Annotated in this window: 86 protein-coding genes and 1 pseudogene (1 of these 87 running past the window's edge); 46 read left to right on the forward strand and 41 right to left on the reverse strand. The window is 71.4% G+C overall.

What is annotated here, in order from left to right:
• Nucleotides 1-328 precede the first annotated feature (328 nt).
• On the reverse strand, nucleotides 329-1,126 hold the full coding sequence (locus tag M1L60_RS31575; RefSeq protein WP_253241317.1) for a CE1 family esterase: 798 nt from the start codon (nucleotides 1,124-1,126) through the stop codon (nucleotides 329-331).
• Between the two features lie 83 nt (nucleotides 1,127-1,209).
• Here M1L60_RS31575 and M1L60_RS31580 point away from each other — a divergent pair, with 83 nt between their 5' ends.
• Nucleotides 1,210-1,824 carry a TetR/AcrR family transcriptional regulator gene (locus M1L60_RS31580; RefSeq protein ID WP_253241198.1) on the forward strand — a complete coding sequence of 205 codons (615 nt, stop codon included), beginning with the start codon at nucleotides 1,210-1,212 and terminating at the stop codon, nucleotides 1,822-1,824.
• Between the two features lie 339 nt (nucleotides 1,825-2,163).
• Here M1L60_RS31580 and M1L60_RS31585 read toward each other — a convergent pair whose 3' ends face one another.
• Nucleotides 2,164-2,400, reverse strand: a complete 237-nt coding sequence (locus M1L60_RS31585) for a hypothetical protein (RefSeq protein ID WP_253241199.1) — start codon at nucleotides 2,398-2,400, stop codon at nucleotides 2,164-2,166.
• Between the two features lie 146 nt (nucleotides 2,401-2,546).
• On the opposite strand from M1L60_RS31585, the gene M1L60_RS31590 reads away from it, so the two are divergent.
• From M1L60_RS31590 to M1L60_RS31600, 3 genes are read left to right on the forward strand one after another with little or no spacing between them, the layout of a single operon-like run.
• A complete protein-coding gene (locus tag M1L60_RS31590; RefSeq protein WP_253241200.1) occupies nucleotides 2,547-3,125 on the forward strand; it encodes a TetR/AcrR family transcriptional regulator in 579 nt (192 codons plus the stop codon).
• Nucleotides 3,122-4,285 carry an SGNH/GDSL hydrolase family protein gene (locus M1L60_RS31595; RefSeq protein ID WP_253241201.1) on the forward strand — a complete coding sequence of 388 codons (1,164 nt, stop codon included), beginning with the start codon at nucleotides 3,122-3,124 and terminating at the stop codon, nucleotides 4,283-4,285. Before M1L60_RS31590 ends, M1L60_RS31595 begins: the two co-directional genes overlap by 4 nt.
• Nucleotides 4,286-4,288: 3 nt before the next feature.
• Entirely contained in the window at nucleotides 4,289-4,912 is a 624-nt protein-coding gene (locus M1L60_RS31600) for a hypothetical protein (protein ID WP_253241202.1), read from the forward strand.
• A gap of 6 nt (nucleotides 4,913-4,918) precedes the next feature.
• Here M1L60_RS31600 and M1L60_RS31605 read toward each other — a convergent pair whose 3' ends face one another.
• Nucleotides 4,919-5,308, reverse strand: a complete 390-nt coding sequence (locus tag M1L60_RS31605) for a hypothetical protein (RefSeq protein ID WP_253241203.1) — start codon at nucleotides 5,306-5,308, stop codon at nucleotides 4,919-4,921.
• Here M1L60_RS31605 and M1L60_RS31610 point away from each other — a divergent pair.
• A complete protein-coding gene (locus M1L60_RS31610) occupies nucleotides 5,298-5,489 on the forward strand; it encodes a hypothetical protein (protein WP_253241204.1) in 192 nt (63 codons plus the stop codon). The two genes, M1L60_RS31605 and M1L60_RS31610, sit on opposite strands and share 11 nt — an antisense overlap.
• Before the next feature lie 105 nt (nucleotides 5,490-5,594).
• A complete protein-coding gene (locus M1L60_RS31615; RefSeq protein WP_253241205.1) occupies nucleotides 5,595-5,747 on the forward strand; it encodes a hypothetical protein in 153 nt (50 codons plus the stop codon).
• Here M1L60_RS31615 and M1L60_RS31620 read toward each other — a convergent pair.
• The 6 genes from M1L60_RS31620 to M1L60_RS31645 all read right to left on the reverse strand — a co-directional run bounded on the left by M1L60_RS31620 (nucleotide 5,741) and on the right by M1L60_RS31645 (nucleotide 13,341).
• Entirely contained in the window at nucleotides 5,741-6,451 is a 711-nt protein-coding gene (locus M1L60_RS31620; RefSeq protein WP_253241206.1) for a hypothetical protein, read from the reverse strand. The genes M1L60_RS31615 and M1L60_RS31620 overlap by 7 nt on opposite strands.
• A 105-nt stretch (nucleotides 6,452-6,556) precedes the next feature.
• Nucleotides 6,557-7,885, reverse strand: a complete 1,329-nt coding sequence (locus M1L60_RS31625) for an endonuclease/exonuclease/phosphatase family protein (RefSeq protein WP_253241207.1) — start codon at nucleotides 7,883-7,885, stop codon at nucleotides 6,557-6,559.
• 302 nt (nucleotides 7,886-8,187) lie between these two features.
• Nucleotides 8,188-9,291, reverse strand: a complete 1,104-nt coding sequence (locus M1L60_RS31630; protein WP_253241315.1) for an RCC1 domain-containing protein — start codon at nucleotides 9,289-9,291, stop codon at nucleotides 8,188-8,190.
• Nucleotides 9,292-9,434: 143 nt separating this feature from the next.
• The gene (locus M1L60_RS31635) at nucleotides 9,435-11,855 is read right to left on the reverse strand and encodes a glycoside hydrolase family 3 N-terminal domain-containing protein (RefSeq protein ID WP_253241208.1); all 2,421 of its coding nucleotides are present in this window, start codon (nucleotides 11,853-11,855) and stop codon (nucleotides 9,435-9,437) included.
• A 96-nt stretch (nucleotides 11,856-11,951) separates the two neighbouring features.
• Complete coding sequence (locus M1L60_RS31640; protein WP_253241209.1) at nucleotides 11,952-12,491, reverse strand: gamma-glutamylcyclotransferase family protein; 540 nt, start codon at nucleotides 12,489-12,491, stop codon at nucleotides 11,952-11,954.
• 4 nt (nucleotides 12,492-12,495) lie between these two features.
• Nucleotides 12,496-13,341, reverse strand: a complete 846-nt coding sequence (locus M1L60_RS31645; protein ID WP_308208571.1) for an aldo/keto reductase — start codon at nucleotides 13,339-13,341, stop codon at nucleotides 12,496-12,498.
• 69 nt (nucleotides 13,342-13,410) lie between these two features.
• On the opposite strand from M1L60_RS31645, the gene M1L60_RS31650 reads away from it, so the two are divergent.
• Together M1L60_RS31650 and M1L60_RS31655 are read left to right on the forward strand one after the other, a co-directional pair.
• Nucleotides 13,411-13,746: an ArsR/SmtB family transcription factor gene (locus M1L60_RS31650; RefSeq protein WP_253241210.1), complete on the forward strand. Its 336-nt coding sequence runs from the start codon at nucleotides 13,411-13,413 to the stop codon at nucleotides 13,744-13,746.
• Nucleotides 13,743-14,210: an SRPBCC domain-containing protein gene (locus tag M1L60_RS31655; RefSeq protein ID WP_253241211.1), complete on the forward strand. Its 468-nt coding sequence runs from the start codon at nucleotides 13,743-13,745 to the stop codon at nucleotides 14,208-14,210. Before M1L60_RS31650 ends, M1L60_RS31655 begins: the two co-directional genes overlap by 4 nt.
• Here the strand turns inward: M1L60_RS31655 and M1L60_RS31660 are convergent.
• Nucleotides 14,194-14,679 carry a hypothetical protein gene (locus M1L60_RS31660; RefSeq protein WP_253241212.1) on the reverse strand — a complete coding sequence of 162 codons (486 nt, stop codon included), beginning with the start codon at nucleotides 14,677-14,679 and terminating at the stop codon, nucleotides 14,194-14,196. The two genes, M1L60_RS31655 and M1L60_RS31660, sit on opposite strands and share 17 nt — an antisense overlap.
• 249 nt (nucleotides 14,680-14,928) lie before the next feature.
• Here M1L60_RS31660 and M1L60_RS31665 point away from each other — a divergent pair, with 249 nt between their 5' ends.
• Genes M1L60_RS31665 through M1L60_RS31680 form a run of 4 tightly spaced genes read left to right on the forward strand, consistent with a single transcriptional unit; the run spans nucleotide 14,929 to nucleotide 22,290 of the window.
• Nucleotides 14,929-15,789, forward strand: a complete 861-nt coding sequence (locus M1L60_RS31665; RefSeq protein WP_253241213.1) for an ABC transporter ATP-binding protein — start codon at nucleotides 14,929-14,931, stop codon at nucleotides 15,787-15,789.
• Entirely contained in the window at nucleotides 15,786-16,466 is a 681-nt protein-coding gene (locus tag M1L60_RS31670; protein WP_253241214.1) for an ABC transporter ATP-binding protein, read from the forward strand. Before M1L60_RS31665 ends, M1L60_RS31670 begins: the two co-directional genes overlap by 4 nt.
• Nucleotides 16,460-19,585 (forward strand): FtsX-like permease family protein, encoded by a 3,126-nt coding sequence (locus tag M1L60_RS31675; protein WP_253241215.1) that lies wholly within the window; start codon nucleotides 16,460-16,462, stop codon nucleotides 19,583-19,585. The genes M1L60_RS31670 and M1L60_RS31675 overlap by 7 nt, the downstream gene beginning before the upstream one ends.
• Entirely contained in the window at nucleotides 19,582-22,290 is a 2,709-nt protein-coding gene (locus tag M1L60_RS31680) for an FtsX-like permease family protein (protein ID WP_253241216.1), read from the forward strand. Before M1L60_RS31675 ends, M1L60_RS31680 begins: the two co-directional genes overlap by 4 nt.
• Here the strand turns inward: M1L60_RS31680 and M1L60_RS48000 are convergent.
• The 4 genes from M1L60_RS48000 to M1L60_RS31700 are packed head-to-tail and all read right to left on the reverse strand — an operon-like array spanning nucleotide 22,287 to nucleotide 27,164.
• Nucleotides 22,287-23,753 (reverse strand): GGDEF domain-containing protein, encoded by a 1,467-nt coding sequence (locus M1L60_RS48000; protein WP_253241217.1) that lies wholly within the window; start codon nucleotides 23,751-23,753, stop codon nucleotides 22,287-22,289. The two genes, M1L60_RS31680 and M1L60_RS48000, sit on opposite strands and share 4 nt — an antisense overlap.
• A gap of 45 nt (nucleotides 23,754-23,798) precedes the next feature.
• Entirely contained in the window at nucleotides 23,799-26,114 is a 2,316-nt protein-coding gene (locus M1L60_RS48005) for a putative bifunctional diguanylate cyclase/phosphodiesterase (RefSeq protein ID WP_253241218.1), read from the reverse strand.
• 41 nt (nucleotides 26,115-26,155) lie between these two features.
• Nucleotides 26,156-26,446, reverse strand: a complete 291-nt coding sequence (locus M1L60_RS31695) for a hypothetical protein (RefSeq protein ID WP_253241219.1) — start codon at nucleotides 26,444-26,446, stop codon at nucleotides 26,156-26,158.
• 4 nt (nucleotides 26,447-26,450) lie between these two features.
• Nucleotides 26,451-27,164, reverse strand: coding sequence for a hypothetical protein (locus M1L60_RS31700; RefSeq protein ID WP_253241220.1), 714 nt, complete (start codon nucleotides 27,162-27,164; stop codon nucleotides 26,451-26,453).
• A gap of 319 nt (nucleotides 27,165-27,483) precedes the next feature.
• On the opposite strand from M1L60_RS31700, the gene M1L60_RS31705 reads away from it, so the two are divergent.
• The gene (locus tag M1L60_RS31705) at nucleotides 27,484-28,851 is read left to right on the forward strand and encodes a tetratricopeptide repeat protein (protein WP_253241221.1); all 1,368 of its coding nucleotides are present in this window, start codon (nucleotides 27,484-27,486) and stop codon (nucleotides 28,849-28,851) included.
• A 51-nt stretch (nucleotides 28,852-28,902) separates the two neighbouring features.
• Complete coding sequence (locus M1L60_RS31710; RefSeq protein ID WP_253241222.1) at nucleotides 28,903-29,871, forward strand: helix-turn-helix transcriptional regulator; 969 nt, start codon at nucleotides 28,903-28,905, stop codon at nucleotides 29,869-29,871.
• A gap of 1 nt (nucleotide 29,872) precedes the next feature.
• Here the strand turns inward: M1L60_RS31710 and M1L60_RS31715 are convergent, their stop codons facing one another.
• Nucleotides 29,873-31,513 carry a DEAD/DEAH box helicase gene (locus M1L60_RS31715; RefSeq protein WP_253241223.1) on the reverse strand — a complete coding sequence of 547 codons (1,641 nt, stop codon included), beginning with the start codon at nucleotides 31,511-31,513 and terminating at the stop codon, nucleotides 29,873-29,875.
• Nucleotides 31,514-31,575: 62 nt separating this feature from the next.
• Here M1L60_RS31715 and M1L60_RS31720 point away from each other — a divergent pair, with 62 nt between their 5' ends.
• The 8 genes from M1L60_RS31720 to M1L60_RS31755 all read left to right on the forward strand — a co-directional run bounded on the left by M1L60_RS31720 (nucleotide 31,576) and on the right by M1L60_RS31755 (nucleotide 39,975).
• A complete protein-coding gene (locus M1L60_RS31720) occupies nucleotides 31,576-32,637 on the forward strand; it encodes a COG1361 family protein (RefSeq protein WP_253241224.1) in 1,062 nt (353 codons plus the stop codon).
• A 149-nt stretch (nucleotides 32,638-32,786) separates the two neighbouring features.
• On the forward strand, nucleotides 32,787-34,226 hold the full coding sequence (locus M1L60_RS31725; protein WP_253241225.1) for a glycoside hydrolase: 1,440 nt from the start codon (nucleotides 32,787-32,789) through the stop codon (nucleotides 34,224-34,226).
• Nucleotides 34,223-35,632, forward strand: a complete 1,410-nt coding sequence (locus M1L60_RS31730) for a glycoside hydrolase family 43 protein (RefSeq protein WP_253241226.1) — start codon at nucleotides 34,223-34,225, stop codon at nucleotides 35,630-35,632. Before M1L60_RS31725 ends, M1L60_RS31730 begins: the two co-directional genes overlap by 4 nt.
• Nucleotides 35,633-35,668: 36 nt before the next feature.
• A complete protein-coding gene (locus M1L60_RS31735) occupies nucleotides 35,669-35,809 on the forward strand; it encodes a hypothetical protein (protein WP_253241227.1) in 141 nt (46 codons plus the stop codon).
• A gap of 802 nt (nucleotides 35,810-36,611) precedes the next feature.
• Nucleotides 36,612-37,697, forward strand: a complete 1,086-nt coding sequence (locus M1L60_RS31740; RefSeq protein WP_253241228.1) for a tetratricopeptide repeat protein — start codon at nucleotides 36,612-36,614, stop codon at nucleotides 37,695-37,697.
• Between the two features lie 9 nt (nucleotides 37,698-37,706).
• Nucleotides 37,707-38,945: an MFS transporter gene (locus M1L60_RS31745; RefSeq protein WP_253241229.1), complete on the forward strand. Its 1,239-nt coding sequence runs from the start codon at nucleotides 37,707-37,709 to the stop codon at nucleotides 38,943-38,945.
• Between the two features lie 10 nt (nucleotides 38,946-38,955).
• Entirely contained in the window at nucleotides 38,956-39,360 is a 405-nt protein-coding gene (locus M1L60_RS31750; RefSeq protein ID WP_253241230.1) for an MDR/zinc-dependent alcohol dehydrogenase-like family protein, read from the forward strand.
• A 141-nt stretch (nucleotides 39,361-39,501) separates the two neighbouring features.
• Nucleotides 39,502-39,975 (forward strand): NUDIX domain-containing protein, encoded by a 474-nt coding sequence (locus tag M1L60_RS31755; protein WP_253241231.1) that lies wholly within the window; start codon nucleotides 39,502-39,504, stop codon nucleotides 39,973-39,975.
• Between the two features lie 32 nt (nucleotides 39,976-40,007).
• Here the strand turns inward: M1L60_RS31755 and M1L60_RS31760 are convergent, their stop codons facing one another.
• Both M1L60_RS31760 and M1L60_RS31765 read right to left on the reverse strand, forming a co-directional pair.
• Nucleotides 40,008-41,105 (reverse strand): tartrate dehydrogenase, encoded by a 1,098-nt coding sequence (locus M1L60_RS31760; RefSeq protein ID WP_253241232.1) that lies wholly within the window; start codon nucleotides 41,103-41,105, stop codon nucleotides 40,008-40,010.
• On the reverse strand, nucleotides 41,102-41,791 hold the full coding sequence (locus M1L60_RS31765; RefSeq protein WP_253241233.1) for a GntR family transcriptional regulator: 690 nt from the start codon (nucleotides 41,789-41,791) through the stop codon (nucleotides 41,102-41,104). Before M1L60_RS31765 ends, M1L60_RS31760 begins: the two co-directional genes overlap by 4 nt.
• Before the next feature lie 95 nt (nucleotides 41,792-41,886).
• Between M1L60_RS31765 and M1L60_RS31770 the strand changes: the two genes are divergently transcribed.
• The 5 genes from M1L60_RS31770 (at nucleotide 41,887) to M1L60_RS31790 (ending at nucleotide 47,997) form a co-directional block, all read left to right on the forward strand.
• Complete coding sequence (locus tag M1L60_RS31770; protein ID WP_253241234.1) at nucleotides 41,887-43,140, forward strand: MFS transporter; 1,254 nt, start codon at nucleotides 41,887-41,889, stop codon at nucleotides 43,138-43,140.
• Nucleotides 43,141-43,208: 68 nt separating this feature from the next.
• On the forward strand, nucleotides 43,209-44,141 hold the full coding sequence (locus M1L60_RS31775; RefSeq protein WP_253241235.1) for a phosphoglycerate dehydrogenase: 933 nt from the start codon (nucleotides 43,209-43,211) through the stop codon (nucleotides 44,139-44,141).
• A gap of 565 nt (nucleotides 44,142-44,706) precedes the next feature.
• Entirely contained in the window at nucleotides 44,707-46,317 is a 1,611-nt protein-coding gene (locus tag M1L60_RS31780; protein WP_253241236.1) for an FAD-binding dehydrogenase, read from the forward strand.
• An 8-nt stretch (nucleotides 46,318-46,325) separates the two neighbouring features.
• The gene (locus tag M1L60_RS31785) at nucleotides 46,326-47,681 is read left to right on the forward strand and encodes an acyclic terpene utilization AtuA family protein (RefSeq protein ID WP_253241237.1); all 1,356 of its coding nucleotides are present in this window, start codon (nucleotides 46,326-46,328) and stop codon (nucleotides 47,679-47,681) included.
• Nucleotides 47,674-47,997, forward strand: a complete 324-nt coding sequence (locus M1L60_RS31790; protein WP_253241238.1) for a DUF4387 domain-containing protein — start codon at nucleotides 47,674-47,676, stop codon at nucleotides 47,995-47,997. Before M1L60_RS31785 ends, M1L60_RS31790 begins: the two co-directional genes overlap by 8 nt.
• Here M1L60_RS31790 and M1L60_RS31795 read toward each other — a convergent pair.
• The 6 genes from M1L60_RS31795 to M1L60_RS31820 form a co-directional block, all read right to left on the reverse strand.
• A complete protein-coding gene (locus tag M1L60_RS31795) occupies nucleotides 47,975-48,493 on the reverse strand; it encodes a PepSY domain-containing protein (RefSeq protein ID WP_253241239.1) in 519 nt (172 codons plus the stop codon). The two genes, M1L60_RS31790 and M1L60_RS31795, sit on opposite strands and share 23 nt — an antisense overlap.
• A complete protein-coding gene (locus M1L60_RS31800; RefSeq protein ID WP_253241240.1) occupies nucleotides 48,471-49,781 on the reverse strand; it encodes a sensor histidine kinase in 1,311 nt (436 codons plus the stop codon). Before M1L60_RS31800 ends, M1L60_RS31795 begins: the two co-directional genes overlap by 23 nt.
• On the reverse strand, nucleotides 49,771-50,439 hold the full coding sequence (locus M1L60_RS31805; RefSeq protein ID WP_253241241.1) for a response regulator transcription factor: 669 nt from the start codon (nucleotides 50,437-50,439) through the stop codon (nucleotides 49,771-49,773). Before M1L60_RS31805 ends, M1L60_RS31800 begins: the two co-directional genes overlap by 11 nt.
• 206 nt (nucleotides 50,440-50,645) lie before the next feature.
• Entirely contained in the window at nucleotides 50,646-51,269 is a 624-nt protein-coding gene (locus M1L60_RS31810) for an ABC transporter permease (RefSeq protein WP_253241242.1), read from the reverse strand.
• A gap of 277 nt (nucleotides 51,270-51,546) precedes the next feature.
• Complete coding sequence (locus M1L60_RS31815; protein ID WP_253241243.1) at nucleotides 51,547-53,028, reverse strand: DUF1349 domain-containing protein; 1,482 nt, start codon at nucleotides 53,026-53,028, stop codon at nucleotides 51,547-51,549.
• Complete coding sequence (locus M1L60_RS31820; protein WP_253241244.1) at nucleotides 53,025-53,741, reverse strand: ATP-binding cassette domain-containing protein; 717 nt, start codon at nucleotides 53,739-53,741, stop codon at nucleotides 53,025-53,027. The genes M1L60_RS31815 and M1L60_RS31820 overlap by 4 nt, the downstream gene beginning before the upstream one ends.
• 287 nt (nucleotides 53,742-54,028) lie before the next feature.
• On the opposite strand from M1L60_RS31820, the gene M1L60_RS31825 reads away from it, so the two are divergent.
• The 5 genes from M1L60_RS31825 to M1L60_RS31845 all read left to right on the forward strand — a co-directional run bounded on the left by M1L60_RS31825 (nucleotide 54,029) and on the right by M1L60_RS31845 (nucleotide 62,230).
• A complete protein-coding gene (locus M1L60_RS31825; protein ID WP_253241245.1) occupies nucleotides 54,029-55,075 on the forward strand; it encodes a sensor histidine kinase in 1,047 nt (348 codons plus the stop codon).
• A gap of 72 nt (nucleotides 55,076-55,147) precedes the next feature.
• Nucleotides 55,148-55,813, forward strand: coding sequence for a response regulator transcription factor (locus tag M1L60_RS31830; protein ID WP_253241246.1), 666 nt, complete (start codon nucleotides 55,148-55,150; stop codon nucleotides 55,811-55,813).
• Nucleotides 55,814-55,936: 123 nt separating this feature from the next.
• Entirely contained in the window at nucleotides 55,937-57,331 is a 1,395-nt protein-coding gene (locus M1L60_RS31835; protein WP_253241247.1) for a cellulase family glycosylhydrolase, read from the forward strand.
• Nucleotides 57,332-57,700: 369 nt separating this feature from the next.
• Nucleotides 57,701-60,565, forward strand: coding sequence for a rifamycin-inactivating phosphotransferase (gene rph / locus M1L60_RS31840; protein WP_253241248.1), 2,865 nt, complete (start codon nucleotides 57,701-57,703; stop codon nucleotides 60,563-60,565).
• A 135-nt stretch (nucleotides 60,566-60,700) separates the two neighbouring features.
• Nucleotides 60,701-62,230, forward strand: coding sequence for a M4 family metallopeptidase (locus M1L60_RS31845; RefSeq protein ID WP_253241249.1), 1,530 nt, complete (start codon nucleotides 60,701-60,703; stop codon nucleotides 62,228-62,230).
• Nucleotides 62,231-62,275: 45 nt separating this feature from the next.
• On the opposite strand, the gene M1L60_RS31850 is transcribed toward M1L60_RS31845, so the two are convergent.
• Entirely contained in the window at nucleotides 62,276-63,073 is a 798-nt protein-coding gene (locus tag M1L60_RS31850; RefSeq protein WP_253241250.1) for a class I SAM-dependent methyltransferase, read from the reverse strand.
• A 711-nt stretch (nucleotides 63,074-63,784) separates the two neighbouring features.
• Between M1L60_RS31850 and M1L60_RS31855 the strand changes: the two genes are divergently transcribed.
• From M1L60_RS31855 to M1L60_RS31870, 4 genes are all read left to right on the forward strand, one after another.
• Nucleotides 63,785-64,120 carry a hypothetical protein gene (locus M1L60_RS31855; protein WP_253241251.1) on the forward strand — a complete coding sequence of 112 codons (336 nt, stop codon included), beginning with the start codon at nucleotides 63,785-63,787 and terminating at the stop codon, nucleotides 64,118-64,120.
• 45 nt (nucleotides 64,121-64,165) lie between these two features.
• Entirely contained in the window at nucleotides 64,166-65,380 is a 1,215-nt protein-coding gene (locus tag M1L60_RS31860) for an alpha/beta hydrolase (protein WP_253241252.1), read from the forward strand.
• Nucleotides 65,381-65,588: 208 nt separating this feature from the next.
• Nucleotides 65,589-66,020: an ROK family protein gene (locus tag M1L60_RS31865; protein ID WP_253241253.1), complete on the forward strand. Its 432-nt coding sequence runs from the start codon at nucleotides 65,589-65,591 to the stop codon at nucleotides 66,018-66,020.
• Complete coding sequence (locus tag M1L60_RS31870) at nucleotides 66,017-67,204, forward strand: sugar efflux transporter (protein WP_253241254.1); 1,188 nt, start codon at nucleotides 66,017-66,019, stop codon at nucleotides 67,202-67,204. The genes M1L60_RS31865 and M1L60_RS31870 overlap by 4 nt, the downstream gene beginning before the upstream one ends.
• On the opposite strand, the gene M1L60_RS31875 is transcribed toward M1L60_RS31870, so the two are convergent.
• Entirely contained in the window at nucleotides 67,150-69,504 is a 2,355-nt protein-coding gene (locus M1L60_RS31875) for a M4 family metallopeptidase (RefSeq protein ID WP_253241255.1), read from the reverse strand. The genes M1L60_RS31870 and M1L60_RS31875 overlap by 55 nt on opposite strands.
• A 104-nt stretch (nucleotides 69,505-69,608) precedes the next feature.
• A complete protein-coding gene (locus tag M1L60_RS31880) occupies nucleotides 69,609-70,529 on the reverse strand; it encodes a cation diffusion facilitator family transporter (RefSeq protein WP_253241256.1) in 921 nt (306 codons plus the stop codon).
• Nucleotides 70,530-70,604: 75 nt separating this feature from the next.
• Between M1L60_RS31880 and M1L60_RS31885 the strand changes: the two genes are divergently transcribed.
• Complete coding sequence (locus M1L60_RS31885) at nucleotides 70,605-71,066, forward strand: hypothetical protein (protein ID WP_253241257.1); 462 nt, start codon at nucleotides 70,605-70,607, stop codon at nucleotides 71,064-71,066.
• Nucleotides 71,067-71,072: 6 nt separating this feature from the next.
• Here M1L60_RS31885 and M1L60_RS31890 read toward each other — a convergent pair whose 3' ends face one another.
• The 5 genes from M1L60_RS31890 to M1L60_RS31910 form a co-directional block, all read right to left on the reverse strand.
• The gene (locus M1L60_RS31890) at nucleotides 71,073-71,282 is read right to left on the reverse strand and encodes an MbtH family protein (RefSeq protein WP_253241258.1); all 210 of its coding nucleotides are present in this window, start codon (nucleotides 71,280-71,282) and stop codon (nucleotides 71,073-71,075) included.
• Entirely contained in the window at nucleotides 71,279-82,405 is an 11,127-nt protein-coding gene (locus M1L60_RS31895; protein WP_253241259.1) for a non-ribosomal peptide synthetase, read from the reverse strand. The genes M1L60_RS31890 and M1L60_RS31895 overlap by 4 nt, the downstream gene beginning before the upstream one ends.
• Entirely contained in the window at nucleotides 82,402-93,294 is a 10,893-nt protein-coding gene (locus M1L60_RS31900) for a non-ribosomal peptide synthetase (RefSeq protein ID WP_253241260.1), read from the reverse strand. The genes M1L60_RS31895 and M1L60_RS31900 overlap by 4 nt, the downstream gene beginning before the upstream one ends.
• The gene (locus M1L60_RS31905) at nucleotides 93,291-97,445 is read right to left on the reverse strand and encodes a non-ribosomal peptide synthetase (RefSeq protein WP_253241261.1); all 4,155 of its coding nucleotides are present in this window, start codon (nucleotides 97,443-97,445) and stop codon (nucleotides 93,291-93,293) included. The genes M1L60_RS31900 and M1L60_RS31905 overlap by 4 nt, the downstream gene beginning before the upstream one ends.
• A 71-nt stretch (nucleotides 97,446-97,516) precedes the next feature.
• Nucleotides 97,517-98,461, reverse strand: coding sequence for a methionyl-tRNA formyltransferase (locus tag M1L60_RS31910; protein WP_253241262.1), 945 nt, complete (start codon nucleotides 98,459-98,461; stop codon nucleotides 97,517-97,519).
• Nucleotides 98,462-98,602: 141 nt separating this feature from the next.
• On the opposite strand from M1L60_RS31910, the gene M1L60_RS31915 reads away from it, so the two are divergent.
• Nucleotides 98,603-99,913, forward strand: a complete 1,311-nt coding sequence (locus tag M1L60_RS31915) for a lysine N(6)-hydroxylase/L-ornithine N(5)-oxygenase family protein (protein ID WP_253241263.1) — start codon at nucleotides 98,603-98,605, stop codon at nucleotides 99,911-99,913.
• Nucleotides 99,914-99,974: 61 nt separating this feature from the next.
• On the opposite strand, the gene M1L60_RS31920 is transcribed toward M1L60_RS31915, so the two are convergent.
• Genes M1L60_RS31920 through M1L60_RS31935 form a run of 4 tightly spaced genes read right to left on the reverse strand, consistent with a single transcriptional unit; the run spans nucleotide 99,975 to nucleotide 103,874 of the window.
• Nucleotides 99,975-100,772, reverse strand: a complete 798-nt coding sequence (locus M1L60_RS31920; RefSeq protein WP_253241264.1) for an alpha/beta fold hydrolase — start codon at nucleotides 100,770-100,772, stop codon at nucleotides 99,975-99,977.
• A gap of 8 nt (nucleotides 100,773-100,780) precedes the next feature.
• Nucleotides 100,781-100,957, reverse strand: a complete 177-nt coding sequence (locus M1L60_RS31925) for a hypothetical protein (RefSeq protein WP_253241265.1) — start codon at nucleotides 100,955-100,957, stop codon at nucleotides 100,781-100,783.
• A gap of 10 nt (nucleotides 100,958-100,967) precedes the next feature.
• The gene (locus tag M1L60_RS31930; protein WP_253241266.1) at nucleotides 100,968-102,209 is read right to left on the reverse strand and encodes a cation:proton antiporter; all 1,242 of its coding nucleotides are present in this window, start codon (nucleotides 102,207-102,209) and stop codon (nucleotides 100,968-100,970) included.
• 9 nt (nucleotides 102,210-102,218) lie between these two features.
• Entirely contained in the window at nucleotides 102,219-103,874 is a 1,656-nt protein-coding gene (locus tag M1L60_RS31935; protein WP_253241267.1) for an AfsR/SARP family transcriptional regulator, read from the reverse strand.
• A gap of 108 nt (nucleotides 103,875-103,982) precedes the next feature.
• Here M1L60_RS31935 and M1L60_RS31940 point away from each other — a divergent pair, with 108 nt between their 5' ends.
• The gene (locus M1L60_RS31940) at nucleotides 103,983-104,726 is read left to right on the forward strand and encodes a class I SAM-dependent methyltransferase (protein ID WP_253241268.1); all 744 of its coding nucleotides are present in this window, start codon (nucleotides 103,983-103,985) and stop codon (nucleotides 104,724-104,726) included.
• 17 nt (nucleotides 104,727-104,743) lie between these two features.
• A complete protein-coding gene (locus tag M1L60_RS31945) occupies nucleotides 104,744-105,739 on the forward strand; it encodes a DUF4331 family protein (protein ID WP_253241269.1) in 996 nt (331 codons plus the stop codon).
• Between the two features lie 62 nt (nucleotides 105,740-105,801).
• On the opposite strand, the gene M1L60_RS31950 is transcribed toward M1L60_RS31945, so the two are convergent.
• Entirely contained in the window at nucleotides 105,802-106,410 is a 609-nt protein-coding gene (locus tag M1L60_RS31950) for a hypothetical protein (RefSeq protein ID WP_253241270.1), read from the reverse strand.
• 116 nt (nucleotides 106,411-106,526) lie between these two features.
• On the opposite strand from M1L60_RS31950, the pseudogene qcrB reads away from it, so the two are divergent.
• A pseudogene (gene qcrB, locus M1L60_RS31955) lies at nucleotides 106,527-108,068 on the forward strand (cytochrome bc1 complex cytochrome b subunit); the annotation flags it as partial.
• A 149-nt stretch (nucleotides 108,069-108,217) separates the two neighbouring features.
• Here qcrB and M1L60_RS31960 read toward each other — a convergent pair.
• Entirely contained in the window at nucleotides 108,218-109,219 is a 1,002-nt protein-coding gene (locus M1L60_RS31960) for an NAD(P)H-dependent glycerol-3-phosphate dehydrogenase (protein WP_253241272.1), read from the reverse strand.
• A gap of 136 nt (nucleotides 109,220-109,355) precedes the next feature.
• On the opposite strand from M1L60_RS31960, the gene M1L60_RS31965 reads away from it, so the two are divergent.
• The gene (locus tag M1L60_RS31965; RefSeq protein WP_253241273.1) at nucleotides 109,356-109,673 is read left to right on the forward strand and encodes a hypothetical protein; all 318 of its coding nucleotides are present in this window, start codon (nucleotides 109,356-109,358) and stop codon (nucleotides 109,671-109,673) included.
• 112 nt (nucleotides 109,674-109,785) lie between these two features.
• The gene (locus tag M1L60_RS31970; RefSeq protein WP_253241274.1) at nucleotides 109,786-109,980 is read left to right on the forward strand and encodes a hypothetical protein; all 195 of its coding nucleotides are present in this window, start codon (nucleotides 109,786-109,788) and stop codon (nucleotides 109,978-109,980) included.
• 163 nt (nucleotides 109,981-110,143) lie between these two features.
• On the opposite strand, the gene M1L60_RS31975 is transcribed toward M1L60_RS31970, so the two are convergent.
• Nucleotides 110,144-110,722 (reverse strand): HEAT repeat domain-containing protein, encoded by a 579-nt coding sequence (locus tag M1L60_RS31975; RefSeq protein ID WP_253241275.1) that lies wholly within the window; start codon nucleotides 110,720-110,722, stop codon nucleotides 110,144-110,146.
• A gap of 586 nt (nucleotides 110,723-111,308) precedes the next feature.
• On the opposite strand from M1L60_RS31975, the gene M1L60_RS31980 reads away from it, so the two are divergent.
• Together M1L60_RS31980 and M1L60_RS31985 are read left to right on the forward strand one after the other, a co-directional pair.
• On the forward strand, nucleotides 111,309-112,244 hold the full coding sequence (locus tag M1L60_RS31980; protein WP_253241276.1) for an SDR family NAD(P)-dependent oxidoreductase: 936 nt from the start codon (nucleotides 111,309-111,311) through the stop codon (nucleotides 112,242-112,244).
• Nucleotides 112,205-112,429, forward strand: coding sequence for a hypothetical protein (locus M1L60_RS31985; protein ID WP_253241277.1), 225 nt, complete (start codon nucleotides 112,205-112,207; stop codon nucleotides 112,427-112,429). Before M1L60_RS31980 ends, M1L60_RS31985 begins: the two co-directional genes overlap by 40 nt.
• Here M1L60_RS31985 and M1L60_RS31990 read toward each other — a convergent pair.
• Complete coding sequence (locus tag M1L60_RS31990) at nucleotides 112,419-113,654, reverse strand: alpha-hydroxy acid oxidase (RefSeq protein WP_253241278.1); 1,236 nt, start codon at nucleotides 113,652-113,654, stop codon at nucleotides 112,419-112,421. The two genes, M1L60_RS31985 and M1L60_RS31990, sit on opposite strands and share 11 nt — an antisense overlap.
• Before the next feature lie 56 nt (nucleotides 113,655-113,710).
• Nucleotides 113,711-114,211: a sigma-70 family RNA polymerase sigma factor gene (locus M1L60_RS31995; protein ID WP_253241279.1), complete on the reverse strand. Its 501-nt coding sequence runs from the start codon at nucleotides 114,209-114,211 to the stop codon at nucleotides 113,711-113,713.
• Nucleotides 114,212-114,458: 247 nt separating this feature from the next.
• On the opposite strand from M1L60_RS31995, the gene M1L60_RS32000 reads away from it, so the two are divergent.
• On the forward strand, nucleotides 114,459-114,980 hold the full coding sequence (locus tag M1L60_RS32000) for a sigma-70 family RNA polymerase sigma factor (protein WP_253241280.1): 522 nt from the start codon (nucleotides 114,459-114,461) through the stop codon (nucleotides 114,978-114,980).
• On the opposite strand, the gene M1L60_RS32005 is transcribed toward M1L60_RS32000, so the two are convergent.
• On the reverse strand, nucleotides 114,930-115,343 hold the final stretch of the coding sequence (locus M1L60_RS32005; RefSeq protein ID WP_253241281.1) for a putative bifunctional diguanylate cyclase/phosphodiesterase. It continues 1,878 nt past the right edge of the window; only the last 414 of its 2,292 coding nucleotides appear in the window; its start codon lies beyond the right edge, outside the window; its stop codon occupies nucleotides 114,930-114,932. The genes M1L60_RS32000 and M1L60_RS32005 overlap by 51 nt on opposite strands.

The following is a 115,343-nucleotide window of genomic DNA, read 5'->3' on the forward strand; positions in this document are numbered from 1 at the left end:
CGACGGCACTCGAGCCGGGACGACGGCACTCGAGCCGGGACGACGGCACTCGAGCCGGGACGACGGCACTCGAGCCGGGACGACGGCACTCGAGCCGCAACAAACGGATATCCCATTCGCCATGGCGGCATGATTAGCACCGCAACGCACCAGGGCCGCGCCATCACCAAGTCGGCCCGGGAGTCGGTGCGGCCTGCACCGGACACGCATAAGGCCTACCGCGCGGGCGGCACTCGGGCTGGGCGGGCGGCACACGAACCGCAACGACCGGATATCCCATCCGCTATAGCGGCAAGGCTTGGCACCGCGACCGACCAGGATGGCGGGGCTACGACCAGTGGAAGTCGGCCATTGCTTGGGTGGTGTGGAGGTCGTGGTTGGTGCGGCCGACCAGGCGGGGTGCGGCGTGCGGGCCCGGGACGGTGTGGCCGCCGCCGCGGATGGTGAACAGGCGGACGGGGGCGTGGTCGTTCTGGTGGTGGTCGGTGCGGGTGATGTCGGCGGTGAGTTCGGTGGTGGTCGGCGGGGCCGTGATGCCGTTGCGCTCGGCGAAGTAGGCGGCAGTGTCGGGTGCCGAGAGCATCTCGCCGCCGACCTTGAAGGCGAAGCGGGCCCAGGCCGCCATCTCGCCGCCGTCGTACGGCACGATGCGGTCGGCGGTGCCGTGCACGATCAAGACCGGCTTCGGTACGACCGGTAAGCCGGGGATCAAGAAGTTCGAAGGCGCCGGCTGCTGGGCCGCGATGATGGTCGCGCCGGCGATCAGGTCGGGGCGCTCGTGCAGCAGCCGCACCACCAGGCCGCCGCCGTTGGAGTAGCCGGTCGCGTAGACCTGTCGGCCGTCGGCGTGCCGCTTGACCACCGCCTCGGCGAAGGCCACGTCGTCGACGCCGGCCAGGCGGGCCGGGAAGCGGCTGCCGATGCGGGCGTCGTTCCAGTTCCCGCGGTAGCCGTCAAGGTAGGCGACCGCCGTTCCGGGGATCGCGTCGAACGCCCCGCCGGTGAAGGTGCGGAACTTGTCGGCGTTCTGCGTCGAGCCGTGGAAGACCAGCAGCAGTCGATCGTGACCGCCATCCGGCTCGATCAGGGTGTATGTGCGGGTGCGCCCCGCGGCGTCGATCTGCATGGCCAATCCTTCACCGTCCACGGATAACCTATCCGTTTCACCGTAGCAGCATCCGGATAAGTAATCCGGTTATCCTGGTCACCGTGACCCGCAAAGACGCCACCCGCAACTGGCAGCACATCGTCGACACCGGCCGCGCGTTCCTCGACGAGGACCGTCCGCTCCGGCTCAACGACATCGCCCGCGAGGCGTCGATCGGGGTGGCCACGGTCTACCGCCACTTCCCCACCGCCGAAGCCCTGCTCGAAACTCTGGCCCGGCCCCGCCTGGAACAGTTGGTCGCCGACGCCGAGATCGCCCTGCGCAGCGACAACGACGAGTGGACGGCGTTCGCCGATTTCCTCACCGCCGGCATCAACGCGCAACTGGCCGACCCCGCCGTCCAGCCGGTCTTCGCCGCCACCACCCACGAACTGCCCGAGACCGCCGAACTGGTCACCCGCCTGAACACCCTGACCGGCGAACTGCTCGCCTGGGTCCACGCCGCCGGCCGAATCAAACCAGGCATCGACCACAACGACATAACCCGCCTGATGTGCGGCGTCGTTTTCGCAGCCACAGTCCACGCAGCCCCGACCGAGCGCCCAGCCCTGACCCGCCGCTACCTGGACGTCGCACTCGACGGCCTGTCCGTCCGCGAAACGGATAACAAACAACGCGGCAGCGACCGCCGAGGTCGGCGAGTGCGAAACGGATAACAACACACCGCCAGCAGCGCAATCACACCCGATCGCTGGCGGGCCAGAGGTGCGGGCATTTAGCAGCACGGCAGCAACCGCCGAGGTAGGCGAGTACGAAACGGATAACAACACACCGCCAGCAGCGCAATCACACCTGACCGCTGGCAGGCCATAGGTGCGAGCAATTAGCAGCACGGCAGCAACCGCCCGGACCAGCGCGCTCGAAACGGACAACGCGAAGCGGCTGGCACAGGGCTGACGCCACAGCTCACACCCGTCGATCAGCACGCGGCAGGGTGTCTCGGGGCGTCATGACTCACGGCATGGCGGAGCAACCGGCGCGAGTTCAGGGCGGCGTCAGCATGAGTGGTGAGCTTCTACCCGCTGGATCGCGTTACCCAGCAATCGCCGGGACGACTCGCGGATCAGCCAGTGCATGCCCAGCAGTCTGGGGTCATTGATGATCTTCCGCAGCGCGAGAAGCGCGAGAAGCGCGAGAAGCGCGAGAAGCGCGAGAAGCGCGAGAAGCGCGAGAAGCGCGAGAAGCGCGAGAGACGGCGGGGAACCAGCCGGCGATCCGTTGAACTCCGTCACGACGTTGAGGGAGGCTCACCAGCCCGTGCTGGAACACTTCCGGCAAGGTTCGTGCGCCGCGGGCGGGTCGTCGCCGATAGCACCACCTACCCCGTTCGGCTTCCTAAAAGATTTAGGTTGTTGCATAATAGCTTTAGGAGGTGCACATGGGGCGAGTGGGACTTACGGCGGATCGGGTGGCCCGGGCCGGGGCCGAACTGGCTGATGAGGTGGGCTTCGAACAGGTGACGCCGTCGGCGGTGGCGCGGCGGGTCGGTGTGCAGGTGGCCAGCCTCTATTCGCACGTGCGCAACGCGGAGGACCTGCGCGTCCGCATCGCCCTGCTCGCCCTCGAAGAGATGGCCGACCGGGGGGCCGCCGCGCTGGCCGGCCGGGCGGGGAGGGACGCGCTGGTCGCGCTCGGCGCCACCTATCGCGACTACGCCCGCGAGCATCCCGGGCGATACGCCGCCGCGCAGCTCCGGCTCGACCACGAGACCGCGATGGCCAGCGCCGGGCCGCGGCACTCGGCCATGATGCGGGCGATCCTGCGCGGTTACGAGCTGCCCGAACCCGAACAGACCCATGCGGTCCGGCTCATCGGCAGCGTTATCCACGGATACATCATCCAGGAGCTCGGCGGCAGCTTCGACCACAGCGAACCCGGCCCGCAGCAGTCGTGGGACCGCATCCTCGACGCCCTCGACTCGCTGCTGCGGCACTGGCCCCACGAAGGACAACGATGATCACCACACCCATCACCGCCGATCTGGTGCGCGGCGCCGTCGAGCTCGAACTGACCGCCCACGGCCTGTTGCCGCACCGGCTGCCGGCGTGGGCCCGCGCCCAGGGCAACGATCCGCAACTGACCATGGCCGAGGGCCAACCTTCGGGCGTACGGGTGGTCTTCCGCACCCGGGCGGCGGTCATCGAACTCGTGACCGCACCGACCAAGCTCGTCTACCGCGGCGCCCCGCCTCGACCGCAGGGCGTCTACGACCTGTACGCAAACGGTGTTCTGGCCGGCCGGCAGAGTGTCACCGGTGGCACGACGGTCACGATCGACATGGCCACCGGCACGACGGAAGCCGAGCCGGGCGAGCCCGGACGCGCGCGCTTCGAGGGTCTGGCCCCCACGCTGAAGACGGTCGAGATCTGGTTGCCGTTCAACGAGAAGACCGAGCTGATCGAGCTGCGCACGGACGAGCCGATCGAGGCCGCCCCCAGTGTCGACCGGCCGCGATGGCTGCACCACGGCAGTTCGATCAGCCACGGGTCGAACACGGCGAGTCCCAGCACCACCTGGCCCGCCATCGCGGCCCGGCGCGCCGGCTTCGAGCTGACCAACCTGGGGCTGAGCGGCAGCGCCCTGCTCGACCCGTTCACCGCCCGGACGATGCGCGACCTGCCGGCCGACGTGATCAGCGTGAAGATCGGCATCAATGTCGTCAACGCCGACCTGATGCGCTTGCGCGCGTTCGGGCCGGCCGTGCACGGCTTCCTCGACACGCTCCGCGAGGGCCATCCGTCCACGCCGTTGCTCGTGGTGTCGCCGATCCTGTGCCCGATCCACGAGGACACGCCCGGGCCGGGCGCTTTCGACCCGGCCGCGTTGGCCGAGGGACGGGTCAGCTTCATCGCTACCGGCAACCCGGCCGACCGCGCCGCGGGCAAACTGACGCTGACGGTCATCCGTGAGGAGCTGGCTCGCATCGTCGCCGAGCGCGCCCAGACCGACCCGCAGCTGTCCTATCTGGATGGACTTGAGCTGTACGGCGAGGCCGATTCTGCCGCTCATCCCCTGCCCGACCAGCTTCATCCGGACGCCGCCACCCACCAAGTGATCGGCGAACGCTTCGCGGACAAGGGATTCCCTCTGCTCGGCCCCATCCCCAGTAGAGTGTAGGCCGTGCGACGGTCCGACAATCAGACAGATTCGCTGGAAGCCGCCCAGTTGTTCGCTGCTCTGGACCATGGCGTTCCAGACCTACCGATGGGGCTGGCGCCGCAGGACCTCTGGATTGCGGCCGCCGGGACCTGGGGACGGTATGGCTCGGTCGTCGCTGTGCGTCGTGATCCGGAGGAGAACGACGCGCTGCTCTCCGACGTCTATCTGCTGGAGCGGTCGCCCGGCGGCGAATGGCGGGCACCCGACAGTCGCTCGGGTTCGGGGCTTCCCGAGTGGTTGCTGGAGCGCCACGACGGCCCCCTGCCGGAGGCGCACGGCAGCGACCTGATGGACCTGAGCGCACAGATGGCCTGTGTCGGTGGCCGCTGGTTGGCCGAACTCACCGTCGTGGCCAGTCGAGCTGTCACCAACGTCGAGCTGCGGTACGGGGGTGAGGAAATTATTGTTCCCGTGCCGCCCAGCGGACTGGTGACACTGCCCGGCGTTGTCCGATCGGCCGACGACGTCGCCGAATTCCGAGGCTTCGACGATGCCGGGCGTCTGCGATCGGTGCAGCACTACCTGCCCCTGACCGAGTACGACCGCAAACTGGGATGGCCTGACGCTTCGCTGTGGGCCCAGTAGTGACGACTATGCCGTTTTGCGGGCGGTCCACAGGGTGGCCGATCGACGAAGGACGAAGTCCGGGATCTCATCGACGCGTTCCAGCAAACGCGCGTGCATCTCGTTGCGTTTGTCGTCGGGCAGACCGTCGATGAAGCGGCCGGAACCGTGGGACCGGCTCCAGCGCCAATAGGTTTCGCCGTCCGGAACGGGGATGGCTACTTCGAGAGTTTCCGCTCTCACGTCGATCAGCGGCGACTGCTCGAAGAGTTCGCTCTCCTCGACCTCGTTGCCGTGCCGGCCGAACCCGTCGGCCTGGAATCGGCGGTACTCGGCATAAAGGTCGACCAGCGGACTCGAGGGAGACAGCCTGCCGAGCAGTGAAGACCTTGCTTCGGTACGGGGGTTGGAGCGCAAAGTCGAGGCGGCGCTCGCCATCGACGACGCCGGCGAATTGGACGGCGACGAATTCGGGGCGGGGCACGTGACGATCTACCTTTACGGGCCGGACGCCGATCGGATGCTGGCCGCGGTCGAAAGCATCGTCCGGCGATTCCCGTCGCCGTCCCGCCGGGCGTATCTGCGCTACGGAACGTGAACGACGACACCGCAGCTGAGAAGGTGCTGTGGCTTCAGCTGCGCACGCTTCCGGGGCCGGTTGCGCGGGTATAAGGGAGTCACGCGATCCTAGGAGGAACCCGCAATGGCAACCCTTGCCCAACGTGTCCGCGCTTTCCTGCAGAGCCCGAAGGGTCAGCAGCTGGTCGACCAGGGCCGTCGGCAGTTGGCCAAGCCGGAGAACCAGCGCCGGCTGCGGGGCCTGTTCACCCGCCTGCAGGGTCGCCGCCGCTACTGACCCGGCGCCAACGACCGAAACCACCTGCTCATGACGTACGCGTAGTGGAGTGGATCGACCGCGGCCGGGTCATCGAGCAGGGTGATCAGCAGGGCGCCGCTCGGTAGCCGACGGGTCCGAGCGGCGACCTCCGGCAGCGGGGGCGTGGAGAGGTTCCGGCCACGGCCCAGGTAGGTCCACCAGCCCAGCTCGCCCGGCCAGCCGCTGGGCGAGTCGATCTCGACGGGTGACAGCGGCGTGGGGGCCACGATGTCCTCGCGCACTTCGGCCTGCCAGGCCTGCTCACTGGACCACTCATCGCGGATCCGGCCCAGATCGGCATCGAGGCGTTCGGCGGCAACAAGCCACAGGCTGGTCAGCCGGGCATGAAGCTCCCGGAAAGGGTCGGCCTCAGGGCTTGGCCGGCGCCGGCAAAAGACGGCGTCGAGTGCCCAAACCAAGGTTCCGTCCCGCCACTCGACGAAGATGTCGACGTCGCCACCGGTCCAGAACTGCCCGTTCATTTCGCCGGTCGCCAGGGCGGCGATAGCGGCCTCGGGCTCGGTGACGGTCAGCAGATCGGAATCGGCGTTGGTGAACAGGTTGATCAGCCCGTCCGGGCGATGCGGATGGAGATCCCGCTCGGCCGCCAGCGCGAACACGTCACGCAGCGCCGCCTCCGCAGCCACCGGGGTCCGCAGCTCCCACGTCCAGTCCGAACCCATCGCCGCATGCTATGCCAGGTGCAACGCTGACTCGCCGGCCGCGCGCCACCTCAGGCCCGGCTCCGTGGCGCGCGCAAGCCACCAGAACAGCCAGAATCGTCACTACTAAAGCGACCACCGATGCTGGTGCCACGACCATCGCCGCCTTGAAAGGGGCGCAGCCCGGCACGGCGGGCACGATCTCGGCCCGGCGGGCACGATCTCGGCCCGGCGGGCACGATCTCGGCCCGGCGGGCCCACTATTGTGGGCTTGTGAGTACTCGCGATTTGCCTGCTCAGATTGGGGATCTGCCGCCCATCGGGCGACCGGCCAACAGCGCACTCCTCGCGGCTGGAGTCACGACCCTTGCTCAGGTCGCGACCTACAGCCGGCGCGAGATGCTGAGCTGGCATGGGGTCGGGCCGAAAGCGATCACCATCTTGGCCGCTGCGTTGGCCGAGAACGGCCTCGCCTTCGCTGATGAACAGCCCTGAGAAGCCTCGCACGACGAGATCCAGGCGGCTGCGGCTGCGACCGGTCAGGACAGTCGTAGTCGGACCTGAACCGGCATGTGGTCGCTGGGATACTGGGTGTCCCGGTGGTAGGGATTGATCAGCGCGGCCGATGTTGCGATGCCGGGGCTGGTCAGGACCCAGTCGATTCGGGGGCCGTCCGGCACCGGGGGGGCGGTAGCCATGGAATGTGCCGTAGGCCGGTCCCAGTTCGGCCGCCGTCGCCCACGTATCGCGGAAGCCGGAACGTGTGGTCAGCAGGTCGTAGACGTAGCTGCTCGAGTTGGCGGGTGTGTTGAAGTCGCCGGTCAGGATGGTCGGCAGGGCCGGGTCCATGGTTCTCATGCGGGCTCGGATCAAGTCGGCGGCTTTGCGGCGGGCGTGTTCGCTGGCGTTGTCCAGATGCGTGTTCACGGCGTAGAAGCGACGGCCGGTCACGTGGTCCTGGAATTGGGCCCAGGTCACCATGCGAATCGACCATCCGCCCCAGGTTTCCGAACCGGGGACCTGCGGGGTGTCGGAGAGCCAGAAATGGCCGTACGCCTGGCGGGTCAGCCTTTCCTTGTTGAAGAAAATGGCCATGAACTCGCCGCGGTTACCACCCATGCGCCCCGTGCCGACGTAGTCGTAGCGGTCACCCAGGTCGTCCTCGAGATCGCGCAGCTGATCGTTGAGGCCTTCCTGGGTGCCGATGAGGTCGGGCTGCTCGACCGTCACCAGATTGCGCATAACCGGGCGACGCTGTGGCCACGAATTGGGCAGGCCAGGACCGGCGAAACGCAGATTGAACGTCATCACATGCAGGTCGGCCGGATCAGCCGGGCCGGCCAGAGCCTCCATCGCCGACGCCGCGCCGCGCGAAGCGCCGGGCAGGGCGATCGTGCTCACCACACCCAGCACCGCGGAGATCAGCGACCGCAGGACGGATCGGCGAATCGCCATGAACAGATGATAGTTCGTGCCGTCACGAACACATGTTCCATGGAGCGTCACCCCCGCGACCTGGGGCAAGAGCCCTGACAGGTACGCGATCCTAGGACTGGGAGGCGCATGCCCGAGGACGGAAGACACAGGCACGTAGCGCGAGGCGCTGGAGGTGGGACGGGGACGGGAGAGCCGCGAACGCAGAGCGTTGGACGCATAGCGCGCTGAAGGCGGGGCGGTGAAGGCGGGGTGTCGCCGCGGGCACGCGTTCCTAGGACTGGGGAGACGCGTGCCCGTGGGGACGGGTCAGCTGGGCAGGGTCAGCTGGGCAGGGTTACCGGCTGGGGAGTTGGGCGGGCGGTGGTGGTGCCATCGCCCAGTTGGGCGTTGTTGTTGTTGCCCCAGCACCACAGGCTGTTGTCCGTGCGGAAGGCGCAGTTGTGGTAGCCCGCGGCCGTGTCGGGAGCCCAAGTGGTTGTGCTGCCGATGCGGGTCGGGGTGTAGCGGTGGGTGGTGCTGCCGTCGGCCAGCTGACCGTACGCGTTGTTACCCCAGCACCACAGGCTCCCGTCGGTGCGGGTCGCGCAGGCGGTGTCGAAGCTGGCGTTGACGCCGGTCCAGGTGGTGGTCGAGCCGACCTGGATGGGGGCGGCCTGGTAGGTGCCGGTGACGCCGAGCTGGCCGTAGCCGTTCTCGCCCCAGCACCAAAGGCTGCCGTCCGTACGCGTTGCGCAGGTGAACAGGTAGCCGGCTGTGACGTCCGACCACGTGGTGGCGGTGCCGACCTGGGTCGGGGTGGTCTTGTAGCCGAGGGCTCCGGTGCCGAGCTGGCCCGTTGAGCTGTCACCCCAGCACCACAGGGTGCCGTCCGTGCGCGTCGCGCAGGTGTGCGCGAAACCGGCTGTCACGCTCGCCCAGTTACTGGCTGTGCCGACCTGCAGCGGGCTGGACGCGGTGTAGACCGCCGCGCCGTCACCCAGCTGGCCGAAGCGGTTGAAACCCCAGCACCACAAAGTTCCTTCGGTACGGACGGCGCAGGTGTGACTGTCGCCGGCGCTCACGGTGGCCCAGGTGGTGGCGGTGCCGACCTGGACCGGGGTGGTCCGCCGGGTGGTGGTGCCGTCGCCGAGCTGGCCGCGGGTGTTGCTGCCCCAGCACCACAGGGTGCCCTCGGCCCGGACGGCGCAGTTGTAGCTGGTGCCGCCGTCGATCCCGGCCCAGGTCGAGGCGGTTCCCACCCGGACCGGGGTGGTCCGGTTGGTGACCGTCCCGTCGCCCAGCTGGCCGCTGTAGTTACCGCCCCAGCACCACAGACTGTCATCGGCCCGCACGACACAGGTGTGTCCGTAACCGGTGGCCACGCTGGACGGGGGCGGGGCGGCGGCGTAGGCCGGTGCGGCCAGCGCCCCGATGGCGGCGATCATCACACCGATCACCGTCACGATTGCTCGAATCTTGTTCTTCACGTGCTGACTCCTCCTAGGACGACGCGGAAAGCACGAACGCGGGAGCGAAAGCGGGAAGCGCGAACGCGAGGTAAAGCGGAGACGCGGGAATGGGAAACGTGTCACGAGGCGTCGCAAAGCGTGCCGTTCAGCGTGTACGAGGCCGGCCGCGGATTGCTTCCGCCGTGCGAGCCGTTGAACCCGAAACTGATGGTCGCGCCCGGAGCGAGGGAAGCGCTCCAAGCCTCACCGCTGGCTGTCACCACCGAGCCGTTCTGGGTCACCCGAGCCGACCAGGATTGTGTGACGGTCTGACCGTCGGCGAACAGCCAGCTCAGCGCCCACGGCGAGATGGCCGCGGTCCCGGTGTTGGTCAGCGCGACCGTCCCGGTGAACCCCGTGCTCCAGTCGTTAGTCGTGTACCGCACCCGGCACGACCCACCCGAACCGCTGCCGCTCCCGGTGGTCACCGCCAGCACCGCCGAACGCGCGGACCGGTTCCCCGCCGAGTCCCGCGCCCCCACGCTGAACTCGTACCGGGTGGCCGCGCTCAACCCGCTGACCGCATAGGACGCCGACGCGGGCGACCCGATCAACACACCGTCCCGATACACGTCGTAACCCGCCAGCCCGCTACCACCGGTATCGGTCGACCCGGCCCAGCTCAGCGTGAGACCGGAAGCCGTCACCCCGCCCGCGGTCAACCCACCGGGCACGCTCGGCGCCGTCGTATCGACCGGCGCCGCCGCATAGGTCAGCCCATAGCCGTACGGATAGAGCGCCGCCTTTCCGTCCCCATCGTTGATGGGCTGCTGCGACACCGACTGCATCCACGTCACCGGCAGCTTCCCGGTCGGGGCGTAGTCGCCGAACAGCACGTCGGCCACTCCCCCGCCCTCGGTACCCGGCAGCCAGGCCGCGACCAGCGCGTTCCAGTTGCCCACCTCGGCCGCGACGTCGAGCGGCCGCCCCGACACCAGCACCACGATCACCGGCACCCCGGCCGCGCGCAGCCGGGACAGCGTGGCCAGATCGGTCGCATCCAGACTCATCGAGCCGACCCGATCGCCCGCCCCCTCGGCGTACGGCGTCTCCCCCACCACCGCGATGGCGGCCCGATACGTGCTGTCGATGCCCGTACCGTCGCGGTTGTAGGTGATCGTCGTGCCGCTGCCGACCGCGGATCGGATGCCGGCCAGGATCGACGTGCCGGCCACCGTGTTCCCGCTGGCGCCCTGCCAGCTCAGCGTCCATCCGCCGCTCTGATTGCCCAGGTCATCGGCACTTTTGCCGGCCACGAAGATCTTGCCGCCGGTCTTGGCCAGCGGCAGGATCCCCTGCTTCAGCAACACCTGCGACTGCCGTACGGCCTGCCGGGCCAGCGCCCTGTGCTCGGCGCTCCCGATCGTCGCGGCCAGACTGCGGTCCGCGTACGGCTTCTCGAACAGCCCCAGCTCGAACTTCTTGGTCAGGATGCGGCGGTTGGCGTCGTCGATCCGCGTCATCGGGATCTGCCCGGCCTGCACGGCCGCCTTCAGATAGCCGACGAAGATCTTCCAGTCGACCGGCACCATCGCCATGTCGAGCCCGGCGTTGATCGCGGTGACCACCTCGGCCTGGGTGAAGCCGCGCTGCCCGTCGAGCTGGTCGATCGCGGCCCAGTCCGAGACGACGAAGCCGGTGAAGCCGAGCTCACCCTTGAGCAGGTCGGTGATCAGGTATTTGTGCCCGTGCAGCTTGGCGCCGTTGAAGCTGCTGAACGACAGCATCACCGAGCCGACGCCACGCTCGATGGCCGCGGTGAACGGTGGCAGGTGCACCGACCGCAGTTCGGCCTCGCTGATCTGCGTGTTGCCCTGGTCGACCCCGCCGGTCGTGCCGCCGTCGCCGATGTAGTGCTTGGCCGTGGCCAGCACACCGTTGTCCTGCAAGCCGTCCACGAGGGTGGTCATTGCCGTCGCGAGCTCCGGCTTTTCCCCGTACGACTCGTAGGTGCGCCCCCACCGGTCGTTGCGGGCGACGCACAGGCAGGGCGCGAACGTCCAGTCCTGACCGGCCCCCGTGACCTCCTCGGCCGTGGCCTTCCCGATCCGCTCGACGAGCGCCGGATCACGGGTGGCGCCGAGCCCGATGTTGTGCGGGAAGATCGTCGAGCCGGGCACGTTGTTGTTGCCGTGCACGGCGTCGATCCCGTACAGCATGGGGATCTGCAAAGGGGTGGCCAGGGCGCCCCGCTGGTAGTCGTCGTACATGTCGGCCCAGCCGGCCGGGGTGTTGTTCGACGGCGCCGACCCGCCGCCCGAGAGCACCGAGCCCACCCGGTACGAGGTGACGTCGGCGGCGCTGATCACGCCGCGCTCGGCCTGGGTCATCTGCCCGACCTTGTCGTCGAGGCTCATCCGGCTCAGCAGGTCGGCCACGCGGGTGGCGACCGGCAGCGACGGGTCTTGGTAGGGCAGGACGGCAGCGGCCCGCGCGGGTGGCACAGCAACGACAGAGAGGCCGAGCACTCCGACAAGAGCGGCCGTTCCCAGTGAGCGCATAGCGAGTCCTCATGGCGGTCGGACATTGACCGTCATGGTTGCATGGGAGCGCTCCCATTACAACAATGCTTCCAAGACGTGAACAGACACGGCACTTCAGCGCAGGCGGCGGACGAGCGGGACGACCGGGGCCGGAAGCGGTTCCAGGCCGGGGATGCCCTCGTGAGCGCCGAAGGCCTCGGTCACGATGTCCACATAGTCGCGCCGGATGCGGGCGGTGCCGGCCGCGATACCGCGGCGGGCCCGCTCAGCACTCTCGGGTCGCGCGGTGTAGGTCCACGCCGTCCCGAACACAGGGATCCGCGTGTAGTTGCCTTCGCGCGCATCGAGCGCAGGTAGCCCGTCATCCGGCAGGCCGAAAAGCACCCCTTCGACCCCGGCCGGCGCCGCGGCGGGCTCGGATCCGGCGGCCGAGGAGAGGGAGACTGGCTCGATCGTCAGGAACAGCACCTGGATGGGCGGCCGAGACCCGTCGACGACCTCCTCGTAGACCACCGGCCCGTTGGCGGTGTTGTCGGTGCACACGTTCCACGAGCGGGACCAGCCGGGCAGCCGCGCGCGAACCGGGTCGCGGCCGCCCAGAGCACTGATCGTCCCCGGCGCGACCAACGACCCGTACCCGAAGATGAGGGCCACGGCCTCAGGCGGCTTTCGTCAGGGCCTCGTACTCGTCATCGGTCAGTTCGACCCGACCGGCCGCCCAGTTCTCCTCGAGGTGGGCCACCGACGACGTGCCCGGGATCGGAACCATGACCGGCGAGCGCCGCAGCAGCCAGGCCAGCGCGAGCTGACCGGTTGTCGCGCCCGGATGGGCCCGGGACACCGCGTCCAGCGGCCCACCCGGGCGGGCCAGCACGCCGGCGTCGACCGGGGCCCATGGGATGAAGGCGATGCCCTGGTCGGTGCAGTAGTCGAGCAACTCCTCGGCCCGGCGGTCCCCCAGGTTGTAACGGTTCTGCACCGACGCCACGGGCACGCCCGCCGCCTGGGCCTCCTTGACGTCCTCGACCGTCACCTCGGACAGGCCGACCTGGGCCGCGAGACCCTCGTCGAGGAACTCGCGCAGCACACCGAACTGGTCGGCCCGCGGCGTCCTGGGGTCGATGCGGTGCAGCTGCCACAGGTCGATCCGCTCGACCCCGAGGCGCCGCAGCGACATCCGGATGCACTGGCGCAGGTATTCGGGCCGGCCCACGGCTGCCCACTGGTTGGGGCCGCTGCGAGTGAAGCCGCCCTTGGTCGCGATGACGACGTCGCCGTACCCACGGCCGTCGTACAGGGCCTCGCGGATCAGGTCTTCCGACACCTCGGGCCCGTACGAATCGGCGGTGTCGATGAAGGTCACGCCGAGCTCGACCGCCCGGCGCAAGACCCGGATCGCCTCGTCATGGTCGCGCGGTGGTCCCCAGATGCCGTCGCCGGTGATGCGCATCGCGCCGAATCCCAGCCGCTCGACAGTTTTGCCACCCAAGTTGATCGCAGTCACCCGCCCAGTATCCGCCCCGCCGATACTTAGCCCTTGCGCTAAGTATCGCGGCCGACAATACTTAGCCGCGTGGCACAGTATTCGGCGCTGCTCGACGACGTCTTCGTGGCCCTGGCCGATCCGACCCGGCGGGGTGTCGTACGCCGTCTCGGTCAGGGCCCGGCCAGCGTGGGCGAGCTGGCCGGCGCCTTTCCGATGACCCTGCCCTCGTTCATGAAGCACGTCCGCACGCTCGAGTCGGCCGGGCTGATCCGCACCACGAAGGCGGGCCGCGTCCGCACCTGCGTGCTCAACCGCGAGCGCCTCGCCGTCGTCGAGGACTGGCTGGCCGAGCAGCGCGCCGTCTGGCAGCAGCGCACCGACCGACTCGAACAATTTGTCACCGAAGAGGAGAACCCGTCGTGAACCCCGATCTGGACTTGTCCCTCGACCGCATCATCCGAGCCCCGCGGGCCGCCGTCTGGCGCGCGTGGACCGACCCCGCCCGCTTCGCCCAGTGGTGGATCCCGGCCCCCACCGTGTGCCGCGTCGACCGCTTGGAGGCGCGCCCCGGCGGCGGCCTGGTGACCCGCATGAGCGAGGACGGCGTCACCTTCGCGCCGCACATGGACGCGCTGTTCCTGGTCGTCGAGGACGAGCAGCGACTCGTCTTCACCAACGCCGTCGACAGCGCGTGGCGCCCGACCGACCCCGACCCGGTGGCCCTGACCGCCGAGATCACGCTGGCCGACCACCCGGACGGCACCGACTACCGCGTCCTCGTCCGCCACGGCGACCCGGCGGCCCGCGACCGCCACGAGAAGCTCGGCTTCCTCGACGGCTGGGGCACCGTCACCACCCAGCTCGCGGCAGTCACGGAACACGCTTGAGGCCGGTCCCGCCGGCGACCACGAGGGCGAACGGCTGCTTGGGGCCGCTGGGAACGGACACGCCGCGTACCCGCACGGTGTAAGCGCCCTCGGAAGGCGAAGCCACCGTGATCTGCTGGACGTTGTTGGTGGCGGTCGGGAACTGTGTGGTGTCGCCGTTCAGGACCGTGCCGTCCGGGGCCTGCAGCTGCAGGTAGAGCTGGTTGACCAGCGAGCCGACGCCCTCCAGCGACGGCGGGTCGGTCCGGACCAGGGTGACCTTCAGCGGCCGGCCGGGGACGGCGGCGGGCACGGTCCAGCGGCGCATCTCGCCCGTGCCGACGGCCGCGGCCGGGTCGTCGTCGCACCGCATGTGCTCGTCGAGGGCGGCGGTGACGTCGACCCGGCCGAAGCCGCAGACGTCGTTCGGGCCGGCGGCGATCTCGCCCGCGAACTGGCCCCGCATCGTGGCCGCGCCGTTGATGAGCACGGCCTTGAGCAGCGCGGCCGAGGGCCAGCACCTCCACCCCGGTCGCGCGGACGGCCGCCGCGTCGGCGGGCTCCAGCAGTGTCACGAGCATCTTGGCGGCCATGGCAGTCCTCCCCGGTCGGGTCGCACGAGACGGTTGTCCCTGCCAGTGGAGAGCGTCGGCCCGGGGCACGGATACCGGGAAGTCGGCAGGACGACACGGTTGTCACCTGATCGGATATAACAGTGATCACGAAATCGGGGGTGGGGATGACGCTCATCGTGTGCGAGAGCCTGGTGCGCATCTACCAGACCGGCCCGGTCGAGGTCCAGGCGTTGCAGGGGCTCGACCTCGTGGTCGAGAAGGGTGAGATGGTGGCCGTGGTCGGGGCGTCCGGCTCCGGCAAGTCGACGCTGCTGTCGATCCTGGCCGGGGTGGACGCGCCGACCGCGGGGCGGGCCCAGGTCGAGCAGTGGGACCTGCTGGGCATGTCCCGGGCCGACCGCGTGCGCTACCGGCGGCACACCGTCGGCTTCGTGCGGCAGCAGACGGCCAGCAACCTCATCCCGTACCTGACCGCGCGGCAGATGGTCGACCTGCCCATGACCGCCGCCCGCACCCCGGCCGGCGTCCGCAAGCAGCGCTCGGGCGAGCTGCTCGAGGCGCTGGGGGTGGCGGCGTTCGCCGACCGGAAGCCCGGTCAGCTCTCGGGCGGGCAGCAGATGCGGGTGGCCATCGCGGTCGCCCTGGCCAACCAGCCGCACGTGCTGCTGGCCGACGAGCCCACCGGCGAGCTCGACACGGCCACCTCGGCCGAGGTGTTCGGCGCGCTGCGTGACGTCAACCGCGACCTCGGCGTCACCGTCGTCGTGGTCACCCACGACCCCGCGGTGAGCGGTCAGGTCGAACGCACCGTGGCCATCCGCGACGGGCGCACGAGCAGCGAGGTGCTGCGCCGCACGGCCACCGCCGACGACGGGAACACGCATGTCATCGCCGAGGAGTACGCCGTGATGGACCGGGCCGGGCGCATCCAGGTGCCCCGCGACTACCGCGAGGCGCTCGCCCTGACCCGGCGGGTGCGGCTCGCCCTGGAACCCGACCACATCACGATCCGGCCCGACGCATGACCGAGCCACTACTTTCCGTACGCGGGGTCAACCGCACTTTCGGCTCCGGTCCGGCCGCCGTGCATGCCCTGCGTGACATCTCGTTCGACGTCGAGCCGGGCACGATGGTGGCCCTGGTCGGCCGCTCCGGCTCGGGCAAGACCACGCTGCTCAACGTGATCGGCGGGCTCGACCGCCCCGACGCGGGCACGGTCGTGGTCGACGGGCTCGACGTGACCGGCCTCGACGAGGACGGCCGCTCGCAGCTGCGGCGGGACAAGGTCTCGTACGTGTTCCAGACCTTCGGCCTGATCCCGGTGCTCTCGGCGGCCGAGAACGTGGGGGTGCCGCTGCGGCTGGCCCGGGCCGACCCGGCCGAGCGCGAGCGCCGCGTCAACCTGCTGCTCGACCTGGTCGGCCTGGCCGGTCACGCCCAGCAGCGCCCGGGTGAGCTCTCCGGCGGCCAGCAGCAGCGGGTGGCCATCGCCCGGGCCCTGGCCGCCTCGCCCCGGCTGCTGATCGCCGACGAGCCGACCGGCCAGCTCGACGCCGAGACCGGCCTGGCCGTGATGGGCCTGCTGCGCGGCGTGGTCGAGTCCGAGGGCGTGACCGCCGTGGTGGCCACGCACGACCCGGTGATGATGGCGCTGGCCGACCGGGTCGTCCGGATCAGCGACGGGCGAGTCGACGCGTGCTGACGTTGGTCGCCCGGCGGGCCCGGGCGCACTGGCCGCTGCTGGCCGCGCTGCTCACCATCCTGGTCGTCGGCGCGACCCTGCTCGGCACGAGCACGCTGCTGGTCACCCGCACCTCGGAACGCGCGGTGGAGGTCTCGGCGGCGCGGGCCGACCCGGACGACGTCACGGTCACCGCGTACATCGGTGCGGTCGCGGCCAGGAACGCCGGCTCGGTCGCCACCGACTCCCGCGACGTGCTGGTCACGGCGGTCGCGCCGTTCACCGCGACCACGACCACCCGGGCCTCGGGAGCCTTGCGCACCCTGCCCATGGCCGGTGAATCGGACGGTGTGCAGGGCGGCGGTTACCTGTCGGCGATCGAGGACCTGCCGGCCCGGGCCGCCCTGGTCTCCGGGCGCTGGCCGCGGGCCGGCACGACCGAGGCCGCGGTGCTGCAGAGCACGGCCCGGCTGCTCGGGCTGAAGGCCGGCGCCCGCGTCCAGCTCGGACCGGAACTGGGCCGGGACGCGAACGCGCCGGTCGAGGTGACAGTGGTGGCCGTGGTCCGGCCGTTGCCGGACACCGGCTGGGACCGGGATCCGCTGGGCGGCGCCGGGTTCGACCCGGATCCGCCGGAGAGCACGTCGGCCCGCCAGATCCACGCCTACGGGCCGTTCCTGGTCGACCTGGACACGCTGCTCTCGGGGCGGAACGCGCTGAGCCGGATCGAGGTCACGGCCCGGCCCGACCTGTCGGCGCCGACCGAGCGCGGGCTGGACGAGCTGACGGCGTCGCTGCTCGGGGCCAACCGCAAGCTCGAGGGCACGCTGGGCGAACGGGTCGAGATCCAGCGCGTCTCGTCCCCGCTCCCCCAGCTGCTGCTCGACGCCCGCGACCAGCAGCAGCTCACGTCGGGCGCGGTGCTGGCCCTGGCCCTGATCGGCCTGGTGCTGACGGCCATCGCGCTGACCCTGGCCGGGCGGTTGACGACCGGGGTGCGTACGAACGAGTTCAATCTTCTCGCGGCTCTGGGTACGAGCCGGGGGCAGTTCACCGCCGTCGCCGCCACCGAGGCCGGCGCCATCGCCGCGCTCGCCGTGGTGTTGTCGGTCCCGCTGTCGTCGTTGTTGTTCGCCGGGCTGACCCGTCTGCCCCCGCTGTCCGGCGCGGGCCTCGGTGCGCCCGTCACCGTGACCGGCACCCAGGTGCTGGTGGTGGCGGCCGGCGCCGTGGCCCTGGCCGCCCTGCATGTCCTGCTCTCGACCCGCCCCGCGGCCGACCCTGGCGACCGCCGCCGGCACCGCGAGCTGCTCGCCCGCTCCGGGCTCGACCTGCTGCTCGTGGCCCTGGCCGCGGTCGGCTGGTGGCAGTTGCGGGCCCAGCCGGCGGGGGCCGGGTCGCGGGCCGACGCCGTGCGGATCCTCGCCCCTGCGCTGATCCTGGTGGCCGGGTCGGCGCTGCTGCTGCGGGCCCTGCCGCCCTTGCTACGCGCGGCCGAGCGGCTGGCCACGCGGAGCCGCGGCTTCACGTTCTCGCTGGCCACGGCCGGGGCCGCCCGCCGCCCGCAGGCGCTGGCGGCCGGGCTGCTGATCTGTCTGGGCGCGGCGGCGGCGACGTTCGGGACGGCGTTCGGCTCGACCTGGCACACCTCGCAGCGCGAGCAGGCCGACCTGTCGGTGGGCACCGACCTGGCCGTCTCGCTGACCACCGCGCCCGTCACCGGTCAGAGCGCGCGGGTGGCGGCGGCCACAGGCGGGACCATCAGCCCCGTGGCCAAGCAGAACATCGTCGTCGGCCAGTGGCTCGGCGGGCCCGACACGGCGCCCCAGCTGGTCGCCGTCGACACCCGCCGGGCTGATGCGCTGCTGCGGGGACGGGTCGAGGCCGACGGCGGCTGGGCCGGGGTCACCCGTACGCTCGTCCCGGCCGCCCCCGTGACCGGTGTCGCCCTGCCCGAGGGTGCGTCCCTGGCCGTCACCGGCACGGCCACCGGCGACCGGCCGATCGCCGTCACCCCGCACCTCATGCTCCAGGACGACACCGGGTTGCGGACGACGTGCGACGGCGACCCGGTCGCGCTGAACGGCCGCCCCCACGCCGTGACCGGCTGCGTGCCGATCTCCGGGCTGCGCCTGGTCGGCGTCACGTTGTCGGTGCTGGGCGAGTCGGGCATCCAGCACCTGAGCGCCATCGACGCCACCGTGACGCTGCCCGAGCCGCCGGCCGCGGACTGGACGGTCCGGTCGGCCGCCCCCGAGTCCAACCAGCTCAGCGATCCGAAGGTGCGGGCCGACGGCACCCGGCTGGGCCTGAGCGCCGTCGTGAGCTTCGCCGACACCACCCCGTCGAGCCGGGTCCTGGTGGCCACCGCCTTCGCCGACCCCGGGCCGATCCCGGTCGTCGTCTCGCGGCAGTTCGCGACCGAGGTCGGCGCCGAACGCGGCTCCGAGATCACTTTCGCGGTGGACCAGACCCCCGTGGACGCCACCATCGCCGCGGTCGTGGCCGAGGTGCCGTCCGTGCCCGGCGGGGCGGCGCTGCTGGCCGACGTCGACTCGCTGAGCCGCGCCCTGGCCGTCCGGGGCAACGTGGACTCGCCGGTGACCGCCTGGTGGGTCGGGCACCCGGTCCGCACCGACCTCGGCGACCTGCGACTGGGCACCGTCACCACCCGCACCGGCGAAGCCGAGCGGCTCACCGGCAGCCCGCTGCGGGCGTCGTTCCCGGCCGTCCTGCGGGTGCTGGTCGTGGCCGCGGTCGTGCTGCTGCTGGGCGGTGTGCTGCTGCAGGTCACCTGTGACATGCAGTTACGCGCGGTCGAGGTGGCGCGACTGCGCGGCCTGGGCGTCTCTCGGCGGGGCATCCGGGCCGCGCTGCTGGGCGAACAGGGCGCGGTCGTGCTGCCGCTGCTGGCGGCCGGGGCCGGGGTCGGCGCGCTCACCACCTGGCTGGTGGCGCCGCTGCTGATCCGGTCCGACACCGGGGCCGCCGCCGTGCCGGCCGCGATCGCCCACTGGCCCTGGGCCGGCGAGCTGCTGCTGCTCGCCGTGCTGGCCGGGGCGTGCGCGCTGGCCGCCGGGGCCGCGGTGGTCATCCAGGTCAGCCGGGCCGACGCGGCGCACCTACGGGTGGCGTCATGACGCCCCTGCACTGGCCGAGCATCCGCGGCCGGGCCCGCGCCGACGCCGGTCCCCTGCTGCTGGTGGCACTGGTCGTCACGGTCGTGGCGCTGCTGGCCGGGGCCACCCCACCGGTGCTGCGCTCGACCTCGGACGAGGCCACCCGGGACGCCGTACGCCGGGCCGCCGACGACGCCGCGGTCCGGGTCGAGGCGGAATGGCCCGACGACTACGGCCCGAACGGGGGCCGGGTACGCGCCCCGCTGCTGGCCGACGACGTGGCCTCGCTGGCCCACCTGGCCGAGGGCGAGCTCGAACCCAGCCTGCGGTCCGCGTTGCAACCACCCGTCGCCACCGTCTCCAGCATCTCGATGGCGGTCACCGACGGCAGCGTGCAGCGCCGCCTCCAGCTCGAATACCTGCACAGCGGCGACGACGGCCCGGCCGTCACCTGGATCGCCGGGAAGGCGCCGGGCCCGTCGACGCCGGACGAGTCCATCGAGATCCCGCTCAACGGCGCGCCGTGGCCCATGCAGATCGGGCTGTCCGAGGCCGAGGCGACAGTGCTCGGCGCGAAACCGGGCGACAGGATCCCGGTCCAGGACGACCGCCGGACCCCGTACGACGTCCGGGTCAGCGGCATCTTCCGGCCGGTCGACCCGGCCGACCCGGCCTGGCGGCTCGCCCCCTGGCTGCTGCAGCCGGCGGCCAACCGGGACGGCCTGGGCAGCACCCGGTTCGGCGGCCTGCTGTCGGACGAGTCGCTGTCCGACGCCCGGCTCGCCTTCCGGTCCGACCAGCTGCGCCGCAGCGTCCGCTTCGACGCCGACCCCGGCACCCTGACCTGGGAGTCGGCCCAGGCCCTGGCGTCGGCGGTGGCCACCCTCAAGGGCCTGTCGGCGGTCTCGGCCGAGCGCGACACCTCGCTCAAGTGGGCCACCCAGCTCGACAGCGTGCTGCGCGACCTGCGCAACCAGATCGCCACCGCGTCGGCCCAGGCCGCGGTGCTGCTCATCGCCGTGCTGGCCGGAGCCCTGCTGGTGGTGAGCCTGGCCGCCGATCTGCTGACCCGGCGTCGCACCCCAGCGTTGACCACGGCCCGGCAGCGCGGCGCCGGCCTGCCCACGATCGCGGCCGAACTGGCCGTCGAGTCGACCGTGGTCGCCGTCCCGGCCGCGGCCCTCGGACTCGCGCTGGCCGCCGTCGTGACCGGCTCGGCCGCCCTGACCTGGGTCGTGCCGTTCCTGGTGCTCGCGGTCGCGGCCGGTCCGGCCTTCGGCACGCTGGCCGCGGCCCGCGCCACCCGGGACAAGCGCGCCCCGGCCAACCGCAGCGCCCGCCGCTGGGCCCTGCGCACAGTGCTGCTGCGGCGGGCCGCGATCGACGTGGCCGTGGTCGTGCTGGCCATCGGCGCGCTGGTCGCCCTGCGTCAGCGCGGCATCGGCACGGCCGAGGACGGCGACGTCGGGCTGCCCGCCGCCGCGCCCACCCTGGGCGCGCTGGCCGCCGCCCTGCTGCTCGTGCGTCTGCTGCCCGCGGGCACCGGCGCCGCGCTGAAGTTGTCGCTGCGCTCCCGGCGTCCGCTGGTGCTCTTCGCGGCGGCCCGGGCGGCCGCGACCGCCTCGCGCCTGCTGCCCGCGCTGGCCGTGACGGCCGCGATCGCGCTGGCCTCGTTCGCAATCACCCTGCACGCCACCACCGACCGCGGGCTGTCCGACGGCGCCTGGCAGGCCGTCGGGGCTGACGTGCAGCTGACCCTGGGCACCGAGGCCGCCGGGTCCACGGCCGAGATCGCGCAGCAGGTCGCGGCCGCGCCCGGCGTGCGGCACGCCGTCGCGGCCCGGGTCGTCGACAGCGAGCGGTTCATCGCCGACAACACGTCGATCGTGGCCCGCCTGGTCGTGGTCGACACCGCGGCCCTGCGGCAGCTGCGGGCCGGCACCCCCCTGGCCGGGCTGCCCGACCCGGGCGGCCTGACCACGGCCGTCGACGGCACCGTTCCGGCCCTGGTCCGCACGAGCGACGACAGCCTGCGACCGGGCACCTCGTTCCGGCTCCCGTTGCGGACCAACACCTTCACCCCGATGACGGCGGTCGGCCCGGCGCCGGCCATCGGCAGCGGCGACGATGTGGTCGTGGTCGACCGGGCCGCGGCTGCGGCGGCCGGGCTGGAGTCGGCGCCGAACACGGTGTGGGCGACCGGGCCGGGCGCGGCCGCGGCGATCCGGGCCACCGGGGCCGACGGGCGGCTGACGACCCGGGCCGAGGTGCTCGACGAGCGGCGCACGGCCCCGCTGACCGCCGGCCTGGTCCGGTTGCAGCTGGTCGCGGCCGGGACGTTGCTGGCCCTGGGGCTGCTGGGCTTCGCGCTGGCGGCGGCGGCCGGTGCTCCGCAGCGCTGGGAGACACTGGCCCGGCTGCGCACGCTGGGCTTGCGGCCGCGCGACGCGCACCGGGTCGCGGCGGGCGAACTGCTGCCGGTGGCGCTGGTCGCGGCGGTGTCCGGGCCGCTGCTGGGGGCGCTGCTGTCGTGGCTCACGGTCGGGCCGCTGGCCCTGAACGTGCTCACCGGCCAGGTCGCCGTGCCGGTCACGGTCGTACCGTGGTGGACCGTCGAGGTGGTGGCCGTCGTCGCGTTGACCGTGGTGCTCGCGGCCGTGGTGGCCACGGAATCGGCCGTACGGAAGAAGCGCAGGCTCGGCGACGTGCTCCGCGTGTCTTCCTAGCGGGTGCTCGAGACGTAGAGACGGTCGCGGCCCGCCCGTTTCGCGGCGTAGAGGGCGGCGTCGGCCCGGGCCAGCAGGTCGTCGGCCGTCTCGGCGCCGTCCCACTGGGCGGCGCCGGCCGAGAACGTCTGGCCGTCCGGGGTGACGGCCTGCAGGCGCTCGATGATCAGGTCGGCGTCGGCCAGGCGGGAGTGGTCGAAGATCGCGCCGAACTCCTCGCCGCCGTAACGGGCCAGCAGGTCCTCGGGGCGCAGCTCGGCCCGCCAGGCCTCCGCGGCCAGGCTCAGCAGCTCGTCCCCACCCTGGTGACCGTGCTGGTCGTTGTACTGCTTGAAGTGGTCGAGGTCGATGATGGCGACCACCACCGGGGTGCCGTGGCGGCGCGCGCCGGCGATGCGGCGGGACAGTTCGAGATCCCAGGCCCGCCGGTTGGGCAGGGTGGTCAGCGCGTCGATGTGGGCCACCGCGTCGAGTTGGCGGGCCTTGTCCTGGACCTGACCGACCAGGTCGACCATGCGCAGCGCGAGCAGGGCGAACAGGACGATGCAGCCGACGCCGGCGGCGATCCAGTCGACCTGGCCGTCCTGCAGCACGCCTTGGGCGATGAGCAGCGCCGGGGCGCCCATGCAGGCCACGTTGACCAGCAGCACGCGGCGCGGCGAGGTCTCGGCCACCGACCGCAGCGGCTTGGCGGTGAGCGTACGCATCGACGGGTGCAGGGCCGCCCCGGCCATCAAGAAGCCCGACAGCGAGGTGAGTGGCTGCATGTCGGTCGTTTTCACCGACGTGATGAACGGCAGCAAAGTGGCCAGGTGCGTGCACGTCTGCAGCAGCAGCGAGACGCTGATCTGCCAGAACGCGGCGTTGCGCAGGCCCCGCAGCGTGAAGAAGCGGATCAGCACGCCCAGCAGCAGCACGTCGCCGAATGGGAAGAGGGCGGTGAAGGCGTCGCCGGGCAGCAGATCGTCGAGCCGGAGCAACGGCGTGATGACCAGCAGCCAGCAGGCCAGGGCCAGCCCGACGCAGATCATCGCGGTGTCGAGCAGACCCGCGCGGTCCTGCCGCCACGACGCGCCCCGCATGATGAGCAGCAGCGCCGCCGCCTCCAGCGGGTACACCGTCATGAACACGGCGAAGGCCGCCGTCTCGGCGCCGGAGAGCCAGATGCCGAAACCGGCCACCATGACCGGGCCGGCCGACGCCAGCAGGAGCCAGGGCCAGCGTGGCCGGGGCCGGTTCAGCACCACGCCGGCCACGATCCCGGCCGAGAACAGGATCGGCATGGCGAACGCCATAGAGCCACCGATCGGGCCGGTCGGGTCGGCGAAGAACTGCCCGGCACAGAAGGCGACCGCCCCGGCCAGCCAGATCATCCAGAACCGTGACTGCCGGGCCGGGTCAGGGCCCTCCGGGACCGGTTGCGAGGCACGGATGGCCGCACGGTCGAGCACAGAGTGCGTCACCAGCGGCCCTCCTGATCCCGTCGTCGCTCTTCTGATCGGCAGCGGTCAGCCGCTCGTGAGCCGCTCCCGGTCGATCAGCCGGGCCGCGTCGGCCTCGGGCACCGGGCGCGAGAAATAGAAGCCCTGGGCCCGCTGACAGCCCAGTTCCCGCAGCAGTTCCACCTGTTCGGCGGTCTCCACGCCCTCGGCGATCGTGCCCAGGCGCAGCCCGGCGGCCAGGTCGATGATGGCCTTGACCAGGGTGCGGGCGGCCGGGTCGGGCGGGCCGGGGACGGGCATGAACGAGCGGTCGATCTTGACGTGGTCGATCGGCAGGTCGCGCAGATAGGCCAGCGACGAGTACCCGGTGCCGAAGTCGTCGACGGCCACCCGCACGCCGTGCGTCCGCAGCATGGTCAGGTGGCTGATCGCCTGCTCGGTGGCGATCCCCGAGTCGACCAGCACGCCCTCGGTGATCTCGAGGATCAGCGCCTCCGGGGGCAGGCCGGACGTCTCCAGCGCGTCCAGCACCATCAGGCCGAAACCCGGCTCGCGCAGCTGCCGCGGCGACACGTTGACCGAGACCACGGTGCCGTGGCGGCGGTGCCAGCCGGCCACCACCCGGCACGACTCGCGCAGCACCCAGGCCCCGATGGGCACGATAAGGCCGCTGTCCTCCGAGATGCCGATGAACTTGTCCGGCGGCACCATCGACTCCCCGGACGGCTGCCACCGGATCAGTGCCTCCACGCCCGTGATCTGCTCGTCGGCCAGCCGGATCAGCGGCTGGTAGAACACGACGAACTCCTCGCGGGTGAGCGCCTCGCGCAGCCGCTCGACCGTCCGGGCCGTCTCGAGCCGCTTCTCGCGCAACTGCTCGTCGTACAGCACGAACTGGTTGCGCCCGGCCTCCTTGGCCGCATGCAACGCCAGGTACGCGTCCCGGGCCAGATCCTCGGCGGGCCGGCCCGGCTCGAGCTCGCGCAGGCCCATGCTCACCGTCGCGAACAGCTCGTGCCCCTGCACCGTCAACGGGCGGCGCATGGCGGTCAGCACCCGCTCGGTGGTGGCCCAGGCGTCGGTCAGTGGAGCGTCGGTGAGCAGCGCGGCGAACTCGTCGCTGTGCAGCCGGGCGACCAGGGCCCCGCCGAACAGCAGGCGCAGCCGGGCGCTCACCTCGACCAGCAGGTCGTCGCCGACGGCGTGCCCGAACCGGTCGTTGACGTCCTTGAACCCGTCCAGGTCGAGCAGCAGCAACGCGCCCGGCCGCCCGCCCTCGATCGCGGCGGCGAGCCGGTCGTGCAGCACGGTCCGGCCCGGCAGCCCGGTCAGCACGTCGTGCTCGGAGCGGAACCGCAGCTCCTGCCGCAGATCGGCCTCGTTGTGCAGGGCCCTCTCGAGGTCGGCGGCCCGCGCGGCGGCGATCCGGTTGAGCTGGCGCATCCGCTGCACGACCAGGGCCGAGGTGAGGGCGGTGGCGACCATCGGGACGACCACGTCGAGGCTGCCCAGGGTGTCCTGCAGGGCCTCCCGTAGCAGGAAGAGGCCGGTCAGCACAGGTGTGGCGACCACCGTGCCGACGTAGATGCGGGTCGCGCCGTGCCGGCTCAGCGTGGCCTGGTCGGCCGGGAGCGCCACCGTACGCTTCATCGAGGGGTGCAGGGCGGCCGCGGTCAGCAGGCCGTTGCAGACGACCCACCCGACGATGCTGACCTCGGTCGGGAAGCCGGCGCTGCTCCCCACGGTCAGATAGGCGGTGTCGGCCGTCAGCCGGACCGCGCACGACGCGGCGACCAGCCAGTAGGACACGGACCGGGAGTCGCTGAGCAGCAGCAGGCGTACGCCGAAGGTCAGCAGCACCAGGTCGAGGAACGGCTCCACCAGCAGGTAGGCCTGGCTGTGGATGAGCCCGGTGTCGATCAGCGACGGGTCGACGAACACCATCCACCAGATCACCGCGGCGCCGGACGCGATGATCGCGCTCTCGGTCATGCCCAGCGCCGCCGCGCCCCGCCGCCCGTGGTTGGGCAGCAGGGCCACCCCGGCACACAGGATCGGGTACGTGATGCCGTAGATGACGTTGATGGCCACGCCCCCGGTGGCCACCTCCGGCGGCAGCAGCGTCGCGACGATGACGTTGCCGGCCAGCGCCAGCCCGACCGACACGAAGATCAGCCACCAGCCCCGCGCGAACTCGGGCCGGTGCCGCCGCACCCCGACGGCGATCGCCGTCAGCAGCAGGGCCGCGCTGGCCAGCATGAGCGTGGCCAGTCCGTTGAGCGACGACACCTGGAACGCGACCACGGCCAGCAGCGCGGTGACGGCCACGGCCGCCCACACGAGCACCGCAGGCCGCGCCGACTCGTCACCCACAGATCTCACAATCGCACGACAGTCCCCCCGCCGTTTTCGGAACAGGCGTTTCAGCGCCGGCGGCCGGTGATGACGCAAATGACGCCGGGGTACTGGCCGTCGTGACAACCCGGGGTCGGCAGGCCGTCGCTCATCTTGCTGCCGGCCCGGCCGAACGTCCGGTACGAGAAACCGTCCGGAAGGGCCAGCTCCTGGCCGGCCGGCTTAACCGGCCCCCAGCCGTCCCCCTGGCGCCGCCCACCGGCCGCGGCCGCCTCCACACCCACGCCGGCCGGAACCACCAAGCCGCCGACCAGTCCGATCCCGGTGGCCGCCAGCACATCACGCCGCTTCATAGTCATGGCGTCACGATGGACCCGGCGGGTGAACAGCGGAAGCGTCCTGACGGTCGGCTCGGCGAACGGGTCCCCCAACCCGGTCGCCGGCCGACAACGGCCGCCCGCCACGACGCCCCCCGCCGTGATCGAACCGCCGCGTAAAGTGTTCGACGTCGATACCTGGCGTGGGGGAAGTCCGCACGAATTCGGACACGCCGTTGACCTTGGGGAGCCGGCGTTGCCGATGCCGCAGCAAACACCGCCCGACCCGGCGGCAGCCCACGGGCTCGACGATCTCGCCACCGGCTTGCGGCGGTTGAAGGCGTGGGCCGGTGATCTCTCGTACGAGACGATCAAGGAAAGGGTCAACGCCGCCGGGGGCGAGCCGGTGTCGCGGTCGACGGTCGCGTACTGCTTCCAGCCGGGGCGGCGGCGGTTCGACACCGATCTGGTGCTGGCCGTGGTCCGGGTGCTGCACCCGGACGAGCAGTACGTGGGGCGGTGGCGCCGGGCCCTGCGGTCGGTCGGGGGCGAGATCGAGGCCGTGTCGCAGGTGCGGGTGCACGACAAGCTGCCGCAGGACCTGATCGGGTTCACCGGGCGCGACCGCGAGCTCGGTCAGCTGCGCGAGGCCCTGCGGGCGGCCGCCCGCCGCGCCGACACCGTCGTGATCTCGGCCCTCGAGGGCATGGCCGGGGTGGGCAAGACGCAGCTCGCGATCCACGCCGGGCACCAGCTCCACCAGCAGGAACCGTTCGAGCGAGTGCTGTTCGTCAACCTGCGCGGGTTCGATCCGGATCCGGCCCAGCCGCCGGCCGACCCGGCGGCGGTGCTCGACGGGTTCCTGCGGCTACTGGGGATGGCGGGTCCGGTGCCGCACGGTCTGGCCGCTCGCACGGCGGCCTATCGGGAAAGGCTTTCCGGCGTACGGGCCCTGGTCGTGCTCGACAACGCCGCCACCGTGGAGCAGGTCGCACCGTTGTTGCCGGCCACCCCGGGCTGCCTCACCGTGGTCACCAGCCGGCGACGCGTACGCCGCGGCCGCCCTGGCCGGCGCCGATGTGGACACCACGCGGGCCGACCTGCACGCCCTGCGGCAGGACCACCTGTTGCAGCCGGCCGGCGAGGGGCGTTACACGTTCCACGACCTCGTCCGCGCCTACAGCGCCGTCATGGCCGCCGACCAGGAACGCCCGGCCGAGCGCCGCACGGCCCTGACCCAGCTCTTCGACCACTACCTGGCCACTGCGGCCGCCGCCATGGACCTGCTCTATTCGGCCGAGAAGTACCTGCGGCCGCCGGTCGAGCGGGACGGTCACCACGTACCCGAGCTGGCCGGCCCGGACGACGCCCGCACGTGGGTCGACACCGAGCGCCCGACCCTGATCGCGGTGGCCGCCTTCACCGCGGCCAACGGCTGGGAGTCGCACACGACCCGGATGTCGCGCCTGCTGTTCCGCTACTTCGACGGCGGCCACCACACCGACGGCCTGGTCGTCCACGGCCACGCTCTGCAGGCGGCCGTCCGCACCGGGGATCGGGCCGGGCAGGGGCACGCCCTGACCGACCTCGGAGTCACCCACATCCACCTCGGCAAGAACGACACGGCCCGGGACTACCTGCACCGCGCGGCCGAACTGTTCGAGCCACTGGACGACGTCACCGGTCTGGCTCGTACGCAGAACAACCTGGGCATGGTGGCCGAGGGCGCCGGCGACTTCCCGGCCGCCACCGAGCACTATCAGCGGGCCCGGGTGCTGCACCGGCGGGCCGGCAACCGGACCGGCGAGGCCGGGACGCTGCGCAACCTGGGCAATGTGGCCGGCCAGTCGGGCCGCTACGACGCCGCGACCGAGCACTTCACGCAGGCCCTGGCCCTGACCCGCGAGATCGGCCACCGGGTCGGCCAGGCCGGGGCGCTCAACGGCCTGGGCGAGGTCGAGATGCGCTCGGGCCGGTACGCCGAGGCCGAGGTCCATCTCGAACAGTGCCTGGCCCTGTTCCGGGAGCTCGGCAACCGCCTCGGCGAGACCGACACGCTGGAGAGCCTCGGTCGCCTGCACACCCGGCTGGGCCGTCCGGAGAGGGCCGGCGAGTGCTTCCGGCGGGTGCTGGGCATGAGCCGAACGAGCGGTTACCGCCTGGGCGAGGCGGCCGCGCTGAACGGGCTGGGCGAGTCGGCCTGCGCGGCCGGCCGCGGCGACGCCGCCATCGAGTTCCACACCGCGGCCGAGGCGGTCGCGGCCGAGGCGGGCACGCTCGACCAGAGCGCCCGGGCCCACGCCGGTCTCGGCGCCGCTCATCGAGCCCTCGGCGCCCCGGACCGGGCCCGCGAGCACTACGAGCAGGCCCTGACCTCCTATCTCGACCTCGGCATGCCGGAAGCGGACGAGATCCGGGCCGAACTCGGCCGTCACCCGTCCGGCTGACAGGCCTTCGCTGAGCGCCGCTCAGGTCGTAGCCTGCGCGGGGAGGTCGCGATGTCTGCTGAACCGAGCCAGGTTACGGTCGCCCGCGCCACCTCGGACTGCCGGGACATCGCCGAGTTCCAGGCGCTCATGTCCCGCCGCTATGTCGATCACTGCCCGCGGGTGGTGGGTAACCCGCACGACTTCCGGTTCCGGTCCCGGTCGGCCGCGGCCGCCGGGCTCTCCGTCGAGCAGGCCCGCTACCGGGCCGTCGTGGCCGCCGCCACCGAGCCGTTCGAGACGGTCCTGGTCGTGTCGGTGCTGGCCGGTCAGTTCGATGTGGTCGCCGGGCGGCAGAGCGCCCGCGCCGGCAGCGGCGACTCCCTGCTGCTGCCGCCCGGGCTGGATCTGAGCATCGTCATGGACCGGTTGGGTCTGCGGGCCGCCCAGATCCCGGTCGAGGCGGTCGGGCGGGTCGCCGGCCGCAGCGGCGTCGACCCGCCCGACTTCCGATTCGACGCCATGACCCCGGTATCACCGGCCGCCAACCGGCTGTGGACGGCCACCGCCGGTTATCTCACCGACGTGCTGGCCGCGCCCGGGATCGCGCCGATGATGCTGACCGCCGCGATCGAGGCCGCGGCCACGGCGGCGGTGACGGTCTTCCCCAACACCACCATGACCCTGAGTTACGTGGCCGGCGCGGGCCGCGTGGCCCCGGCCGCGGTCCGCCGGGCCGTCGCTTATCTGGAGGCCAACGCGGCCGAGCCGATCACCGTGGACGACATCGCGGCCGCCGCCGGTCTCGGGGTGCGGGCCCTGCAGACCGGCTTCCGGCGGCACCTCGACGTCACCCCGCTCGGTTACCTGCGCCGCCACCGGCTCGAACTGGCCCACCGCGACCTGCAGGCGGCCGACGCGTCCGGCGGCGACACGGTGGCCGACATCGCGTTCCGGTGGGGCTTCCCCAACCTGGGCCGCTTCGCCGGCTACTACCGCGCCGCCTTCGGGCGGCCACCGAGCCAGACCTTGCGTACGTGAGTCAGCGGTTCGGGCGCTCCCGTCGCACCGTGGGCCGGCGGCCGCGGATGGTGGCCCGCGACAGCGCCTTGATGACCCGGTCGGCCGCCGAGTCGGGCACCTCGACCAGCGAGAACCGGTCGGTGATCTGGATGGCGCCGACGTCGCGGGCGGGCAGGCCGGACTCGCCGGCGATCGCGCCCACCAGGTCTTGCGGGCGCAGCCCGGCCCGGCGGCCGATACCCACGAACAGGCGGGTCACTCCCGAGTCGGTGGGCCGTTGCCGGGTCTCCTTGTCGCGGCGGGCCGGCGCGGGCGACGGGATCTCGGCCTCGTCGACGTCGCCCCCGGCCGCCTCGTGCAGCAGCTTGACCGCGGCCAGGGCGACAGTCTCGATGTCGTGGTCGTCGGTCAGCGAGTCGATCACCACGCGGAACCGCTCGAGGTCGTCGTCCTCGAGGGCGTTCTGCAACGTCGCGCGGGTCAGTTCGAGCCGGCGCGCCCGCAGGTCGGTCACCGTGGGCAGCCGCTCGATCGGGATGCGGCGGCCGATCAGGCGCTCGATGGCCTTGAGCATGCGCTGCTCACGGGGCTCGGCCAGGGTGATCGCGACGCCCTCGCGCCCGGCCCGGCCGACCCGGCCGATCCGGTGCACGTACGCCTCGGGGGCCGACGGCACGTTGAAGTTGATCACGTGGGTGAGCTGCTCGACGTCGAGCCCACGGGCGGCGACGTCCGTGGCCACCAGCAGCTCCGTGCTGCCGCCGCGCAGCCGGCCCATCACCCGGTCGCGCTGGTCCTGGCTCATGCCGCCGTGCAGCGCCTCGGCCCGGTAGCCCCGGCCGTTGAGCGCCTCGGTGACCGAGTCGACCTCCTCGCGCGTACGGCAGAAGACGATCGCCGCCGTCGGCGCCTCGACATCGAGGATGCGGCCGAGCGCGGCCGCCTTGTACGGGCGGCCCACGACGTACGCACTCTGGCGGACCAACGGCATCTCGCCGGGCGCGACGTCCTCGCGGGCCATCTGGATGCGCACCGGTTCGCGCAGATGACGCCGGGCGATGGCGTCGATCCGGGGTGGCATGGTGGCCGAGAACAGCACGGTCTGGCGCTCGGCCGGGGTCTCGGCCAGGATCGCCTCGATGTCCTCGGCGAAGCCCATGTCGAGCATCTCGTCGGCCTCGTCGAGCACGACCGTGCGCACGTCGCTGAGATCGAGGGTGCCGCGGCTGATGTGGTCGAGCACGCGGCCCGGGGTGCCCACGACGACCTGCACGCCGCGCGACAACGCCTGCAGCTGCCGCCCGATCGGCTGCCCGCCGTAGACCGGCAGCACCCGCACGTTCAGCTCACGCCCGTAGCGGTGCACGGCCTGCGAGACCTGCTCGGCCAGCTCGCGCGTCGGCACCAGGGCCAGCGCCTGCGGGCCCGCCGTCCGCTCGGCGGTCAGCGCCTGCAGGATGGGCAGGGCGAACGCCGCGGTCTTGCCGGTGCCGGTGGCCGCCTGGCCCACCAGGTCGTGCCCGGCCAGCACCGGGGGGATCGCCTCGCGTTGAATCGGGGTGGGTTCTTCATAGCCGAGGCTCAGGAGCGCGCGCAGCAGCTCCGGTCGAAGCCCCAATCCCGCGAAGCCAGCCTCGGACTCGACCAGGTCTTCGTCCATGCCGACAAGGATACGAGCCGGGATCTTCCGGGATTCCGGGCCCCGTGCCATACTGCGCCGCCATGGGCGTTCATCGATTTCTCGTGGTGGCGGCACTGCTGCTCGGAGGCGGGGCCGGGCTGGGCGCGGGGGCCGCTCCCGAGGGGCCGACGCTGAACCTGAGCGGGCCCGATCAGGTCGTCATCGGGCAGACCGCGGTGTTCACCGTGCAGGCCGGGGGCGCGGCGGATCCGCTCGGCGTCTCGGTGGCGCTGACACTGCCTGCCGGGATCACGTATGTCTCCGGGGCGCCGGGCGCGGTGAACACGGTCGACGGCGGGCGTAACTCCGGGCCGTGCGCCGTCGACGGCCAGGTGGTCACTTGCAGCGTGGACCACCCTGAGGACGGGTTGCTCAGCTGGACGGCGACGGTGCGGGTCGCGGCGGACGTCGTTCCGGGCGAGCCGCTGTCGCTGGTCGCGGCGAGCGGGGAGATCAACCGGAAGCTGGCCACGGTGCCGGTGCGGGGCGCCGACTTCGCGGTCAGCGTGGAGGACGGGCCGACCGGGGTGCTCGAGGCGGGGAAGCCGATCACCTACACGGTGGTCGTGCGCAACCTCGGGCCGGACGCGGGGGTGCCGTTCACGCTGCATGAATGGTTCGACGGGGGCTGGTACATCGGCGGCGGAGTCGAGCAGGAGGGGGTGGAGTGTTTCAGCGATCCCGGCGAGATGGCCTGCGAGGTCGACCGGTCGCTGCCGGCGGGCGGCGAGATACGGCTCGAGCACGTGCTGCCGACGCGGGCCGACGCGGGCACGGTCGGGCGGCGCGGGTTGATCGGGCTTCAGGTGCGCGACCAGCCCTTGCCCGTCGACCCGGGCAACAACGAACTCACCTTCCCGATCCAGTTCGCGGTCGCGCCGACCACGCCACCGGCTTCTTCGCCGACCTCATCACCGACCGCTTCGCCGACGCCAAGTTCGTCGCCGTCGCCGACTGCCACCGCGACGCCGGCGCCCGGCGGGGCCGGTGGCGGCCTCCCGATCACCGGCCCCGGCGCCGGACCGATCGCCCTGGTGGGAGCCGTGCTTCTGCTGGCGGGCGTCGCCGCCCTACGATTCGGCCGACGTCGCGCGCCGCGCTGATCCACCGGCCTGAACATTGACCAGCCGCTCGGCGCGCTCATCAAACGCTCAGCGCGGTCACCAATCGCTCAGCGCGTGCGTTGACATTGAGATTTGTCGATGTTCTTATTCAGGGATCGCTTGTTAACGTTCACCTCCGAGGAGGGCCCATGGTCACCAGGAGAGTTCTTCTCGGTGGGGCCGCGGCCACGGCGGCCGGGCTGGCGCTGGACGACGACGCCACCATCGCGATCCGGCCCGCCGCCGACTTCGGCGCCTGGCAGGGCTGGGGCACATCGCTGGCCTGGTGGGCCACCGTCTTCGGCGCGCGCGACGACTTCGCCGACCTGTTCTTCACCGACCGCACGGTCACCTACAACGGCACCGCGCTGCCCGGTCTCGGCCTGACCATCGCCCGCTACAACCTGGGCGCGTGCAGCCGCAACACGGTCGAGGGCAGCGCCATGGTGGCCTCGCCCAACATCCCGTCGTTCAAGCAGATCGAGGGCTTCTGGCAGGACTGGCGCAATCCCGACCCCACCTCGTCGGCCTGGAACTGGAACGCCGACGCCGTCCAACGGGCCGCCTTGACCAAGGCCGTGCAGCGCGGTGCGATCACCGAACTGTTCGCCAACTCGCCGATGTGGTGGATGTGCCTCAACCACAACCCGTCCGGCGCGGCCGGGGGCGGGAACAACCTGCAGTCCTGGAACTACGCCCAGCACGCCCGGCACCTGGCCGTGGTCGCCCGGCGGGCCCGGGACAGCTGGGGCGTGCGGTTCCGGACGGTCGACCCGTTCAACGAGCCGTCCTCGGCCTGGTGGACGGCGACCGGCACGCAGGAGGGCTGCCACATCGACGCCGGGATCCAGCGCACGGTGCTGGCCCACCTGCGCACCGAGCTCGACGCGCAGGGGCTGACCGACGTCGCGCTCTCGGCCTCCGACGAGACCAGCTACGACCTGGCCCGAGCGACCTGGAACAGCTTCGACGCGGCCACCCGGGCGCTGGTCCGGCAGGTCAACGTCCACGGCTACCAGGGCGGCGGTGGGCGGCGCGATCTGCTGTACGACGACGTGCGTACGGCCGGGAAGGTCTTGTGGAACTCGGAGACGGGTGACGGTGACGGCACCGGGCTCACCATGGCCAAGAATCTCTGCCTCGACTGGACGTGGCTGCACCCCACGGCCTGGGTCTACTGGCAGGTGATGGATCCGACGGCCGGGTGGGGTGTCATACGGTACGACGGTAATACACGGACTCCCGGGCCCGTCGAACCCAAGTTCTGGGTGCTGGCTCAGTTCACGCGGCACATCCGGCCCGGCATGCGCATCCTGAACACGGGCAACGGCAGTGCGGCCGCCGCGTACGACGCGAATGCCCGGCGACTGGTGATCGTGGCCGTCAACAGCGGCGCGGCCCAGACGCTCACCTTTGATCTTTCGGCCTTCGGCACGGTCGGCGGCGGTGTGGCCCGCTGGACGACGGTGCCCGGCGGCAGTGACCGCTATGTCCGGCGTACCGACCTCGCCCTCAACGGCAAATCGGTCGCCGTCCCCTTCCCGGCCGCGTCGGTCCAGACCATCGAGATCTCCGGAGTGAACGCATGAAGCCGGTCCGCGTCCTCGCCCTCCTGCTGATCGCGTCGTGGGCGGTCCCCTCCCCCGCCGTCGCGGCCGGGCCCTACGCCGGCTATCTGATGGCCCACTTCACCGGCGAATCGTCGAACGGTCAGCAGATCTATGTCGCCCACAGCACGGACGGGCTGCGCTGGACCGACCTCAACAACGGCAGCCCCGTCCTGCGCACGACGGTCGGCACCCGAGGCGTCCGCGATCCCGCGCTCGTGCGGTCACCGGCCGGGGACCGCTACTGGATGATCGCGACCGACCTGTGCATCGGCTGCGGCCAGGACTGGGGCACGGCGATCGGCAACGGCAGCCGCAACCTGGTCGTCTGGACGTCCACCGACCTGGTCACGTGGTCGGCGCCGTGGCTGCTCGACGTGGCCGGCGCCATCCCCGACGGCCGCAACGCGTGGGCGCCGGAGGCCGTGTGGAATCCGGCCACCAACGACTACGTCCTGTACTGGGCGACGAACGTGCCGCTCAACGGCGTGACCAAGCACCGCATCTACGCCGCGCGCACCGCCGATTTCCGCAGCATCACCACGCCGCAGCCGTACATCACCCGCCCCGGCAGCCAGGAGATCATCGACACCCAGATCGTCGAGGTGCCGACCGGCCCCTACCGCTACGTGCGCGCCTCGGGCGACGGCCAGATCACCCTCGAGGGCAGCAACAGCATTCTGGGTACGTGGACCACGCTGGGCAACCTGGCCGGCATCGGGCTCACCGGGGCCCAGGTCGAGGGCCCGATGTGGATGCCGTTCAACGACCGGGCGGAGTGGGCGCTCTACCTCGACCAGTACTCCTCGGGCCGCGGCTACCTGCCGGTGCTGACGACGAACCCGGCGAGCCCCGGCAGCTTCCGGATCCCCGCCACCGGCTCGTACGACCTGGGTGGCCTGCGCAAACGGCACGGCTCGGTGCTACCTCTGACGGCGGCCGAGCAGACCCGGGTGCTGGCCCGCTGGTCCGGGACAGCGTCCAACCGGCTGCAGTCCTACAACTTCCAGGACAGGTACGTCCGGCACGTCAACCACGACGTCCGGATCGACGCCAACGTCAGCCCCGCCCAGGACGCCCAGTTCCGCCTGGTGCCCGGCCTGGCCGGCGGAACCGGCACGGTGTCGTTCGAGTCGGTCAACTACCCGGGCGAATACCTGCGCCACTACGGCTTCGACTTCCAGCTGGCCGCCCCCGACGGCACGGCCGCCTTCGCCGGCGACGCCACGTTCCGCCGGGTGGCCGGCCTGGCCGACAGCTCGTGGAGCTCCTTCCAGTCGTACAACTACCCCGACCGCTACCTGCGCCACAGCAACTACCTGCTGCGCCTCGACCCCATCACCGACACCACCGCCCGCGCCGACGCCACTTTCCGCGTGACCAACTGACTCAAGCCCCCGGGCCGGCGGCCGATGGAGGGGACCGTGCAGCTCTCCGACCAGCTCACCAGCCTGATGGGCGGCGCGACGACCGGGTTGCTGAGCCCGGCCCGGTCGATGGACACCCACGCCCGGGCCGCCTGCGACCTCCCCGCCATCGGCGTCAAGCCGCCGGCCGCCCAATAGACGGACCGGTGCCGGCTCTCCGGACCGGGAGCCGCGCGGGTTCAAGCGCGACCACTTACGCACGTCGCGCGGACGGGGTGAGCGTCCTGGACGCGCCGGCGGCCAGCTCGCCCCGTCCGCGCCCTCGGCGTGAGCGACGGTCTGAACCCACCACCCCGCCACGACGTCCGGCCCTTGACTTTCGGGGTGATCGGCGGATGTCGGGGCTGTTGATTGATGCGAGTGGCCCCCCTAGATTTCGGGGTATGGCTGGAGGGTTCCGGCTCGATGCGGCGGTCGCCGACGTGTACGGCGATCTGCGGCTGGCGCCTGTGTTGAAGCGGCTGTTGCGGCACAGTGGGCGCTTGACCGGTTCCGCGGCGGCTCGACGAACGCCACGACGAGCGGCGAGCTCGACACCGGCGTCGAGCTCGCCCTGCGACTGTCCTACCGGCACCTGCCGGCCGCGCGGCAACACCTGCTGCGGCTCGCCTCGCTGCACCCCGGGCAGGAGTTCGACGCGTACGCGGCGGCCGCGCTGGCCGACTGCGAACTGGCCGCCGCGCGGGAGGCCCTGGCCCACCTGTGCCGCGACCACCTGCTGCAAGAGACCGCGCCCGGCCGGTACACGTTCCACGACCTGGTCCGCGCGTACGCCGACTCCCGGGCCCGCGACGAGGACCCGCCGGCCGCCCGCCGGGCCGCGCAGACCCGGCTGTTCGACCACTATCTGGCCACCACCGCGGCCGCCATCAACGCCCTGCACCCGGCCGAGGCCCACCTGCACCCCACGATCGAGCCGACCGGTTGGCCCACTCCCGACGTGACCAGCCCCGGGGCGCCCGTGGCGTGGCTCGACTCGGAACGGCACACGCTGGTCGCGGTGGCCGTGCACACTGCCACCCACGGCTGGCCCGCGCACACGACCCGGTTGTCGGGCGTGCTGTTCCGGTATCTCATCGGCGGCGGCCATCACAGTGAGGCCCTCACCGCGTACAAAAATGCCTATGCCGCCGCCCTCGGCAGCGAGGACCTCGCCGGGCAGGCCGCCGCCCTGACCAACCTCGGCATCTCGTACCTGTATGCCGAGCAGGACGACCTGGCCGCCGACCACCTGCGGCGGGCCCTCGACCTCTGGCGCCGGATCGGCCACCCCCGTAACGAGGGCCGCGCCCTGTTCAGCCTGGCCGCCATCGAGGAACGGGCGAGCCGCTTCCAGGCCTCGGCCGACCTGCTGCGCGAGTCCCTCGCGTGCTATCGCGAGGCCGGCGACGAGACCAACGTGACCACCGTCCTGGGCAGCCTGGCCATCGCGCTCGACCGGCTGGGCCACACCGACGAGGCCATGGAGGCCGGTCTGCAGGGGCTGGCCCAGGCCCGTCGGGTGGGCCACGAGCACGGCGAGGGGTACGCGCTGGATGTCCTCGGCAACATCGAGATGCGCGCCGGCCGCTACGAGCAGGCCCGCGAACACCTCGGCCAATGCTTGATCCTGCGCCGCCGCCTGCACAACCGGCTGGGCGAGGGCAGCGCGCTCGACAGCCTCGGCATGCTGCACACGCACCTGAACGACCTGGACGAGGCGGCCGGCTACTTCGAGCAGGCCCTGGCCCTGTTCCGCGAGATCGGCAGCCAGGAGGGGCTGGCCTTCTCGTCCAACGGCCTCGGCGAGGTCGCGCTGAAGGCCGGGCGGCCCGCCCTCGACCACTTCACCCGCGCCCACGCCATCGCGACCGAGATCGAGAACCGCTACCAGCAGGCGCGCGCGGCCGCCGGCCTCGGCCACGCCCACCGCGCCCTCGACGACGAGACGGCGGCCCGGCTCCACTTCAAGCAGGCCCTTTCCCTGTACGAGGATCTGGGCGTCCCCGAGGCCGAGCAGATCCGCCCGCTGCTCGACCGGTCGTAGGGTGGCGGCATGGATCAGGATCAACACGCGCTGTATCGGCGGTCGCTGGTCGTGGTCGTCGTCTCGCAGGTGTTCGGGGGCGCGGGGCTGGCCGCGGGCGTCACCGTCGGCGCGCTGCTGGCCCAGGACATGCTCGGCAACGACAACCTGGCCGGGCTGCCGACCGCGCTGTTCACCCTCGGGTCGGCGCTGACCGCGTTCACCGTGGGCCGGCTCACCCAGCGCTCCGGACGCCGGGGCGGGCTGGCCGCCGGGTTCGCGGCCGGTTCGCTCGGCGCGGTCGGCATCGTGACCGCGGCCGTGGCCGACCGGCCGGTGCTGCTGTTCGTGTCGCTGTTCGTCTACGGCGCCGGCACGGCCACCAACCTGCAGGCCCGCTACGCCGGCACCGATCTCGCGCCGCCCGGCCGGCGGGCCACGGCGGTGTCGATCGCGCTGGTGTCCACGACGGCGGGCGCGGTCGGCGGTCCGCTGTCGGTCGACCTGCTGGGCGACTTCGCCGTCTCGGTCGGCCTGCCCCCTCTGACCGGACCCTTCGTACTGGCCGCGGTGGCCTTCGCCATCGCCGGGCTGGTGCTGTTCGTGTTCCTGCGGCCCGACCCCTACCTGGTCGCCCAGCGGCTGGCCGTCCCGGTCGCCGCCGGCGACGGTCCCACGCCGCGGCTCGACAAGGGCGTGGTGGTCGGGGCCACCGTCATGGTGCTGACCCAGGTCGCCATGGTCGCGATCATGACGATGACCCCGGTCCACATGCGGCACCACCACCAGAGCCTCGGGCAGATCGGCGTCGTCATCAGCCTGCACATCGCCGCGATGTTCCTGCCCTCGCTGGTCACCGGGGGGCTGGTCGACCGGATCGGCAGCCGCCCGGTGGCCGTCGCCGCGGCCGTCACCCTGCTCGCGGCCGGGACCGTGGCCGCTCTCGCGCCCGGCGACTCGATGACCGGGCTGACCGTGGCGCTGGTGCTGCTCGGGCTGGGCTGGAACTTCGGTTTGATCAGCGGGACCACGCTGATCGTCGAGTCGACCGAGCCGGCCACCCGGGCCAAGACCCAGGGCTCGGTCGACGTGCTCATCGCCCTGTCCGGTGCGGGATCCGGCGCGGCGTCGGCCGTCGTCACCGAGGCCACCAGCTTCGCCACGCTGTCCCTGATCGGCGGCCTGCTCGCCCTGCTGCTGATCCCCGTGCTCGCGTGGCAACGACGGCCGTCCCATAATGCGACGGCCGGGCCCCTCCCCCGCCGTTAACGTCGGCCGCATGAAGGCACTCGTCTATCACGGCCCCGGCCAGAAGGCCTGGGAGGACGTTCCCGACGCGACGATCGTGGAGCCGGCCGATGCGGTCGTGCGGGTCGACCCGGAGACGCTGCTGACGGCCGCGTCGCTGGTCCGCCCGGGCGGCACGATCTCCAACATCGGCGTCCACGGCGTGCCGGTCGAACTCCCCATGCAGGACATGTGGATCAAAAACATCCGCCTGACCATGGGCCTGGTCGACACGGTCTCGATCCCCACCCTGCTCACCATGGTCGCGAGCGGCCGCATCCCGGCCGAGAAGATGGGCACCCACAAGTTCACGTTCGACCAGATGGACGAGGCGTACGACGTCTTCGGCAACGCCGCCTCCCACTCCGCCCTGAAGGTGGTCATCACGCCGGCCTGACTCACTCCCCGCGAGCCTTCTGGTCCCCGCGCGCCCTCTCCGGTGGCCGGAGCACGCGCGCGGGCCGCGGGCTGCGCGCCCTCCTCGACGGCGTGAGCCAGCTCGCGCGGGACGCGGGCCGCGCCCAACTACCTTGGCGTCATGACCGACGACTTCACGGGCACGTTGCCGCGCAAGCGGATGGGTGCGGGGGCGCTGCTGTCCGACGATCGCGGCCGGGTGCTGCTGGTCGAGCCGACCTACAAGGACTACTGGGAGATCCCCGGCGGGGTGGTCGAGGCGGACGAATCACCGTACGCGGCAGTGATGCGCGAGATGAAAGAGGAGCTCGGCCTGGACCTGCGGCCGGGCAGGTTGCTGTCCGTCGACTGGGTGCCGCCGCAGCCGAGCCGCACCGAAGGCGTGATGCTGCTGTTCGACGGCGGCGCCCTCACCGCCGATCAGGCCGGCCAGATTCAACTGCCACCGGATGAATTGCGTAGCTGGGCGTGGTGCGACGAGCAGGAGGCGGCCGAGCGCTTGCCCGAGCTGCTCGCCCGCCGCATCCTCGCGACGGTCCGCGCCCGCGATGAGGGCACAGTGGTCTACCTCGAAGACGGACACCCGAAAACCTGACCCGGGGCGCGCCGGTCTGCCTGATCCCGTTGCTAAGCGTTGGCCTGGTCGCGGGTGCGGACGCGGTCGGCGATGGCCTGGCCGAGTTCGGCCGTGGTGCCCTTGCCCTGCAAGTCCGGCGTCAGCGGAGCCTCGGTCGGCCCGTACGCCAGAACGTCTTCGATCGCGCCGAGCAGGTGCGCGGCGGCTTCGGGGTGGCCCAGGTGGTCGAGCATCATCGAGCCGCACCAGATCTGGCCGACCGGGTTGGCGATGCCGCGGCCGGCGATGTCGGGGGCGGAGCCGTGCACGGGCTCGAACAGGCTCGGGTGGTCGCGTTCGGGGTTGATGTTCGCGCTCGGGGCCAGGCCCAGCGTGCCGGTGCAGGCCGGACCCAGGTCGGACAGGATGTCGCCGAACAGGTTGCTCGCGACCACCACGTCGAACCAGTCCGGGTGCAACACGAAATTCGCCACCAAGGCATCGATGTGGAACTTGTCCACCCGTACGCCGGGAAATTGGCCCTGCATGGCGGCCACGCGCTCGTCCCAGTAGGGCATGGTGATCGAGATGCCGTTGCTCTTGGTGGCTGACGTCAGGTGGTTCTTGGGGCGACGGGCGGCCTGCTCGTAGGCGAACCGCAGCACCCGGTCGACACCGACGCGCGTCATCACCGTCTCTTGCAGCACGGTCTCACGCTCGGTGCCCTCGAAGATCCGGCCGCCGATGCTCGAGTACTCACCCTCGGTGTTCTCGCGGACGACGATGAAGTCGATGTCACCGGGCTCGCGGCCGGCCAGCGGACCGCGGACGCCGGGCAGCAGCCGGCAGGGCCGCAGATTCACGTACTGGTCGAAGGTGCGCCGGAACTGCAGCAGGCTCCCCCACAGCGAGACGTGGTCGGGCACCACCTCGGGCCAGCCGACCGCTCCGAAGTAGATCGCGTCGTACCCACGTAGCGTCTCTTCCCAGTCCGACGGCAGCATCGTGCCGTGCCGCTGCCAATACTCGGCGCTGGCGAAGTCGAAGGTGTCGAACTCGAGCCCGAGACCGAACCGGCTCGCTGTCGCTTCCAAGGCTTCCAACCCGGCCGGTACGACCTCCCGGCCGATGCCGTCGCCGGGGATCACGGCGATGCGGTGCTGAGTCACGGGGCCTCCCTCAGTGCGGCGAGCCCGCCCTGGGCGTCGGCGAGCGCGAGTTGCTCGGCGGCCGCGGAGTCACCGGCGCGCAGGGCGCGGACGAGAGCGCGGTGGCTGGTGTACCGCTCCAGCCCGAACGTATCGTCCTCGGCCACCTTGCGCAGCAGGAGCTCGCGACGGCGGGGGCGGCTGAAGACCCGGCTCTGTTCGAGCATGCGCACGAGCACCGGGTTGTGCGCGCAGGCGCTCACCGTGTCGTTGAATTCGAGCATCGTGTCGAGCAGTTCGTGCAGATGACGCTCGACGGGCTGGTCGGTGCGCCGGCGTTCCTTGAGCAGGATCAGCAGGTCGTCGGCGCGGTCGAGGATGTTGTCGAGCACGTCGAGCTGGGCCGCGGTGGCGTGCCGGGCCGCGAACCGGGCGACCAGTCCCCGCAGGCCGACCTCGACCTCGGCCAAATCGTCGATGGCGGCGCCGCGGATAGCGGCGACCAGCACCGTCCGCGGGCCGATCCGCTCGATGAGGCCGTCGAGCTCGAGCCGGCGCAGCGCCTCGCGCACCGGGGTGGGGCTGATGGCCAGCCACGCGGCCACGCCACGCTCGGTCACCTTTTCGCCCGGGGCGAGCTCACCGGCGGCGATGGCGGTGCGGAGTTGCCCGTAGGCCTGGTCGGCGAGGGTCTCGACAGCTGGCATGACGGCACTCTAGCGCATGCAATCTCTAAAAACGGATGCAACTGTTGACGCTTTTGCTATAGCAAATTAACGTGACGCCGGACACAGGAGGCGACATGGCCGAGGTGAGAAGCCACCGGAAGATCACGTTTTTCATCGCTCTGGCGCTGTTCGCGCAGGAGTCGACCTGGAACTTCTACGACAACCAGGTGCCCGTGCTGCTGCGCGAGCACGTGACGAGCGCGGCGCTGGTCGGCGCGCTCATGGGCATGGACAACCTGCTGGGGATCTTCATCCAGCCCTGGATCGGCAACCGCTCCGACAACACCCGCACCCGCTGGGGCCGCCGCGTGCCGTACCTGGCCGTGGGCATGCCGCTGGCCGCCGTGCTCTTCGTCTTCCTGCCCTGGACGACGTCGGCCACGATGCTGATCGCCGTGATGGTCGGCTACGCGCTGGTCGCCAACACGATGCGCCCGCTGGCCGAGTCGCTGGTGCCCGACTTCATCCCACCCGAGCGACGCAGCCGGGCCAACGCCGTCGTGAAGATCGCGGCCGCGCTCACGATCATCGTCGCCTCGCTGATCAGCCTGCTCGTCGTCGATGACCACCCGCACGCGGCGTTCGCCATCCCGTCGGCCATCCTGCTGCTCATCACGGTGGTGATGGTCGTGAAGGTGCGCGACAGCCGCTCGACCGGCTACCAGCAGGCACTGGCCGAGGACGCGAACGCCGCCCCCGGCGAGGCGCGGGTGCCGTTCCGCCAGGTCGTCCAGGACATCGTCTTCGACCACGACCGTCGCCGCCTGCTGTTGCTGCTCACGGTCATGCTGTTCGGCGGCGCCTGGTTCGCCTCGAGGTCCCTGATCACCCCGTACGGAATGGAAGCGCTCGGCCTGACCCGGGGCGAGGCGGGCGGGCTGACGCTGCCGAGCGGCATCGCCTACGTGATCGCCGCCTATCCGGCCGCCCTGCTGGCCGAACGCTACGGCCGCCTGAAAACGATGGGCGTCGGCATGGCCATCTTCGCCGCGGCCCTGGCCGCCGGCACGGCAGTGCAGACAGCCACCGCCACCGTCGTGGTCTTCTGCGTGGCCGCAATCGGCGCCGCCGCCTTCCTGATCAACGCAGCCGTGGTGCTGTGGAACCTGGCCCCGTCAAGCCGCGTGCTGGGCACCTACACCGGCCTGTACGCCGTCACCTGGTACCTGGGCGGCTTCGCCGGCCCCGCCCTGATCGGCGGCGTGGTCGACCTGACCGGCTGGAACACCATGCTGCTGGACATCGCCGTCCTGGCCACCCTGGCCATCCTCGTCCTGACCCGCCTGGGCCGCCTGCAGACCCGCACCGAAACCCCGATCCTCAAGTGATCCACGCCAGGCCCCCCGACCGCAGCTTTCCTCCGGCCGACCACGCCACTCCTCCGATGAAGGGCGCCATGCCGACGATTCTGATCACGACCGATTACCTCCAGCCCGGCGACGAGGTGGACACCTATCTGCGCGGGCAGGGTTTCACGACGCGGCACGATCCGATGCGCGGAAAGCGGTCGGCGGACGCGCTCATCGCAGCGCTCGACGGTATGGAGGGAGCGTTGATCGCCAACGAGCCGATGACCGCTGAAGTGCTTCGTAGCGCGCCGTCGTTGCGGGCGATCGTGCGCACAGGTGTCGGCTACGACTCGGTCGACGTCGAGGCGGCGGCTTCGCTGGGTATCAGCGTGAGCAACCTGCCCGGCATCAACGCCAATGCGGTTGCCGAGTACACGATCGGCCTGATCCTGGTCCAGGCCCGCAATCTGATCGGCCTGGCCACCGGGGTAGCCGCCGGCAATTGGCCCCGCGGCGACGGCTTCGAACTGCACGGCAAAACCCTGGGCATCATCGGCCGCGGCGCGGTAGCCCAACGACTGCGCCCACTGGCCGAAGCCTTCGGTATGACTGTCATACAAGAACCATGGGAAGCAGTCTTGCCCGAGTCCGACTTCGTGTCGATCCACACCTCGCTCACCGAGAAGACCCGCCACCTGATCAACGCCGCAGCCCTGGCCCGCATGAAGCCGACCGCCCACCTCATCAACACCGCCCGCGGCCCCATCGTCGACGAAACCGCCCTGGCCGAAGCCGTACGCACGGGCCAGATCGCCGGCGCCGCCCTGGACGTCGTGGACACCGAGCCACTCCCGGCCGACAGCCCACTACGCAACTTCGACAACATCACTGTCTATTCACACATGGCCGGCCAAACCACCGAGGCCCGCCACAACGCCGGCCTCTACGGCGCCCACGAACTAATCGCCGCCCTCGCCGGCCACCCGAAACACCCGGTCAACGCCGTCCCGGCTAAAGCCATCAATCGGCCGGATCGATGAACCCCGGACAAGCCGCAGCCGCCACTGTCCCAAGCGGATATGCACTCCACTTCGCTGAAGATGGGGCAGCCACGAAACACCCAACACCAACCGCCGCGCAGCCGCACCGTCTCGCGGACAGCGCCAAGAGGCGATCCGGCCTGCGGGTAATGCGCGAACGGCGAACCTGCCGCCGCGGCGCCTGTCCAAGCGGATATCCACACCACCTCGCGGTGGGCGGCACGAGACCAAACCGTCTCGCGGAGAGCGCCACGCACTGCCGACAGCACCAAGACACAGGACCAGTCAGCGGACAGCGCATGTCGGCTGGCCCGGCTTCCACGGCGGCTTGCTCTAGCGGATATCCACACCATTTGGCGGTGGGCGGCACGGGACCGGAGCGTCTCGTGGAGAGCTTCGCGCCTCGTCGAGTGCGCCATGGCGCTGCTCCGGTCTGTGGACAAGGCATAGCGGGTGCTCCGGTCGTCGGCGTGGCTTGCTCATGCGGATATCCACACCGCTTTGCGGCGCGTGGTGGGTGGCCGGGGTGGTCTGCGACGGGGTCGACCTACAGCTTGGAGGGGTTATGGATGCTGATGTGATTGTGGTGGGGGCCGGGCTGGCTGGGCTGGTTGCGGCGGCTGAGCTGGCGGCCGCGGGGCGGTCGGTTCTGGTGGTGGAGCAGGAGCCGGAGCAGAGTCTGGGTGGGCAGGCCTTCTGGTCGTTCGGGGGGCTGTTCCTGGTGGACTCGCCTGAGCAGCGGCGTATGGGTATCCGCGACTCGTACGAGTTGGCCTGGCAGGACTGGCTGGGAAATGCGGGCTTCGACCGGGCCGAGGACGAGTGGCCGCGGCGCTGGGCCGAGGCCTACGTCGGGTGGGCGGCCGGTGAGAAACGGGCCTGGCTCAAGCAGCAGGGCATCAAGCTGTTCCCGATCGTCGGCTGGGCCGAGCGTGCCAACAACTCCGTGCCCCGCTTCCACATCACGTGGGGCACCGGGCCCGGCGTGCTCGAGCCGTTCCTCGCGGCCGTTCTCGGCAGCGACCGCGTCACCATCGCGCACCGGCACCGCGTCGACTCGCTCATCACCAGCGGCGGCACCGTCACCGGGGTCGCGGGGCGGGTGCTCGAGCCGAGTGCCGTCGCCCGTGGGCAGGCCAGTTCTCGGCTCGAGGTCGGCGAGTTCGCGTTCACGGCGCAGGCCGTCGTCGTGACCTCCGGCGGTATCGGGGGCGACCATCACCTCGTACGCCGCAATTGGCCGGCTCGTCTCGGGACGCCGCCCGAGCACATGATCAGCGGCGTGCCCGCCCATGTGGACGGGCGGATGCTCGGCATCGCCACCGAGGCCGGGGCGGCCGTCATCAACCCGGATCGGATGTGGCACTACGTCGAGGGCATCCAGAACTGGGACCCGATCTGGGAGCGCCACGGCATCCGCATCCTGCCCGGCCCGTCCTCGCTGTGGCTGGACGCGCGTGGGCGCCGCCTGCCCGCTCCGCTCTATCCGGGGTTCGACACGCTGGGCACCCTCGCCCACCTGCGCACGACCGGGCACGACCACAGCTGGTTCGTGCTCACCCAGCGCATCATCGAGAAGGAGTTCGCCCTTTCCGGCTCCGAGCAGAACCCCGACCTGACCGGGCGCAGCGTCCGCCAGGTGCTGGGCCGCGTCCGGGCCGGAGCGCCCGCGCCGGTCGAGGCGTTCAAGCGCAACGGCGCCGACTTCGTGGTCGCCGACGACCTGGACGAGCTGGTCAAGGGCATGAACGCGCTGACCTCGGAGCCGCTGCTGGACCCGGCGGACGTCCGGCGGACGATCGAGGCCCGCGACCGTGAACTGGACAACGGCTTCGGCAAGGACCTGCAGATCGCGGCCATTCGCAACTTCCGCCACTACCGCGGGGACCGGTTGATGCGCACGGTTGCGCCCCATCGGCTGCTCGACCGGTCGGCCGGGCCCCTCATCGCCGTACGGCTGCATGTTCTGACCCGGAAATCGCTCGGTGGCCTGCACACCGATCTGGACGGCCGGGTGTTGAACGCCGCCGGCCAACCCGTCCCGGGGCTGTACGCCGCGGGCGAAGCGGCCGGATTCGGTGGCGGTGGGATGCACGGTTACCGCGCACTCGAGGGCACTTTCCTCGGCGGCTGCCTGTTCTCCGGCCGTCAGGTGGCCAACGCACTCAAGAAATGAGGCAACAAATGACCGAGGTACGCATCCTCGCCCCGACCGGCATGCTCGGCGCCGGCTTCCCGCCGGAGACCGTCACGCGCGGGCTCGAACTCGGCGCCGACGTCATCGCCGTCGACGGCGGCTCCACCGACTCCGGCCCGTACTACCTGGGTTCCGGCACGGCCAAGACCGCCGCCGCGGCCGTCACCCAGGATCTGCGGCTGCTGCTGAAGGCGGCCGCGAGCGCCCGGATCCCGCTGATCGTCGGCTCGTGCGGCACCAGCGGCACCGACTCGGGCGTGGACTGGGTGGCCGGCATCGCCCGCGAGATCATGGCCGCCGAGGGCCTCGACCTGCGCATCGCCGTCATCTACAGCGAACAGCATGCGTCCGACCTCGATCTGCGACGCATCCGCCCGCTGCCCCCGGCCGGACCGCTCGACCCGGCGACCCTGGCCGACTGCACCCACATCGTCGGCATGATGGGCCACGAGCCGATCGTCGCCGCGCTCGAGGGCGGCGCCGACGTGGTGCTGGCCGGACGGGCCACCGACACCGCCATCGCCGCCGCCGTGCCGCTGATGCGGGGCCTGCCGCCCGGCCCGGCCTGGCACGCGGCGAAAATCGTCGAGTGCGGCGGGCAGTGCACGACCAACCCGCGCGCGGGCGGCGTGCTCGCCACCATCGACGAGCACGGTTTTACCATCGAACCGCTCGACCCGGACAACACGTGCACACCGCAGTCGGTTGCCGCGCACATGTTGTACGAGACGGTCAACCCGTACTCGATGCGCGAGCCGGCCGGCACCATCGTCGTGTCGGAGGCCGCCTACAGCGCGGTCGACCATCGACGCGTACGGGTCGAAGGTTCTCGTTTCGAGCCGGCCGAGCAGCACACCATCAAGCTGGAGGGCGCCCGCGTCACCGGGTACGAGACGATGTCGTTCACCGCGATCCGCGACCCGCACATCCTCGGCCAGATCGACACGTGGGCCGCGCTGCTGCGCAAGATGATCGGCGAGTGGGTGACCCGCGCCCTCGGCCTGGGCGACGGCGACTACGAGTTCGACCTGCGGCTGTACGGCTACGACGCGATCCTCGACGGCATCGAGCCCGACCGCAGCCCGCCCAAGGAGGTCGGCGTGATGCTGCTGGTGCGCGCGGCCGACCAGGCGACCGCGACGGCCGTGGCCAAGGTGGTCAACCCGCTGATGCTGCACCTGCCCACACCCGACATGGACTATCTGCCCAGCCTCGCCTTCGCGACCTCACCGGCCGAGACGGAGCGTGGCGCCGCCTACGAGTTCGTACTCAATCACGCTGTTGACGTGGATTCCCCCACTGCCCTGTTCCGCATTCACCGGCTGGAGGCCACCGATGCCTGAGACCCGCACGATCGCCGACCTGGCCGTGGAGGTCCGCTCCAAGAACGCCGGCCCGTTCTGGGTGACGATGGAGGTTTTCCTGCGCGACCAGGCCGGCTACGAACTGGTGTCCTTTCTGGACGCTCCCGTCATCGCCCGCCTCTACGGCGTCGACCCGGCCGGCGTCCAGATCTTCCGCGTCCCGGCCCTCAACGTCGTGAAGGTCTCGTTCCCGCGCCCGGTCTCGCAGGGGAGCCTGCGCGACCGGGACATCCACGCCGGCCAGCATCACGTTCCGCTGGCCCGGCTGCCGATTACTGGTCTTCGGTCTTCGTGAGCACCTTGAACGCGGCGTCGAGGTCGACGTCCCACTCGGCGTTGTCGGCCGCGCGCACCTCGACCTCGTACGCCACGCCCTGGTCGTCGCTCTTCTCGACGTCCAGGACAGTGCCGCCGGGGAAGGCTTCCAGGGCTGCCTTCTCGGCCGCGGCCCGGTCGGTGGCGCTCACCGCGGGGTCGGCCGCGTCGGGCGTGTCGGCCTCCTGGGTGAGCACCTTCAGGTCCTTGTCGAGGGTCACGTCGACCTCGCTGCCGTCGGTCTTGCGCACCTCGACCTCGTACGCCTCGCCCTGGTCGTCGCTCGTCTCGACGTCGATGACGGTGCCGCTGCCCACGGCCTGCACGGCGGCGTTGCCGACCCGGTCGCGATCGTTGCCGCTGACGTCGGGGTCGGCGTAGGCGGCGGTCGCCCACACACCGCCCCCGATCGCGAGGGCGGCCACGGCCGCGGTGCTGACAAGGACGCGCTTGCTACGGAGCTTCGTGATGTTCATACGCAGAGCTTGCGGGAGGCTCGCTGAACCCAGCCTGAAAGCGCACGGTGAATCGCGCCCCGCCCAGCTTCGACCGGGTGACGGCCACCGTCCCGCCGTGCGCGGTCACGATTTCCCGGACGATGGCCAGGCCGAGCCCGCTGCCGCCGGCGTCCCGGGCCCGCGCCTCGTCCAGCCGCACGAACCGGTCGAAGACGCGTTCGCGCTGGTCGTCGGGAATGCCGGGGCCGTCGTCGTCGACCGTCAGCTCGACCCGGCCCGCACTCTCGCGCACCCCGACGGCCACGGCGCCGACGGCGTGCCGGGCCGCGTTGTCGGTGAGGTTGCGAACCACCTGGGCCAGCGCCGACGCGTCGCCCCGAACCCGGCCGGGGCCCACGTCTTTCGTGTCGACAGCGATGCCCGTACGACCGATTCGCCGCCCTTCGGCGAGGGCCAGGTCGTCCAGATCGACGTCCTGCCGGGCACGGTCACCGCCACCGTCGTCGGCCCGGGTCAGCAGCAGCAACTGGTCGACCAGCCGCTGCAGACGGGCCGACTCGGCCAGCACCGTCTCGGCCAGCTCCCCGTCCGGCAGCGCCCCCGGATGGGTCTGGGCGACCTCCGCCACCTGCCGGATGCTGGCCACCGGCGACCGCAGCTCGTGCGAGGCGTCGGCGACGAACGCGCGCTGCCGGTCGCGGGAGTCCTGCAGGCGTACGAGCATCTGGTTCATGGTCCGGGCCAACCGCCCGATCTCGTCCCGCGAAGCCGGCTCCGGCACCCGGCGGTCCAACCGGTCCCCGGTGATCTCCTCCACCTCGCGGCGGATCCGTTCCACCGGGGCCAGCGCCCGCGACGCGACGACCCACGTCACCCCGCCCACCAGCAGGACCAGCAACGGCAGCCCGACCGCCAACGGCGTGACCAGCGCCTCGGTCGACTCGTCCACGTCGTCCACCGGAACCGCCACCGAGACGCGAGAACCGCCCTCGCTGTCGACCACCACGAGGTACTGGTCGTCGCTGTCAGGCAGGCGCACGTCGTCGCTCGCCCTGTCCGGGAGTGCGACGCCGGACCGCTCGACCGTGCCGTCGGCCGAAGTGATTTGCCATAGCAAATCGTCGTCGGGCGCCGGCCGCTCGCCCCGCTGCAGGATCGCCTCGGCCCGCTGCTCGGCGGTCGCCGCTATGCCATCACTGATCGATTGCCGAACGAGGAACACCAGCACGAAGGCGCCCACCAGAAGGGCCACCGACACGACCAGAACGGCCGCCGCGGTCGTCCGCACCCGGACGTCAGCCACCACTGCCGCCACCCAGCCGATACCCGGCACCTCGCAAGGTCTCGATCGCCGTACGGCCGATCTTGTTACGAAGGTGCCGGATGTAGACCTCGACAATGTTGGGATCGCCCTCGAAATCGGCATCCCAGACCCCGTCCAGGATCTGCCGCTTGGACACGACATCCCCCGGATGCCGGGCCAGGAAGGCGAGCAGCGAGAACTCACGCGTGGTCAGCTCGACCTCGGTGTCGCCCCGCCAGACGCGGCGCGCGGCCGGATCCAGGCGCAGGTCGCCGACGACCAGCTCGGTCGGCCGCTCCCGGGCGCCGCGCCGGCTCACCGCGCGCAACCGGGCCACCAGCACCGGGAACGAGCACGGTTTGGTCAGATAGTCGTCGGCGCCGGTGTCGAGACCCTCGACCTGATCCCACTCACCGTCCTTGGCCGTGAGCATGAGGATCGGGGTCCAGTCCTGCTCGGCCCGCAGCGTCGCGCACACCTGATAACCGTTGAGACCCGGCAACATCAGATCAAGAACAATGGCGTCGTACGTGTTCTCGCGCGCGAACCACAACCCGTCCACCCCGTTGTGAGCGACATCGACGGCGAACCCTTCCGCCTCGAGCCCGATCCGCAACGAACGGGCCAGCCGCTGCTCGTCATCAACGACGAGAACGCGCATAGGTGTACCTCCAGGAAGCGGCCGATCCGCCATCCTCCCCCACCTACCCTGAACCCCACCTGAACACGCCCACCGCAGCCGCCGTTACGGCCGCACCTTCGGAGTTTTGGCCACGACCGTGCTCTCGGGCACCCCGAGCACGGCATCCTAGGAACCTAGCTCATTTGTGTCCTCTCGATTCAGCGCGAGCGGGAAGCGAGCCGACCTCAGGCGTCGCGGCGGTACAGAAGGAAAGCGCCGAGGACGAGGGCGCCGCCCGCCCACGCCGCCACCACACCGAGCGCCGACCACGGGCCCAAGGGCAGGATGGCGGTGTCGACGGTTGTCGTCATGGCCTGGACTGCTGTGGCCGGCGTTGTGCGGTAGAGGATTCGCTGCCAGTCCGGGTCGGGCAGCATGCGCAGGAGCATGGGCATCAGGAAGAGCAGCGACAGGACTATGCCGAGAGCCGCCGCCGAATTGCGCACTACGGCGGCGGCCCCCAGGCCGAACAGCCCGATCAAAATCAGGTGAAGCACCGACACGACGGCGGCCCGCACCAGATCGCCGCTCGGCGTCAATCCGAGCACCGCCACCCCCACGCCGAGCACTGCGATCGGCGCCACGAACGCGGTCAGCAGCCCAGCCTTGGCCGCCAACAGATCGAGCCGCCGCGGGACGGCAAGCAACGTCGCCCGGATCAGGCCGCTGCTGTACTCGGCGGCCAGCATCTGTACGCCCGCCGCCGCCACCGCGGCCTGCCCGAGCCGAACCCCCAACAGTCGCAGTTGCACCGGATCGACCGCATCGCGCCCGAGCGCCACTCCCCCAGCGATCAGCAGCAAAGCCAACGCCAACGGCACCACAAGGCCGGGCCCGCCAGTGCTCAGTTTGGCCCACTCGGCTCGCCACGCCGCCCTCACGCCCGACACCGCCCGGCAAAGTCCACCCCGATGACCGCCAGACCTGCGGTCGCACGAACGGCGGCACTGAGACCGGCATTCGCAGCGGCGGAACAAACGCCGGGTTCCGGCGCAGAAGCCAGGTTGCTACAGCAACCACGGACGCGGCCCCGAACGCCATCACGGCCCGCGGTGGTAGCACGACCGACGGTAACAGCGACGGGACTCATGCCGGACTCCGGCGAAGGCGCCAGGTTGCTGTAGCAACGGCGGCCAGCGCCCACAGCGCCAGCACGGCGAGGCCGGCCCACGGCGGCAAAGGGAAGTAGCCGTCGGCGACTGTCTGGGGGCGGGAGAACTGGGGGTAGGCGCCGACGCTCTGCTGGATCGCGAACGCGGCGGCCGGTGTCACGCGCAGCAGCCAGGCGCCGACCTCGGGCGGCAGGACCGAGGTCACGGCCAGGATCGGGGGCGCGACGAGCAGAGCCGCCACCGTCAGGACCGCGGGCACGGCCCGTCGCAGCAGGGCCCCCACGCCGTACGCGAAAACGCCGGCCAAGGCCATCAGCAGGGCTGTGCCGAGGGCGATCCGGAGCATGGTCGGCCCCGAGACGTCGAGGATCACTACCGCGTTGGCCCGTAGGAGGCGCGTCGCGACCGGCAGCGTCAACCCGACGGCGATCAGGCCGACCACCAGCGACACTGCTCCGACGACGGCGGCCTTGGCGGCGGACACACGCACCGGGCGGGGCATCGCGGTCAACGTCGTGCGGATCGTGCTGTGCCGGAATTCGGCCGTCCCGCACAGCACGCCGACGACGATCAGGGCCAGCAGCGCGGCGAAGAGGCCGGTCAGCACGCGCTCGACGGCCAGGCCACCCTCGGTCTCCAGGCCGATGTCGCCCGCGCCGGCCACGGTGAACACGCCACCGGCCTCGGTGTGGCCGGGCGGATGGGTCTGTTCCCACGTGGTGCGGTGGTCCGAGTAGCCGACCAGGCTTTCGCTCCACCCACCAGCCGGGCTGACCTGCGAGAATTCGGCCGTGGCCTGGGTCCAGCGGGCGGACACGGCGTGACCCCCCTGCGGGTTCTCCTCGACGGTGAGACCGCTCGGCGACGTCACGAACAGGCCGATCTGCACGGTCGAGGGCAGGCCGTCCAAGCGTACGGTCTCGATCTTTTGCCAGGCCGTGCCGTCCGGCGACACATAGCCGGTGATCCGGTTGCCCTCCCGGGAGAGCCGTAGCCAAGAACCGTCGGATGCGGCGGCTTTGTCGTGGGTGAAACCCGATTGCATGCGTACGCCGTGCGAACCCGTCACCATCACGGCCGCGTAATCGGCGCCGGGTTTCGTGCCGTCCTTGACCATCAGGCCCGCCTTGGCCCACGGCACCACACCGCGCACGATCTCGTCGTGGTTCGGCGGCGGGTACGTGATCGTGCCGTCGAGCGCTCCGACCTCGGCGGTGATCGACCCGTTGCCGGTCAGAGCCTGATGCACGAACGTGAACTGGTCGGCCACCGATCGGCCGGACGAGTCGGTCGGCGGGGCCGGGCAGTCGACCTCCTGCGTCCCGGCCATGCACGACATGGTCACGCCGGTCGCGGCCAGGCACCCCAACGCCACGACGATGAGCGCGGCCGCAGCCGATCCCAGGACCCAGCTTCGTACGGTGCGGAACTTCAGCCATTCGGCCCGCATGATCATCGGATGCCCCCGACGCCCGCGGTGAGATCGAGGTAGGCGGCTTCGAGCGAGGAGTACGCACCGATCAGCTCGTTCACACCCGCGTCGGCGATCACTCGGCCGTGTCCGACCACGACCACATGGCCGGCCATATCTTGCAATTCGCTCATGAGGTGACTGGAGACGAGCACCGAACGGCCATCTTCGGCCAATCCGCGCAGTAGATCGCGCATCCAGACGATGCCCGCCGGATCGAGTCCGTTGAACGGCTCGTCGAGCAGCAGCACCGGCGGATCCCCGAGCAGCGCGGCCGCCACCCCGAGCCGCTGCCGCATGCCCAGCGAATAGCCGCCGGCCGCCCGCCGCCCGGCCGCCGCCAGTCCGGACCGGTTCAGCACCTCGTCGACCCGGCTGTCCGGGAGATCCTGGGACCGGGCCAGCCAGCGCAGGTGATTGCGGCCGCTGCGGGCCGGGTGCAACGCGTGCGGATCGAGCAGCGCCCCAGCATGCCGCATAGGACACGGCAGGTCGGCATACCGCCGGCCGTCGATGGTCGCCGTCCCCGCGTCCGGCCGGTCCAGTCCTAGGATCATCCGCAGCGTGGTCGACTTGCCGGCGCCGTTGGGCCCGACAAACCCGGTGACGCGCCCGGGCTGCACCACAAACGTCATCCCGTCGAGTGCAACCGACGGGCCGAACCGCTTCCGCAATCCGTTCACTTCGATGGTCGTCATGCCGCGAAGTTCTACGCGGCCACACCTAACCCCAGCGCGACGAACACTGTTATGCCGCTGTCACACCCTCGTGGCGACGCCCGGCTCGATGAGCGGTTCCACCAGCGCCCAGCCGGGCATGGCCGATCTCGTGCGACAACGCTCTCCGGACGGAACGAGCCCACTGCGCGAACGGACAGCAACGACCAATTTCGGTGCGGCTTTCTGAGCGAACGCCCGGAAAGACCAACCTCCGCGCGGTGGACGTTGTCATGTCGGTGTCACATCCAGGCGGGCATGCTGTGCGGATGGGCGTCCGGCTGCGTTTCACCCTTCTGTACGGCGTGTTGTTCCTCCTCTCAGGGGCCGGGCTGCTCGCGATCGTCGCGGCCTTCGGCGTACGGTCGACGCGGCCTGCGGGCGAGCCGATCGACCCGGCGACGATGGAACAGATCGACGCCGCCGCCCGGGCCCACAACCGGCAACTGGCGGTCGGGGCGATCGTGGCTCTGACGTTCATGTTCCTGATGTCGCTGCTGCTGGGCCGGGCGGCCGCGGGACGAGTGCTGCGGCCCTTACGCACCATCACCGCCGCTACCCGACGGATCAGCGCCGACAACCTGCACTCGCGGCTGGCCGTCACCGGGCCGGCCGACGAGGTCAAGGATCTGGCCGACACCATCGACGACCTGCTGGGCCGTCTCGAGGAGTCGTTCGCGGCGCAGCGCCGGTTCGTGGCCGACGCCTCCCACGAGCTGCGCACACCGCTGGCCACGATGCGCGCCACGATCGACGTGGCCGCGGCCAAACCGGTGCCCCCGGCCGAAGTGGTGCAACTGACCGGCCGCGTACGCACGGAACTGGACCAATTGGAACGTTTGCTCGAAGGCTTGCTCGTGCTGGCCCGCGCCCAGCACGGCGCCCTCGATGACCGCACACCGGTGACAGTGCGCTCGCTGATCCCGCCCGGCACCCCGGTCGACGGCGAAGACTTCCTCACCGTCGGCAATCCCGTGCTGCTGGCCCGCATGGTCTCCAACGTGCTCGACAACGCCACCCGTCACAACGAGCCGGGCGGCTGGACGCGGGTGACCCTCTCCCCCGGCTCCCTCGTGGTCGAGAACGACGGCCCGGTCCTGGACCCGGAACAAGTGGCGACACTCGGCCGTCCGTTCCGCCGCATCGGGGTCTCCCGCACCGGCTCGGGCACCGGGCTGGGACTGGCCATCGCCGCCGCGGTGGCGTCGGCCCACGGTGGATCGCTGATTCTGCGGGCCCGCCCCAGCGGCGGGCTGCGCGTGGAGATCCGCCTGCCCGTCGGCGCGCCGGCCGAGCTCGAGGAGCAGCAGCTGTGAGGGTTCCGCGCATCGCCGGTGTGTCCGGGTCAGGCAGTGGGAGGCTGCGCGGACAGAACGGAAGGGACGGTCGTGAGGGTTCTGGTGGTGGAGGACGCGGTGGCGCTGGCCGAGGTGATCGCCGAGGGGCTGCGCGACCAGGGTATGGCGGTCGACGTGGCGCTCGACGGCCTGACGGCGGCGGCGAAGCTCGACATCAACCCGTACGACGTGGTGATGCTCGACCGCGACCTGCCCGGCCTGAGCGGCGACACGCTGTGCGAGATGATCACCGGTCGCGATGGCCGGCCGATGGTGCTCATGCTGACCGCCGCCGGCTCGGCCGACGACCGGGTGCGCGGCCTCACCCTGGGGGCCGACGACTACCTGGCGAAGCCGTTCCACTTCCCCGAGCTGGTGCTGCGCGTGCGATCGCTGGCCCGGCGCCGGCCCGGGGCGACGGCCCGCACGCTCACCGCCGGCGACCTCGAGCTCGACCCGATCCGCCGCACTGCCACCCGGCTCGGCACCCCGCTGAACCTATCGGTGAAGGAGTTCGCTGTGCTCGAGGCGTTGATGCGGGCGGCGCCGGGCTACCTGAGCAGCGAGGCCCTGCTGGACCAGGTGTGGGACGAGAACGCCGACCCCTTCACCAATACAGTCACGGTGACGGTCGGTCGCCTGCGCCGCAAACTCGGCGATCCACCCGCCATCGTCACCCTCCCCGGCGTCGGCTACCGCATAGCCGGCATCGGGTAGCTCGCGGGATACAGCCGACTGGCCGACCTGCTTATTGCATTGATGTTTCCGAATGGTTGACAACGCTGTCACGCTTCGCGCAATCTGGGAGCGCTCCCAAATTCCCTGGACTCGAGGTGACCCATGAGATTGCGTAAGAGATGGCTCGGCGGGCTGGCTGCGGCAGTTGTCGCGGCCGGACTGGGGCTGGCGGCTACCGGTCAGCCGGCGGCGGCGGCGGTGGGGATCAAGGTCAGTGGCACGCAGATCCTCGAGGGCAACGGCAATCCGTTCGTCATGCGCGGGGTCAATCACGCGCACACCTGGTACGCGGATCGATTCTCGTCGCTGGCGGACATCAAGGCGCTGGGGGCCAACACCGTCCGCGTGGTGCTGAGCACCGGGGACCGGTGGACGAAGAACGACGCGGCCGACGTCAGCCGCGTGATCGCGGAGTGCAAGCGGCTGCGGCTGATCTGCGTACTCGAAGCTCATGACACGACCGGGTACGGCGAGGACGCGGCGGCGACCACGCTCGCGAAGGCCACCGACTACTGGATCGGCATCAAGAGCGCACTCGACGGGCAGGAGAACTACGTCGTCCTGAACATCGGGAACGAGCCGTACGGCAACACGAACGCGACTGGATGGGTCGCCGACACGAAGAGCGCGATCAGCCGGCTGCGCGCGGCCGGGTTCGCGCACGCGCTGATGGTCGACGCGCCCAACTGGGGACAGGACTGGCAGTTCATCATGCGGGACAACGCCGCTTCGGTGTTCGCCTCCGACCCGCAGCGGAACACGATCTTCAGCATTCACATGTACGGGGTGTTCGACACCGCGGCCGAGATCAGCGACTACGTCGGGCGGTTCCAGACCGCGGGGCTGCCGCTGGTGATCGGCGAGTTCGGGCACAACCACTCGGACGGCAACCCGGACGAGGACGCCATCCTCGCCACCGCCCAGGCCCGCGGCATCGGCTACCTCGGCTGGTCGTGGAGCGGCAACGGCGGCGGTGTCGAGTATCTCGACATGGTCACCGGGTTCAATCCGGCCGCGCTGACCTCGTGGGGCACCAGGCTCTTCAACGGTACGAACGGCATCAAGGCCACCGCCCGCGAGGCCACCATCTACGGCGGCACCACACCGACCACGCCGCCGACCACGCCGCCGACCACGCCCCCGACGACCCCGCCCACCACGCCGCCGACGACTCCACCCACGACTCCGCCGGCGACCGGCGCCTGCACGGCTGCTTACGCCGTGACCGGCTCGTGGGGCAGCGGCTTCCAGGGCGAAGTCAAAGTCACGGCGGGCGCGGCCGCGATCCGCGGTTGGACCGTCACGTGGACCTGGCCCAGCGGTCAGCAGTTCTCCAATACGTGGAACGCCACGGTGACCACGAACGGCAGTGCCGTCACCGCACGCAACATGTCGTACAACGGCAATCTCGGGGCCGGCGCCAGCACCTCGTGGGGCTTCACCGCCTCGAACGCCGGAACCAACACCGCGCCGACCGTAAGCTGCGCCGCCGCCTGACGCTTGTGCGCCGGGCTCCCGATTCCTGCGCGACCGCCTGACTGTGTGCGCCGGGCTCCCATTCCTGCGGTGCCCGGCGCACAGCCCGAGGGAGGCTGAGCTCTCCATTTGTGCGGGGCCCGGCGCACAGCCCGAGAGGAGGCCGAGCTCACCATTTCTGCGGGGCCCGGCGCACAGCCCGAGAGGAGGCCGAGCTCACCATTTCTGCGGGGCCCGGCGCACAGCCGAAGGGAGGCCGGCCAACGAAAAAGGGAGCTCGACGCACGCGCGCCACCAGCTCCCTCTTAAAGTTATAGCGGAGTGCCCGTCTTGCGGCAAGACCCCCCGTTTCGCGCACAATCGGCCGGAACACAAGGGGGAAGTCGAACCATGACCAGCTACATCCTGGACCTGACCGAGATCAGCCCGGCCGACGTCGCCCTGGCCGGCGGCAAGGGCGCCAACCTGGGCGAACTCTCGCGGATCGACGGCGTCCGGGGGTTGCCCGGATTCTGCGTGACGACCGAAGCGTTCCAGCGAGTCATCGCGGACACGCCGGTCATCGGCGCCCTGCTCGACCGGCTGTCCGAGGCGAGCACCGCTGATCTGGCGGAAATTGCCGCCGACCTCCGCCGCGCGATCCAGACGGTCAGCATGCCTGTCGATCTCGTCACCGCCATCACAAGACAGCTGACCTGGGCACCCGCGAAAACGGATACCCACACCACTTCGGCCCCGGCCGGCGACCACCACGCCCGCACACAAACGGATACCCACACCACTTCTGCCGAGAGCGGCGAGCAGCACGTCCACACACAGCCGGATGTCCACACCACCTCCGCCCAGGCCAGCGACCACCACGCCGTCACACAAACGGATACCCACACCACTTCAGCCCAGGGCGGGCAACAGCACTTCTCCACGCAAGCGGATACCCACTCCGCTTTCGGCCGGGGCGACGACCGCCGCGCTACGACCGAAATGGATAGCCACTCCAGTTCGGGTTGGAGCGGCGGGTCGGATGCTTTCGACGGGGTGGACGCGGAAGCCGCGTATGCCGTTCGGTCGAGCGCGACTGCTGAGGACATGCCTACGGCCTCGTTCGCCGGGCAGCACGACACGTACCTCAATGTGCCCGCGCGCGAAGTGCACGACCACATCCGGCGGTGCTGGGCCTCGCTGTTCACCGACCGGGCCGTCAGCTACCGCCGGCACAACAAAGTCGACCACCGCCGCGTCCACATGGCCGTTGTCGTGCAGCGGATGGCTTATCCGCTTGCGTCCGGCATTCTGTTCACGGCCGACCCTGTGACGTCCGACCGTGCGGTCAGCACCGTCGACGCCGGGTTCGGGCTCGGCGAGGCGCTGGTGTCGGGGCTGGTCAACCCGGACGTCTACCGTGTGCGCGACGACACCGTCATCGCGCGGACCATCGCGGCCAAGCAGCTCACGATCCGCCCCCGGCCCGAGGGCGGCACCGAAGAGCGGGCGGTCGACCCGGAACGCCAGGAGCGGGCCGCTCTGGCCGACGACGAGGTCCTGACCCTCGTACGGCTGGGAAGGCTCATCGAAAGCCACTTCGGCCGCCCGCAGGACATCGAGTGGTGCCGCGACGACGACGGGTTCGTGATCGTCCAGAGCCGGCCGATCACCACCCTGTTCCCCGTACCGCCCATCAACGACGACGAGAAACACGTGTACGTCTCGGTCGGGCACCAGCAGATGATGACCGACCCGATGAAGCCGCTCGGGCTGGCCTTCTGGCAGATGACCACCCCACGCCCGATGGCCGAGGCCGGCGGCCGCCTGTTCGTCGACGTCACCGAGATCCTGGCCCGCCCGTCGAGCCGCGGCAATCTGATCGACGCCCTGGGCACGTCGGATCCGCTGATCGGCGGCGCTCTGCGCAGCATCGTCGAGCGCGACGGCTTTCTGCCCGACCGGCCGGACGAGGGCACGGCCTGGGTGCCACCGGGCAGCGGGGCGCCGATACTCGAGGCCGACCCGGCTGTCGTCACCGAACTGATCGAGGCCGCCGAGCAGTCGCTGGCCGTGCTCAAGCGCGACATCGAGCCGCTGACCGGGCCCGCGCTGCTCGACTTCATCCGGGCCGACCTGCCCGTGTTGCGCGCGATGCTGCAGCAACCGCGCAGCATGCAGGTGATCATGGCCGGCATGAACGCGGCCGGGTGGCTCAACGAGCACATCCGGGACTGGCTGGGCGAACCGAACGCGGCCGACACGATCGCCCAGTCCGTGCCGCACAACGTCACCTCCGAGATGGGTCTGGCCCTGCTGGACGTGGCCGACGCCATCCGCCCGTACCCGGAAGTGGTGGTTCTTCTGGAACGGGGCGGGATCGACGAGCTGCCGCCGGAGCCTCGGCGGGCCATTCAGGACTTTCTCGACGTGTACGGGATGAGGTGCGCGGGCGAGATCGACATCACCCGGCCCCGGTGGAGCGAGCGCCCGGCCACCCTCGTCCCGCTGATCCTGGGCAACGTCCGCAATTTCGAGCCCGGCGCCCGCGAGCGGCTGTTCGAGCAGGGCCGGCGGCAGGCGCTCGACAAGGAGCGGGATCTGCTGGCCCGCGTGCAGCCGGAACACCGCGACGAGACCAAACGCATGATCGATCGCGTACGCACGTTCAGCGGCTACCGCGAGTACCCGAAGTACCACATGATCGCCCGCTACTTCGTCTACAAGCTGGCCCTGCTGGCCGAGGCCGATCGGCTGGTGGCCGCGGGCGTGCTCGACGACCGGGAGGACATCTTCTTCCTCAGCTTCGACGAGCTGGCCGACCCGGGCCGGGCCACGGCCTTCCTGAGCGAGCGCAAGGCAGCGTACGAGTCGTATCTGACCGTCACCCCGCCGCGGGTGTTCACCTCGGACGGTGAGGTCGTCACCGGCACGTACGGTGATCAGGATCTGCCGCCGGGCGCGTTGGCCGGCCTGCCCGTCTCGGCCGGGACCGTCGAGGGGCGGGCCCGCGTCGTCCGGGACATGACCGGCGCCGACCTGGCCCCGGGCGACATCCTGGTCACCGCGTACACCGATCCGAGCTGGACGCCCGCGTTCGTGACCGTGGCCGGGCTGGTGACCGAGGTCGGCGGGCTGATGACGCACGGCGCGGTGATCGCGCGCGAGTACGGCCTGCCCGCCGTCGTCGGGGTCGAGCAGGCGACCCGGCTGATCACTGACGGTCAGCGGATCCGGGTCCACGGCACCGCCGGATACGTGGAGATCCTGGACTGATGTCGAGGGTTTTCCCCATTACATAGACAGAGCGCCATATATAGCGTCACTCGTGTCTCACCCGGCCGCGGCCATCCGCCGCGCCGGGAACCGAGCCCGCCCGCCACCCCCGCGGGCGGGGAAGGAGTACGCACGATGGCGCGAATTCCCCTGGTCATAACGCTGGCGGCGGGCACGGCGGCGGCATCCGCGCTGGTCGCCGTGACCGGCCCGGCCGCCGCGAAACCGCCCACCCCCTCGGCCGACGCGGTCGCGGTGGCCGACGCGGTGGTGGCGGCCCGCCCGGCGGCCCTGCGGGCGAGCAGGCACGACACGTTCCAGCGGCGCCAGGTCTACAAGTCGCACGGGCTGACGTACGCATCCTACGACCGCACCTACAAGGGCCTCCCGGTCAAGGGCGGCGACTTCGTGGTGGTCACCGACGACGCCGGGCAGACCCGGTACACGTCAGTCGCGCAGAGCAGCCCGCTGGGCGAACTGTCGACGGCGCCCGGCGTTTCTGAGAGCGCGGCCGTCGCCACCTCGAAAGCCCAGCTCAAGACGGTCAGTGGCATCGAGGGCACGCGGCTCGTGGTGGTCGCGGCCGAGGGCAAGACCCCTACATTGGCGTACGAAACGACGGTGAACGGCACGAGTGCGGCCGGGATCAGCCGGCTGACCGTCGACGTCGACGCGACCACCGGCGCCGTGCTCGCCACCGAGGAGCACGTCACCGAGGCCACCGGCACGGGCACCGGCTGGATCAACGGCTCGGTGTCGCTCAACACCACCCAGTCGGGCTCGACGTACTCGCTCAAGGACCCGACGGTCACGAACCTGAGCTGCCAGGACGCGTCGACCCGGGTGACGTTCAGCGGCTCCGACAACGTGTGGGGCAACGGCAACGGCACCAGCAAGGAGACGGGCTGCGTGGACGCGCTGTACGTGGCGCAGAAGCAGCACGCGATGCTGTCGTCGTGGCTGGGCCGCAACGGCGCCAACGGCAGCGGCGGGGCGTGGCCGATCCGGGTCGGGCTCAATCAGCAGAACGCGTACTACGACGGCACCCAGGTGCAGATCGGCAAGAACACCAGCGGACGGTGGATCTCGTCGCTCGACGTGGTGGGTCACGAACTGGGCCACGGCATCGACGACCGGACGCCGGGCGGCATCTCGAAGGGCGGCACCCAGGAGTTCGTGGCCGACACGATCGGCGCGGCCACCGAGGCGTACGCGGCGAACGCCAACGACCCGTTCGACTACCAGGTCGGCGAGGAAGTGAACCTGGTCGGCAGCGGCCCGATCCGTTACATGTACAACCCGTCGCTGGCCGGGGACGCCAACTGCTACTCCAGCAGCACCCCCGGCTCCGAGGTGCACTCGGCGGCCGGCCCCGGCAACCACTGGTTCTACCTGCTGGCCCAGGGCAGCGGCGGCAACGGCCAGCCCGCCAGCTCCACCTGCAACGGCACCACCGTCACCGGCCTCGGCATCCAGTCCGCCATCAAGATCATGTACAACGCGATGCTGCTGAAGACCTCGAGCTCCTCGTACGGGAAATACCGGGTCTGGACGCTGCAGGCGGCCAAGAACCTGAACCCGGGCAGCTGCACGCAGTTCAACGCGGTCAAGGCCGCCTGGAACGCGGTCAGCCTGCCGGCCCAGTCCGGCGAGCCCACCTGCTAGCCCGCAGTTGCTGAAGGGGGACCGAGCCGCGCTCGGTCCCCTTTCTCAACGGGCCGTTCCGGTCACCAGCAGGTGGCAGCTGGCGGCGGCCAGATCGCGCTCGGCGCTGTAGAGACGAGCCAGCTGCAGGGCGGCGTCGAAGACCACATCGGCCGACGGGCCATGGACGGCCGCCTCGGCCGCGGACCAGGCCGGGCCCTCGACGCCGTGCAGCACCACGTCGGCCAGACCGGCCTCCTCGCACTCGGAGAGCAGCTCGGGCACCCGATGGAAGTAAGCATGGGTGAAACCGACGCTCACGATGTTCTCGCCCTCGGTGATCAACCGCCAGGACTCCTCGAGCATGTGAGCGTCGAACCGGGCCGTCGCCGCGAAGTCGACCGGCCCGGCGAACCGCGAGATCGCCGCCACGGCCACCGGCCCGCCCGGCCGCGTCACCCGGATCGCCTCACGGATCGCGCGAACCCGATCGGCCCTGTCCTGCAGGTGATAGACCGGCCCGAGCAACAGCGTCGCGTCCCACGATCCGTCGAGCTCGGGCAGATCGCGGGCGTCACCGACGGCCGCCTCGATCGGAGGCGTGCCCGCCTGCGCCTGAGCGACATGCGCCGGTACGAGATCGATCAGCCGGACCCGATGGCCGTCGGCCATCAGCTCGCGGGCGTACGCACCCGGTCCCCCACCGACATCGAGCACCCGGGCCGGCGCGGCGGGCAGCAGATCGCGCAGCAGCTCCAGGGTCCGAATGCGCTCGAGCCGCGCCTGCGGCCGCCGATCCAGCCGCGTCGCCTCGGAATACCGCTCTTCATAAAAGCTGACGATCTCCGCCGTCGACTCACTCATCCCGGCATCCTCCAAGCCGGAACCGGCTACCGCCAACGGATTACGGCGAGCAGCCGCACTACAGGCCAAGCGCCAGAGACCCGGCAACCACGAGTGCGCCTTGTCACACGACAATCCTAGGCGAACAGCAACCAGTCCCTTGACTAGTGGTCACGGCGCGATCCAGACTGTCAACCGTCAATGGCGAGCACGGACGGAGGACGTAGTGACCGAAAGCGAATCCGCTGATACAAGATCGTCGCCGCCCCGCGATTTCGACGGGTTGTTCAAGTCTCTGATGGAGGCTCATCCCCGAGACGCGTTGCATCTGCTGGGCGGCGCGCGGCTCGACGGCAGCTCGACTATCAGTCGGTCAGCGTTCCCCACGACCTGGACCCCGGCCTGCTGCTGGCCGGTCCGCTGGCACCGCTGGCGTTGTGGTCGAAGAAACCGCCGTCTGATGTCGCGGCGCGGGTCGCCGATCGGAACGCGGCAACGAGTGAGCACGAGGAACAGCAGGTCCAGATCGAGCTGAGTATGCTCGTGCCAGATTGCCGACTTCGATGAAAAGGCAGCGACCTCCTCGGCTCGCTGCGTCAACACCCACCGACGGTTCCCCCATCACCTTGATCCAGTTCGCGCTGGTGGCGGGTCGCCCGTTGCTGCCTTCAGCAGGGTGATGGAGACGGCCCGTCGAGTGCGTCTCGGGTTTCTGGTACTGCGGGGAGAGGCATGAACAACATCCTGAAGCGGACCGAAGCAGGCCGCGTAATTGCCCGCGAGAACTGGGCTAAAGGTTTCGGCGAAGGCATTGGTGACACCGTTACTCAGATAGTCAGTCATGCCGTGGAGACGGCTCTGAACGAGGGCCTGAAGCTGGGCCGGAGAGACGGACTCCGGGTGCTCCTGCGGGAGAGGTACGGCGACCTCGACGACCTGGACGACCTGGCCCGACGTCTGGCCGACCAGAACTACAAGGACAACATGGTTCGCATCATCGCCAGCCCGACCCTGGAGGAGCTGCGCGGTGGTCCAGAGGTACAGCAGGCTGTACCTCGAAGTGGGTAGCTAGCCGGATCGATCTTGATCGTTGTTGTCAATAGCGTTTTGGGCATGACGACGACGAAGAATCTCCGCACACTGACGATCGGGCTCACCGCTACTGCCGTTCTTGCGGCGGGGGTGGGGGTCGCCAACGCCGGCCTTCCCGAGACGGGTACGGCGGCGGTTCAGCAGGCCGGGTGGGGCGGCGTCACCCGGGAGCTGGTGAAGATCGACTTCGGGAAGGGCTGGGTCACCGAGGCCGAGCTCACCTATCCGGCCGGGTCGACCGGGCGGCTGCCGTTGGTCATTTTCTTGCATGGCAGTGGGCACAACGATATGAACCAGACGCTTCCTGAGGGCAATGGGTCGACTTTTGTGCCGCTGGCTCAGGCCGCTTCGCGGGAAGGGTTCGCCACGCTGCGGTTCAACAAGCGGGGCGTCACCGGCATCGGGCCGATCGAGAGCACCGACCCGGCCCAGCTCAACCCCAAGAACCCGTACCGGCAGATCCAGCTCGATGCCGCCTCCGTGGTCCGGTTCGCGGCCAAGTCGAGCAAGGTGGACCCGTCGAAGATTTTCCTGCTGGGGCACAGTGAGGGCACCAACGTGGCCGCCAACCTGGCCGCCGAGCCGCGCAAGTTCGGGATTCCGAAGCCGGCCGGTGTCGTCGAGATGGGTGTGGTCGGGCTGCCGATCAAGGAGCTGCTGACCCTGCAGATCTTCGGGCGCCTGCTGCTGCAGATGCACGACGAGTTCGACGTGAACGCGGACGGCCGGCTGACCGCGGCCGAGGCCTCCCACGGCCTCATCGGTAAGCCCAAGGAGGTCGCCGAGCAGTACCGTTCCGTCCTGCTCGACGGCAAGAAGGTGCTGCCCAGCACGGACCGGAACCGGGACGGGCAGATCGCCATCGACGCCGAGGCGGGTCCGGTGCTGCGGAAGATCACCGGGATCGACAAGTACCCGAACGTGCCCGGCCTGGACCAGCCGGTGATCGACTACGCCACCGACATCGCCCGCTTCCCGACCGTTTCGCAGGCGCTGCCGAAGTTCGACGGGCCGACGCTGATGCTCAACGGCGAGAACGACCTGCAGACGCCGGCCCGGGCCGCGCTGGTGGCCGACGCCGCCGTGGCCGCGTCCGGCAACAAGGACCACAAGATCATCATCTACCCGGGCATGGCCCACACCATGAACATCACCCCGAAGTTCGACCCGGTCTTCGGGGAGCCCGACAAGCAGGTCATCGCCGACATCCAAGGCTGGCTGAAGGCCCGCCGCTGACGGAAAGCCCCGGCCCGACAGAGGGCCGGGGCTTTTCGCTGTCTCCGGCTTAAATAAGTGGGTAAGAGTCCCGGAGTACGCACTTATATTGGCTGGATCGAGCGGAAATGATGACTACCGAGCTGCGGTCGCCGCACCACCGGCTGCTGGCCGAGATCGCCGCCCACGACGAGATCACCCGGGCCGGCCTGGCCGGGCACCGGCGAGGGTGACCGGCCGAGGTGCTCGCGAGCTGGCCCATATCCAGATCGACGACGACGGGCCGCTGTGCCCGTGCGGCGGGCGGGGCTGCCTCGTCCACGCGGGCTCGGCCCTGGTGAGCAGCGTCCAATCGGCGTACGAGGAAACCCTGACCTACGAACGGATCCTGGCCTTGGCCGCCGCGGGCGATCCGGGGCCGGCCCGGCTGCTGGGCGACTTCGGGCGCCGGGTCGGCCGTCCGCTGGCCGACATCTGCACGATGCTCAACCCCGAAGCGGTCATCGTGGGCGGCGCCGGTGGGCCGCACATCCTCGACGGCATCCGCGAGGCGATCAACCGGCATGCGGCACCACCGGCGGCGGCCGCGGTCACGGTCGTGCCGAGTGCGACCGGGGACCACGCGGACCTGCTCGGCGCCGTCGCGCTGGCTCGCCGATGACGGCCCCGCTGGCGCTGATCTTCCTGGCGCTCGGCCTCTCGGTGGCGCTGGTCTTCCCGTTCCAGACACTCTTCCTGACCGACGCCGTGCAGGCTTCGCCGTTGCAGGTGACGCTGTTCCTGCTGGCCGCGCCGCTGTCGTCGGTGCTCGTGTCGTGGTGGGTCGGCAACTTCTCGGACCGGCGGCCGGTGCGCCGTCACCTCATCATCGGCACCGCGCTGGCCGGGGCGGTCGCGGCCCTCGGCACGGCCTTCGCGCGCGACTTCTGGGTCGTGCTCGGCCTCACCGTCACCGCGACCGCGCTCGCCGGCGCGGCCCTCCCCCAGCTCTTCGCGTACGCCCGGGTCAGTTTCCAAGATGCCGGGCGGGCGGCCATGGCCATGAGCGGCCTGCGCACGCTGTTCTCGCTGTCCTGGGTGGCCGGCCCGTTCCTGGCCGCGCTGCTGCTCGAGGCCGGAACCTTCACCCTGGTGTACGGGGTGGCGGCCGGAACCTACGGGCTGGCCGCGCTGATCGCGTGGCGGCTGCTGACCAACCAGCAGGCGGCCGCGGCCCCGGTCGAGACGGCCGAGCCGGTACCCGACGACAACGCCCCGCGCCGGGTCATCGTGCTCAGCGTGGCCGCCTTCGCCCTGCTGCAGTGCGTCACCGCGCTCACCGTGCAGGCACTGCCGCTGTTCCTGGACGACGAGCTGGGCCGCTCGGTGAGCGACGCCGGCCTGCTGCTCGGCGTGTGCGCCGCGCTCGAGATCCCGCTGATGCTGGCCTTCGGCTTCCTGTCCACCCGCTTCTCGCTGCGCCGGCTGATGCTGGCCGGGCCGGTCTTCACGCTGGCGTACGCCCTGGTCGTGGCCTTCTCGTCCGAGCTCTGGGTGCTGATCGCGGCCCAGCTGGTCAACGCGGCCGGCATCGCGGTGGTGCAGGGCCTGGGCGTCAGCTACATGCAGGAGCTGCTGCCCAGGCAACCCGGACGCGCGTCGACGCTGTTCACCAACGCCTTCCCGGCGGGCGCGATGCTCGCCGGGCCCGTGCTGGGCCTGTCGCAGCAGGTCGGCTATCGGACGGCCTACCTGACCAGCGCCGGGCTGGCCGTCCTGGCGCTGGTCCTGCTGCTGGCGGCCCGGTCCTCCTATTCCGGCCAGACGTCGGCGGTCCTGGGCCCGCTGCGGCGGCCGTCCTTGTAGACGACAGTCACGGACACCGTCCGGGCCTGGGCCGGGTCGAGGCCCTCGAGGTAGTGGGCGCTGGTCCACCCGTCCTCGACCAGGACGGTCGGGCCGTCCGGCGCGAACTTCAGCTCGTAGTGCTGGATCTCGTCGACGTCACCGGCCGGGTACGCCCAGTAGACCGCCACGCTCGGGCCGGACCAGAACGCGATCAGGTATTGGACCGGCTCGGGCGCACCCGCTTCCTCGATCGTCCACGGGAACGTGAGCGACGCGGAGGTGCCGTCGGAGTCCGTCGCCGTGAGGGTCACGTCGAAGGTGCCCGCCTTCGTGGGCCGGCCGTAGATCTCCCAGCCGCCGTTCAGGTCGGCCAGCGTCAGGCCGTCGGGCAGGCCGGTGGCGGTCCAGGACTCGATCCAGTCGGGATCGGTCGCGTACGGCCGCAGTGACACGGACTGGCCGAGCGGGGTCCGCTGCGGCCCGGGATCCCCGATCGTCGGCTTGCCGTGCACCTTCCACGAGAAGACGGTGTAGGCCCGCCACCCGTCCGGGTCGGTCACCGTGATCGACACGACCGACCAACGGTCCTCGACCGGCGTGCCCGTGATGAGACCGTCCTCGCTGATGGACAGGCCCGTGGGCAGGCCCTCGGCGGTGAAGACCAGCTTCTGGTCCTGGGGGTCGGTCGCCTCGACCTGCAGGCGTACGGGCTCGCCGACCTGGCTGACCTGGTCGTCGAGCTCCACGACGACCGGGAACGGGGACGGCGGCGGGTCCACCGGCGGCGGGGTCGTCGGCGTCGCCTCGACGAGGACCGCGGACCAGGCGGCGGCCACGGCCGCGTACTCGGCGCTGTTCTCGCCGTGCAGGTCGGCCGCGCTGCGCAGGGTCGCGGCCCGGGCTTCGGAGAAATCGGTCGTGGACACCATGTAGCGGGTCAGCGCGTGGTACCAGATCGCCCCGGCCTTGTCCCGGCCGATGCCCGTCACCGGCGCGGCGCCGGCGCAGGGAGCGGACTCGGCGCTGCCCTCGGCCAGCATGTAGAAGAACTTGTTGGGCACGCCCGACAGGTAGTGGACGCCCCGGTCGTAGCCGTCCCAGCAGCTGACCGACACGCCGTCGCGGGCCGGGTCGGCCATGTAGCGCAGCGGCCACCCTTCGCCACCGAAGTCGGACTCCTCGCCGATCAGATAGTCGGGCGGGTCGGCCGGGTTGTTCGCCGCGAACTCGACCAAGGTGCCGAAGATGTCGCTGGTCGACTCGTTGAGCCCGCCCGACTGCCCCGAGTAGTGGAGATCCGCGGTGGCGCTCGTGACCCCGTGCGCCCACTCGTGGGCGACGACGTCCTGCGAGGTCAGCGCTTTGCTGTAGATATCGCCGGCCCCGAACCGCATGCAGAAGCATTCGTCGCTCCACATGGCGTTGCCGTTGGCGTAGCGGTCGTGGACGATGGCCAGCGTGCCCCGGCCGTCGTCGGCGACGCCGTTGCGGCCGAACGTGTTCTTGAAGTAGTCCCAGGTCTGCTGGACGCCGTGGTGCACATCGACGGCCAGCGTGGCCGGGTCGGCCGGCGTGCCGTCACCCCAGGCGTTGTCGGCGTCGGTGAAGGCCGCCGTCTGATCGCGCGTGGGGCGGGTCAGGTTCTGGCCGTCGCGGGTCTCGGAGTTGCCCCGGGCCGGATCGACCAGCTCGAACTGCCCGTCGTCGCGCTTCGTGGTGCTCAGCGCCACCTGACCGGCAAGCTGGCCGTGCCCGGTGCCCTCGGCGGAATGTACGGTGTCGATCTTCCGCCGCAGGGCGCCGGTGGCCGCGTCGACGATGTAGTTGTGGTCGTTGGCCAGGATGCTCCAGGCCAGCACCGGCCGGCCCTCGACGGCGTCGACGACGAGGGTGGCGGTCCGCTTCCCGGCCGGGATCCTGGCGACGGTGGCCGCCTCGGCCGCGGTGACGGCGGGCTTGGTCGCCACCTTGATGGCCTGCTTCTGGGCCACGGTGGTGTCGCGCAGGCGGCCGTCGGGGCGCGAGTGCACGACGAAGTCGCCGCCCAGCACCGGCAAACCCTTGTACGTACGGTCGATGCGCACATGCCGGGTGCCGTCGGCATCCACCACCACACTGCGCGGCGTGTAGGTCTCGTCCGGCCCGCCCCGCACCACGGCCCGGTCGCGCTGGACCAGCGTCTTGGCGTCGGCCGCGACCCGCTGCCGGGACGGCGGCTCGGTCGGCGGCGGGGCCGCCACGGCCGGTTGGTTGGTCATCACCACGGCCAGCACCGCGATAGTGCTCGTCACGCCGGTGAGCAGGCGTCGTCCAGCCACTGTTGCCCCGTTCCCCCGTGTATCAGTCGGAGCAACATAGCTGAATATTTCGATATCCATCGTCCCATCGACGGGCGGGTGTGGCCCGGCTCACTACCGCCGGTTCAGCGATGGGTCGGGTGCTCGTGGTCGGCGTGGCCGGCCGGCTCGAGCTGGAACGTGGAGTGCTCGACGTCGAAGTGGCCGGCCAGGCACGTCTGCAGGTGGTCGAGCAGTTGCGGGGCATGGCCGTCGAGGAAGCACGAGTCGTCGACCACCACGTGCGCGCTGAGCACGGGCAGGCCCGAGGTGACGGTGAGCACGTGCAGGTCGTGCACGTCGAGCACGTGGTCGACATTGGTGATGTGCTCGCGGATCTGGTCGAGGTCGACGTGCTCGGGCGCGGTCTCGAGCAGGATGCTGACCGCCTCCCGCAGCAGCTTCACCGCCCGCGGGACGATGATGAGCCCGATCAGCACCGAGACGATCGGGTCGGCCCGGGTGAACCCGGTCAGGGCGATCACAGCGGCCGCCAGCAGCACGCCGACCGAGGTCGCGGTGTCCGTGGCGACCTCGAGGAACGCGCCCTTCATGTTCAGGCTGGCCGAGCGGGCCCGGTAGAGCAGGGCCACCCCGACCAGGTTGCCGACCAGGCCGATCACGCCGAACAGGGCCATGCCGCCGGGCTCGACGTCGGCCGGGTCCACCAGCCGGCGCACACCCTCGACGAACACGTAGACGCCGATGCCGCTGAGGATCAGGCCGTTGAGCGCGGCGGCCAGGATCTCGGCCCGGGCCCAGCCGAACGTCCGGCGGCCCGAGGCCGGACGGGCCGCGAGCAGGGTGGCCCCCAGGGCGAGCGCGACGCCGCCCGCGTCGGCCAGCACGTGCCCGGCGTCGGCCAGCAGGGCCAGGCTGCCGGTGAGGATCGCGCCGACGACCTCGACGGCGAAGATGACCACCGAGATGCCGAGCACGGCGGCCAGGATCCCCCGGTGGCGGCCGGTCGCCGTGACGCCGTGGTCGTGCCCGTGTCCGTGGCCCATCAGGCAACCATCCCACTCCGAAGCATGTTCACATGCGTACTCTACTATATGTTTTCCGCGGTCTAGGCTCGCGGGGTGAGAGTTCCGCGTGTGCGCACCGAGACCGGCCGGCTCGTGACCCTGGAGTTCGGGCCGGACGAGGTGGCCGTGCACGACGTGCGCCCGGCCCGGCAGCAGTCGGCCAAGGCGGGCGCGGCCGGGCTCCTGCTCGCGTTCAGCCTCGCGCTGGTGGCCACCACGGCGACCGGCCGCGGCCCGTCCTGGCTCGAGCCGGCGCTCTGGATCACTACCGGCGTCGTCCTGGCGGGCGCGCTGGCCGGCCTGGTCTGGTGGCTGGTCACGATCGCCCAGGACCGCGGCGCGGGCCCGGCCTCGACGATCGCTCCCACCTCGGTGCTGAGCGCGCGCAGCGAGGCCGACAACGGCGAGGTCACGGTCACCCTGGAGCGCGCGGACGGCCCCGACCGGACGTTCACCGCCGTCGGCCACAGCGGCGCCCTGCTGGCGAATCAGTTCGCCCAGCTGCTCACACCTTGAGACTCGTCAGCGGTCGGCGTCGATCAGGCTCTGCGGCCGCATGTCGGTCCAGTTGGTGTTGACGTAGTCGACGCACTCCGGGCGCGGGGCCGGGCCGAACGCCGTACGCCAGCCCGCCGGCACCTCGGCGAAGGCCGGCCACAGGCTGTGCTGGTTCTCGTCGTTGACCAGCACCAGGAACGTGCCCTCGGCGTTGTCGAACGGGTTGGTGCTCATCGGTTCTCCTCGTGGTTGTCGCTGACGTGGATCGCCAGCGCCTGCAATGCGTCGAACCAGCCGCGGGCCAGGCGGCCGACCGAATCCTCGGTCAGCACGGCCGACGGCCAGGCCCAGGTGGCAGTGAGTTGGGGGCCGCCGGCGCGGTCCTCGGTCTGGGCGTTGACGACCAGCTCGTACGTCTCGGGCATGGCGTCGTCGGCGCCGTTCTCGGCCGCCTCGGCCTCGGGGGCGTACTCCCAGTCGGCGGCCTCGGGAAAGTCGAACCGGCCCATGTAGTTGAACTGGATCGGCGGATGCGGCAGGGCCGCGAGTTCCGGGCCGGTCGACGGGTTGAGGTACCGCAGCAGCCCGTACCCCATGCCGTTGTCGGGCAGAGAGGCCAAATGCTTGCGTACGCGCCCGACCGCCTCGGCGACGGCGGCGCCCCCGGCCTCGACGTCGATGCCGGCCGTGTCCAGGCACACCGGGAAGATGTTGGTGAACCAGCCCACCGTACCGGACAGGTCGGCCCCGGCCACCAGGTGCTCCTCGCGGCCGTGTCCTTCCAGGGCGACCAGGACGGCGTCGCCACCGCGCCAACGGGTGACGGCCACCCCGAGCGCGCCCAGCAGCACGTCGTTGATGGTCGCCCCGAGCGCCGCCGGCACCCGGGTCAGCAGGGCCTCGGTCACGTCGACGGGCAGCGCCAACGAGACGTCGAGCAATGTCGACGCGACGTCGACGGTGGGATCCAGCGGCCGGCGTACGGGCAGGGGCTGGCCCTTGCCCACGATCTCGGTCCACATCGGCAGCTCGGCCACCCGGGCCGGGTCGACGGCCTGGGCCGCCAGGCCGGTCGCCCAGCGGCGGAACGAGGTCGCCGTCGGGGTGATGTCGGGGGTGCGCCCGGCTGCCGCATCGCGCCAGAAGGCGCCGAGTTCGGGCAGCAGCACCCGCCACGAGACGCCGTCGACGGCCAGGTGGTGAATCAGCAGCAGCAACCGGCCCGGCGCGGACGGTCCGGCGTCCAGCCAGACCACCCGGATCATGTCGAGTTCGGCCTGGGCGATCTTCGCCTGCTCGGCCACGGCTTCCCACATGTTGCGGCCGGTGACGTCGATGCGGGTCGTCCACTCGGTGGCCCGTGACGAGCCCGGCGGGGGCACCTCGACGGTCCAGCCAGCGGTCCCGTCGGCCGCATCGTCGCCGCCGGCCCGCCGGGAGAAGCGGGCGCGCAGCATGTCGTGCTTGTCGGCCAGGGCCTGCAACGCGGTCAGCAGCGGCTCCCAGCCGAGGTTGGCGGGCACCTGGACGACCGCCGACTGGTTGAAGCCCGCCGTCGGCCCGTCGACCTCGCTGAGCCACCGCATCACCGGCGTCAGCGGGAAGCGGCCCACGCCGTCGCCCGCCCGGTCCTCGGCCGGCACCGCGGCCGTGGCCACCAGGGCCAGGCGTTCGACCGTACGCTCGGCGAAGATCTGCCGCGGGGTCAGCCGCAGCCCCGCCGCGCGGGCCAGCCCGACCAGCCGCATGGCCACGATGCTGTCCCCGCCGAGCAGGAAGAAGTCCGTCTCGGCGTCGACCGCGGGCAGCCCCAGCGCGGTCGCGACGACCTCGCCCAGAATCCGTTCCCGGTCGGTCTCGGGCGCGCGCCCCTCCCCCGCCGCGGCGAACGAGGGCGCGGGCAGGGCGGCCCGGTTGATCTTGCCGTTGGCCAGGGTGGGCAGCCGGTCCAGCCGGATCAGGGCCGACGGCACCATGTAGTCGGGCAGCTCGTTCGCGACCGAGGCCCGCAACGCGTCCAGGTCGAAGTCCTCCGGCGCGACGACGTACCCGGCCAGCAGGTGCACCCCGGGCCGGTCGGTCCGGGCCAGCACGACGGCCTCGGCCACCCCGGGCTGCGCGGCGAGCACCGACTCGATCTCGCCCAGCTCGACCCGGTAGCCGCGGATCTTCACCTGCTCGTCGACCCGGCCCAGGTACTCGACCTGGCCCTGCTCGGTCCAGCGCACGAGGTCGCCGGTGCGGTACATGCGGCTGCCGGAAGGGCCGTACGGGTCGGGGACGAACCGCTCGGCCGTCTGCCCGGCCCGCCCCAGGTAGCCGCGGGCCAGTCCTTCGCCGGCCACGTAGAGCTCGCCCGCGATGCCGGTCGGCACCGGCCGCAGCGCGTTGTCGAGCACGTAGGCCCGGGCCCCGGCCACGGCCCGGCCGATCACCGGGGCCGGGGCGTCGGCGATGCGGGCCGACAACGCGTCCACCGTGGCCTCGGTCGGCCCGTACAGGTTGAACGCGTCGGTGCCGGGCAGGCTGCCCAGCCGGGCCCACAGCGCGGGCGGGATGGCCTCGCCGCCGACCCCGACCACGGCCAGCGGGCAGCGGCCGTCACGGATCAGCCCGGCGTCGGCCACCTGGGCGAAGTGGGACGGGGTGAGCTCGATGAAGTCGATGCCCTCGTCGCGGATCTGCCGGGCCAGCAGCTCGGGGTCGCGCTGGGTCTGCTCGGTCACGATGTGCAGGGCGTGCCCGTCGAGCAGCCACAGCTGGGGCTGCCAGGACGCGTCGAAGGCGAACGACCACGCGTGCCCGACCCGCAGGTGGCGGCGGCCGGTGCGGGCCTGCGCCGGACGGTGCAGCTGGTCGCGGTGGCTGCGGAACAGGTTGACCAGGTTGCGGTGGGTCACCACCACGCCCTTGGGGCGCCCGGTCGAGCCCGAGGTGTAGATGACGTACGCCGGGTGCTGGGCCCGGGCCGGCCGGACGCGCTCGTCGTCGCCCAGGTTGTGGCCGGGCTGGGCGAGCACGGCGGCGTCGTCCACCCGCAGGCCGCCGGACCCGACGACCAGCAACGGCCGGGCGTCCTCGATCATCGCCGCGCGCCGGGCCTCCGGGTACGCGGGGTCGATGGGCAGGTAGGCCGCGCCGCTCTTGAGCACGGCCAGGATCGCCGTGATCGCGTCGGCCGTGCGCGGCAGCACCAGGGCGACCACGTCCTCGGGACCGGCGCCCCGGGCCACCAGCAGCCGGGCCAGCTTGTTGGCCCGGACGTTCAGCTCGGCGAAGGTCCAGCGCACGTCGCCGCACACGACCGCGAGCTCGTCGGGCGAATCGGCCGCCTGCCGCTCGAAGATCTGGGCAATCGTCGGGTCGCCCTGCTCGAGCTGCGCGTCCGTGGAAGGTCGCTCAGCCACTTGCGCGTTTGCCGCACTCCGCTCGGCGGCCTGCGCGTTCTTGCGTTCGCTGGGGCGACCGGGTGACGACGGGTTCCCGCCGGTGCGGTCCTCGTCCACCACCAGGTCGAGCCGGCCCACCGGGCGCGACGGGTCGATGGCGAAGGCGGTCAGGACCGCGGTCACGGCGGCCACGAGCCGGGTCGCGACCGGGGCCGGGAACAGGTCGGCCCGATGCTCGAGGCCGACCCGTAGCTGCTCGCCCGGGTCGACGACCCAGGTCAGCGGGTAGTGGGTGGCGTCACGGCCACCGGCCTCGGCCGCGCTCAGCAGCGTGTCGGGGCCGTCCTCGGCGCGGTCCGGATAGTTCTCGACGATCAGCAGCGTGTCGAACAGCTCGCCCACGCCGGCCAGCCGCTGGATGTCGGCCAGGCCCAGGTACTGGTGGTCGAGCAGAGCGGACTGCTCGTTCTGGACGCGGTCGAGCAGCGCTTGCGCCGGCTCGGCGGGGTCGATCCGGACCCGTACGGGAACGGTGTTGATGAACAGCCCGATCATCTGCTCGACGCCGGGCAGTTGTGCGGGCCGGCCCGAAACGGTCGCCCCGAACACGACGTCGTCCCGCCCGGTGAGTCGCCCGAGCACGATGCTCCAGGCCGTCTGCACGAGCGTGTTCAGTGTGAGGCCGCGCGAACGGGCCAGGGCGGTGAGCGATGCGCTCACTTCGAGCGGCAGTTCGTGCTCGATCAATGAAGGAACGATCGGTTCGCGCTGCGGGTCGGCCGGGGCGAGGCGGGTCGCGTCGGCCACACCCTCCAGAGCGGTGCGCCAGGCGTCCTCGGCCGCGGTGCGGTTCTGCCCGCCCAGCCAGGCCAGGAAGTCGCGGTAGGGCACGGGTTCGGCGTCGCCAGGGCCCGCGTAGAGGGCGGCCAGCTGGTCCATGAGCGGGCCGCGCGACCAGCCGTCGAGCAGCATGTGCTGGTGGGTGAGCACCAGGCGGTAACCCCCGCGGGTGCGGGCGAGCAACATGCGCAGCAGCGGCGCGACGGCCGGGTCGAAGCGGCGGCCCTCCTCGGCCAGGCACTGCTGCCAGGCCTCGTCGCCGTCGTCGGCGGTCAGGTCGACCTCGGCCCACGGCAGCACCGCGCCACGGGCGACAACGGCCACCGGGCGGCCGGAGCCCAGCTGGTGGAACGAAGCGCGCAGGTTGGCGTGCCGCTGCAGCAGGGCCTGCGCGGCCGACCGCAGCCGGGCCGGATCGACGGTCGCGGGCAGGTCGAACACCATCTGCACGGTGTAGAGGTCGAGCCCGCCGTCGTCGAACGCGGCGTGGAACAAGAGGCCCGCTTGCAGCGGCGACAACGGCAGCACTTCGGCCACGTCGAGACCCAGAGCCGCGATCTCGGCCGTCTCGGCGTCGGTCAGCTCGACGAGGGCGCCGCCACCGGACTCCGCGGTGAAGGCCGCTCCGGCCGCGGCGGCGAGGGCTGCGGGCGTACGCAATTGGAAGATCTGCCGCAACGTGAGCGACAGCCCGGCCGCGCGGGCCCGCCCGGCCAGCTGGATCGAGACGATGCTGTCGCCACCGAGCCGGAAGAAGTCGTCGTCGACCCCGACCGACGGCACCCCGAGCACCTGGGCGAACAATTCGCTCAACAGTTGTTCGCGCGGATTGCGCGCGGCCGTCCCGGTCGAGGCGGCGGCGAAGTCGGGAGCGGGCAGCGCGGCCCGGTCGAGCTTGCCGTTGACCGAGACCGGCAGCGCGTCGAGCCGCACGAACGCGGTCGGCACCATGTGATCAGGCAAAACCCGGCGCAAGGACTCCTCATCGACGGGGTCACTGCCGATTAGGTACGCCACCAGATGCGCAACACCGGGGCGGTCCTCGCGCAGCAGGACGACGGCGGTGTCGACGCCGGGCTGGGCCGTGAGGGCGGCCTCGATCTCGCCCAGCTCGACGCGCAGCCCGCGGATCTTGACCTGACCGTCGCCACGGCCCAGGAACTCGAGCACGCCCGGCTCGAGCCAGCGAACCTGGTCGCCGGTGCGGTACATGCGCTCGCCGGGGGCGCCGAACGGGTCGGCCACGAAACGGTCGGCGGTGAGGTCGGGGCGGTTCCGATAGCCGCGGGCCAGCTGGACGCCGGAGAGGTAGAGCTCGCCGGGCACCTCGGCGGGAACGGGCCGCAGAAAGGCGTCGAGCACGCTGACCCGGGTGTTCCAGACCGGGCCGCCGATGGGCACGGTGCCGTGGCCGGTGCCGCGCGCGGCGGGCCAGGAGGTGACGTCGATCGAGGCTTCGGTGGGGCCGTAGAGGTTGTGCAGCTCGGCCTGCGGCAGCAGCTCGCGGAAGCGCTCGGCCAGGGCTGTCGGCAGGGCCTCGCCGCTGCAGATGACCCGGCGCAGCGAGGTGCACCCGGCGGCGGCCGGCTCGGCCAGGAAGGCGGCCAGCATCGACGGCACGAAGTGGACGGTGGTGACAGACTCGCGCTGGATGAGCTCGGCCAGGTAGGCCGGGTCGCGGTGCCCGTCCGGCTTGGCCACGACCAGGGCGGCGCCGGTAATGAGTGGCCAGAAGAATTCCCACACCGACACGTCGAACCCGGCCGGCGTCTTCTGCAGCACGCGGTCGCCAGCGGTCAGCCCGTACTCGTGCTGCATCCACCGCAACCGGTTGACGATGCCGGCGTGCTCGACGGCCACGCCCTTGGGCTTCCCGGTCGACCCCGAGGTGTAGATGACGTAGGCCGGATTGCGCGGCCCGACCAGCGTGATCGGCACGGTGAGCGCATCGCTCAGTTCTGGCGTCGTGTCGCTCAAGGCTGAGGGCGTGATGAGCGCACCGGGGAAGAGGGTGGAGTCGGTGGCGATCACGGCGACCGGCTGGGCGTCGGCGAGCATGGCGTCGAGGCGGGCGCGGGGGTGGTCGAGGTCGAGCGGCAGGTAGGCGGCGCCGGCCTTCTCGACGGCGTGGATCGCCACGACCAGGTCGACCGAACGCGGTAGGGCGATCGCCACCACCGTCTCCGGGCCCGCGCCCGCCGCGGCCAGCACCCGGGCCAGCCGGTCCGAGCGTTCGTCCAACTCGCGGTAGGTCAGTTCCTCCCCGTCCGGGCCGATCACCGCAGTGGCGTCCGGGGTCGCGGCCGCCTGCGCCGTGAGCAGCTCGGGTAGGGTGCCGGTGCTCAGGTCCGGGCCGGCGCTTCGGAACGAACCGCCGATCGGGGCATCTCCCTGAGCCCGGTCGCGGCCGGACAGCACGCTCGCGCCGGGCACCACCACACCTTCGCCCCCGGCGGGCAGGGACGGGAGCAGGCCGATCCGGCCGACGGGTGCGTCCAGACCGCTCGTGAGGGCGTCGACGATGTTTCGCAAGGCGTCGGCCAGGCGGGTGGCGTGAGCGGCCTCGAACAGATCCGGGCGGTATTCGACGGCCAGGCGCAGAGTGTCACCGGGCTCGGCGATCAGTGTCAGCGGGTAGTGGGTGGCGTCGTGACCGTCGGTGCCGGTGATGGGCAGGCCGCCGTCGTCGCCCGCGTCCTCGTTGTCGGGGTAGTTCTCGAAGACCAGCAGCGTGTCGAACAGTTCGCCGCCGCCCGCGGCGCGCTGGATGTCGGTCAGGCTCAGGTACTGGTGTTCCATCAGGGCGGACTGCTCGTCCTGGAGGCGGGCGAGCAGCGTGCTCACGGGCTCGTCGGGGCGCAGCCGGACCCGCACGGGAACGGTGTTGATGAACAGGCCGATCATGTCCTCGACGCCGGGCAGCTGCGCGGGGCGGCCGGAGACCGTCGCGCCGAAAACCACGTCGTCGCGGCCGGTCAGGCGGGCCAGCAGCAGCGCCCAAGCGGCCTGCACGACCGTGTTCAGGGTTAGTCCGCGTGAGCGGGCCAGCGCGGTCAGGGCCGCCGTCCGCTCCTCGTTCAAGGTCGCTTCGACGACCGCGGGGGTCAGCGCGGCCCGCTGGCCCTCCCCCGGCGCGACGCGGGTCGGCTCGGTCAGGCCCTGCAGCGCGGACGCCCAGGCCTGTTCGGCGACGCGGCGGTCCTGCCCGGTCAGCCAGGCCAGGTAGTCGCGGTAGGGCCGGATCGCCGACGGGGCCTCGGCCGAGCGGTAGAGGGCCGACAGCTCGGCCATCAGCGGCCCGCGCGACCACCCGTCCAGCAACAGGTGGTGCAACGTGATGACGAGCCGGTGCTCGGCGGGCCCCGTGCGGGCCAGCGCGAACCGCACGAGCGGTCCCACCGCCGGATCGAACCGCCTCCCTTGCTCGGCCAGCAACCGCTCCCAGGCGGCCTCGTCAAGGCGACCGACGCTCTCGAACCGATCAGCGCTAGCAGACGGGTCAACGCCCTCGGACCGTGCAGCGCTCACAAACGGGCCAACGCCCTCGGAACGTGCAGCGCTCACAAACGGGTCAACGCCCTCGGAACGATCAGCGTCCATAGAGAGGCCAGCACCCACGGAAATATCCGGGGTATCGGGCGCGGCACGGGGCGTCCGGCCAGGGGCGGCGCCGACAGAGGGGTCGGCCTCTGGCGCGATGGTCGATCCGTCGGGCGGCGCCACTGTCACGTCGGCTTCCGTCCAGGTGAGGGCGGCCGACGTGGGGACGACGCTGACCGCCGTACCGGACGAGAGGTGGTGGAAGGAGGCGGCCAGGTTGCCGTGGCGGTTGAGGAGGGACTGGGCGGCCGCACGCAGGCGGAGGGCGTCGATCGGGCCGGACAGGTTCAGCACCATGCGGACGGTGTAGACGTCGGGGCCGGTGTCGTCGAGCAGGGTGTGGAACAGCAGGCCGCTCTGCAGGGGGGACAGCGGCAGCACCTCGCGCACGTCACCGGCCAGCGCGGCCAGTTCTCGCCGGTCGGCGTCGGTCAGCGTGATCAGCGACAGGGCGGCCGGCACGGCGTCGGCGCCCGATACCGTGCCGGCGACGGCGACCAGCCGGGCCGGGGTGCGCTGCTGGAACACCTGGCGCGGGGTCAGCACCAGGCCGGCCGCGCGGGCCCGGCCGACGAGCTGCATCGACATGATGCTGTCGCCGCCGAGGGCGAAGAAGTCGTCGTCGATGCCGAGCGCCGGGACGCCGAGCACGTCGGCGAACACGTCGCACAGCAGCTTCTCGCGCGGGGTGCGCGGCCGGCGGCCACCGGCGCCGGCCCCGAATTCGGGCGCGGGCAGGGCCTTCTGGTCGAGCTTGCCGTTGACCGACACCGGCAACGCGTCGAGCTGCACGAACGCCGAGGGCACCATGTGGTCGGGCAGCACGGCGGCCACCTCGGCCCGCAGGTCGTCGCGGCCCACCACGTACGCCACGATGCGCTTGACCCCGTTGTCGGTGCGCAGCACCACGGCGGCCTGCCGCACGCCGGGCCGCGCGGCCACGACGGCCTCGATCTCGCCCAGCTCGACCCGGAACCCGCGGATTTTCACCTGATGGTCGGACCGTCCGACAAACTCGAGGGCCCCGGCCGAGTTCCAGCGGACCAGGTCGCCCGTGCGGTACATCCGGCGGCCCGGACGGCCGAACGGATCAGCCACGAAGCGCTCCGAGGTCAGCTCGGGCCGGTTGAGGTAACCGCGGGCCAGGCCGAGCCCGCCCAGGTACAACTCGCCGACCGTCCCCGGCGGCACCGGGTTGAGGCCGCTGTCGAGCACGTACGCCGTCTGGCCGGGGTCCGGGAAACCGATCGGCACGCTGCCGGTGACCACCGTGGGCAGCTGGTAGAGCGTGGCGTTGACGCTGGTCTCGGTCGGCCCGTAGCAGTTGAACATGCGCCGCCCGGCCGCGAACCGCTCGACCAGCCGGGCCGGGACCTCCTCGGTGCCGACCATCAGCGTGATGCCGGTCGGCAGCTCCACCCCGGGCGGCAACGCGCCCAGCACCGCCGGCGGCAGCGCGACCTGGGTGACCTCCTGCTTGGTCAGGTAGTCGACGAGGGGCGCGCCGGGCGCCCGCAGCTCGGACGGCACCACGATCAGCGTGCCGCCGGAGAGCAGGGCCCAGCACAGTTCCCAGTACGCGACGTCGAAGCTGGGCGACGCGAACAGCGTGCTCCGCGTCGTCTCGTCGAGGCCGAGCCGCCGCTGCTGGGTGGCGAGCAGCTTGGAGGCTCCCTCGTGGGTAACCACGACGCCCTTGGGCTTGCCGGTCGAGCCCGAGGTGTAGATGACGTACGCCGCGTCGAGCAGACTCGGTTCGCGCGGGATCGCGTCGCCGTCGGAGGCCACGTCGACCACCGGCAGCCCGCCCGGCACCTCGGATCGGGTCACCACACAGGCCGGCCGCGCGTCCTCGATCATGTAGGCGAGCCGGTCGGCCGGGTAGTCGAGGTCGAGCGCGAGATAGGCCGCGCCCGAGCGCAGCACGCCGACCAGCGCGGTGACGAGGTCGGTCGAACGGGGCAGCGCGATCGCCACGACATCGCCCGGGCCCACGCCCCGCGCGGCCAGCGCCGACGCCAGCCGGGCCGAACGCGCGTCCAGTTCGGCGTAGCTGACCTGCTCGTCGCCGAGCACGACGGCCGTATTGCCGGGGAACTTGGCAGCCATCTCGGCGAACCGCTGCGGGAAAGTGGTGAGCGGGATGCCCTCGACGCTGCCGGCCCACTCGCCGAGCACGGTCGCGCGTTCGGCTTCGGCCAGCAGGCTGATCCGGCCGACCGGTGTGGCCGGGTCGGCGGCGAAGGCTCCGAGGACGCGGGTCAGGCGGGCCAGCATCTCCTCGGCCCGCTCGGAGGGCACGACGTCGGCGCGGTAGCGGATCTCGAGGCCGATCCGGTCGCCGGGCTCGGCGATCAGGACGAGCGGGTAGTGGGTGGCGTCCTGGTCGTCGATCTGGGTGACGCTCAGCCCGGGAACCGGGTCGCCGTCGTCGGCCGGGTAGCTCTCGAAGACAGTCAGGGTGTCGAACAGCTCGCCATGGCCGGCGAGGCGCTGGATGTCGGCCAGCCCGAGGTACTGATGCTCGATGAGGGCGGCCTGCTCGTCCTGCAGACGGGTGAGCAGGTCGCGCACGGCCTCGTCGGCACGCAGCCGAACCCGTACGGGAACGGTGTTGATGAACAGCCCGATCATCGACTCGACGCCCGGCAGTTGCGGCGGCCGGCCCGAGACGGTGGCGCCGAAGACGACGTCGTCGCGCCCGGTCGTGCGGGACACCAGGAGACCCCAGGCCGCCTGGACAAGCGTGTTGAGGGTGAGACCGTGCGCGCGGGCCAGTCCGGTGAGGCGGGCGCTGAGGTCTTCGTCGAGCGCGGTCGCCACCCCGGCGGGCCCCACCGGCGCGGGCCCGGCGCCGGCCTCGCCCGCCCCGCCTGCCTCGCCGAGACGAGACGTTTCGTCCCGCGCGGCCGGGGCGAGGCGGGTTGGCTCGTCCAGGCCGTACAGAGCCTGCTGCCACGCCTCGGCGGCTGCTTTCTTGTCCCATTTGGAGAGCCAGGCCAGGTATGCCTTGTAGGGCGTGGCCGGGGGCAGCGAGCCCGGCCGGGCGTACAGGTCGAGCAGTTCCCTGACCAGGATCGGCGCCGACCAGCCGTCGAGCAGGATGTGGTGGTGGGCGATGGTGAGCCGGTGCTGGTCCGGGCCGAGGCGCACGAGCATCATGCGCAGCAGGGGCGGCCGGGCCATATCGAAGCGGCGCTGCCGGTCCTCGTCGACCAGACGCTCGGCCTCGGCGACCGAGGACGCGTCGAGCGCCGTCCACGGCAGACGCGCCCGCGTGGGGATCGCCGCCACCGTGGTTCCTTTGGCGGTGCGGCGGAAGCCCGCGCGCAGGTTGGCGTGCCGGTCCAGCAGCGCCTGCCCGGCGTCGCGCAGGCGCGCGGGGTCGAGCGGGCCGGTCAGCTCCAGCGTCATCGAGACGGTGTAGACGTCGGGCGCGTCGGCGTCGAAGAGGGCGTGGAACAGCAGGCCCTCCTGGAGCGGCGTCAGCGGCAAAACGTCCTCGAGCCCGGACTTCTTGACGGTCACTGCGTCTCCCACTCGGCGTCGAGATCGGCGAACTCGGCCTCGAAACTGTCGATGTCGTCCTGGCTGAGCGAGACCAGGTCGAGGTCGGACGGGGTGTGCCCGCCCGCGTCCTGATCGGCCGCCAGCAGCCGCAGCGCGGCCCGCCAGCGGTCGGCCAGATCGTGCACCCGCTCGCCGCTGAGCAGGCCCCGCGGCCAGGTGAAGGTCGCGGTGAGCCGGGGACCGTCGGCGTGGTCCTCGGCGGTGGCGTTGATCTCGAGCGGATGGTCGGCCGGCATCGCGTCGTCGGCGCCACCGCCCCAGCCCTCTCCGGCCGGCTGCCAGGGCTGGTCCCCGGCGTCCCCGGCGGCGAAGCGCCCGAGATAGTTGAATCCGATCATTTCCCGTACGCCGGACAGCCGCAGCAGCCCGAAGCCGAGCCCGTTGTCCGGGACCGCGCGCAGCCGCTCCTTGACGGTCTTGAGCGCGTCCCCGGCATTCTCGGCGCCGAGGTCCAGCCGTACGGGAAATTCGGTGGTGAACCAACCGGCCGTGCGCGACAGGTCCGCCCCGGCGACCAGGTGTTCCTCGCGGCCGTGAACCTCGAGCATGATGAGCCCGCCGCCGTTCCAGTCGCGCAGGGCGAGGGCTAGCCCGGTCAGCAGCACGTCGTTGACGCCTGCGTGGAAGGCCACCGGCACGCTGGTCAGCAGCGGCGCGGTCTCCTCGGGCGGCAGCACGAGCGCGAACTCCTCGCTGGTGCCGACCGTGTCGCGCGCCGGGTCCAGCGGGCGCTCGGTGAACGCTGTCCCCGGAGAGTCCAGAACTTCTTTCCAGTACGGGATCTGGGCCGTGGTCCGCGGATCGCCGGCCAGCCGGTCGAGTTCGCGAGCCCAGCGGCGGAACGAGGTGCCGCCGCGCTCCAGCGGCTTTCCGGCCCAGGCCGCTTCCAGGTCGGGCAGCAGGATGCGCCACGAAACACCGTCGACCGCGAGGTGATGCACGACGAGCAGCACGTGCCCCGGATGCAATAGCACCGCTTGCAGCAGCACACCGGCGGCCGGATCCAGCCGATCCCGGGCGGCTGCGGCAATAACCGGAAGAGCGCTTTCGTCGTACGCCAATTCGGTCACGACGTCGACCGGCGCGCCCGGCTCGGGGATGTCGAGGCCATCGGCGGTGATCCGGGCCCGCAGGATGTCGTGCCGGTCGACGACCGCCTGCAAGACCTCGGTCAGCCGCGCGGCGGTGAGCCCGTCGGGCGCCCGCAGCAGCATCGACTGGCTGTAGCCGCGAATCGGACCGTCCACTTCGAACAACCAGCGCATGACCGGGGTCAGCGGCGCGCTCCCCCACGCCTCGCGCGGCTCCTCGACAACGACCGGTTCGACAGTGACCTCGCGGGCCAGCCCCTCCGGCGTCTTGTGGCGGAACACGTCACGCGGGCTGATGGCCAGCCCGGCCGCGCGGGCCCGGCTGACGAGCTGGATCGAGACGATGCTGTCCCCGCCCAGCGCGAAGAAGTCGTCGTCGGCGCCGACCCGGGGCAGCCCGAGCACTTCGGCGAACAGGTCGCACAGCACCTGCTCGCGGTCGTCCCGCGCCTCCCGGCCCCGGCTCAGCGCCGAGAAGTCCGGGTCGGGCAGGGCGGCCACGTCGAGCTTGCCCGCCACCGTCCGCGGCAGCGCCTCGACCTGGACGAAGGCCGCCGGAACCATGTAGTCGGGCAACACACCGCTCACGTCGCGGGGCTCGCCCACGGTGTAGGCCACCAACCGGCCGTCACGGACGATCACCGCGGCCTGACCACCCAGGGCGGCCTCGATCTCGCCCAGCTCGATCCGGAAGCCACGCACCTTGACCTGGCCGTCGGCCCGCCCGGCGAATTCCAGGGCGCCGGCCTTGTTCCAGCGGGCGAGGTCCCCGGTGCGATACATCCGGCCCGGACCGTACGGGTCGGCCACGAACCGTTCCGCGGTCAGGGCGGCCCGGTTGAGGTAGCCGTGCGCGAGCCCTTCGCCGGCTACGTAGAGCTCACCCAGCACGCCGGGCGGCACCGGCTGCAATGAGGCATCGAGAAGGTAAGTGCGCACGTTGGACAGCTGGTAGGCCGCCCGCTCCGGCCCGTGCCATCCGTACGCGTCGACCGACGCCTCGGTCGGCCCGTACAGGTCATAACAGTCCAGACCGGGAACGGCGGAAATCTGCGCCCACAGTTGCGGATCGATCGCCTCGCCACCGACCAGCAGCGTGCGCAGTCCCGCCTCGAGAACGCCCGCGGGAACAAGCTGCCGCAGATAAGTCGGCGTCACGTCGAGCACGTCGACGCTGTGCTCCCGGACGTAGCCAACCAAAGCCGCGTCGTCCCGGTACTCGTCGTCATCCAGCACATGCAGCGTGTGCCCAGCAAACATCCAGATCAACGGCTCCCACGACCCGTCGAACGTGAACGACGCGACATGGGCGACATTGCGGTCGCGCCCTTGAACAAACCGCTCGCGGTGGGTCGCCAGCAGGTTGGCGAGACCGCGATGCGGCACCACAACGCCCTTCGGCCGCCCGGTCGATCCGGAGGTGTAGATGACGTACGCCGGATCGTCCGCCCGCGGCCCGGCCGGGCTCGCAACAGGCCCATCGAACAGCGCAGGATCGTCCAGCAACAGCCGCTGCGGCCCACCCACCCCGCCACGAGACGAAACGGTTCGTTTCGTGGGCGGTGAGGAGGCGTCGTTGTCGGCCGTTGCCGGTAGGGCGCGGTCGCTCGTGGTCAGCACCAGGGCGGGACGGGCGTCGGCGAACATCGCGGCGATGCGCTCGATGGGCTGGTGGACGTCGTCGACGGGGAGGTAGGCGGCGCCGGTCTTCAGCACGGCCAGGATGGCGGGCACCGTCAGCGGGCGTGGTGTGGCCAGCGCGACCAGGTCGCCCCGGCCGATCCCCCGCCCGGCCAGGACGGCGGCGAAGCGGTCGGACCAGTCGTCCAGCTCGGCGAACGTCCATTCGCGCCCGCCCGCCACCAGGGCGCGTCCGTCCCGGCCGGCCTGCTCGCGCCAGACGTCCACGATCGTCGCGGAGAACGCTCCCACCACGCCCGTCGTCGGGAACGAGCCCGCAACTGAAGCTGCCCCCACCGCGCCCACCGTCGGGATCGAACCTGCACCTGAAGCCACTCCCACCGGGTCCACCGCCGGGAGCGGGCCTGCGGTCGAAACCCCTCCCGCCGCGACCGTCGTCGGGCCTGCCATCGGAGCTGGGAAGAAGCGGGACCGTTCCTCTGGGTTCAGTACGTCGATGCGGCTTAGGGGTAGCGCCGGGTCGGCGGCCAGGATCCGCTGCAGACGGTCTACGAAGGTGCGGGCCGTCTCCGGGTCGAACAGGTCGGTGGTGAATTCCAGGGTGCCCTCGATGCCGCCGGTGGGGGTGTCGGTGAAGTCGAAGGACAGGTCGAACATGGCTGCGCGGTGGCCTACCGGTTCGGGGTGTCCGTCGAGGTCGGCCAGTTGCCACGTGTCGCTGGTGCCGGGCAGGTAGGACACCATCGTCTGGAACAGGGGGTGCCGGGCCAGCGAGCGTTGCGGGTTGAGCGCCTCGACCAGGTGCTCGAACGGTACGTCCTGGCGGTCGAACGCGGCCAGGTCGGTCTCGCGGACCCGGGCCAGCAGGTCGCGGAATGTCGGGTCGCCCGAGGTGTCGGTGCGTAGCACCAGCGTGTTGACGAAGAAGCCGACCAGGTTGTCGACGGCGGTGTCGGGGCGGCCGGCGACCGGCGAGCCGAGCGGGATGTCGGTGCCCGCGCCCAGCTTGGTCAGCAGTGTGGCCACGGCCGCCTGCACGACCATGAACAGGCTGGTGCCGGTGGCGCGGGAGAGGGCCCGCAGTCGCTCGGAAACCGCGTCGGGGACGGCGAACTCGACCACTTCGCCCTGGTGGCTGGCCTCGGCCGGGCGCGGGCGGTCGTACGGCAGCTCCAGCTGTTCGGGCAGCCCGGTGAGGGCAGCGCGCCAGCCCTCGACCTGGGCGTCCAGCACCAGATCCCGTTGCCACAGCGCGAAATCGGCGTAGTGGACGGGTAGTGGCGGGAACTCCGGCGGCCGGCCGGCGCGACGGGCCTCGTACGCCAGGGTCAGTTCGGTTCTCAGCGGTTCCTCGGACCACTCGTCGCCCGCCACGTGATGCAACAGCAAAAGCAGCACATGCTCGCCGGGCGCGTCGGCGAAGACGTCGACGCGCAGGGGCGCTTCACGGTCGAGTTCGAACGCGTGCTCGGCCGCGGTGTCGTCGAACGGGCCGTCGTGGAACGTCACCGGCACCGCTTCGACATCGAGCAGGTGCTGGTAAGGCGTGCCGTCGACCTCGGGGAAGACGGTACGTAGCGTCTCGTGGCGGGTGGCCACGTCGTGCACGGCCGCGGTCAGCGCGTCCCGGTCGAGGTGGCCGCGCAGGCGCCAGGCGATCGGGATGTTGTAGGTCGGGTTCGGGCCCTCGAGCTTGTAGAGGAACCACAGCCGCTGCTGGGCGAACGAGAGCGGCACCCGAGCCGGTCGGTCGCGACGCACCAGGGGCGCCCGGGTCGAGCCGGTCAGCTTGGGCAGCAGCGCGGCCACGGTCGGGGTGTCGAACACGGCGCGCACCGGCAGGTCGACGCCCAGCACCGCCCGGACGCGTCCGGCGAGGCGCATGACCAGCAGCGAGTGGCCACCGAGGGCGAAGAAGTCGTCGTCGATGCTAACCGTCGGCAGGCCCAGCACCTCGGCGAACAGGTCGCACAACTGCTGCTCGCGGGTGGTGCGCGCCGCCCGCCCGGTCGACAACGCCGAGAAGTCGGGATCGGGCAGGGCGGCCGTGTCGAGCTTGCCGGCCACCGTACGGGGAAGGGTTTCGACTTGGACGAATGCCGCCGGAACCATGTAGTCCGGCAAGACCCCGCGGACGTCGCGCGGCTCACCCACGGTGTAGGCGACCAACCGGCCGTCACGCACGATCACCGCGGCCTGACCACCCAGCGCAGCTTCGATCTCCCCCAGCTCGATGCGGAAGCCCCGCACCTTGACCTGGCCGTCGACCCGGCCCGCGAACTCCAGGACGCCGTCCCGGTTCCAGCGAGCCAGGTCGCCCGTGCGGTACATCCGCCCGGGACCGTAGGGATCGGCCACGAAGCGTTCCGCCGTCAGCGCGGGCCGGTTCAGATAACCCTGAGCGAGGCCGTCCCCGGCTACGTAGAGCTCGCCGAGAACGCCCGGCGGCACCGGCTGCAACGCCCCGTCGAGCAGGTAGGTCCGGACGTTGTCGAGCTGATACGGCGTACGGGAGGGGCCGTGCCAGCCGTAGGCGTCGACCGACGCCTCGGTCGGCCCGTACAGATCGTGGACGGCCAGACCTCGTACGGCGGAAATTCGGGCCCACAGCTGCGGATCGATCGCCTCGCCGCCGACCAGCAGCACGGCCAGGCCCACGTCGAGCACCCCGGCCGGGATCAGCTCGCGCAGGTAGGTCGGCGTCACGTCGAGCACGTCGACGTTCTGCTCGCGCAGCCGCGGCACGAGCGCGCCCGCGTCGCGGTACTCGTCGTCGTCCAGCACGTGCAACGCGTGCCCGTCGAGCAGCCAGATCAGCGGCTCCCAGGACCCGTCGAACGTGAACGACGCGACATGCGCGACCCGCCGCTTGGGTCCCGGCATGAGCGTACGACGGTGGCTGGCGAACAGATTGGCGATGCCCTGATGCGGCACCACCACACCCTTGGGCCGGCCGGTCGAGCCCGAGGTGTAGATGACGTACGCGGGGTCGAGCGGGTCGATCCGGCGCGGCGGCAACGGTTCGGCGGCCGGGGCGGTCGCGCCGACCACGACCCGGGGCCCGCTCCACGGCAGGTCGGCGCCGGCCGTCGTCACCAGCAGGGCCGGACGGGCGTCGTTGAGCATGGCCCCGATCCGGGCCGCCGGCTGGTACGAGTCGAGCGGCAGATAGGCGGCGCCCGACTTGAGCACGCCGAGCAGCGCGGGCACGGTGTACGGCCGCGCGGTGGCCAGCGCGACCAGGCGGCCCGGCCCGATGCCGTGCGCGGCCAGCGCCCCGGCCAACCGCGACGTCCAGTCGTCGAGCTCGGCGAACGTCCAGGAGCGGCCGCCCGAGACCAAGGCGGTGGCGTGCGGCGTGGATTCCGCCTGAGTCGCGAAAAGGTCCACGATGGACCTGGGCGCGGCCGCCTCCGCGGGGAACGCGAGCAGCCGGGCCCGCTCGGCCTGGTCGAGCACGTCGATCCGGCTGAGCGGCAACGCCGGGTCGGCCGCCAGCACCCGCTGCAGCCGCGCCACCAGCACCTCGGCCGTGTCGCGATCCCAGCGGTCGGTGGCGTACTCGAGCTCGCCCCGCACCCCGTCCCGCGTCTCGAAGAAGTCGAACGACAGATCGAACATGGCGACCTGCTGCCGGACGTGCTCGGTCTCGACCCGCAGCCGCCCGAGGTGCCAGGCCCGGTCGGCCTCCCCCAGGTACGACACCATGGTCTGGAACAGCGGATGCCGCCCCAGCGAGCGTTGCGGGTTGAGCGCCTCGACCAGGTGCTCGAACGGCACGTCCTGCCGGTCGAAGGCAGCAAGATCAGTTTCCCGTACGCGCCTGAGCAGCTCCTGGAACGACGGGTTGCCCGACGTATCGGTGCGTAGCACGAGCGTGTTCACGAAGAAGCCGACGAGATCGTCCACGGCCTGGTCGGGCCGCCCCGCGACCGGCGAGCCGAGCGGGATGTCCGTGCCCGCCCCGAGTTTGGTGAGCAGAACCGCCACCGCGGCCTGCACGACCATGAACATCGACGTGCCGGTCGATCGGGCCAGGGCCCGCAACTGGGCGGTCACATCGGCCGGCAGGTCGAAGCCGACCACGTCACCGTGATAGCTGGCCTCGGCCGGGCGGGCCCGATCGGCCGGCAGCTCCAGCTCCTCGGGCAACCCGGCGAGCGCCTCGCGCCACCCCTCGACCTGGTCGTCGAGCACCAGATCCCTTTGCCACAGCGCGAAATCGCCGTACTGCACCGGCAGCGGCTCCTGCGCCGGCGGGTAGCCCGCGCAGCGCGCCGTGTAGGCGGCGACCAGGTCGCGGCGCAGCGGCACGTCCGACCACTCGTCGCCCGCGATGTGGTGCATGAGCAGCAGAAGCACGTGCTCCTCGGGCCCGAGCCGGAACAGCCGCGCCCGCAACGGCGGCTCCTCGTCGAGCCGGAACCCGTACTCGCCGATCGCCGCCAGCCGCCCGGCCAGCTCTTCTTCGCCGATCTCCTCCACCGGAAGCGTCACCGGCCCCTGCTCGCCCCCGTCTCCCGAGACGAAACGTTCCGTCTCGCCAGCAGTGGACGTCGGTGCCGAGCCGAAACGGTTCGTCTCGTCAGAGGCGCCCGCTTGCGCCGAGCCGAAACGGTTCGTCACGTCAGAGGCGCCCGCTTGCGCCGAGACGAAACGGTTCGTCTCGTCAGGAGCACCTGGCAGCGCCGAGCCGAAACGGTTCGTCTCGTCAGAGGCGCCCGGTTGCGCCGAGCCGAAACGGTTAGTCTCGTCAGGAGCGGTGTCGGTGCTCGGGAGCATCAGGCCCGGCGGGGGCAGTATCCGCTGGTAAGCGCCCTCGTCGTCCTCGGCGAAGACGGTACGTAGCGTCTCGTGGCGGGTGATGACGTCGCCGATGGCGGCGGCCAGGGCGTCGCGGTCGAGGGCGCCGCGCAGCCGCCAGGCGACCGGGATGTTGTAGGTCGGGTTCGGGCCTTCGAGCTTGTAGAGGAACCACAAGCGTTGCTGCGCGTAGGAAAGCGGGATACGGGACGGCCGTTCCTGTCGCACCAGCGGCGCCCGCTTGGAACTGACCAGGGTCGGGGCCAGCCCCGCCACCGTCGGGGTGTCGAACACCGCTCGGACCGGCAGGTCGACGCCCAGCACCGCCCGCACGCGGCCCGCGAGCCGCATGACCAGCAGCGAGTGCCCGCCCAGGGCGAAGAAGTTGTCGTCGATGCCGACCGTGGGCAGGCCCAGCACCTCGGCGAACAGGTCGCACAGCTGCTGCTCACGGGTGTTGCGGGCCGCGCGGCCGCCGCTCAGGACGGAGAAGTCGGGGTCGGGCAGGGCGGCCACGTCGAGCTTCCCGGCCACGGTCCGGGGCAACGCGTCTACCTCGACGAACGCCGCCGGAACCATGTACTCCGGCAGGACGCCGCGCACATCCTTGGGCGTACCCACGGTGTAGGCCACGAGACGGCCGTCGCGCACGACCACGGCCGACCGGCCGCCCAGCGCGGCCTCGATCTCGCCCAGCTCGATCCGGAAGCCGCGCACCTTGACCTGGCCGTCGGCTCGGCCGGCGAACTCCAGCGTGCCGGAAACGCTCCACCGGGCCAGGTCGCCCGTACGATACATCCGCGCGCCCGCGGGCCCGAACGGGTCGGCCACGAAACGCTCGGCGGTCAGCGCGGCGCGGTTGAGGTACCCGTGCGCCAATCCCTCCCCCGCCACGTAGAGTTCGCCCAGCGCCCCCGGCGGCACCGGCCTCAGTGCGGCGTCGAGCAGGTAGGTCCGCACATTCGCCAGCCGATACGGCGTACGCGCGGGCCCGTCCCAGCCGTAGGCATCCATCGACGCTTCGGTCGGCCCGTACAGGTCATGGCAGCTCAGCCCGGGAACCGCGCACACCTGGGCCCACAGCTGAGGATCGATCGCCTCACCGCCGACCACGAGCACGCTCAGCCCGACGTCGAGCACCCCGGCCGTGACCAGCTCACGCAGGTAGGTCGGGGTCACGTCGAGCACGTCGATGCGGTTGTCGCGCAGGTGCTCGACGGTGGCCACCGCGTCCCGATAGACCTTCGCGTCCAGCACGTGCACGGTGTGACCGGCCAGCATCCAGAGGATCGGCTCCCACGACGCGTCGAAGGTGAACGACGTGGTGTGCGCGACTGCGCGCCGAGGACCGGCCATGAGCCGGGTGCGGTGCCCGCCCAGCAGGTTCACGATCCCCCGGTGCGGCACGACGACACCCTTCGGCCGCCCGGTGGACCCCGACGTGAAGATCACGTACGCGGGGTCGTCCGGCCCCGCCGTCTCGGCGCCGACCAGCGCACCCGCGGACCGGCCTCCAGCAAAGCCGTCGGACTCATCAGCCCCGGCAACAGCAGGCGCTCCGGTCCCGGCCTCAGAGAGCCCCTGACCTCGAACGGCCGACCGGCCCGCCGACATGTCGGCGTCCAGCACGAGGCGGTCCCCGGACCAGCCCGGCACGGGGTCGCCGCCCGCGGTCAGCAGCAGCCTCGGCGCGGCGTCGTCGAGCATCCTCGCGATCCGCTCGGCCGGCTGTTCCGGGTCGAGCGGCAGGTAAGCGGCGCCGGCCCGCAGCACCCCGAAGATGGCGGGCACGGTCAGCGCGCGCGGCAAAGCGAGGGCCACGCGATCACCCCGGCCTACGCCTTGGTCGCGCAGCATTCCGGCCAGCCCCGCGGCCCAGGCCTCAAGCTCGGCAAACGTCCATGAGCGGCCGGAGGTGACCAGTGCGACCGCATCGGGCGTGCCCACCGCCAGCTCCCGGAGCACCCCGCTGATCGTCGTGTCCGCGGTCGGAGCCGCGGTGTCGTTCCAGCCGCGGAGGATCGTGTCGCGCTCGTCCTTGGACAGCACGCTGATCGTGGCCAGGGGCGCGTCCGGCGCGTCGCACAGCGCGGTCAGCACGGTCGTCAGCCGGTCGAGCAGCGTGCCCGCGGCCGACGCGTCGAACAGGTCGCCCCGGTACTCGAGGTCGAGGTGCAGCCGCTCGCCCGGCCGGGCCGTCAGCGTCAACGGGTAGTGGGCACAGTCGCGGATCTCGGCCCCGGCCACGCGCAGCTCACCGGCGGCGGGCAGCGAGGCGCCGAGCGGATAGTTCTCGAACACGGTCAGCGTGTCGAACAGCTCGCCGTGCCCGGCCAGCCGCTGGATCTCGGCCAGCCCGAGGTGCTGGTGGTCCATGAGCCGGGCCTGCCCGTCCTGCAGCCGGCGCAGCGCGTCGACCGCGGGCCGGGCCGGGTCGAGCCCGATCCGCACCGGCACGGTGTTGATGAACAGGCCGATCATCGTGTCCGAGCCGGCCAGATCGGGCGGACGCCCGGCCACGGTCGCGCCCACCACCACGTCGTCGCGGCCGGTCAGCGCGCCGGCCACGATCCCCCACGCGCCCTGCACGACGGTGTTCAGGGTGAGTCCGCGGGACCGGCCGAGCGCGACCAGGCGGGCGGTCAGGGCCGCGGGCAGGTCGCGCAGGATCCGGTCCGGCACCACCGCGCGGACCGGCGGCTGCCCGGCCACCAGCGTCGGTCCGTCGAGCCCGGCCAGGGCGTCCCGCCAGGCCGCTTCGGCAGCCGGGCGGTCCTGGGCCGCGGTCCAGGTCAGGTAGTTCTTGAAGTCCACCGGCTCGGGCAGCGTGTCGCCGCGGTAGAGGGCGATCAGCTCGTCCAGCACGAGCGGCACCGACCAGCCGTCGAGCAGCAGGTGATGGTGCGTGAAGACCAGCCGGTGCCGGTCCGGGCCCAGACGGACGAGCGTCATCCGCAACAGCGGGGCCTGGGCCGGGTCGAAACGGCGGCGCAGGTCGTCGTCGAGGAAGTCCGGCAGCTCGGCCTCGGTCAACTCCAACGAAGTCCAGGGCAGCGCCTGCGCGCGGGGCACGAGCGCGGCGGCCTGGCCGTTCTTGCGGCGGCGGAAGGCGACCCGCAGGTTGGGCCGCCGGTCGAGCAGCGCCTGCCCGGCCGCGCGCAGCCGCTCGGCGTCGAGCGGGCCGCGCAGGTCGAGCGTGAGCTGTCCGGTGTAGACGTCCGGGCCGTCGGCGGCCAGAGACGTGTGGAACAGCAGGCCCTCTTGCAGCGGGGTGAGCGGCAGGACGTCGACGAGCGCGGTGGGCGCGGTCACGAAAGCTCCCATTCGGATTCGAACTCGTCGATCTCGTCCTGGCTCAGCGTGAGCGTGAGGTCGGACGGGGTGAGACCACCGGCGGCCGGACCCCGGGCATGGGTCACGAGGGCCTCGAGCGCGGCGAACCAGCCGGCGGCCAGGCGGGCGACCGACTCGTCGCTGATCAGGTCGCGCGGGTAGGCCCAGGTGACACCGAGCTCGGGTCCGGCCGCGGTGTCCTGGACGTACGCGTTGATCTCGAGGGTGTAGGGGGCGACCGGCATGCCGAGGTCGAAGCCGCCGGCCAGGATGCCGTGCCCGGCCACGGGCGCCCAGTCCCCTTCGGACGTCGTGAAACGGCCGAGGTAGTTGAAGCTGATCTGCGGTGGCGCGAAGTCCCCCAGCGAGCCGGTGAGGTAGCGCAGCATCCCGTAGCCGATGCCGTGGTCGGGGATGGCCCGCAGCTGCTCCTTGACCCGCTTGAGCGCGATGCCTGCGGCCGGCCCGCCCGCGAGCGCGTCGGCCCGGTCGATGTCACCGGGATTCAGTCGTACGGGAAAGACCGTGGTGAACCAGCCCAGGGTCGCGCTCACGTCGGAGCCCGGGACCACCTGTTCCTCGCGGCCGTGGCCCTCCAGGGCGATGAGCACCGCGGACTCGTCGCCACCGCGCCACGAAGCCACGGCCAGGGTCAGGGCGGTCAGCAGGACGTCGTTGATGCCGGCGTTGAAGGCGGCGGGGACGGTGGTGAGCACGGGCTCGGTGGTCGCGGTCGTCAGCCGTACGGTATGGCGGGTCACCGACACCAGATCGTCGACCGGCCGCAACGGGCGCGCGGACAGCGCCGGATCGGGCCCGGTGAGAACGCCCTCCCACAATGCGGTCTCGGCCTGACGGGAAGAGGCCGCTTCGTGCAGGTCGAGCGCCCAGCGGCGGAACGAGGTTCCCGTACGCTCCAACGCCCCCGACGACCAGGCCGTCTCCAGGTCGGCCGGCAGCACGCGCCAGGACACGCCGTCCACGATGCTGTGATGCAGCACGAGCAGCAGCTGCCGTTCGGTCTCGAACCACACGGCCTGGGCCATGACCCCGCCGAACGGGTCGAGCCGCCCGGCCGCAGCCTGCTCCTCGTCCGCGATCGACGCGCCCGGCGAAGCCTGCGTCAACCAGTCGGTGTGCTCGCCGCGTGGCGCGACCCGCAGCACCCGCTCGTCGCGCACCCACCGCGAGCGCAGCAGGTCGTGCCGGTCGGCCAGCAGGTTCAGCACCGACCGCAGGCGGTCCGCGGTGGCGTCGACCGGGGTGGTGAGCACGATCGACTGGCTGAACGCCTCGATCGCGCCGCCGGTCTCGTCGAGCCAGCGCAGGATCGGCGTGAACGGGATGTCGCCCACGCCGTCGTCGGGCCGCTCGCGCGGGGCGGTGCCGAGCTCGGTGGCGACCTCGGCCAGGGCGGCCGGGGTACGGTGCTCGAACACCAGCCGCGAGGTGAAGACCAGACCCGCGGCCCGCCCCCGCAGCACGAGCTGGATCGAGACGATGCTGTCGCCGCCGAGCGCGAAGAAGTCGTCGTCGATGCCGACGCCGGGCACGCCCAGCACGTCGGCGAACAGGTCGCACAGCACCTGCTCGCGCGGGGTGCGGGCGGCGGTGCCGGTGGCCAGGGCGGCGAAGTCGGGCGCGGGCAGGGCCGCCCGGTCGAGCTTGCCGCTGGTCAGCACGGGCAGCGCGTCGAGCAGCACCCAGCCCGTGGGCACCATGTAGGCGGGCAGCCACGACTCGGCGTGCAGGCGCAGCGCCTTGGTCAGGGCGGCCGGGTCGGCGAACGCGGCCGGGGTGTTGGCGTGCGGGAACTCGCCGGGGCGGTAGGCGGCGGTGGGGCGTCCGTCGAGCTGGAACACGACATCGAGGTCGCCCTGCGCGGACGAGCCGTCGTAGGTGACTGCCACCTGGTAACCGTGCTCGGCGGCCAGTTCGTGGTAGCGCTCGACGTCCTCGCGCCGGTGGGGCAGGCCGGTCACGCGCAGGCGCTGCGGGCGCTCGGCCAGCAGGTCGAGACCGCCGGTGCGTTCCGGCGGCGGAGGCGCGGCGGCCACCGTCGACAGGGTCACGTCGTACCGGAAACGGCTGAGCTCATTGTCGAAGTGGCCGCGTTTGACCAGCACCTCGGCCGTGGGGAACTCGGGCCGGGACAGGAAGAAGTCGGGGTCGAGCAGCAGCTCCTTCTCTGCCTTCTCGGCCGCCTCGACGCCCTCGGGCCCGTGAATGCCCTCGAGCAACCGGCGGTGCAACCGCAGATTGCGTACGTCACCGACGAACACGCGTCCGCCGGGCGCGAGCTTCGTGGCAGCCTCGTGCAGCACCCCGGCCAGATAGTCGGCGCTCGGGAAATACTGCGCGACCGAGTTGATGACCACGGTGTCGAAATAGCCGTCAGGCACGCCGCTCAGGTCGTGCGCGGGCTGGGCGCGCAGCTCGACGCCGGGCAGGTCGGTAACCGCGCCGCGCAGGGTCTCGATGGCCTCCTCGGAGAGGTCCAGACCCCAGTAACTCTCGACATCGGGCGCGAGCCGGGACAGCAGCAGGCCGCTGCCGACGCCGATCTCGAGGATGCGCCGCGGGTTCAGATCCTTGATGCGCGCGACCGTGCCGTCGCGCCACTCGCGCATCTCGCCGAGCGGGATCGGCGAGCCGTCGTAGCTGGAGTTCCAGCCGGTGAAGTTCTCGTCGAAGCGCTCGACCCGGCCCGCCTGGTAGAGCAGCTCGTGCAGCTCCTTCCACTCGGCGACCTGGGTCTCGGCCTGCTCCTCGGGCGCGGCGTCGGTGGCCGGGACGACGTACGCGGCCAGGCGCTGATCCCGGACGACGACGGCGACCTGGCCGACGCCGGGGTGGCGGGCCAGCACCGACTCGATCTCGCCGAGCTCGATCCGGTAGCCGCGCACCTTGACCTGGTCGTCGACCCGGCCCAGGAAGTCGATGCGGCCGTCCTCGCGCCGGCTGGCCAGGTCGCCGGTGCGGTACATGCGGCCGCCGGCCGGTCCGAACGGGTCGGCCAGGAACCGCTCGGCGGTCAGGTCGGGCCGGTTGACGTAGCAGCGGGCCAGACCGGGCCCGGCCAGATACAGCTCACCGGTGCTGACCGGGCGCAACTCGTCGTCGAGGATGTACGCCTCGGTCGCCGGGTCGGGAATACCGATCGGGACGGAACCGCCCTCGATCCGCTGCGGGTCGCACTCGCCCAGCGTCGAGTTGACTGTCGCCTCGGTCGGGCCGTAGGCGTTGAACATGCGCCGGCCGTGGGCCCAGCGCGCGACCAGTTCGGGCGAGACCCGCTCGGTGCCCGCGAGCAGGATGCCCGGCGGCAGCTCGCACTCGGCGGGCAGGGCGGCCAGCAGCGCCGGGGGCAGGATCATGAAGTTGGCGCGGTGCTTCATCGCGTACTCGGTGAGAGCGGTGCCGGCCACCCGGCGCTCGGTCGGCACGATGATCAGGCGGCCGCCGCTGAGCAGGGCCAGGCACAAGTCGAAGAACGCGACGTCGAAGCTGGGCGAGGCGAAGTGCAGCACCCGGATGTCGGGCGTCATCCCGAACCGCTCGTAGCCGGTGGACATCAGCTTGGCCACGCCGGTGTGGGTGAGCAGCACGCCCTTGGGACGGCCGGTCGACCCCGAGGTGTAGATGACGTACGCCGCGTTCTCCACTTTCAGGTCGGGCCGCGCCGGGTCGGTCTCCGGGAAGCCCGCGGTCTCGCCGATCAGGAGCCGCGGGCCGGCGGGCAGCCGTTCTTCCAGCTCGGGGGTCGTCACGATACAGACCGGTTTCGCGTCGCCGACCAGATACGCGAGGCGCTCGGCCGGGTCGGCCGGGTCGAGCGGCAGATAGGCGCCGCCCGCCTTCATCACGGCCAGCTCGGCCACGATCATGTCGACCGAGCGCGGCACGGCCAGACCGACCACCTTGTCCGGCCCCACGCCGCGGGCCTGCAGGGCGTGGGCCAGCCGGTTGGCCCGCGCGTCCAGCTCGGCGTAGCTGACCTCGATGTCGGAGAACACCACGGCCACCGCGTCGGGATCGCGCCGCACGACGTCGGCGAAGACGTCGGGAAAGGTGCCCGGGGCGACGGTCAACGGGCCGCCGCTGGTGTGGTTCACGCCGAGGGTCTGCATAGAAAAGTCACTCCCGGTCAGGAAGAAGCGGGCCGGGTGGCACCCGCCGCCGGCCTGTCGTGGGTCTGAGGTCAGGGGTGGCGGGTGAGGTATCCGCCCATAGAGCGGAAATACTCGGTCGCGCCGAGCTCGGTGCCGTCGTCGAGACGGACCCGCTCGACGGCCAGGCCGTGACTCGTGCCGCGGCGGGCCTCGGCGCCCGCCACGATCACGACGGCGTCGTCCTCGCGATAGAAGATGCGGCCGGGCGTGCCGCCGTAGATGCCCTGCGAGACCCGCGCCGCGACGATCCGCAGACGCTGGCCCTTGTGGAAGGTGAAGGCGTTCGGGTACGGGTCGCATTGGGCCCGGATCAGCCGGTCGAGCTCCTCGGCGGTCCAGGTCCAGTCGATCCGGTTGTCCTCGTCCGACCGCTTGTGGAAGAAACTGGCCTGCGACCTGTCCTGCGGCGTCCACTCGGTGCCGCCGGATTCGATCAGGGCCAGCCCGTCCACGGTGATCGGGCCGAACAGGTCGAGCGTCTTGTGGAACAGGTCGGCCGTGGTGTCGCGGGGGCCGACCGGAACCGAGCGCTGCAGCACGATGTCGCCCGCGTCGAGCTCGCCGTCCATCATGTGCGCGGTCACGCCGACCTCGCGCTCACCGTTGATGAGCGCCCAGATCAGGGGCGAGAAACCGGCGTACTTGGGCAGCAGCGAGTCGTGCACGTTGAGGGTGCCCAGCCGGGGCAGGTCGAAGACCTGGGGCGGGATCCACGTACGCCAGTTGGTGGCGACGATGACGTCCGGCGCGGCCTCTTTGAGCGGCAGCAACAGGTCGTCGTCGGGGCGGTCCCGGGTCTCGACCGGGATGCCGTGCTCGGCGGCCAGGTCGGCGACCGAGTCGCTCCAGATGCGCTCGTAGGCGTGATCGCTCTTCGGGTGGGTGACGACCAGTGTGACCTCGTGTTCCGAGTCCAGCAGCGCTTGCAGGGTCCGATGACCCCACGTCTGGTACCCGAACATGACAACCCGCACGGCTCCTCCTGACCCTTCCGCTGACCCATCGAGGTCGGCAAAAGTTAGGTTAGTCTAACCTCGCTTCCGCCGACTAGGAGGGGAAGCCGAACCCCTTGACGCCCGTGTCGACACACTCGACACCGACCACGAGGACTGCCGATGTCACCGACCGCCCCGCAGCGCGATATCCCGGTCTACGACCTGGTGGGAGTGGGTTTCGGTCCGTCCAATCTGGCTCTGGCCATCGCTGTCCAGGAGCACAACGACGACACCCCCGCGAACCCCGTCACCGCCGTTTTCTTCGAGCGGCAGGCCAGTTTCGGCTGGCATCGCGGCATGCTCCTGGAGGACGCCACCATGCAGGTGTCCTTCCTGAAAGACCTGGTCACCCTGCGCAACCCGGCCAGCCGCTACAGCTTCCTGTGCTACCTGCAGGACCGGGGCCGGCTGATCGACTTCATCAACCACAAGACGTTCTTCCCGCTCCGGGTCGAGTTCCACGACTACCTGGAGTGGGCGGCGGCCAGGGTCGGCGACGTGGTGCACTACGGCAGCGAGGTCACCGAGGTCGTCCCGGTGATCCGCGACGGCGTGATCGAGGCGTTCGACGTGCTCGCCCGCGGCGCCGACGGCCTGGTCACGGCGTGCCGGGCCCGCAACCTGGTGGTGGCCACCGGCCTGCGCCCGATCCTGCCCTCGGGGGTGGAGCTCGGCGAGCGCGTCTGGCACAGCCGTGACCTGCTGACCAACATCGGCCGGGTCGAGAAGGCGGACCGTTTCGTGGTGGTCGGGGCCGGTCAGAGCGCGGCCGAGATCACGGCGTTCCTGCACGAGAAATTCCCCACAGCCGAGGTCTGCGGCGTCTTCTCGCGCTACGGCTACAGCCCCGCCGATGACAGTTCTTTCGCCAACCGCATTTTCGACCCCGCCGCCGTCGACGACTACTTCGACGCCCCGGCCGAGGTCAAGACGATGCTGATGAACTACCACAGCAACACGAACTACTCGGTGGTCGACAACGACCTGATCGAGGACCTGTACCGGCGGGTCTACCGCGAGCGGGTGGGCGGGGTCAGCCGGCTGCGCCTGCTCAACATGTCACGGCTGGCCAGTGCCCAGGAACAGGGCGACCAGGTCTCGGTCGACATCGAGATGCTGACCACCAGCGAGCTGACCACGCTGGACGCCGACGTGCTGATCTGCGCCACCGGATACGCCCCGGTCGACCCGTTCCCCCTGCTGGGCGACGTGGCCGACCGCTGCGAGCGCGACGAGTTCGGCCGCCCCCTGGTCGACCGCGACTACCGCATCCGCACCGACGCCACGATGGCCGCGGGCATCTACCTGCAGGGCGGCACCGAACACACCCACGGCATCACGGCGTCACTGCTCTCGACGTCGGCCGTCCGCTCGGGCGACATCCTCGCCTCGATCACCGCCCCGGCCCGCACCACCCTCGGCGTCTCCTGACCGGGCCCGAGAACTCAGCGCGCCTGACGAACAGGCGCGCTGAGCAGCCGGCCCGGGCCGGTCAGCTTGCGCGGACGCGGTCGACAACGGCCTCGACCAGCGGGCCGGGCGCTTCTTCGGGGACCCAGTGGCCGACCCCGGGCAGGGCAAGGAACCGGTAACTCGCGTCGACCAGAGCCGCCGTGCCCTCGGCGGCGGCGCGGCCCACGACGAAGTCCTGCTCGCCCCAGACGAACGTGGTCGGCACCGCGATCCGGCCGATCACGGGAACGCGCGGGTCGTCGAGGGCGCGGTACCAGTTGAGGGCCGCGGTCAGCCGGGCCCGGTCGCGCATGGCTTCGGCGTACTGGTCGGCGCGCGGCCCGAAGCGGGGCAGGAGGAGGCCGGCCACGGTCTCGCCGGCGGCCGACCGCAGCACTCCGACGTAGGCGAGCCGCAGGCGTTGGGTCCAGCTCTTCTTCAGCGCTCGGGCCAGCGCCCTCGGGTGGGGCAGCGACACCGCGGTCAGGCTGAGCACCCGCTCGGGATGCTCGGCCGCGAGCCGCCAGGCGACCTGTGCGCCCCAGTCGTGCCCGACGATGTGGGCCGTGCCCAGGCCGAGGGCGTCGAGCAGGGCGACCGCGTCGGCCACCGGTTCGGTCAGGCGGTAGTCGCCAACCGCCGCGGGGCGGGCGCCCGGGGTGTAGCCGCGCTGGTCGTAGGCGTACGTCCGCAGGCCCGCGGCGTGCAGGCCGGGCAACACCTCGTCGAACTCGCGGTGGTCCTGGGGGAAGCCGTGCAGCAGGAGCACCGGTCGGCCGTCGGGTGGGCCCGCCGCGTACACGTCGAAGGTCAGGCCGCGCGCCGTGATCTGTTCCATGCCGCCGTTCAACGGTCGGATCCGGCGCGATTTTCACGATGTGACCGACGTCTTACCGATGAATGGGCCGAAAGCAGCCGTCCGGCCCCGGCGGCCACTGCCGCGACCACGACGACGGCGGCGGTGGCGACGCCGATCACCGGAGACAGCACGGCCGCGCCGGCGGCGATCACATAGCGCTTCATGGCCCGTACGTCAGGAAGCCTTTATGACGGTCAAGTGCTCCTCCCGGTGGCTGCCGCGGAGCAGGCCGAAGGCGGCGGCGGGGAACAGCGCCACGGACAGGATGCCCGCGCTGACCAGGGCGGCGGCCGAGACTGCGGAGAGCAGGCCGACGGCCAGGCCGACCTGGGTCGCGGCCACGATGAACGGGAGCGAGGTGGCCTGCAGGAAGCCGGCCGCGACGGACCGGCGTACACCCAGGACCTTGACGAACAGCAGTGCGGGCACGCCGCGGGCGAGGAGCAGCGCCAGCAGGAAAATCGGCACGCGCAGCAGTGCCTCGCGGTCGGCGAGCAGGCCGTCCAGGTCGAGTTGCAGGCCGGTCGTCACGTAGAAGACCGGGATCAGGAAACCGAAGCCGAGCGCGTCCAGTTTGGGACGGAAGTGCGGATGCTCGCGCGGGCGGCGGTCGAGGACGCTGAGCACCACGCCGGCCAGGAACGCGCCCAGGATCGTCTCGAGGCCGAAGCGGCTGGCCAGCGCGGTCAACGCGACCAGCAGGACGACGGCCAGCCGGATGCGGATCTGGGCCGTGGTCTCGCTCAACGACGTCAGGATCCGTTGCAGGCGGCCGCTGCGGCCGGTGAGCGCGACGGCCACGGTGAGCCCGGCCAGCAGACCGGCGTACGTGAGGAACAGCGCGGTGCGCGAGGTCGTGTCGCCCTCGGCGCCGAACAGGATCGAGAGCAGGATGATCGAGACCACGTCGGCCACCGTGCCGGCCACGATGACCGACTGGCCGAACGCGCTGCGGGCCTCGCCGGCGTCGCGGACCACGGGCACGACCAGGCCGAGCGCGGTGGCCGAGAGAATGATCACGAGCAGGGCCGGGTCGTCGATCCAGCCGGCCAGGGCCAGCGCCACCGCGATCGGGGTGGCCAGGGCCAGGGTGATCAGGTAGCCCAGGCTCGCCGAGCGGACCAGCGAGCCGCGCAGGTGGGCCGGGTCGATCTCGAGGCCGGCCAGGAACAGCAGGAAGGTCAGCCCGAGCCAGCCCAGCACGGCCACCGGCTCGTCGACCTCGGCCCAGCCCAGCACGGCCGGGCCGAGCACGACGCCGGCCGCGATCTCGAGGACGACCGAGGGCAGCCGCAGCCGGGGGAAGAAGCCGAGGGCGAGCGGGATCACCGCGCCGACGACGCAGACAAGGAGAAGGTTCTCGTAGGACAGATCGGCCACGCCGCCGGTCAACGACCGGGTGGGACGCCCGTTCAAGCCTGTGGGTCAGCTCTCAGCCAGGTAGGCCCGCACCAGCTCGTGCGCGCGGTAGCGGCCCGGCTGGTGCTCGGTCAGCAGGTGCGCGTCCCGCAGTTCGCGCAGCAGCGCGGGCGCGGTCCGGTCCGCGGCCAGGTCGTCGCCGGCCGTCCGCAGCAGCGCCTGGGCGCCCGGGGACAGCGCCCGGTACGACCACGAGAACGCCTCGCGGAGTTCGTCGAGACCGGTGGCCGCGATCCGATCCAGGGGCTCGTCGGCGACCCGGGCGCAGACCACGGCCAGGGCCAGCGGCAGCCGGCCGCCGAGCGCGACGATCCGGTCGGTCTCGGAGCCGCGCCCGCCTAGCCGTTGCTCGACCAGCTCGCGGGCCTCGGCCGCGCCGGGCAGGCCGACCGGCAGCCGGACGGCGCCGTGACCGGCGACGAGGGCGGTGAGCCGCACCCGGCTGGTCACCAGCACCAGACACGCGGCCGAGGCCGGCAGCAGGTGCCGCACCTGCTCGGCGTCCCGGCAGTTGTCCAGCACGATCAGCAGGCGGCGGTCGGCGACCAGGCTGCGGAACAGCCCGGCCTGCGCGTGCAGCTCGGCCGGGATGGCTCCGGCGGCGACACCGAGCGAGTGCAGGAAGCCGCGCAACGCCTCGGCCGGGGCCATCACGGTGCCCTGCCCCTGGAAGCCGCGCAGGTCCACGTACAACTGACCGTCGGGGAAGCCGGGCGCGAGCTGGTGGGCGAGGTGGACGGCGAGGGTCGTCTTGCCCACGCCGGGCATGCCGTCGACGGCCAGCACCCGCGGGCCGCCGGGCCGGGTCGCCGCGGCGTGGGCCCGCGCCAGCAGCGTCTCGCGACCCGTGAAGTACGGCGGGTCCGGCGGCAACTGGGTGGGCCGGGGCAGGCCGGAGGAGCATGCGGACGGGGGCGCGGCCGCCTGCTGGTGCAGCACCCGGTCGTACGCCTGGCGCAGTTCCCGGCCCGGGTCGAGCCCGATCTCCTCGGCCAGCCGCCGGCGGACGTCGTGGAAACGGGCCACCGCCTCGGCCTGCCGTCCGTCGGCGGCCAGCGCGACCAGCAGCCGGCTCTGCAGCGACTCGTCCAGCGGGTACTGGTCGGAAACCTGACGCAGCGGGGTGAGGACGGTCCGGGTCTGCTCGCAGGCGACGGCGGCGTCGGCCGCTTCCCGTACGCCCAGGGCCCGCTCCCCCTCGATGGCCGCGAACGCCGGATGCCGCCCCAGTCCGGCCGCGCATCGCCCCCGCCACAGTTCCAACCCTCGCGAGTACGCGGCCAGGGCGCCCGCGGCATCGCCGGTGGCCATCCGGCTGCGGCCCTGTTCGATCAGCGCCCGGAAGCGCAGCAGGTCGAACGAGACCGGCTCGACCCGCAGGCGATAGCCGGTCTGCTCGCGCAACAGGTAACGGCCGACCTCGCGGGTTCGCAGCCCGGGCTCGAGCAGGCGGCGCAGGGCCCCGATCTGCCGGTGCACGGCGTTGGCCGCGCTGGGCGGGGCGTCGCCCTCCCAGAGCAGCTCGACCAGGTCGTCCATCGGCACCAGCCCACCGGCCCGGGCCAGCAGCAGGGCGAGCACGAGCTGCTGCTGACGCGGGCCCAGCGGGATCTCGGCGTCGTCACGGCGGACGCGCATCGACCCGAGGAGATCGAAGTTCACGAGCGTCAGTTTATACAATCTACTGTTGTAGTAAATCGGTGTCCCGCGTCACGGCGTTGAACAGACCCGTCGAGCCGTCGTTGACCGGGGGCGACGAAGGAGGTGCGCATGGACAGCAGCGCGCTGCCGGACGACCGGGTCGCGGCCTTCCAGCTCTTCCAGCGCCTCGGCAAGCGGGTGCTGCGACCGGGTGGCCGCGAGCTCACGACCTGGCTGCTGGACGAGTTGCGGTTGCCCGGGGCGACCGTGGTCGAACTGGCGGCCGGCGCCGGGGACACCGGCCGGCTGGCCCGGGCCCACGGCGCGGCCTCGTACATCGGGGTCGATCTGCACCCCGGCGACCCCGAACACGCCGTACGGGCCGACGCCGCCACAACCGGCCTGGCCGCGGACTCGGCCGACGTGGTGTTCGGCGAGGCGCTCCTCAGCATGCAGGGCGACGGGGCCAAGCACCGGATCCTGACCGAGGCGACGCGACTGTTACGCCCCGGCGGCCGGTTCGGGCTGCACGAGCTGGCCCTGGTGCCGGACTCGCTGGACGAGGACGCGCGCACCCGCATCCGGCGCTCGCTGGCCCAGGTCATGCACGTCAACGCCCGGCCGCTGACCGTCGGCGAGTGGACCGGGCTGCTGGCCGTGCACGGCCTGACGGTCGAGGCCGCCCGCCCGGCCCCGATGGCCCTGCTGCAGCCCCGCCGCCTGATCGCCGACGAGGGCGTGCCCGGCGCGGCCCGCTTCGTCGGCAACGTGCTGCGCCGCCCGGACGCGCGGCACCGCATCCTCGCCATCCGCCGCACCCTGCGCGAACACCGCGCCCACCTCGCCGCCGTGGCGATCGTGGCCCATCTCTGAGGATTGGAAACAACGCCGTGTCTCACCATCTCGACTCCCCCCTGGCCCGCCAGGACGCCCGTCTCAACATCACCGACCAGTACGTGTTCGACGTGCCCGGCGCGACCGTGTTCGTGATGGACGTGCGCACCTCGCTGGCCGGCGAGGACAAGCCGCTCGGCTTCCACCCCGAGGGCCGGTACGAGTTCAAGATCCACCTCGACGGGGCCGCGGTCGAGGACCTGACCTACCGGTTCGTCTTCGAGGACGGCCCGGACTACCGGGTCTACCGGCTGACCGGCGCCGAGGCGGCGGACGACACCGCCGTAGGCGTGCAGATCGCCCACGGGCATCTCGGCAAAGAGATCACCGGCGACGGCGACGAGACCATCTGGGCCGGCCGGGCCGCCGAGCCGTTCTATCTCGACCTGCGCCAGCTGGGCGCGGTCGACGAGCTGGTGCAGCACGGCCGGGACGCCGACCTGCGCCCACCGGCCGACGTGGCCAGCACGTTCGCCGGCTCCACGGTGTCCACCATCGTGCTGCGGGTGCCGCTGACCGACCCCCGGCTGCGCACCGGCCGCCCGATCCGGGTCTGGAGCGTCACCAAGCTGGCCACCGACGCCGGCGGCTGGGGGCAGATCAACCGGGCCGGGCTGCCGATGATCTGGCCGATCTTCCGCGACCACGACTCGCAGGCGGCCAGCCACGCCAACGAGACGGTGCCGGCCGACGACATCGCCAACTACGGCGCGGCCACGGGCGAGCTGATCGCCGAGGCGGTGCGGCGGCTCGAGACGTCGGGCCGGCCCGAGGCGTACGCGGCCGAGGTCGTACAGCGGATCTTCCCGGACACCCTGCCGTACGTCGTGGGCACGCCGGCGGCCTTCTCGTTCGCCGCGTTCAACGGGCGGCACCTCGGCGACAACGCCCCCGAGGTGATGTTCTCGCTGGTCACCAACTCGGCGGTGAGCACGGGGCTGGCCCCGACGACGACGTCGGACGAGTTCCCGTACGTCATTCCGGCCAACTAGGGAGTCGAGGTCGCCGGAGCCCGGCAGGCAGGGGGGGCGAGAGGCCGGGCCCCGGCGACCGGCTATTTGACGCGCTGGCCGTCGGGGGCGACCGCGAACCAGGTGCCGCCGACGCCCTGGCCCTTCAGGTCGCCGGGGTTCTTGTCCTGGGCGAAGCGGTAGACGGGCCAGCCGCCGACGGTCAGCTGCACCGTGCCGTCGTCGCGGCGGATCGCGCCGATCATCTCGGGGTCGACGCCGGCCAGGTAGACGTTGCCGGTCTCCTGGATGGTCACGGGCGGCCACTTCTGGGCGCAGTCGTCGAAGCAGGTGGTCTTGGACGGGTCAGCCGAGTCGTCGTCGAACCGGTAGAGGGCGGCCTGGTTGATGTTGATCAGGTGCGGCTTGTTCAGCGGGGGCGAGGTGACCGCGGACAGCTGGACCCAGACCGGGGGCTGCTCCTGCACCTCGATGCCGATCACCGTGCCGCCGTTGCCGGTTTTGCCGTCCTTCTCGGCGGTCGAGTTGACCAGCTTGAGCTCATCGTCCTCGGCCGGGGTGGTGACCGACGCGGCGGGCGGCGGTGCGGGTTGATCTCCGGCGTCACCGATGGTCACAGTCTTGCCGCAGCCGGCCGCGAGCATCGCGGCGCCGAGAAGGACGACCGCGGCACGGGTCTTGATCAGCGTCATGCCCGACACACGAGACAGCCCGCCTCAATGGTTCGAGTTCCTCTGCTCCTCTGTGACGTGGGCCTCCCCGATCGCTCCAGGTGTCACACCTTGTCGCGCCGAGCCGTCAAAGGTTCATGGCAGCACGGATCAAGCAGACCCGCTCGCAGAAGGTGTCGGCGGCCGCGGCCGGGGTCGACGAGCGGTTCCAGGTCTCCACACCCCTGCGCGGAGTGCTCAACAAGGTGTTCCCGGACCACTGGTCCTTCCTGCTGGGCGAGATCGCGCTGTTCTCGTTCATCGCCCTGCTGCTGACCGGGGTGTTCCTCACCCTGTTCTACGAGCCGTCGATGCAGGAAGTCACCTACCAGGGGTCGTATCCGGCGCTGCGCGGGGTCGAGGTCAGCAAGGCCTACCAGTCGACCCTCGATCTGTCGTTCGAGGTGCGCGGGGGCTTGTTCGTGCGGCAGATGCACCACTGGTCGGCGCTGCTGTTCATGGCGGCGATCGTCGTGCACATGGCCCGTACGTTCTTCACGGGTGCTTTCCGCAAGCCGCGCGAAGCCAACTGGGTGCTCGGCGTCGGCCTGTTCGTGTTCGGCTTCCTGGCCGGGTTCACCGGTTACTCGCTGCCGGACGACGGGCTTTCCGGCACCGGGCTCCGCATCGCGTCGGCCATCATCCTGTCGATCCCGGTCATCGGCACCTGGACGTCGGCCGCGCTGTTCGGCGGCGAGTTCCCGGGTGATCTCATCATCGGGCGGTTCTTCATCCTGCACGTGCTGCTGATCCCGGCCGTGCTGCTGGCCCTGATCGCCGTCCATGTGGGCTTGGTCTTCATCCAGAAACACACTCAATGGCCGGGACCGGGGAGGACCGAGCACAACGTGGTCGGCGAGCGCATGTTCCCGCGGTACGCGCTCAAACAGGGCGGCATGTTCATGTCGGTGTTCGCGGTGCTCGCCCTGAGCGCCGGGTTGTTCCAGATCAACCCGATCTGGCTGTTCGGCCCGTACCGGCCGGCTGATGTGTCGGCGGCCAGCCAGCCCGACTGGTACGTCATGTTCCTCGACGGCCTGGTGCGGCTCATGCCGGCCTGGCAGATCACCATTCCGATCGGGGACGGCTACAGCATCCCGCCCATCTTCTGGCCGGCGGTGGCCGGGTTCGGCGCGCTGCTCACCTTGACCGCGGCCTATCCGTTCCTGGAAAGACGATGGAACAAGGACTACGAGCGGCACAACCTGTTGCAGCGGCCACGCGACGTGCCGCACCGGACGGGGCTGGGCGTGATGGCGTTGACGTTCTTCTTCATCGCGACGGTCTCCGGCGGCAACGACATCATCGCCGACAAATTCCACGTCAGCCTCAACGCGATGACGTGGGCCGGGCGGATCGGGCTGATCATCGGGCCGGCGGTGGCGTACGCGGTCACGGTGCGCCTCTGCCTGGGGCTGCAGCAGCACGACCGGGAGGTGCTGGCGCACGGGGTGGAGACCGGCATCATCCGGCGGCTGCCGAACGGGGCCTTCGAAGAGGTGCACCAGCCGCTCGCGGTCGACCCGCCGAAGTACGGCGGGTGGGTCGTGCCGAAGAAGATGAACCGGGTGGGGGCGTTGCCGCCGGCCGTCAAGGGCTTCTTCTTCCCGGTCGAGCACGCGGCGCCCCGGGCGGTCTCGGGCGCGCTCGAAGCCAACGGCTCCTCAACCGCGCTCACAGCCAATGGCCCCTCAACCGCGCTCACGGCCAACGGCTCCTCGGCCAACGGCTCCTCGGCCAACGGCTCTTCAGCTCCGGCGGACGCCGATCACGGCCGGCAGGAGGTGGGTTAGCCCGGCTCGGACTCGTGGCCGGCCGGGACGGAGCGCAGCAGGCCGTCGTACGCGTGCTCGGCGGTGATGTCACCGGTGACCACGCGGTGGATCGTGCGGGTGATGGGCATGGCCAGCCCGTACTGGTCGGCCAACTGGGTCGCGGCGTGCACGGTCTTGACGCCCTCGGCGACCTGACCCATCTCGGCCAGGATCTCGTCGAGGCTGCGGCCACGCCCCAGCTGCTCGCCGACGTACCGGTTGCGGCTGTGCGGGCTGATGCAGGTGGCCACCAGATCACCCATCCCGGCCAGCCCGGCCAGGGTCGCCGGCTCGCCACCCATCGCGACGGCGAGGGTGCTCAGCTCGGCCAGCCCGCGCGAGATCACCCCCGCCCGCGTGTTGTCACCGACGCCGAGCCCCTGCGCGATCCCGGTCGCGATGGCGACGACGTTCTTGAGGGCGCCACCGACCTCACAACCGATGACATCGTGGTTGGTGTAGACGCGGAGCAGCCCCCGCCGAAACACGCGCTGCAGCTCGGCCGCGACCGTCAGATCCTCGGTCGCGATCACGGTCGCCGCGGCCATACCGGCCATGATCTCTTTGGCCAGGTTGGGCCCGGTGAGCGCGGCCGCCGGATGCCCCGGCAGCACGTCCTTGATCACCTCGGTCATCCGCAGCAGCGAGTCCCGCTCCAGCCCCTTGCTGAGACTGACCACGGGAATCCACGGGTGCAGATGCGGCCGCACCTGCTCGAGGGTCGCGCGAAAAGCCCCCGTGGGTACGCCGACCACGAGCAACTCGGCATGGCCGGCCGCCTCGGCCAGGTCGGCCGTGGCCCGCAGCCGGTCGGGCAGCGGAAAGCCCTTGAGATAGCGCTCGTTGGTGTGCTTGACGCCGATCTCTTCCGCCGCCTCGGGATTACGGGCCCAGATCAGCGACTCATGATCCCGCCGGGTCAGGACGGAAGCGACCGTCGTACCCCACGATCCCGCGCCCAGCACAGTGACCCGCATGGTTCCCCTCTCCCTGACGTGGGTCGAGGATACGGTGCCCACCCCCGTTCCGGGCCTACCGGCGTTGCTTCGAAGTGGTGTACTGACGATCACGCCCAGCAACCATGAACGGGGAAACGTGACAACCGGACAATCCGTGCGCGGACGCTACGGCGGCCCCGCCGAGTTCATCGCCTTCGCCGGCATCTTCGTGGTGCTGATCCTCCTCGCCGTGGGCACCCTGATCGCCGGCGCCCACATCATGTCCAACGGTTGCATCGTCGGAACGAGTCAGGACCTCTGCCCGATCAACGGCCCGGAATGGTCGCGCCCCCTCCCCGCGTACGCCATCGCCCTGGGCGTCCTCTCCGGCTTCGTCGGCCTGGCCGCCGGCCGCCCGGTCCGCAACCCCGCCCTCACCACCGGCTACGTCCTGGTCGCCACCGGCCTGCTCATCAGCCTCCTGATCGGCTGACCGAACCACCCCTCGCACGACGATCGGCTCGTTGATTCGACATAGTCACGCGACTATAGTCGTGCGATGACGCACAATCGGGGAAACCACCGACGTGACTGAGCTTCGCACCGTGACCGTGCCGATTGTCGTCGGGCGGGATGAGGACGGCGTTTGGTGTGCTTGCGCCCAGTTACGCCCGGGTGCGGGTGCACACGGCGAGGGCGAGACCGAGGACGCTGCGGTCGAAGATCTCCGCCAGGCACTGATCGGGCTGATCGAGGAGTTCGGCGTTCCCCGGGAGCTTTCGGTCACCGTGGCTGCTTGATGCCGCCGCTCCCCTGCATCCCGGCACCGGATCTGACTTCGGCTGCGCGGCGGCGGCCGTATTCGGCCAGGGCGTGGAAGGCGGCCTTGGGGGTCCAGGAAGGCCCGAGTACAAGATGCGGGGCATTCCCGCGGTCCTGGTCGACATCGTGGACGAGCTGTTCCTACCCCTCGTGCGGGTGCGGGGTTGAGCCGGACCGGCGGGTGGTGGCTGCGGTGCGTACCTCGTCGGTTTCCATCGGGTCGGTGGTCAGAAAGTCGAGTCTTTCGTTGACTTCCGGGGTGAGGGGGGCGTGTTCGGCGCCGAACTCGCGGACGGCCGGCTCGCAGTCCCAGAGGGCCTCGGCCAGGCGGGGATGGACGTGGTCGGGGTCGAGGATGAACAGCGCCCGCAGATAGGCGGCCCGTTCGTACGAGTGGGGGCTGTGCCACAGGCGGTGCAGACGGGGCACGGCGGTTCGGGCCGCCTCGCCACCGATGCGGGCCAGACCCGCGGCCAGGTCGTCGTAGCCGCAGAGGTCGTCGGGGCGGCTGTCGAGCCAGTCCCAGGCGGTGATCAGGGCCGGGGCGTCAGCTTCATCGCCGTGCTCGGCGAGCAGCGTGCAGGCCGACCAGCGCACGGGATGTGCCGCGGTCGCGGACCAGCGGCGGGCGAGGGGAAGCGCCCGGGGGCCGAGCAGGTCGAGGGAACGGCGCACTGCTGCGCGCAGGTCATCGACCGGAAGGCCGTCGAGCAGAGGCAACAGGCCGGGCCCAGGCCGTCGCGCTCTCGGCGAAAGAGCTGGCGCCGCCCGGCCGGCCCCGCCCCCACCCGTCGCGACCCCCTCACCTGCATGGTCCGCGCCGGAGCCGACACCGACGGCAACCCCCTCCTCGTAGACCTGAGCCGCCTCGACGGCGTCCTGAGCATCACCGGCGACCCCGCCGTGGCCCGCCAGGTCATCCAGAACCTGGTGGCCGAGGTGACCCGCCTACGCCCCGGCCTGCCGGTTCGCGTGCTACCCGACGGCAACCCCTCAACGGCGGCCCCACACCGGCCCGGTCCGAGGCACAGCCTGGCGCCGCCCCATCGCCGGCCTGGTCATCGCCTACTCCCCCGACCAGGCCGCCACCGCCCTGTCCCTGTGCGGCACAGCCGGCGCCGGCTGGACCGGCCTGTTCTGCGGCGACGCAGGCAAGGGCACCCACTGGCGCTGGTCCGTAGCCGCCGACGGCACCCTCACCATCCCCGTGCTGGGCGTCACCCTGACCGCGCCCGCTTGAGCAGGATCTGCACTGGTTCGGCACTCGGCTGCGGCACGGTGGCGGCCGAGTCTGAGGAGGACCAGGATGCGGATAACTACGCCTTTCACCGCGAAATCGACCGCTGACGAGGTGTCCGACGGGGTCGACCTGACCGGCCGGCGCGCGATCGTCACCGGCGGCGCGTCCGGCATCGGCGTCGAGACGGCCCGGACGCTCGCCCGGCGCGGCGCGGCCGTCACCTTGGCCGTGCGGGATGTCGAACGGGCCCGTGCCGTGGCCGACAACATCGCCCGCAGCACGGGCAACGACCTGATCGACGTCCGCCCGCTGGAGCTGACCGACCTCGAGTCGATCGCCGCGTTCGCCGAGGCCTGGGACGGGCCGTTGCACCTGCTGGTGAACAACGCCGGCGTGATGGCGCTGCCCGAGCGCACACCCGACCCGCGGGGCTGGGAGTTCCAGTTCGCGACCAACCACCTCGGCCACTTCGCGCTGACCCTCGGCCTGCACCGCGCCCTCGCCGCGGCCCGGGGAGCCCGGGTGGTCAGCCTGAGCTCGTCCGGCCACCTGTTCTCGCCGGTGGTCTTCGACGACATCAATTTCCACTTCCGTCCGTACGACGCCACGCTCGCCTACGGCCAGTCGAAGTCCGCGGTCAACCTGTTCGCGGTGGCCGCGAGCACGCGCTGGCGCGACGACGGCATCACCGTCAACGCGGTGAACCCGGGCGCCATCGCCACCCCGCTGCAGCGGCACGTCGGCGGCAAACTGGCCACCCCGGTCGAACTGCGGAAGACCACCCAGCAGGGCGCCTCGACCACCGTGCTGCTGGCCACCTCGCCGTTGCTCGACGGGATCGGCGGCCGGTACTTCAACGACAACCAGGAGGCCGTGCCGACCGACCACCGCCCCGACAAGGTCGAGGAGCTGGTGGCCAGCGTCGCGCCCTACTCGCTGGACCCGGAGAACGCCGAGCGGCTGTGGACCGTCTCGGCCCACGCGATCGGAGCACCGGCCTGACGGCCGTCGGCTGGATCGGGCTCGGCGACCAGGGCGCGAGCCACCTGAGCCGCGTCCACCCGATCGACCTGGACATCCACGCCAAGCCCGTGGCCGGCCTCGGCGACGACGTGGCCGGGCTGACCGGACGGGCCGGGGCCGGGGCTGAAGCCCGGCCCGGGCCGGCCCGGTGGCTCAGCGGGTGATCGGGACCAGGCGCGCCAGTTGGGTGACGTGGGCCGGGGTGAGTTCGGCCAGGCTGTGGGCGCCGAGCAGTTTCATCGTGCGGACGATCTGCTCGGTCAGGATGCCGATGGCGCGGTCGACACCGGGTCGGCCGCCCGCCATCAGCCCGTACAGATAGGCCCGGCCGATCAGGGTGAAGCGGGCGCCCAAAGCGATGCAGGCCACGATGTCGGCGCCGTTCATGATGCCGGTGTCGACGCTGATCTCGACGTCGGCGCCGACCTCGCGGACCACCTGGGGCAGCAGGTGGAACGGGATGGGGGCGCGGTCGAGCTGGCGGCCGCCGTGGTTGGACAGGACGATGCCGTCGACGCCCAGGGCGGTCAGCTTCTTGGCGTCGTCGAGCGTCTGCACGCCCTTGACCGCGAGCTTGCCGGGCCACATCTCGCGGACGATCCGCAGGTCTTCGTAGCTGATCGTCGGGTCCATCGCGGCGTCCAGCAGTTCGCCGACCGTGCCGCCGGTGGCCGAGAGCGAGGCGAACTCGAGCTTCGGCGTGGTCAGGAAGTCGTACCACCACCAGGGGCGGGGCACCGCGTTGGCGATGGTGCGCAGGCCGAGCTGGGGCGGGATCGAGAAGCCGTTGCGCTTGTCGCGCAGCCGGGCGCCGGCCACGGGGGTGTCGACGGTGAAGAACAGCGTGTCGAAGCCGGCCTTGGCCGCGCGCTCGACCAGGGCGTACGAGATCTCGCGCTGTTTCATCACGTACAGCTGGAACCAGTTGCGGCCGGTCGGGTTGACCTCTTTGACCGTCTCGATGCTGGTCGTGCCCAGCGTCGACAGGCAGAACGGGATGCCCGCGGCGGCAGCCGCCCCGGCCCCGGCCGTCTCACCCTCGGTCTGCATGAGCCGGGTGAACCCGGTCGGCGCGATGCCGAAGGGCAGGGCCGACGGGCCGCCGAAGACCGTGGCCGAGGTATCGACGTTCGCCACGTCACGCAGCACCGACGGGTGGAACTCGACGTCCTGGAAGGCCTGCCGGGCCCGGGTCAGCGACAACTCACCCTCGGCCGCGCCGTCGGTGTAGTCGAAGGCGGCCCGCGGGGTGCGGCGCTTGGCGATCAGCCGCAGGTCCTCGATCGTGAGGGCGGCTTCGAGACGGCGGGTGCGCCCGTTGAGCTGAGGCTTCTTGAACTGCATGAGTTCGAGGATCTCGGCGGGCTTGGGGAATTGACGCTGGACCACGCGGCCAGCCTACGGCTCAGAATCCGAGGTGACCATGTCTGGCGTCAACGGCCCTTTCAGTACGCCGGGGTGAGCTCCCGGGCCCGCAGCTGCGACAACGCGTAGTGCTGGCGCGACTTCACCGTGCCCACGGGAATGTCGAGGTGCGAGGCCGTCTCCTGCGCGGTCCAACCGGCCAGCGACATGTGGGCCACCACGCTCCGGTGCTCGGCCGAGAGCCGGCGCAGGGTCGCGGCGGCGTCGGTGCGGGCCACGACGCGGTCGGCGTGATCGGGGACGACGGCCACCGGCTCCTCGGCCACCCCGACGCACTCGTGCCGGGCGGCCGCGCTGCGCAGCCAGTCGATGGCCAGGTTACGCGCGACGGTGAGCAGCCAGCCGCGCAGTGAGCCCTCGGTGCTGTGCAGCCGCTCGGTGCGCAGCCAGGCCCGGATCAGCGTCTCCTGCACGATGTCCTCGGCCAGATGGTGGTCGCGGACGATCGTGCGCACATAACTGACCAGGGCGGCGTGATGGTCGGCGACCAGTGTGGCGAACAGGCGGTCGGTCTGCGTCATCGGGGCTCTCGATTCCTGCTGGGGACGCCGCCCTTCAACGTGACTTCGAGGCCCTGGTTCGCTTTATGATTCTTGACACTTCGGCACCTTTAGGACCGGATTAATAAATTGCGTTCCGAATCCACCGAATAACGTTCCGTCCAACCTTTTGCGGCACGCCGCAATCGTGCGAACGCGCACAGCAACGTCACTCGAATCGCATTCGCACGCCATTCCGATCGCACCGCGCCCACCTAGCGTCGGGATCATGCCTGCCGCGTTGGACACCGTCGCTGACCGGGACCGGGAGAGCCGCCTGGTCGCCTTGTACGAGGCGTGCTCCCCCGGTCTGGCCCGGTTCATCGGCCGCCTCACCCACGACGAACAAGCCACCGAGGACCTGCTGCAGGAGACGATGCTGCGGGCCTGGCGCCACATCGACGACCTGCCCCCGGACGACGAGGGCATCCGGCGCTGGCTGTTCACTGTGGCCCGCCGGCTGGTCATCGACAGCGTCCGGCTGCGCCACCACCAACCTGTCACCAGTACGGCCCTCGACCTCACGCTGATGCCGGCCGACGACGACACGATCGCGGCCGCGCTGGCCGGTCAGACCGTGCGGCACGCCTTCGACCGGCTCAGCCTGGCCCACCGGGCGGTGCTGTCCGAGGTCTTCCTGCACGGCCACACCCCCGAACAGGCGGCGGAGCGGCTCGGCCTGCCGGTCGGCACGGTCAAATCACGTACGCACTACGCCCTGCGCGCCCTGCGCACGGGAATCGCCGCTTAGCAGTTGCAGGCGGTCGCCGACCTCGTGCGGGGGCAGAGGCCGGCCGAACAAGTAGCCCTGGCCGTACTCGTAGCCCAGCCCGCGGATCAGCTCGCGCTGCTCGTCGGTCTCGATGCCCTCGGCCACCGACGAGAAGTCGAGCGCGGTCGCCATCTGGCTGACCGCGGTGGCCACGGCCGCCTGCCGGCCCACGGTGGTGATCGACTCGACGAACGAGCGGTCCAGCTTCAGGGTCGTCACCGGCACGGTCAGCAGTAGGCCGAGCGAGGACGCGGCGGTGCCGAAGTCGTCCAGCGCGAGCCGCAGACCCAGGGCGCGCAGACCGAGCAGGGCCGCCGCCGACTCCTCGTCGTCCAGCACCGC

Source organism: Paractinoplanes aksuensis (genome assembly GCF_024137025.1).
Taxonomy (GTDB): Bacteria; Actinomycetota; Actinomycetes; order Mycobacteriales; family Micromonosporaceae; genus Actinoplanes; species Actinoplanes aksuensis.

What these genes read in the sequence shown, in the direction of transcription:
- M1L60_RS31795 (WP_253241239.1), bottom strand. Translation starts at nt 48,493, where the DNA reads ATGAACATCACGAAGCTCCGTAGCAAGCGCGTCCTTGTCAGCACCGCG.
- M1L60_RS31805 (WP_253241241.1), bottom strand. Translation starts at nt 50,439, where the DNA reads ATGCGCGTTCTCGTCGTTGATGACGAGCAGCGGCTGGCCCGTTCGTTG.
- M1L60_RS31730 (WP_253241226.1), top strand. Translation starts at nt 34,223, where the DNA reads ATGAAGCCGGTCCGCGTCCTCGCCCTCCTGCTGATCGCGTCGTGGGCG.
- M1L60_RS31880 (WP_253241256.1), bottom strand. Translation starts at nt 70,529, where the DNA reads ATGGGCCACGGACACGGGCACGACCACGGCGTCACGGCGACCGGCCGC.
- M1L60_RS31710 (WP_253241222.1), top strand. Translation starts at nt 28,903, where the DNA reads ATGTCTGCTGAACCGAGCCAGGTTACGGTCGCCCGCGCCACCTCGGAC.
- M1L60_RS31755 (WP_253241231.1), top strand. Translation starts at nt 39,502, where the DNA reads ATGACCGACGACTTCACGGGCACGTTGCCGCGCAAGCGGATGGGTGCG.
- M1L60_RS31615 (WP_253241205.1), top strand. Translation starts at nt 5,595, where the DNA reads ATGGCAACCCTTGCCCAACGTGTCCGCGCTTTCCTGCAGAGCCCGAAG.
- M1L60_RS31890 (WP_253241258.1), bottom strand. Translation starts at nt 71,282, where the DNA reads ATGAGCACCAACCCGTTCGACAACGCCGAGGGCACGTTCCTGGTGCTG.
- M1L60_RS31920 (WP_253241264.1), bottom strand. Translation starts at nt 100,772, where the DNA reads ATGGAACAGATCACGGCGCGCGGCCTGACCTTCGACGTGTACGCGGCG.
- M1L60_RS31665 (WP_253241213.1), top strand. Translation starts at nt 14,929, where the DNA reads ATGACGCTCATCGTGTGCGAGAGCCTGGTGCGCATCTACCAGACCGGC.
- M1L60_RS31815 (WP_253241243.1), bottom strand. Translation starts at nt 53,028, where the DNA reads ATGATCATGCGGGCCGAATGGCTGAAGTTCCGCACCGTACGAAGCTGG.
- M1L60_RS31960 (WP_253241272.1), bottom strand. Translation starts at nt 109,219, where the DNA reads ATGCGGGTCACTGTGCTGGGCGCGGGATCGTGGGGTACGACGGTCGCT.
- M1L60_RS31870 (WP_253241254.1), top strand. Translation starts at nt 66,017, where the DNA reads ATGACGGCCCCGCTGGCGCTGATCTTCCTGGCGCTCGGCCTCTCGGTG.
- M1L60_RS31670 (WP_253241214.1), top strand. Translation starts at nt 15,786, where the DNA reads ATGACCGAGCCACTACTTTCCGTACGCGGGGTCAACCGCACTTTCGGC.
- M1L60_RS31595 (WP_253241201.1), top strand. Translation starts at nt 3,122, where the DNA reads ATGATCACCACACCCATCACCGCCGATCTGGTGCGCGGCGCCGTCGAG.
- M1L60_RS31725 (WP_253241225.1), top strand. Translation starts at nt 32,787, where the DNA reads ATGGTCACCAGGAGAGTTCTTCTCGGTGGGGCCGCGGCCACGGCGGCC.
- M1L60_RS31835 (WP_253241247.1), top strand. Translation starts at nt 55,937, where the DNA reads ATGAGATTGCGTAAGAGATGGCTCGGCGGGCTGGCTGCGGCAGTTGTC.
- M1L60_RS31765 (WP_253241233.1), bottom strand. Translation starts at nt 41,791, where the DNA reads ATGCCAGCTGTCGAGACCCTCGCCGACCAGGCCTACGGGCAACTCCGC.
- M1L60_RS31775 (WP_253241235.1), top strand. Translation starts at nt 43,209, where the DNA reads ATGCCGACGATTCTGATCACGACCGATTACCTCCAGCCCGGCGACGAG.
- M1L60_RS31750 (WP_253241230.1), top strand. Translation starts at nt 38,956, where the DNA reads ATGAAGGCACTCGTCTATCACGGCCCCGGCCAGAAGGCCTGGGAGGAC.
- M1L60_RS31820 (WP_253241244.1), bottom strand. Translation starts at nt 53,741, where the DNA reads ATGACGACCATCGAAGTGAACGGATTGCGGAAGCGGTTCGGCCCGTCG.
- M1L60_RS31625 (WP_253241207.1), bottom strand. Translation starts at nt 7,885, where the DNA reads ATGGCGATTCGCCGATCCGTCCTGCGGTCGCTGATCTCCGCGGTGCTG.
- M1L60_RS32000 (WP_253241280.1), top strand. Translation starts at nt 114,459, where the DNA reads ATGCCTGCCGCGTTGGACACCGTCGCTGACCGGGACCGGGAGAGCCGC.
- M1L60_RS31590 (WP_253241200.1), top strand. Translation starts at nt 2,547, where the DNA reads ATGGGGCGAGTGGGACTTACGGCGGATCGGGTGGCCCGGGCCGGGGCC.
- M1L60_RS31915 (WP_253241263.1), top strand. Translation starts at nt 98,603, where the DNA reads ATGTCACCGACCGCCCCGCAGCGCGATATCCCGGTCTACGACCTGGTG.
- M1L60_RS31855 (WP_253241251.1), top strand. Translation starts at nt 63,785, where the DNA reads ATGAACAACATCCTGAAGCGGACCGAAGCAGGCCGCGTAATTGCCCGC.
- M1L60_RS31575 (WP_253241317.1), bottom strand. Translation starts at nt 1,126, where the DNA reads ATGCAGATCGACGCCGCGGGGCGCACCCGCACATACACCCTGATCGAG.
- M1L60_RS31745 (WP_253241229.1), top strand. Translation starts at nt 37,707, where the DNA reads ATGGATCAGGATCAACACGCGCTGTATCGGCGGTCGCTGGTCGTGGTC.
- M1L60_RS31695 (WP_253241219.1), bottom strand. Translation starts at nt 26,446, where the DNA reads ATGACTATGAAGCGGCGTGATGTGCTGGCGGCCACCGGGATCGGACTG.
- M1L60_RS31925 (WP_253241265.1), bottom strand. Translation starts at nt 100,957, where the DNA reads ATGAAGCGCTATGTGATCGCCGCCGGCGCGGCCGTGCTGTCTCCGGTG.
- M1L60_RS31635 (WP_253241208.1), bottom strand. Translation starts at nt 11,855, where the DNA reads ATGCGCTCACTGGGAACGGCCGCTCTTGTCGGAGTGCTCGGCCTCTCT.
- M1L60_RS31940 (WP_253241268.1), top strand. Translation starts at nt 103,983, where the DNA reads ATGGACAGCAGCGCGCTGCCGGACGACCGGGTCGCGGCCTTCCAGCTC.
- M1L60_RS31980 (WP_253241276.1), top strand. Translation starts at nt 111,309, where the DNA reads ATGCGGATAACTACGCCTTTCACCGCGAAATCGACCGCTGACGAGGTG.
- M1L60_RS31720 (WP_253241224.1), top strand. Translation starts at nt 31,576, where the DNA reads ATGGGCGTTCATCGATTTCTCGTGGTGGCGGCACTGCTGCTCGGAGGC.
- M1L60_RS31715 (WP_253241223.1), bottom strand. Translation starts at nt 31,513, where the DNA reads ATGGACGAAGACCTGGTCGAGTCCGAGGCTGGCTTCGCGGGATTGGGG.
- rph (WP_253241248.1), top strand. Translation starts at nt 57,701, where the DNA reads ATGACCAGCTACATCCTGGACCTGACCGAGATCAGCCCGGCCGACGTC.
- M1L60_RS31845 (WP_253241249.1), top strand. Translation starts at nt 60,701, where the DNA reads ATGGCGCGAATTCCCCTGGTCATAACGCTGGCGGCGGGCACGGCGGCG.
- M1L60_RS31790 (WP_253241238.1), top strand. Translation starts at nt 47,674, where the DNA reads ATGCCTGAGACCCGCACGATCGCCGACCTGGCCGTGGAGGTCCGCTCC.
- M1L60_RS31905 (WP_253241261.1), bottom strand. Translation starts at nt 97,445, where the DNA reads ATGCAGACCCTCGGCGTGAACCACACCAGCGGCGGCCCGTTGACCGTC.
- M1L60_RS31850 (WP_253241250.1), bottom strand. Translation starts at nt 63,073, where the DNA reads ATGAGTGAGTCGACGGCGGAGATCGTCAGCTTTTATGAAGAGCGGTAT.
- M1L60_RS31770 (WP_253241234.1), top strand. Translation starts at nt 41,887, where the DNA reads ATGGCCGAGGTGAGAAGCCACCGGAAGATCACGTTTTTCATCGCTCTG.
- M1L60_RS31825 (WP_253241245.1), top strand. Translation starts at nt 54,029, where the DNA reads ATGGGCGTCCGGCTGCGTTTCACCCTTCTGTACGGCGTGTTGTTCCTC.
- M1L60_RS31620 (WP_253241206.1), bottom strand. Translation starts at nt 6,451, where the DNA reads ATGGGTTCGGACTGGACGTGGGAGCTGCGGACCCCGGTGGCTGCGGAG.
- M1L60_RS31860 (WP_253241252.1), top strand. Translation starts at nt 64,166, where the DNA reads ATGACGACGACGAAGAATCTCCGCACACTGACGATCGGGCTCACCGCT.
- M1L60_RS31785 (WP_253241237.1), top strand. Translation starts at nt 46,326, where the DNA reads ATGACCGAGGTACGCATCCTCGCCCCGACCGGCATGCTCGGCGCCGGC.
- M1L60_RS31630 (WP_253241315.1), bottom strand. Translation starts at nt 9,291, where the DNA reads ATGATCGCCGCCATCGGGGCGCTGGCCGCACCGGCCTACGCCGCCGCC.
- M1L60_RS31950 (WP_253241270.1), bottom strand. Translation starts at nt 106,410, where the DNA reads ATGACGCTGATCAAGACCCGTGCCGCGGTCGTCCTTCTCGGCGCCGCG.
- M1L60_RS31680 (WP_253241216.1), top strand. Translation starts at nt 19,582, where the DNA reads ATGACGCCCCTGCACTGGCCGAGCATCCGCGGCCGGGCCCGCGCCGAC.
- M1L60_RS31780 (WP_253241236.1), top strand. Translation starts at nt 44,707, where the DNA reads ATGGATGCTGATGTGATTGTGGTGGGGGCCGGGCTGGCTGGGCTGGTT.
- M1L60_RS31995 (WP_253241279.1), bottom strand. Translation starts at nt 114,211, where the DNA reads ATGACGCAGACCGACCGCCTGTTCGCCACACTGGTCGCCGACCATCAC.